Source organism: Streptomyces sp. NPDC050528 (assembly GCF_044457795.1).
Taxonomy (GTDB): Bacteria; Actinomycetota; Actinomycetes; order Streptomycetales; family Streptomycetaceae; genus Streptomyces.
In genome coordinates this window covers 57,672-172,610 of record NZ_JBITHH010000015.1, presented here as the reverse complement: position 1 = coordinate 172,610, position 114,939 = coordinate 57,672, and the positions used below count along the sequence as shown (strand labels likewise).

The following is a 114,939-nucleotide window of genomic DNA, read 5'->3' as shown; positions in this document are numbered from 1 at the left end:
CGAACGTCACCCTCCAGGTGCTGCCGTTCCACGTGGGCGGCCACGCGGCCGCCGGCGGTCCGATCACCGTGCTGCGCTTCCCGGTGCCGGACCTGCCGGACATCGTCTATCTCGAACAGCTCACCAGCGCCCTCTACTTGGACAAGCCCGAAGAGGTCGACCGCTACCTCGCGGTCATGGACCGGCTGAGCATGGTCGCTTCACCGGCCCCCGAGTCGGTCGCCTTCCTGGAGAAGCTCCTCAACGAGATGTGAGGGCAGGCGGTTTCGAGCCGCCGCTCAGACCCGAGACCGGTACAGCCCGAACTCCGCGATCCTTACGACGTCTCGGGCTGCCGTCACCCGAACTCGCCACCGCCGAGCGCTTACAGGCACGTCCAGCAGCAGGATGCGGCTCGCGCCGATCGTCCCGGCGCGGGTGACCTCCGTCCAGGCCCCGTCGACGTACGCCTCGACCACGAAGGCCTCGACCTGCTGGCCGTAGCGCGCTACATCCTCCGCCAACCGGACGCGGTCCACGGCCTGTTCGGCACCGAGGTCGACAGTGACCCGGCCGGGCGAGGTGACCCTCCGGGCCCCGCGCGCCAGGTCCTCGGGCAGTTCCCGGTCCACGCGCTCCCGGAACTCCCGCAGGCGCGCCACGTCCGGGGCCGCCAGCACGCCGTCCGTGTCCGGGGGCACGTTGAGCAGCAGCACCGAGTTGCGGCCGACCGAGCCGAAGTAGATGTCGATCAACTCGTCCACGCTCTTGGGGAGTTGGTCCGGGTGGTAGAACCAGCCGTCGTGGATCGACACATCGCACTCGGCGGGCCACCACTGGAGGTAGTCGGTGTTCGGCTGCGCCGAGACGAGTGCGCTACGGCTGCCCTCGTCGGGGGTGTCGTACGCCAACGCCCAGTCCGTGCGCCCGTATTGCTCCTCCTTGACCGGGAGGACGCTCCACTCGTCCTCCCGCGCGGTGCCGCCCTCGTTGCCGACCCACCGCACGTCCGGGCCGGTCACGGCGATCGCCGCGTCCGGGGCCAGCGATCTGACCAGGGTGTACCAGCTGTCCCAGTCGTAGTCCTCGACGTGGCCCGGTGGGATGCGGCCCTGGGCGCCGTCGAACCAGACCTCGTCGATCGGGCCGTACTGGGTCAGTACTTCGTAGAGGGTGTTGAGCATGTGGGCGCCGTAGTCGGTGGCGTCCAGCGTGGAGAAGGCGTCCGGTGAGCGGTCGTCGCCGTCGACGAGGGTCGGGATCGTGCGGGTGGCGCGGGGACTGCCGTTGGCGTAGACGCCGTGGAGGTACTGGTTCTCGTCGGCGGGTGAGAGGTAGACGCCGGCCTTGAGGCCGTACCGTCGCATGGAGTCGGCGAAGGAGCGCAGTACGTCGCCCTGGCCCGCACGCCAACTGCTGTACGCGACCGTGTGGTTGGTGTAGCGGGAGGGGTAGAGGACGAAGCCGTCGTGGTGCTTGACCGTGAGGATGGCGAGCTTGAAGCCGCCGTCGCGCAGGGCGCGGGCCCACTGGTCGGTGTCGAGGCCGGTCGGCTGGAACACGTTCGGGTCCTCGTCACCGGTCCCCCACTCCAGGCCGGTGAAGGTGTTGACGCCGAAGTGCAGGAACGCCGTCTGTTCCAATTTCTGCCAGGCCACCTGCCGTGCGGTGGGCCGGACTTGGGAGGCCTTGCGGACCAGGTCGGCCTCGGTGTCGTCGGGGCTGACGGGGATGCGGGAGCGGGAGTCGGACGGGGGCGGGGTCGCCGCGAGGGCGGAGGCAGTGGCGGTGCCGGTCGCGGCGAGGGCGGTGGCCGAGAGGACGAAGAGACGTCTGGAGAGGGCCATGGGGTGGGACTCCTCTGGTTGCTCAGTGGGCGGTCAAGTGCCAGGTGGCGGGCCGGTGTTGATCCGGCAGGTACTGCACGAGCCGGCCGTCGTCCGCGACGCTCAGCGCCATCTGCGTGATGGCGTTCACGAGTCGGTAGCCACCGGCTGCGGGCGTCAACTCCCAGCGCTGCATGGTGTTCGTGGCATCGCAGGGCTGCGGGGTCGCCGAAACCCCGGGCTGGAGCGGCACGTTGAGGGTGAGCTTGCCGCCCTGCACCTCAAGGCAGCCGTCGGCGGTCCGCAGCGTCGCGTAACCGTCCGGCGTGCGCTGCACTGCGGCGTCGAAGGAGGTGCCGCCCACCGTCCGGAAGGTGTACGTCCCGTCCGCCACCGGCACCCGGGTCAGGTCGCGCCACCCGGGCGCATGACCAACTGCCATGCCCCGTGCGGTGAATTGGGCGTACGTGGCGTCGGGGTGCGGGTCACCCCAGGTGGCCTGCGCGAGGTGCCGTAGCGCGGGCTCGGTGTCGGCGGTGACCTCGTTCTCGGTCTCGCCGCGGCCGTTGTCGGGCCAGAGGCTGATCTTCGCGCCGGTGATGCCGTCGCTGGAGGTGAGCTGCTCGCCCTCGAAGCTGCGCGGGTCCCAGCTCTGGTCGTAGAGCGCCTCGGTGTCGCTGTGGAAGCCGCCGCGGACGAGGTAGAGGGAGTAGGCCGCGTTCATCAACGGGTAGCCCTGGGCGATGAGTTGGCTCGGTTTCTCGGTGACGTTCAGCCAGTGCTCGACCGTGGTGCCGGGCGCCACCGGCACGGTGTTGGCGCCGGTGAGGCCGTCGTTCCAGATACGCAGCTTCTTGCCCTTGCTCGCGGCGTAGGCCTGGACCCGGTTGATGAAGTCGATGTAGGCGTCCTGCGGGGTGGCGTTCGCGCCGTACTTCTCCTGGGCGTAACGCAGCATCTGCGGGTACTTGGAGTAGTCGGAGCCGAGCATGTACTCGTCGGCGCCCATGTGCCAGGACGACGCGGTGAAGACCTGCGCGTACTCGTCCATCAGGCTCGTGTAGTAGTCGAAGGCGGCCTGTTGGGTGACGTCGAGGCGGGTGGGCTGCTTGGTGCCGTCGCTGTCGGTGAGCTGGAGGTCGGGGCGGTTCTCTATCCAAGGGTCCATGTGGCCCGGGGAGTTGATCTCCGGGATGATCTCGACGTGGTACTTGTCTCCGAGCGCGACGAGCCGGCGCATCTCGTCCTTGGTGTAGTAGCCCCAGGTGTTGGCCTCGGGGTGCGCGTCGCTCTTCACCTTGAGTTCGAGGAGCAGTTGGTTGAGCTTGTGGTACGCCATCTCGCGCACCAGGTTCTCCAGCCAGGGCAGCGAGATGTGGATGTAGCAGGCGCAGACGCCGACTCCGCGTTCCTTGTAGCGGGGGACGTCTACCGTGCGGCCGGCCGGGATCCGGTCGCCCTGGGCGAGGAGTTGGAGGAGGGTCCGGGTGCCGTAGAAGGCGCCGGTCTTGGTGGCCCCGGTGATCGACAGCCGTTCGCCCGACCGGAGTTCGTAGCCCTCCGTGCCCAACGAACGCTGTGTCGGCCGGACTTGGATCACGATGTCGCCGGGTCGGGCGGCACCGCCCCGCACGATGGGCACTGTTCCGTGACCGGCCGCCTTGAGGTCGTCGGCGAGGGTGTCGGCGACTTCGCGTTCACTCTTGCCGTCGGCCACGAGTCGGGTGCCGGCTTCGAAGTCGTAATTCCCGGATTCCGGTGTCCAGTTGGAGAGTGCGGGCACGGTGACCGGCACCGCCTGCTCCTGCTGTGCCGCGACCGCCGCCGGTGCGGGTGCCGCGAGCAGTGCGAACACCGCCGCGAAGCCGATGAACCGGAACCGTCTCTTCCTGCGCTCAGCCATGCCACTCCACCGGTCGCGATTGATCGGACGACTGATGATTGGACTGCTCTCAGGGGCTGTCAATGGGCGGCGGGAGCAGTCAAGTTGAGCCATTGATCGGATGACCAGCAGGTCAGTCGGCGTCCGCCCGGTACCGGCTCGCGAAAAGTCCAAGAAGACGGTCCCGAATGTCCAAGACCGGCGACCCTTGGTCGTCCAAGACCGGCAGCCCTTGGTCATCCACGACCAGCGGTCCTTGGTTTCCGCGACCGTTCACCTCTCGACGCACCGCCCCGACGGGGGCACAGTTCTCCCTACATACTCGCGAGTAGTGAGAAGGAGCGCGCCCGTGACCAGCTGGATCGGCCGTACCGCCGTCGAGATCGCCGCCGCCGTACGGGAGAAGCGGGTCACGCCGCGTGAGGTGGTGGCCGAGCATCTCGCGCGGATCGAGCGGCTCGACGCGCGGGTCGGCGCGTTCCGGGTGGTGCGGGCGGAGGCGGCGCTCGCGGAGGCCGACGCGGTGGGCGCGCGGGACGATCTGGCCCAACTGCCCCTGGCGGGCGTGCCGGTGGCCATCAAGGACAACCTCCCGGTGACCGGCGAGTCCAACCGCGTCGGTTCCGCCGCGACCCCGGACACCCCCGCCGACCACGACCACATCACCGTGGCCCGGCTGCGGGCGGCGGGTGCGGTCGTCGTAGGGCTCACCAACGTGCCCGAGTTGTGCATCTTCGGTACGACCGAGGGCGTCCACGGCACCAGCCGCAACCCGTGGGACACGACCCGTACGGCGGGCGGCTCCTCGGGCGGCAGCGCGGCCGCCGTGGCCGCGGGCATGGTGCCGATCGCGCTCGGCAACGACGGCATGGGCTCGCTGCGCATACCCGCGGCCAACTGCGGGCTGGTCACCATCAAGCCGGGGTTCGGGGTGGTCCCGGCCGGCATCGGCGACGGCGACTGGTTCGGAATGTCCGAGAACGGACCCCTCGCGACGACCGTCGAGGACGCCCGGCTGATGTTTTCGGTCATCGCGGACATCGAGGTCGTACGCCCCGAGAAGCCCACCACCCGGACGATCGCCGCGTCTGTGCGCAGCCCGCTCACCGGGGTGGCCATCAGCAAGCCGTATACAACCGCCGTCCGGGAGGCGGCCGGGCTGCTGAACAGGGCCGGGCACACCGTGCAGCGTGCCGATCCGCCGTATCCGCTCTCGCTGAGCACCACGTCGCTCGCGCACTGGACGGCGGGTACGTCGGTGGATGCGGCGGGGCTGGACCCCCGGAAGCTGACGCGGCGGTCCCGGGTGCATGCGGCGATCGGGCGGCGGTTCGTGAAGAGCGTCCGTACCGGCAGGGCTCGGGAGCAGCTCCGGGAGCGCCTCGCGCCGTTCTTCGCCGAGCACGACATCCTGCTGACGGCGGCGCTGGCCCGCCGCTCCCCCAAGGCCGGGCCGTGGCACGAGCGCGGCTGGCTGCGCAATGTGCTGGCCAACACCAACTACTCGCCGATGACGCCCCCGTGGAACCTCACCGGCTGGCCGGCGATGTCGGTCCCGTTCGGCACGCTCCCCTCCGGCGCGCCCTGCGCCGTACAGCTGGTGGGGCGGCCGGGGTCGGAGGCGGCGCTGCTGGAGGTGGCGGAGGAGCTGGAGAAGCTCAGGCCCTGGCAGCGGACGGCGCCGCTCGACTAGCCGGCGCCTCCGGAAGGTGCCGCTAGAGGGCGCGGTACATGACGTGCAGGCCGACGCGGCCGTCGCGGGGATGGTCGTAGGCGTCCGGGACCGTGCCCAGGATCGTGAAGCCGAGGGAGAGCCAGAGCTTGACGGCCGGGTTGGTCTCGACGACGGCGTTGAAGACCATGCCGCGGAAGCCCTGGTCGCGGGCGGTGGTGAGGATGTGTTCGGCGAGGGCGCGGCCGATGCCGCGGCCGCCGTGGTCGGGGTCGACCATGAAGCCGGCGTTGGCGATGCGGTCGGCGGGGCCGCCGTAGTTCGGGGTGACGAAGGCCGAGCCGACGACGGTTCCGGTCTCGTCCTCGGCGACGTAGACGCGCTTCGGCGGACTCGTCCACAAGGCCCGGGCCGCCTCCTCGGAGGTGTCCCGGGCCCAGGTGTAGGTGTCGCCTGCGGCGACGATCCGGTGCCAGAAAGGCCAGATCCGCGGCCAGTCGTCGGCCGCGGCTTCTCTGATCAGCATGGGCATGATTTTCGCACGCCCATGCTGTCGGCGATCGCGATGGGTCCCGTGTGGGGGTCAGTCCACGCTGGGCAGGATGTGGGGCTCGGCGAGGTCGTCCTCGTAGCCCGCGAGACGGATGGGGGCGGACCGTGCCCACACGGCCAGGCTGCCGAGCTCGTCGGACCGGTGGCCCGCACGCTCCGTGGGTTCCTTGGGGCGTTGCTCGCGATTCGTCTTCTCCGGTGTCACCGCGCACTCCTTATGTGTCGGGTCACCCTCGGGGGCATACCGGCCATGCTCCGGTCCGGTACCTGAGCCCCGCTCGGGTGTGGGTTGAAGGCAGTTCGGACGCGGTGGCGCCGGTCACTCGTGTGAGAGCAGGCCGTTGTGACCGGCTTGTCCCGGGACGGACCATGGGTGTGGGTGGGACCCCTTGTCGCTGTCCGTCTGCCTCAGGTTAACCAAATGAGCGACCCGCCGCTCGATGGGGCTGAAAACATGGGGTAAAGATTAGAGACCTGCAGCCGATATCCGGCCTGGCCGGACTCGGTGGTCTCAGGCCCGTCGTCGCTTTCGGTAGCCGTCCAGGACGTCCTGGCGGAGCAGGAAGCCGAAACCGGCGGACTCCAGCCGTAGCCCCAACTGATCGTCACTGAGACCGAGTTCGGCTGCGGTGTCCGCCAAGTGCCAGTCGTTGGCGGCGAGTCTGCTGAGGAGATGGCCGCGGCGGACCTGGCTCTCCGACAGACGGAAGGTCTTGAGGTAGGCGATCCGGCCCCGGTCGTCGGTGATGGCCTCGCCGATGTGGTTGCCCTGCTTGGGGCGGAACTGGGGGAGGAAGCGGGAGAGGGTGAAGCGCCCCATCCGGTGGACCGACTGCCAGGTGTGCTCCTGCTCCAGCAGTTCGGCCGCCATGGTGGTGTCGTGGAACTGCGCCCAGGTGCGCTCCTGTTCGGCGACCGCGGTGCGCAGCTGGGCCAGGGAGCGGATCCCCGCGTCGGGGACGCGGGCCCTGAAGTCCGGTACCGGCGGCATCAACAGGGCGTAGTGGTGGATCAGTTCGCCGTACAGGTCCTGGAGGAGCGACGCGTGGAGCGCCCGGTAGTCCTCGGGATGCGGGACCACGAACGCGGCCGCCAACGCGTCCGACACGTAGACCATGACACCGCACTGGCCGGGGTGGATCTCGAAGACGCGCAACGCGTCGGCGAGGCCGCGCACTTCGGCGCCCGCGTACGCCTCCTCGACGCGCGGGGAGAGGCCTTGGCGGATCGCGCGCTGCGACCATTCCTCCCAGGCGATCGAGGGGCCGCCGAAGTGCAGTGCCAGGTAGCCCTCCAGCGCGAGGTGCAGGGGGAGGAAGCGCAGCCGGTGCTTGGCCTCGCGGCGGGCCATTCTGCGGTGGATGCGCAGGCTCATCGTGGCGGTCGGCAACGCGTCGGCGTCGGCGGCGAGTTGGGTGCCGTAGGCGGCGGCCGGTGTGCCGTCGCCGGTCCAGGTGGCGACGAAGCCGTGCGGGACGTAGGAGATGTAGGCATGGCGCGGGCCGACCTCGACGAGGCCGATCGCGTCGTCGTAGAGCCGTGCGTTGAGACGGAGGTCGACGACGGGCTCCTCGCGCACGAGTGGCACGAGGCGGACGCCGCCCCAGACTTGGGACGGGCGAGTGATCAGACCGGTCAGGTCGAGGGTGGTCATCGCGCCCGCTCCTGGTGGGTGGCGTCGAGCATGCGGGTCGCCCGGGTGTCCATGTAGGTGACGAGTTCGGCCAGGCCGGTGCGGCCTTCCGCGAACTGGGCGAGTTCCACCAGCGCGGGAAGGTCCTCGGCGTCACGGACACCGGCGGTGGGCACGGTCGGGGACAGTCGGCGTACGTCGAAGTCGGCAGCGTCGTAGACCGGGTTGAGGTGCACGACGCTGGTGCGGCGCTCGGGGTCGAGCCGGGTGCGGAAGACGCGCAGCACCTCACCGGCCAGGCCGGGCGGCGCGTTGTCCCAGCCGTCGGAGACGATCACCAGTCGGGACGGGGCGGTGTCCAGCGCGTCCAGGATCCGGCGGCCCAACGGCGTCGGCCCGTACGGACGGGCCAGCAGCGCGTCGGTCCGGCCGGACGTCCACAGCCCGGTGTAGTCGTCGGCGAGGGCCGCGAGGAGATGGTGACAGGCCAGGGCGACGGCCAGTGGCCGACGTCGCTTCTGGACCGACCCGAAGGTGGAAAAGCTGTCGTCCAGTACGGCGGTGACCTTGCCCCAGCTCCCCCGGTGCGGTCCGGCGACGCGGCCGGCGGCCGATGCCAGGGCGTGGGTCAACTCGGCGCGTCGGCGCAGACGTTCATCGACCGGCAGCGAGAGCACATAGGTCGCCAACCGGGTCAGCGGCATCCTGGCCAGGTCCGCCGGTGTCCCGGTGGCGCCGATCCGGTGCGCGGAGTCCCGCAGCCGCAGGGTCTCCAGGCGGGTCATCCGCGGGGCGATGCGCTCCAGGAACACCTTCCGGGGGATGCCGTGCTTGGCGGCGAAGCCCTCGGCGGCGGTGTAGGGCAGGTCGTACAGCGCGGCCTGTTCGTAGTGCGCGCGGCGCCAGGTCTCCAGGAGCGGGGTCTCGTACTGCTTGCGGGTCAGCGGCGCGAACACGAACGCCCCCAACTCCTCGGTGACGGGCGCGAGATGGGCGTGGCGCAGGGCTCGCTTGAGGCCGGCGCGGTACTTCACGGCGTCGAACGCCGCGTCCGGGCGGGCGGCCAGCCAGTCGCGCATGATCGCGCGGCAGCGACGGTTGTTCACCCGGGCCCGGCGCAGGGCGTCGAACAGCCCGTACACGCGCTGCGGCGGCAGTGTCGCCAGCCGGGCCGCGATCAACCGGCCCTCGCTGCGCCGCTGTTCGGCGGTTGCCTCACCACTGGTCTCCAGCAGGCGCCGGATGACGAGGACCGCGTTGTGGTCGTTGATGTCGAGCGCGAGCACCCCGGCGTACAGGTCGCGGTAGTTGCCCAGCATGTACGCGTGGAGGAAGTCCAACGACAGTCGCTGCTCGCCCGCGTCGCTGTGGAATTCGCGCTGGCCGGTGGAGGTGATCGCCGCGTTGACGAAGAGCAGGACGTCGTCGGCCGCGATGAGGTCCCCGTACGCATCCATCCGACTCTTCCCCCGTCGTCCCCCCGTAGATGTGGACGCCGGCCGGGGAATGGGGGCACGAGCTGCGAATCATTGCTTCATAGGCAGGTTCCGGAAGTCGCACCGGAGTCCCGCGGCCGGCTCCAGGACCGTAACAGAGCAGGCCACACGCCCTCTACCGACTTTCGGCCTCGGGCAGCAGGGTGGTGGCGGCGTCGATGAACTCCTGGACCAGGCCGGTGGTTCGCCCGGTGGGCCAGGCCGCCGCGACATGGTTGGGGCCGAGGTCCTCGACCGGGATCGCCTCGACGTCGGGTCTGGTGTAGAAGTTCGCGGTGGACTCCGGGATCACGGCGATCCCCTGTCCGCCGGCGACGAGTTCGAGTTTCTCCTCGACGCTGTGGATCACCGGCACCGGGCGGCGCTCGCCGGTGCGCAGTTCCACCGCGATGTCGCGCCACTCGGGGACGGCGTCGGGGTCCTGAAGGAGGTGATCGGTCGCCAGGTCGGCGACCCGCACGGATTCCTTTCCGGCGAGCGGATGGGACGAGGCCACCATGACGAGGCGCGGCTCGGTGTGGAGCGGCCTGATCTCCAGTCCCGCCGGGTCGATCGGCAACCGGACGATGCCGACATCCGCGCGGGCGTCGTGGAGCACCTCCACCTGGTCGTGCCAGCCGGTGCGCAACATCCGCACGTCCAGCCCGGGGTGATGCTCGCGCAGCAGGCGGATGACGGGCGTCAACGTGATGCCCGGCATGAACCCGATCGTGAAGCGGGTGACGCTCTCGCCCGCGGCGCGTACCCGCCGCAGCAGTGCGTCCGCGTTCGCCAGCAGGGGCCCGGCGTCGTGGACGAGTTGTTCGCCTGCCGGTGTGAGCACGGTGCTGCGGCGGTCCCGCATGAACACGTCCACGCCCAGTTCACTTTCGAGCACCCGGATCTGGCGGGAGAGCACGGGTTGGGTGATGTGCAGGCGCTCCGCGGCGCGTCCGAAGTGCAGTTCCTCGGCCACGGCGAGGAAGTAGCGAAGCTTGCGCAGGTCGACGTCCATGCGGTTCCTCCGGGTGATCAGCCGCGCTCGAAGGTGGCGAGCGGGTCACCGTGCGTCGGTGTCCAGCCCAGCTCGCGGTGGGCCTTGGCCGAGGTGAGGCGCTGGTCCAGCACGAACGCGTCCGCGACGGGCCCCATCTCGACGCGGGCCTGGTCCAGCGTGATCGAGACCGTCTTTCCGTCGAGTCCGGCACCGCGCGCCGCCGCTTCGGCGACCTGCCTCATCGTCGGGTGGCCCTCGCCGACCCCTATATAGACCGATCCCGCCTGCGCCGAGAGCGCGGCGGCGTAGAGCGTGGCCATGTCGTCGATGTGCACGAGACCCCACCGGTTGGCGCCGGTACCGATGTACGGGACAGCACCGCTGATTTTACCCGGGGCGATGAAGAAATGTTCGATCAGTCGGTTGTCGCCGCCGTAGAGCAGCCCGGGCTGCACGATGACGGGGCGACCGCCTTCGGCGGCGCGGGCCGAGACCGCGTCCTCGACCGACCTGCGCCAGGCCACCACAGTGGGCGGATTCCACGGAGCGCTCTCGTCCTGTACGCCGTCGGTGTCGCCGTAGACCCAGGTGCCACCGGTGTGCACGTAGGGTCCGGCCCCGACGCCGTCCTGCATGGCCGTGGCCGCGGCGAGGTCCATGCCCGCGGAACTGGCCTGCGCGAGGTGGATCACCGCGTCGGCGCGGGCGGCCGCGTGGTTGAGCACGTCCAGGTCGGCGAGTCCGCCGCGCACCTCGACCGCCCCGGCGCCCGTCACGGTTAGCGCCGCCTGCTCGCTGCGCGCCAGCGCCTCCACGGAGTGACCTCGTCGCACCAGTTCGGCGATCGTGGCCCGGCCGATGTAGCCGGATCCGCCCGTCAGGAAAATTCTCATACCGTCCCTCGCTGTTGATCAGGCCCTCTGTTGATCAGGTTCGACTCCACCGTGCGGTCTGATCGCCGGTCGTGTCCAAGACCTGTTTCGTGCTCTGTGATGCCCGCGGGGCATGACACGTCGCCGGCCGCGTCGATGCCCCGCGGGCATCGCAGGGGACGTAAAGGGTCTTGGACAGGGCGCACCCGGCGGATCGACAGTGGACGTGCCGCGACAGCGGGCCGGGATCCCGGTTCCTGCCCGTCGCCGGCGTTCCGACCGACAACCCGAGACACATCTCGAACGCCCTCAGGGAGGTGCGACGATGACTCACGTCCTGATCACCGGATCCGCCGACGGCCTCGGCCTGATGGCCGCTCGCCTGCTGATCGGCCAAGGCCACACGGTGACACTGCACGCTCGCGACACCGCGCGAGCCGCGCATGCGCGTGCGGTCCTGCCCGCTGCCGAGAATGTCCTGGTGGGCGATCTCGGATCCCTCGACGGGATCCGGTCGGTGGCCACCCAGGCCAACGCGGCGGGCCGCTTCGACGCCGTCATCCACAACGCGGGCATCGGCTACCGCGAGCCGCGCCGCGTCGAGACCGTCGACGGCCTGTCCCAGCTGTTCACGGTCAACGTGCTCGCGCCCTACCTGCTGACCGCGCTGATGACACGGCCCGATCGGCTGGTCTACCTCAGCTCGGGCATGGCTCGCGGCGGAGACGCGGACCTGTCCGATCCGCAGTGGACCGACCGGCGCTGGAGCGGGTCGCAGGCGTACAGCGACAGCAAGCTGTACGACATCCTGCTCGCGCTCGGTGTCGCGAGGCACTGGCCCGATGTGCTGTCGAACTCCGTGGAACCCGGGTGGGTCGCGACCAGGATGGGCGGCCCCGGCGCGCCGGACGACCTGGACCAAGGCCCGGTGACCCAGGCATGGCTCGCCGTCAGCGACGACAAGGCGGCGCGAGTCACCGGCCGGCACTTCTACCACCAGAAGCAACACCCCGTACCCGCCGAGGCACACGAGACGACGGTCCAGGACACCCTGCTCGACTACTGCGCCGAACTCACCGGCACCCCGATCCCCGCGTCGCGATGACCCTGCCCGGTCCGGACACGTCCGGCCCTGTAACCCCCAAGTCAAGTCAACTAAAACGGAGTTCGACGATGTCCGAAGAAATCCTGATCACCGGTGGCCACGTCGTGACGCTCGACGACACGCTCGGCGATGTGCCCGGTGGTGACGTGCGCGTCCGGGACGGTGTCATCACGCAGATCGGTGTCGGCCTGCGCCCCGGGCCGGATACCGAGATCGTCGACGCGCGAGGCCGCCTGGTGATCCCGGGCCTGATCGACACGCACCGCCACGTCTGGCAGGGCGCGATCGCCGGCTTCACCCCGCAGATCACCGGATACGGCTACGGACCGGCCGTACTGACCGGGATCTCCCTCAAGCACACTCCGGCCGACATCTACGCCGGCACGCTGTGGGGAGCGCTACAGGCGCTGGACGCGGGAATCACCACGATCGGCGACTGGGCCCACGCACTCCAGTCCGCCGACCACGCCGACGCCAACCTGCGCGGCCTGCACGAATCGGGAATCCGCGGCCTCTTCTTCTACGGCGGCCCCGGTCCGGCCGACGACGACCCGAACCCGCCGCACCCGCTGGATGCCCGGCGCATGCGGGACGAGCATTTCCCCGGCGACGGCGGCATCAGCGGGACCGGCGACAACGGACGGCTGCGGATGGGCATGGCGCTGCGCGGGCCGTGTTTCACCTCCCCGGAGCGCAACCGCCAGGACTTCGCCTTCGCCCGCGAACTCGGCCTGCCGATCTCCATCCATGTGGGGATGGCCGGCACCGCGGACGCGGTCACCGCGCTCCAACGCGACGGGCTGCTCGGCCCGGACGTCAACTACATCCACGCCAACCAACTGACCGACGAGGAGATGGACTTGATCGCCGCCTCGGGCGGGACCGTGACCATCACCCCGAGCACGGACATGCTGATGCAGTTCGGCACCTACCCTGCCACCGGGCGGGCTCTGGAACGTGACATCGTCTCCGGGCTCGGGGTCGACACCATCTGCAGCGCCGGGACCGACCTGTTCTCCGAGATGCGCCTCGCGCTGGCCGCGGAACGCTCACGCGCCAACGCCGAGTCCCTCGCCCGCAACGAGCTCGTGCACGAAGTCGCGCTGCACCAGCGGGACATGCTGCGACTGGCCACGCTCGGCGGCGCCCAGGTACTCGGCCTCGCCGACCGGACCGGTTCACTCACCCCCGGCAAACAGGCCGACATCGCCGTCGTCGACCTGCGTTCACCCCACCTGGACGGCTTCGGCGACCCGGTCGCGATGCTCGTCCTCGGCGCCGGCCCGGCCGACGTCGAGACAGTCCTGGTCGGCGGGGAATTCACCAAGCGCGACGGCACCCTGGTCGGAACCCACGCGGCCAAGGCACAGGACCTGATGCACGAGACCCAGGACCGGCTCCGCGCCGCGCTCCGCTGAACCACACACGGCACAACGGCAGCCCCGGCGAACCTTGGTGCCCCCCTGTCCGTCCACCACCTCGCCACACATCCGTCGGCACCGGCAAAGGGAATGGCCGGGACCGGCATGGTGCGACGTCATATGCCCGTCCACACTCTGTGTGAAGGGATGGCCTCAATGACCACGGCCATCCACGAAGGCAGCCGACTGCGTCACGGCTGTCCGCAATAAACGGGGATCAACTTTGGACATACGCACGCGCATTTCTGCGGGCCTGCTCTCAGCCGCTCTGCTCAGCGGCATCGTGGCCCTCGCACCCGCCGCCCAGGCAGGCGGGAGTTGCACCCTCGGGTGCTCGGAGACCCACAACGATTCGTCCTTGGGGATGGTGGCGGGCCGCGACTGGTGCAGCACGGGCACCCTCTGTTCGGGGAGTCAGACGAAATGGCTCTCTCCCCACCAGACAACCCCTCCCAAGCAGGACTGGGATGCGTTCCGGGTTGACGGCGGATGGTGCTACACCGTGCTCTGGTACGACTACGGCGTATACATAAATCAAAAGTTCTACGACCGGCGGAACAAAGGCAACCTGTGGGTTCAGGTCCACAACTACGAGACCGCACAGGTCATCGAGCAAAGCGGTTCAGCCTGCGTGACTCGCTGAGCCGAGAGATCGTCTCGACTGGCTTGATCGCTGGGTCGAGGGTGCGACTACGACTGCCTGCAATGCCGGCTCCGCGGCCGCAACCTCGTCCCGCGCACCGCACGCAGGCGGGCCAAGTCCTCCCAGCGGCTGGGCGGCCACCGCCACCTCCCGGCCGGAAACGATCCTCAGGTATTGGCGCCTCGTGCCGTTACCGGCCAGCGGTCGACCACCTCGCGGTCTTGGACGACCAGCAGCTCATCGGCGAGATTCACCGGCGTGCAGATGTGGTTGGGGACGACGGCGACCACGGACCCGAGTCCCGGTCCCCGCACCCCGTCCGGAAGCCGGACCACCGCGTGGTGTTCCCACAGCCCGGTGATGGTCCCCTGCGGGAACCGGGGCAGGTAGCCGTGGCCCGTCACCCAGGAGGACCGGTCGGAACCGAGGACCTTGCTGCCGACGTCCAGCACGAAGCGGTCAGGGGCGGGAACGCTGATCACCGTCGCCGCGGCGACCAGAGCCAGATCCTCCACACCACAGGTGCCGATGGCCAACTGGGTGGCGTCGTTGAAGACATAGACACCGGGCCGCAGTTCGTTCACCGCGCCCGGCTGCCACTGCCCCACCGTGGGAGTCGACCCGCCGCTGACCACACGGACGTCGAGCCCCAGGTCCCGCAGCTGCTGTGCGGCCTCGCCCAGGGTGCGCTCCTCATCCCGTGCGGCGCGTTCGCGTGCCCGGGGGTCCTGGCCGTAGCCGTGCCCCGGAAACGTGAACACGCCCACGACATCGAGGCCCGTGTCGGCGGCAACCTTCCCGACCTCGCCGGCGGCGTGCGGCGGTACTCCCGTCCGGTGGCTCCCGCTGTCGACCTCGACGAGCACCTCGACCCGCCGGACGCTGCCGCGAAAGGCCTCGCCCAGCCGTCGCGCTCCTTCGACCGACTCGACGCCGACCCGGAGGGCAACATCGTCCGCCAGCCGGCGCAGCCGCCGTGTCTTGTCGGCATCGAGCCACACGGGGTACGCGATGAACAGGTCGTCCACGCCGGCCCGGGCGAACGCCTCGGCCTCGCCGATCGTGGCCACCGACAACCCGCTCGCACCGGCCCGGAGCTGTCGGTCCGCGATCTGCGCGCACTTGTGGCTCTTGGCGTGTGGGCGCAGGGCGAATCCTTGAGAGCGCGACGCCTCGGCCATCCGCGAGATGTTGCCGTCCAGAACCTCCGGATCGACCACGAGTGCCGGCGTAACCAGCCCGTCAGGCAGCGATACCGTCATCTCTTGCCTCCAGCCCCTCCCGCCACGGAACACGTCGAGACGATCATGACAGGTCGGCGGAGCGCGACCACAGGGCCATCACTCCGCCCTCGGCCGAAGCACATGGTCGGACGAAGACCTCCTCACCCTCCGACGAATGAACAGTCCCCCACACGACCGACCTGGCGATAGCGTGATCGACGTGACGGCCGAGGGCGGGACAACAGAGGGCGAAGCCCTGGCCGGCGGCATGGCGAACGCGGGCGCGGTCTTCCGTCACGGCGCCGTGGTGGATCGCCCGGCGCCGCGTACCGCACACGCTCTCCATGCCCATCTCCTCGCCCTCGCGGAACACGGGTTCGACGCGGCTCCGAGACCGGTCCGACTCACCGGGGACGGACGGGAACAGCTGACCTTCATCCCCGGCGATGTCGCACTGCCGCCGTTTCCGCGCTGGGTGATGACCGAGACCGCGTTGCGGTCGGTGGGAAACCTGCTGCGGCGCCTGCACGACGCCGCCGCGCACATCGCGGTCGACGACCGCGTCGAGTGGCCCCGGTCCATGGCCGACCCGGCGGGAGGAGCGATGCTGTGCCACAACGACGTGTGCCCGGAGAACGTCGTCTTCCGCGAGGGCCGTGCCGCGGCACTGATCGATTTCGACTTGGCGGCCCCGGGCCGAGCGGTGTGGGACGTCGCCATGACCGCCCGCTACTGGATTCCCATGCTCGATCCCGCGTCCGCGGCGGCTCACTATCCGGCGGGACTGGACGCCCCGACGCGACTGCGGATCCTCGCCGACAGCTACGGTCTCTCCCCGCAGGAGCGCGCTGAACTGCCCGGCGTCATCGAACAGGCCACCGCAACCTGCCGGGCCTTCGTCGCCCACCGCGTGGCCGACGGTGACCCCGTCTTTACCAACGCACAGTCCGAGCGCGGTGGTTGGCAGCGCTGGGACCGCATACAGGAGTGGCTCGTGGCTCACCACGCCGTCTTCATAGCCACCCTGATGAACTGATGCCGCTGCTTGAAGTCGCGGCGCGCGAGCCGGAACCCGCAAAGCGTCCCCCAAGTCGCCCACGACCAGACGGACTTGGTCGCCGGAAAAGCGTTCGTCGATCATCGTCGAGCGGCGCTAATCTCGCAGGTCATGGGAGCACGAGCACAGTACGTGGTGGTCGAGGACGGCACCTGGCAGCGGTACTACTCGCACTGGGCCGCCAACCGCGTGGCGGACGATCTGCTGCCCGGCCCCGCCGCGGCGACCCGCTGTTTCCGTGCCGACCGGGAGATCGACGAATGGCTCGACGACGTGTGGTGCGAGGGCGCGGCACTCGTCGACCACGACCGCCGGGTCCTGCTCTGGTTCGCCGACGCGGGCAGCTGGGCCGACCACCTCGCCGCCCGCGCCGTACTGGCCCGGACCTGGCCGGGCTGGGACGTCCGCTTCGCGCACGACGGCATGGGTGACCTGACCCACCACCTGGGCCTGGGACGGGAGTTGACCCGCTCGCCGGGCTGGTTCGAGACCTTCGAGCCTGCCGGGTTCGCGGACACCGAGTACTCCGAGCCCTGCTCCGTCGTCTCCCTGCGCCTGCCCGACGGAACCGTGCGCGCGTGGGGCAGCGACTGGGAGCCCATCGAGCACCTCGCGGGCGGCCCCGGCCTGATCGACTGGCTCGTCGCCTCGCCGACCACTCCCGCGCTCACCGACATGCCCGACGGCGGCGTCCATGTCGACCCGCAGACCCGAACCGTCTCCCTCTGGGCGGTGCGGACCGTCGCCGGCATCCACGACTGGCCCTTGCCGCGCTGGGAGGACTGGGCCCTGGACTTCCGCGGCGACGACCACACCCGGCAGGCCGGACTGCTCCCCGCCGACTTCCCCTTCCCCGATCCCCCGCTCGCGCCCGCCCTGCGCAGGCTCGGCGAAGGCCTCGGCCCAACCCCGCCGCCCGACAACGGCCCGTTGCTCGCCCGCGCCGCGGCCGTGCCCGGTCCGGACGGCACCATCCCCCTTGTGACCCCCGCCGCACTGGCCCCGCACGAACCGGTCGATCCCACCCCGGCCGAACTGACCATGCTGCGTACGGCACTTGACGCGCTGGTCGCGGAGGCGGAAGCGAACCACCCACGCCGGCCGTCCGCCCCGCCTACGTAGGCGCACGCACGACCGCCAACATGACCTGAGTCACTCAAGGCGTCGCGCAGTTCAGGTCCCGTTGGCTGTGTCGAAAGCTCGCCATGATCCCCTGGGGTTCCGCACAGGCTGTCTCGCGGGAGGACTGACGCATGGAGTTGCGCAGCGTCGAGGAGCTGATGGATCTGCTGTACGCCTGTCGGGGCGCCTGGGACACCCCCGACAGAAGCGGCGACCCGGTCGACCTGCACGACCACGCGCTGCAGACGGCCGCGCTGCTGCGCCGAAGTCGCCCCGCCGACAAGGAACTTCAGATCGCCGGCCTGGTCCACGACATCGGACATCTGCTCCAGCCCGGCGACGACGCCGGACACGCGGACCACGCGGCGGACGCCGTCCGCGCCCTGCTGGGTGAGCGGGTCGCCCACCTCGTCCGTCTCCATGTGCCCGCGAAGCGCTACCTGGCCACCTCCGTCCCCGACCGCGATCTGTCCGCCCAGAGCGCCCTGACCCTGCGGACCCAGGGCGGCCCCATGTCCCCCGCCGAGGCCGCCGTCTTCGAGCGCGACCCGCTCGCCGACGACGCGATCACCCTCCGCCAGGCCGACGACGCGGCCAAGGTCGTCGGCCTCGACGCCGGGGTTCTGGAGGACTGGCGCACCGTGCTGGGCATCGTCGCCGCCAGGAACTCGCGGCTCCCCAACTCCCGTCTGGGGGCTGTCGATTGACGGCCCGTCATGAGATCGTACGGCGATGACGTCGTCGTACGGTCTACAGAGTCGGGCCGTCCTGGTCACCGGCGGCACGCGCGGGATCGGGCGTGCCGTGGCCGAGGCGTTCGCCGGAGCCGGAGCGCTGGTGTGCGTGAGTGCACGGGACGACGGTGAAGTGGCGCGCGCCGCCGAGGAGTTGGGCGGCGTCGGTCTGGCCGGGGATGTAGCCGATCCCCAACACCCAAGAGAATTGGCGGAGTTCGCGCTGCGCGCCTTCGGGCGGATCGACGTGGTCGTCAACAACGCGGCGACGAACCAGCCGTACGGCCCGCTCATGGACGCCGATCCGGACGCGTGGCGGACGGCGTTCACCGTGAACGTCGAGGCGCCGCTCCGGTTGGTGCAGTGCGTGTGGCGGGCGTGGATGCGGGAGCACGGGGGCACTGTCGTCAACGTGTGCACGGAGGGCGCCGGGCACGTCGGGCCGAACGTGGGGGCGTACTCCACCAGCAAGGCGGCCCTGCTTCACCTCACGCAGCAGCTCGCGGGCGAACTCGCGCCGAAGGTACGCGTCAACTCCGTCTCCCCCGGGCTCGTCCGCACCGAGATGGCCCGCGTCGTGTGGGAACCCGGCGAGGCGGAGCTCGCCGCCGGGCTGCCGCTCGGCCGGATCGGGGAACCCGCCGACATCGCACGCGCCGTGCTGTGGCTGGCCTCCGACCAGGCCGAGTGGATCACCGGGGCGGATCTGCTGGTGGACGGCGGGACCCGGGTGCGGGCGGCGTACACGACGGGCGGATACGCCGTCCACGACCGGCTGAGGTCAGCCGCACCGCCCCGGCCCGCACCCGCACCCGCACCCGCAGCAGGTCACCACTTGCCCGGCGCGTAGTCCTTCAGGAAGACGCCGTACAGGTCCTCGCCCTGCTCGCCGAGCACGATCGGGTCGTAGACACGGGCCGCTCCGTCGACCAGGTCGAGCGGGGCGTGGAAGCCCTCCTCGGCGAGGCGGAGCTTGTCGTAGTGGGGGCGTTCGTCGGTGATCCAGCCGGTGTCGACGGAGGTCATGAGGATGCCGTCGGTCTGGAACATCTCCTGGCCGCTGGTGCGGGTCACCATGTTCATCGCGGCCTTGGCGGCGTTGGTGTTCGGGTGCCCGGCGCCCTTGTAGCCGCGGCCGAAGACGCCCTCCATCGCGGAGACGTTGACGATGTACGCGCGTCCGCTGGTCGCGGCCTTCGCGGCGGCGGCCATGGCCGGGCGGAGCTTGCTGATGAGGATGAACGGGGCGGTGTAGTTGCAGAGTTGGGTCTCCAGCAGCTCCACCGGCGAGATCTGCTCGATGGTCTGCACCCAGGTGTTGGTGTCGACGACGTCGGGGACCAGGCCGCCCGCGTCGATGGCCGTGCCGTCGAGGTGCCGGGCCACGCTCGCGTTGCCCGCGACCAGGGCGAGGTCGGCGACCTGCTGGGCGTCGAGGCCGCTGATGCCGACGGGCAGCGCGGCCAGGCCGTCGACGGCGCCGGAGCCGAAGGCGCCGATGACGTGGTGGGCGGGGAGTTCACCGGCGGGCAGCGGGGCGCTCTCGCCGTCGACGAGGGCGGCGTAGGCGGAGGGCAGGCGGCGTACGGTCTGGGTCGCGTTGTTGATGAGGATGTCGAGCGGGCCCGCCTCGGCGACCTGGTCGGCGAGGGCCACGGCCTGGGCCGGGTCGCGGAGGTCGATGCCGACGACGTCGAGGCGGTGGATCCAGTCCGCCGAGTCGTCCATGGCCTTGAAGCGGCGGATGGCGTCCTTCGGGAACCGCGTGGTGATCGTCGTGTGGGCGCCGTCGCGCAGCAGCCGCAGCGCGATGTACATGCCGATCTTGGCGCGGCCGCCGGTGAGCAGCGCGCGCTTGCCGGTGAGGTCGGCGTGGACGTCGCGCTTCTCGCGGTTCAGGCGGGCGCAGTCGGGACAGAGCTGGTGGTAGAAGTAGTCGACTTCCACGTACCGGGTCTTGCAGGTGTAGCAGGAGCGCGGCCGCTGGAGTATCCCGGCGATCCGGCCCTCCTCCGTCACCGACGACGGGAGGAGGCCCTCGGTCTCGTCGTCGATGCGCTGGGCGGAGCCGGTCGCGGTGGACTCGGTGACGGCCTTGTCGTGCGCGGTCTTCGCGGCCCGGCGCTCCTGGCGGCGGCGCTGCTTGACGCTGCGGTAGATGCCCGCGGTGGCGCGGCGGACGGTGATCGCGTCGGGGTGGTCGACGTCGATCTTCTCCAGTTCGTCGAGCACGCTGAGACAGACGGCCAGCCGCTCGGGGTCGATGCCGGGCCCGTACACGACCTCGTCCGGGGTCATGGAGCCGTCCTCTGTCACCGTCATCGCGCTGCCGTTTCCTTGGGTCATCCGCGGCGGCGCTCGATCGCGCACACCGTCGAACGTGGAATTTTACGGAGCGCCGGGCCGCAGCACCAAACCCGCTCCAGGTCACGACCCGCAGGCGGTGATGAGCGTCTCCACCTCCTCGGTCAGCGCGCGGGCGAACACGTCAAGATCGGGTACGGCTTCCGCGTCCGCGACGAGGCCGTAGTGGACCTGTCCGCGGTACGTCGAGACGGCGACCGCGAGGGACTGGCCGCGGGCCAGCGGGGCGAACGGGAAGACGGCGGTGACCGGGTTGCCGCCGAGCTTCAGGCCGATGCCGGGCAGCGGGACGCTGGTGACGAGGATGTCGAACCAGAGCCGGGCGGCCTGGGCCGCGAGGGGTCCGCCGAGCCGGTGACCGAGGGCGGGGACGTGGTCGGCGAGCAGGGCGACGGCGCCCGCGCCCCGGTTGGGTCCCGCGTCCTTGTTGCGGTCCATGGCGGCGCGCACCGAGTCGAGCCGGGCGAGGGGGTCCGGGTCGTCGACGGGCAGCCGTATCAGATAACCGGAGAGCCGGTTGCCCTGTGGCTGCGCGGAGCGCGGGCGGCGTTTGGAGACGGGGATCAGGGCGCGGGGCGCGACGCCCTCGCTGCCGTCGCCGCGCTCGTCGAGCCAGCGGCGCAGCGCACCCGCGACGACCGCGATCAGTACGTCGTTGACGGTGCCCCCGACCACCTTGCGGATGCGGTGCACGTCGTCGAGGTCGACGACGACTCCGGCGGTACGGCGGGTGCCCGACGGCTCGGAGGTCAGCGCCGACGACGAGCGGACGTCCAGCGTGGAGCGGGCGACGGACGCCCCGATGTCGAGGGCCCGGCCGACGTCGGACAGGGCGCCGCGGACAAGACCGGGCAGCTTGCGCACGTCGGGGATGAGTCCGCGCGCGGGTTCAGCGGGGCGCGGACGGCGCTCGGGCATGTCCATCGGGTCGAGGATGGCGGCGGCGAGCGCCAGTGCCCGCAGTCCGTCGGCCAAGGCGTGGTGGAACTTGAACAGCACGGCGAAGGAGGCACCGTCCTCGCCGGGCAGCACATGCGCTTCCCACGGGGGCCGGCCGCGCTCCAGCGGGCGTTCCATGAGCCGGCCCGCGTCCGCCTGGAAGTCGGCGGTCGGGGCGTGCAGGCGCACGTGGTGCAGCGGGTCGAAGTCGGGGTCGGCCTCGCGGGTGGCGCTCCCGAAGGACAGGGACAGCGGCTGCCACACGTCCCGGATGCGCATCCGCAGCCCGGGAACGGCGGCGGCACGGGCGGCGAGGAGGTCGGCGGCGTGGGCTCCCGCGGTGGGCGAGTGCGCCGAGAAGACGCCGAGTGCGCCCAGGTGCATCGGGTTCCGGTCGGACTCGATGTTCCAGAACGCAAGGTCGAGAGGAGCGAGCAGGTCAGAAGTCAATGGCTTGCCTCGCGTCGACTAGGGGTGAGCAAGCAGTGAAGCGCCGACAAGCGATTACGGTCAAGTACGATCAAGCTACGCACAGTTAACAGCAGATTACATCCGGCCCCGATCCCGCCCCTCTGGGAGGGGCGGGACTCTAGAGGCACACGGGATCACTTCAGCGCAGGTGGCGCCGCCTGGGGTGATGTACCCCACTCCGACGGGTGCGGGCCGACCGTGAAGGCGAGCGACCGTACGGAGCGGAGATCGCCGGTGGTCAGGTACGCCCGGTCGTACGACGTCCCGTCCGTCCGGGCGCCCTGGATGTAGCGGTCGGCCGCCGAGGTGCCCGGCGCCTTGATGGTCAGGGCGCCGTGCGGGTAGTAGCGCCGGTCCAGGGTCAGGTCGACCCGGTCGAACACGGGCGTGGACAGGCCCCAGGTGTCGTAGCCGGGCTGGACCGGGAAGATCCCGATCGACGACAGCACGTTCCACGCGGACATCGTGCCGAGGTCGTCGTTGCCGGTCATGCCGGTCGGGCCGTCCGTGAACAGGGTCAGCGCGGCATGGACGACGTCGGTCGTCTTCCACGGCTGGCCGGTGGACAGGTAGGCGTACGGCGCGATCAGGTCGGGCTCGTTCTGCGGGTTGTACTTGTCCGCGTTGTAGTAGTCGTACGGCCCGTTGACCCACACCTCGCGCGCGGTCTTCGCCGGGTCGGCCAGCAGCTGGTCGTAGGCGAAGAAGGAGTCGAGCCGGTCGTTGGCCGCCTGCCGGCCGCCGATGAGGTCGACCATGCCGGGCAGGTCCTGCGGCACCAGCCACTGGTACTGCCACGACGTGCCCTCGTGGAAACCCTCGCTCTGTGCCGGGTCGGCAGGACCGACGAAGGCGCCGGAGGCGTCGCGGGCGCGGAAGAAGCCGGTCGAGGGGTCGAAGATGTTCCGGTAGTTCTGGGCGCGGGCCGCATAGCGCGCGGCGTCGGCGCCGTGCCCGAGGTCGCGGGCCATCTGCGCGAGCATCGCGTCCGACAGCGCGTACTCCAGGGTGGCCGAGGCCCCGTGGTCGTAGTCGGAGTCACCGGGCTTCGCGTGCGGGCGGTCCTTGATGTACGGCGCGAACCCGTTCGCGAGGTACTCCTTGTTGGCCTCCCTGCCCACCGCCGCCGAGTCGGTGGGCGGGACTCCGTCGGCGTTCTGCTTCAACGCCCGGTAGGCACGCTCCTCGTACCCCTTGAGCAAGCCCTGTTGATAGGCGTTGGTGAGGAACGGGGTGACCGGGTCGCCGGTCATGATGTTCGTCTCGACCGTGCCGTAGCCCCACTTGGGCAGCCAGCCGCTCTCCTCGTCGATCTTGATGACGGAGATCGCCATGTCGCGGGCCTCGCGGGGTGCGAGCAGGGCGAGGAGCTGGGACTGGGTGCGGTAGGTGTCCCACAGGGACCAGTTCTGGTAGTACGTGAAGTCCCGTGCCCGGTGGACCTGCTGGTCCCAGCCGGTGTACCGGCCGTCGGCGTCGCTGCCGATGTTGGGCGCCAGGAAGGACCGGTACAGGGACGAGTAGAAGGTCCGGCGCAGACTGTCGGAACCGCCCTGCGCACGCACGTCGTCCAGCCGGTCCTCCCAGGCCCGTTGGGCGCGATGGCGTACCGCGTCGAAGGAACTCCCGCCCTCCGCACGGAGGTTGACGGCCGCGCCGTGCGCGTCGACGTACGACAGGGCCGTGGTCGCCTCGACCGTACGGTCCTTCGACGTGTCGAAGCGGACGTACGCGCCGCCGCTCCCGGTCCGCGAACCGGCCGTCACCGTCGAGCCGTTCCAGGTCCCGTACGCGGTGAAGGGCCGGTCGAAGTGCGTGACCGTGTAGACCGTGTACGGCTTGGTGTCCTGGCAGAAGCCGCGCCCTGTGATGGAGGTACGCACGGTGTGGTTGTCGAGAACCTCCACCTTCGAGGTGACCCCGCTGTGCAGCGACTGGGCCGCGTTCAGCAGGACGTTGGCCTTGTCGGTGGCCGGGAAGGTGTAGCGCTGGACGCCGGTGCGGGCTGTCGCGGTGAGTTCGGCCTCGATGCCTGTCTTCAGGCCGACTTGGTAGTAGCCGGGGCTCGCGTGCTCGTCGTCGTGACTGAACTCGGCCGCGTACTGGGCGTAGTCCGTCTGCGTCACGTCCCCGGTCGTGGGCAGTACGGGCAGGTCCCCGCCCAGCCCGCAGCCGACGCCGGAGAGGTGCACGAGGGAGAAGCCGCGGATGTGGTTCTGGGAGTAGTCGTACCCGGTGTTGTGGCCGGTGTCCGGCGAGAACTGCACCATGCCGAAGGGCACGGCGGCGCCGGGATAGGTGTTGCCGTCGTTCTCGGTACCGATGAACGGGTTGACCAGGTCGGTGAGTTGACCATGAGCAGATGCTTCGGCTGCGGCGGGGACGGCGAACAGCGCGGACGCTGCCACCGCCCCCGCCATGCCCAGGCGCAGGCGCCGGGTCCATCTCATGCGGGTGGGCCTCCAGTTGGCGAAAGGGGTCAGGCGGTGGGGCAGTTGGCGGGCGTCGCCTGCGAGGCGTCACGGATCAGGGCCTGCTGAGCGGCCTTCACGCGCTGTACGTCCGGCTTGAGCACCCGCCGGTCGTACGTCATGAGCCCGTTCAACTCGCCCTCGACATCGGATATTTGGGTGTAGACCGCGCCGTTGCCGCCCTGGCAGGTCAGGGCGTGCACCTCGGCGAGCTTGGCGAGGTAGTCGTCGGTGTAGGCGGCCGGATCGACGTCCACGTACGACTGCTGGACCGACCACGCGTGTCCCGGCACCGCGAGCCCGAGACCGCCGTACTCCCCGCTCACCAGGGCGCGTTGACCGTCCGGATGGGGTGGCAGGGCGGGGCTGGGATAGCCGTGTTCGTCGATGATGTCGCCGGTGCCGCCGTCCACGCCGAGGTTGATGCCGGACATGCTGTTGACGAGCCGGGTCGGGTCCCAGGCCTTGGCCTGATCGGCGATGCGGGCCTCGTCGTACTGGCCCCAACCCTCGTTGAACGTCACCCACATGACGACCGACGGGCTGCTGATGTGCTCGTCGATCATCTGCTTCATCTCGCGCTCGTACTCGGCGCGGGCTGCGGCGGACGGGTTCACCCCGGCGGTCATCGCGGGCATGTCCTGCCACACCATGAGACCGAGCTTGTCGGCCCAGTAGAACCAGCGGTCGGGCTCGACCTTGATGTGCTTGCGCACGGCGTTGAAGCCCAACTCCTTGTGCACCTTGAGGTCATGGGCCAGCGCCTCGTCGGTCGGGGCGGTGTAGAGACCGTCGGGCCAGAAGCCCTGGTCCAGGGTGGCCATCATGAAGATGGGCTTCCCGTTGAGGACCGTGCGCGGAACGCCGTTGACCTTCTCGACGGCGATCGAGCGCATACCGAAGTAGCTCCCGACGCGGTCCTGGCCGACGGTGACTTTCAGGTCGTAGAGGAACGGGTCGTCGGGTGACCAGAGACGGGGGTTCTTGACGGTCAGGGTGAGCGGGCTGCCGGTGCGGCCGTGTGCTGTGGCGACCTCGCGCTTTCCGTCGTACGCCGTCGCCGTGATCGGTACGCCGGCCCGAACTCCCTGTGCCTCGACGGTGAGTTGGCTCTTGCTCACGTCGGGGGTGAGTTTGAGGGAGTCGACGTGGTCGCGGGCGACCGGTTCCATCCAGACCGTCTGCCAGATGCCCGAGGTCGGGGTGTACCAGATGCCGCTCGGGTCCAGGCGCTGCTTGCCGATCGGGGGGTTCTCGCCGTTCGCCGCGTCGGTGGGATCGTAGACGCCGACGATCAGTTCCTGGGTACGGCCGGGCTTCAGCGCGTCGGTGACGTCGGCGCTGAACTTGTCGTAGCCGCCCTGGTGTTCGGTGACCTTCGTGCCGTTGACGTAGACCTCGGCGCGCCAGTCGACGGCGCCGAAGTTGAGCATCAGCCGCTTGCCCGAGCCGATCTTCCAGTCGGCGGGGACGGTGAAGGTGCGCCGGTACCACATGCGGTCCTCGTGGCGTTCCAGGCCGGAGAGTTGGGACTCGACCGGGTACGGAACGAGGATGCGCTCGGCGAGGTTCTTGCCGACCGGGGGCTGCTCGCCCGCCGTGGCCGCGGCGAACTGCCAACTCCCGTTCAGGTTGCGCCAGTCGGTGCGGGTGAGCTGTGGGCGCGGGTACTCGGGGAGGGCGTTGTGCGGGCCCACCTGGTCGGCCCACTGGGTGCGCAGTTCGTAGGTGGAGTGGTTCGGGCCGCTGCTCCAGAACGCGTTGATAACGTTGCCATCGGCCGCGGTGAGGCCGGCGTTTCCGTCGTAGCGGATGTCCGCGGTGCCGGGTGCGGTGCCGGTCTTGTTGCCTACGACGGGCTGCGTGAGCGGGATGAGCAGGGTCCGTGGGTCCGCCGGGTCCAACTCGGCCGTTCCCAGGGGCCACTTGGCGCTGCCGATCACCGCTTCGAGGTGGTCGGTCAGGTCCGCCGGGGGTGTGGCGAGAGGCTGGGCGAAGTCGAGTTTCAGGGTGCGGCCGGTGCTCGTGACGGTGGCGGCGATGGCGCCGTCGTAGTCGTAACCGTCGGGGAGGCGGAAGGCCGACTGCGGGATGGCCACCTTGATGCCTCCGGGTTCGGTCCAGCGGACATGGAGGTTGGAGCCGCCGTAGTGCTCGAAGTACTCGACCTTGACGTCGTAGGCCGTGCCGGCGGTCAACTCCACGGGGGCGGAGGTCTGTTCGGTGTCCCAGTCGTCGACCCAGTGGTCGATGACGAGCTGTCCGGCGATCCAGAGGCGGAAGCCGTTGTCGCCGATGATCGAGAAGGTGTGGGGGCCGGACTTCGCCGGGACGAGCTTGCCGGTCCAGCGGATGCTCACGTCGTCGGACTGGCCGGTGGCGAAGGCGAGTCGGGGTTCGAGGTTGTCGAAGTCGAGGTTCGGGTCGACGCCGGTGGCCTTGAGGTCGGCGAAGTCGAAGGCGCCGGGGGCGGACTGGGTGTAGTACTCGCCCTTCAGGCCGTGGATCTCGACGGGGTCGTCCGCGGCGGTGGCGCTCGCGGCGGGGACGGCGGCCAGCCCGGCGATGCCGAGGGCCAGGGCGAGCAGGAGCGCAAGTCGGTTTCTGAGTCGTCTGATGCGCACGGAACCTCCATAACAACGTTGTCATAGGCGGCAGTTGGCATGACAACACGGATTCCGGATTCCGTCCAGGGACATGACAAGCGCGGCCATGGAAAGCACCCCGACGTGGCGAAGCCCCGGTGCGGCTGAAAAGCACCGGGGCCCGGAATCGCCAAGACGTGGCGTTACGTGACCAGTTGGCCCTTCCCGAGTGCGATGACGCCGCCCTTGGAGACCGTGTACAGGTCGGCGTCCCGTTCCGGGTTGACGCCGATCGTCGCGCCCGGCGGTACCTCGACGTTCTTGTCCAGGACGGCGCCCCGGACCACGGCGCCCCGGCCGATGTGGACGTTGTCGTGCAGGATCGAGCCCTGGACGACGGCTCCGGGGTCGACCACCACGCCCGGGGAGAGGACGGACCGCGTGACCTGGCCGCGGATGAGGCACCCGGAGCTGATGATCGACTCGCTGGCCATGCCGCCGGCGTTGAAGCGGGCCGGGGAGAGCTGGCCGGAGTGGGTGTAGATGGGCCAGTTGCGGTTGTAGAGGTTGAAGGCGGGGCGCTCGGCGATGAGGTCCATGTGGGCGTCGTAGTACGCGTCGAGCGTGCCGACGTCCCGCCAGTAGCCCTGGTCGCGGGTGGTCTCGCCGGGGACGTGGTTGGCGCTGAAGTCGTAGAGGGCGGCCTCTCCCCGGTCGGTGAGCGCGGGGAGGATCGAACCGCCCATGTCGTGCACGGAGTCGAGCTCCTCCGCGTCGCGCTGGAGGGCCTCTATCAGCGCCTTGGTGGTGAAGATGTAGTTCCCCATCGAGGCGTACACGCACTCCGGGTCGTCCACCAGACCCGGCGGATCGGCGGGCTTCTCCAGGAAGCGCTCGACCGTCTGGCCGTCCGAACCCGGGGTGATCACGCCGAACTGCGAGGACTCGGCGCGCGGCACGCGGATACCGGCCACCGTAACGCCCGCGCCGCTCTCGATGTGCTGGGCGAGCATCTGGCGCGGGTCCATGCGGTACACGTGGTCGGCGCCGAACACCGCGACGTACTCGGGGCGTTCGTCGTAGATCAGGTTCAGCGACTGGAGGATCGCGTCCGCGCTGCCGAGGTACCAGCGCGGGCCGAGGCGCTGCTGGGCCGGGACGGGGGTGACGTAGTTGCCGAGCAGGCTGGACATGCGCCAGGTGGTGGTGATGTGGCGGTCCAGCGAATGCGATTTGTACTGCGTGAGCACGCAGATGCGGAGGATGTCCGCGTTGACGAGATTGGACAGCACGAAGTCCACGAGGCGGTACGTTCCGCCGAAGGTGACCGCGGGTTTGGCCCGGTCGGCGGTCAAGGGCATCAGCCGCTTGCCCTCACCGCCCGCCAGTACGATCCCGAGCACCGAAGGTCCGCCACGACGCATGGCCGCTCCCCTCACCCTGGTTGACCCCAGCCTGCCCCTGAGCAGCGCACACTAAGCCTGTTTGGCGATCTCCCCGTAGAGCCGCGCGGTGCGCAGCGCCACGGCGTCCCAGCCGAACTCGCCCACCGCGCGCTCCCGCCCGGCCTCGCCCATCCGTTTCGCAGTCTCCGGGTCGGCGAGCACGGAGTCGAGAGCCCGCGCCAGGTTCGCCTCGAAGTCGTCGTCGACGGACACCAGCAGCCCCGTCTCCCCGTGTGCCACCACTTCCGGGATGCCCCCGACGCGGGAGGCGACCACGGCCGTACCGCAGGCCATCGCCTCCAGGTTCACGATCCCGAGGGGCTCGTACACCGAGGGGCAGGCGAACACGGTGGCGTGGGTGAGGAGTTGGATGACTTCGGGGCGGGGCAGCATCTGCGGGATCCAGTGGACGCCCGCGCGGACGCTGCTCAACTCCTGGAAGAGGTCGCGGAATTCGCGGTCGATCTCGGGGGTGTCGGGCGCGCCCGCGCACAGCACGACCTGGGCGGCCGGGTCGATGTCCCGCACGGCGCGCAGCAGATGGGGCACGCCCTTCTGGCGGGTGATGCGGCCGACGAACAGGACGTAGGGGCGGTCGGGGTCGATGCCGAGCCGGGTGAGGACGTCCGTGCCGTGGTCGGGGCGGTAGAGCGTGGTGTCGATGCCGTTGTGGACGACCTGCACCTTGGCGGGGTCCAGCGTCGGGTAGCAGGTGAGGATGTCCTCGCGCATGGCTCCCGACACGGCGATCACGCCGTCCGCCGCTTCGATCGCGGTGCGCTCGGCCCAGCTGGAGAGGGCGTATCCGCCGCCGAGCTGCTCGGCCTTCCAGGGGCGCAGCGGCTCCAGCGAGTGGGCGGTCATCACGTGCGGGATGCCGTAGAGGAGCTTGGCGAAGTGGCCGGCGAGGTTGGCGTACCAGGTGTGGGAGTGGACGAGTTCACGGCCTTCGAGGGCGGCGGCCATGGAGAGGTCCACGGAGAAGGTGCGCAAGGCGTCGTTGGCGCCGTCGAGGGTGGGCCAGGAGCGGTGGCGTACGACGCCCTCGGTGCGGCCCTCGCCCCAGCAGTGCACGTCGAGGTCGACCAGAGGCCTCAACTCCCGGGCGAGGAACTCCACATGGACGCCCGCGCCGCCGTACACATCCGGCGGGTACTCCCGGGTCAGCAGTCCCACTCGCACCCGTAACCCCTTGTTCTCGGCGGCTGATTGCACTCATGGTCACCCAGAAGCCGCGTTCGGGGAAGAGCCCGGCGGTCGCGTGAAGCAGCAGTCGCCGCACACCCCGCCACCGGGGATCCGATAGTAGAGGCAGCAACTGCGGCGCCGGAAGGATCTGCCGGTGAACGTTCCGGTTCCGGCGAGGAGCGGGTCGGCGAAGAGTTCCGCGGCCAGGGCACGCGCGCGCGTGGCGACGTCCCTACGGCCACGCGCGCGCGCCCAGCGGTCCAGTTCCCGGGCGGCGCCCGCGAGCGCGGAGGCCGCGTTGCCCCACAGGAGGCCGGTGGCGATGTGGTGGCGGGCAACCAGGGCCGCGTTCAGGGGTTCCAGGTGGCCGTGGAGCACGGTATCGGCGAGGGCGTCGGCCGGCAGCGGGCGCACCTCGGCCAGCCACAGGTCGTCCGGGGCACTGCGGTCGGCGTCCCAGTGCAGCAGGCGCGGGTCGAGGTCGGGGATGCTGCCGTACAGGGCGGCGCAGCCGAGCGCGACCGACCACAGCCGGGCCGCGAGCGCCTGCTGGGCGATCGAGGCGGCGATGCGCAGCTCAGGGGCCCGGAGACGGTCCGCGACGACCTGGACACGAAAAGTCAGGGAATTTCCGTAAACCTCCGACGCCGGGTTTTCGTAGGTCGCCGCGAGTGTCGGCAGCGGGCCGTGCGGCGCTGCGCCCGTGCGTAGTACGAAGAAGCCGCCGAGGGGGCGGAGCGCGGCGAGTTCGGGGTCGAGGTCCACGAAGAGCAGTAGTACCAAGGCTCTTAGGGGTTTCACCCAGGGGGTGTCGTCCGGTGTCACCCACCTTGGGGAGGACAAGGGGCCTTTCGTACTCCATCGGCAGTACTACCCAATCGGTGCTCAGGTACGACGACGGGAAGAACATCACGCGGCATCGTGTTCTGTATGAAAGCCGACCGTTCGCCGCGTGGTGCCAGAGGCCCCCGCCTGACGCAGAGGAGCTGCCGATGAGCGCCCTCGCGTTGTCCATCGTGCTCTCGCTCGTCTCCGCCGTGGCCTACGCGGGCGGAGCGATCGTGCAGGAGCGCGTCGCGGTGTCCTCGCCGGACCAGGAGTACGCGCCGCTGCGCCGCCCGAGCTGGTGGGCGGCGGTCGCGTTGAACGGTACGGGCGGTCTGCTGCACGTGGTGGCGCTGGCCTACGGCCCGCTGAGCCTGGTGCAGCCGCTCGGCGCGCTGACGATCGTGTTCGCGCTGCCGATGGCGGCCCTGTTCGTCGGCCGCAAGGCCGGCTCCACCGCCTGGCGCGGCGCCATCATGGCGACGATCGGTCTCGCGGGTCTGCTGTCCCTCGTCGGTACGTCCGAAGGTCAGTCCCTGAGCACCGCCCAGCGGGTGGCCGTCGCCGTGTTCACCGGCGCGGTGGTCGTGACCCTGATGATCGCGGGCCGCGCGGCACACCGGCACCCGGCGGTGCGCAGCGTGCTGCTGGCGACCGCGTCCGGCATAGCGTTCGGCATGTCCTCGGTGTTCACGAAGACGGTGACGGTCGACTGGGACAACGGCGCGGTCTCCGCGACCGACATCCCGTTCCTCGGCGTGATCGCGGTGTTCGCGGTGGCCGGTCTGATGCTCTCGCAGGCCTCCTACCGGGGCGCCGGCCTGGCGGCCCCGCTGGCGGTCCTGACGGTCGTGAACCCGGTGGTCGCCGCCGCGGTCGGCATCACGATGTTCGGTGAGACCTTCCGCTACGGCACGACGGGCACCCTCCTCGCCCTGTCCGCCGGAGTGGTCGCCGCGGGCGGCCTGATCCTGCTGACCACGGAGCGCCTGGAGAAGACCGCACCGGCCGACACCGCGGCGATTCCCCCGGCCCCCTCGCCCGTCGAGGAGTTGCTGGACGCCCTCCCTGGACAGCCCGTCGGCGTGAGCGTGAACGCCGACGTGCCGGGCGCGGTCATCACGGCCGACGCACCGGGCGACGGGATCCTCGTCCCGGCACCGGCCGCGATCCCGGCCGGCGAGAGTTACGCGGCCCTGGAGCCGGCCGACTCCGCCGAGGCGCAACCGGTCGGCTACTTCGGCCCGTTCTACGCCGGGCTGTACGTGATGCTCCCGGTGCCCGACCGGCACCGGGAGCGCGTCAAATCCTGACCCCGCCGTCTCGCAGATAGGCGAGCGGGTCGATGTCGCTGCCGAAGCCGGGCCCCGTCCGCACCTCGAAGTGCAGATGGGGGCCCGTGGTGTTTCCGGTGGACCCCGACCGCCCGATGCGCTGTCCCTCGCCGACGGACTGGCCGTCGCGCACGGAGATCGCGGACAGGTGGGCGTACTGCGAGTACCGCCCGTCGGCGTGCCGGATCACCACCTGGTAGCCGTACGATCCCGCCCACCCGGCGCTGACGACCGTCCCGTTCTCGATGGCCTTCACCGAAGTGCCGGTGGGGACAAGGAAGTCGACGCCCGTGTGATAGCCCTTCGACCAGGCGGACCCCTCCGCGTGGTACGCGGTGCCGATGGGGGCGTTCACGGGGGCGACGAGGGAGTGACTCGTCGTCTTGTGGGTGACCTTCTCGGCGGTGTCCGAAGAGGCCTTCTTCTTCGGGGACTTGGTGGCCGACGACTTGGTGGCCGGTTTCGTCGTCGTGTGGGCCGCGGGGGCCGCCTTGCCGTGCAGGCTGAGCCGCTGGCCCGGCAGGATCAGGTCGGGGTCGCTGCCGACGGTCGTGCGGTTCGCGGCGTAGAGCCCGTGCCAGCCGCCGTCCACGCGCTCGTTGTCGGCGATCCCGGAGAGGGTGTCCCCGCGCACGACCGTGTACATCTCGGCGGTGCCCGCGCGGGACTGCGGGGTGGTCTGCGGCTGGACGTCCTTCACGGACCGCTTGACCACGGTCTGCTTCTTGGCGTCCTTGGCCTTGTGCGCTGCGGTGCTCTCGGTCTTGGTGCCGCCGACGTGGATGTCGGGGGTGCCGCCGTCGCGGGTGAGCCCGGCGCGCACCGAGCAGACCGGCCAGGCACCGGGTCCCTGCCCCTTGAGCACCTTCTCCGCGATGGCGATCTGCTGGTCCCGGGTGGCGAGGTCGGCGCGGTGCGCGTACGCCGTGCCGCCGTAAGCCTCCCAGGTGGACTGGGTGAACTGCAGCCCGCCGTAGTACCCGTTGCCGGTGTTGATGCTCCAGTCGCCGCTGGACTCACAGGCGGCGACCTTGTTCCAGGTGCTCACATCGGCCGCCTGGGCGGTGCCCGCGCCGACGGTCGCGAGCGGGATCGCGATGCCCGCGCCGCCCGCCGTGACCGTGAGCAGCGAGGCCCGGTTGATCCTGCTCGGCTGATACCGGCGGTGCCGGCCGCGTACGGCCATGGGGAATCCCCCTCCACATGCGTCAGGAGGGCCAAAAATAAGCGCCCCGAACAGGCCATGACAAGGCGGCAACCGGCCGCTCTGTTACTCAAGTGACCGGTAATCCACGCCAGTTGGAAACGGGTGGGGCTGGTGGGGTTGGGCGTGCGTTTCCGCGGAAGGAGCCCGGGTGGAACACCGACGCAAGGCGGACAACTCCGCACGGCCAGCACGTGCGGACGGGGTACCGGCGGGCCAGGATGGTCAGTGGGGCAATACTGGCGAGCACGACCGGTACCACCGATGTCAGGACCTTCCTGATCTTTAGGAGCCAACCGAATGAGCACTTCAGCGCAGATCGGCGTCACGGGTCTCGCGGTCATGGGCCGCAACCTCGCCCGCAACTTCGCGCGCAACGGCTATACGGTCGCCGTGCACAACCGGACCGCGTCCCGCACGCGTGACCTGGTGGCGGAGTTCGGCGGCGAGGGCGACTTCATCGCGGCGGAGACGGCCAAGGACTTCGTGGCGGCGCTGGAGCGGCCGCGCCGCCTGGTCGTCATGGTGAAGGCCGGTGACCCGACGGACGCGGTGATCGAGGAGTTCGCCCCTCTCCTGGAGCCCGGCGACATGATCATCGACGGTGGCAACGCGCACTTCGAGGACACCCGGCGCCGTGAGAAGGCGCTGCGCGAACAGGGCATCCACTTCGTCGGCATGGGCGTCTCCGGCGGCGAGGAGGGCGCGCTGCACGGGCCGAGCATCATGCCGGGTGGCCCGAAGGAGTCGTACGACTCGCTCGGTCCGATGCTGGAGAAGATCTCCGCGAAGGCGAAGGACGGGGCGCCCTGTGTGACCCATGTGGGTCCCGACGGCGCCGGGCACTTCGTGAAGATGGTGCACAACGGCATCGAGTACGCCGACATGCAGCTGATCGGCGAGGCCTACCAGCTGCTGCGCGATGTCGCCGGGTACTCCCCCGCGCAGATCGCGGACATCTTCCGCACCTGGAACACGGGCCGGCTGGACTCCTACCTGATCGAGATCACCGCCGAGGTGCTGTCCCACGTGGACGCGGCCACCGGCAAGCCGTTCGTGGACGTGGTCGTCGACCAGGCGGAACAGAAGGGCACCGGCCGCTGGACGGTCCAGATCGCCCTCGACCTCGGCGTCCCGGTGTCGGGCATCGCCGAGGCGGTCTTCGCCCGCTCCGTCTCCGGCCACGCGGCGCTGCGCGAGGCCTCGCGGGGTCTGGCCGGACCCACGGCCTCCCCGCTGGGCGAGGAGGAGGCGGCGGCGTTCGCGGACCGGGTCGAGCAGGCGCTGTACGCGTCGAAGATCGTGTCGTACACGCAGGGCTTCCACGAGATCGCGGCGGGCAGCGAGCAGTACGACTGGAACGTCGACCTCGGCGCCATCTCCTCGATCTGGCGCGGCGGTTGCATCATCCGCGCGGCCTTCCTCGACCGCATCCGCGCCGCGTACGACGCCCGCGCGGACCTGCCGAGCCTGCTGTCCGACGAGACGTTCGCGCAGGAGATCGCGGGGGCGCAGGACGACTGGCGCGAGGTCGTCGTCTCGGCCACCCGGCAGGGCGTCCCGACGCCCGGCTTCTCCGCGGCCCTGGCGTACTACGACGCGCTGCGCGCCGAGCGGCTGCCGGCGGCGCTCACGCAGGGGCAGCGGGACTTCTTCGGGGCGCACACGTACCGGCGGGTGGACCGGGACGGCGCGTTCCACACGCTGTGGGGCGGGGACCGGTCGGAGGTCTCGGCCTAAGGGCTTTCCCCTAGGTCGTCGGCCTAGGGGACTTCCCGGACGGGAGGGCGTCGGTCTCGGTCAGGCGGGCTGCCACAGTTCGACGCGATTGCCTTCGGGATCGGTGACCCAGCCGAAGCGGCCGACGCCCTCCATGTCCTGCGTCTCCTCCGCCACGTCCGCGTCCTTGGCGCGCAGCTGCGCGAGCATCGCGTCGAGGTCCCGGACCCGGAAGTTGAGCATGGTCTGCTGGGTCCGGGACCCGAAGTAGTCGGTCCCGGACTCGAACGCCGCGAACACCGTCGGCCCGGCCTCCTGCTGCCACAGCCCGTGCTCGTCGAGGTCCAGGCCCAGACAGTCCCGGTACCACGCGCTCAGGGCCTCCGGGTCGGTGGCCCGCAGAAAGTATCCGCCGATTCCCAGCACACGTTCCATGGGGTCATCGTGCCAGGGCGGCGGGGCCGGTGCCGGGTGACCCGGTTCCGGGGAGCTTTCAGGTGAGCGGGGGTCCCGGCTCCGGGCTCGGTACGGGTTCCGGGCCCGGCGGGATCGGCGACGGGGACGGCTCCGGGGTGGGGCCGGGGTTCGGCGGCGGCGCGGGGAGCGGTGTCGGGGGCTGCGGGTCCGGCACGGGTACGGGACCGGGTCCGGGTACCGGGTCCGGCGTGGGACCGGGGCCCGGCGTGGGTGCCGGGGGTACGGGGTCGGGGTACGGGTGGGTCATCGTGTCCTCCAGTCAGTGGTGAATGTCGGCTACGTCGGCCCTGGACTACTCCCCCGCGTACCCGTGACCGGCGCGGACACTCACCCGGGTGGACTCACCCGACGCGCGCCGCCCGCGCACCGGCCGTGAGCCCGAGGCGGGGACTCGACAGCACCGGGACCGCCGTGGTCGTGAGCCGCTGGGCCGGTGCCATGGACCCCTGCGCGAGGATGATCACGTCGGCGCCGGTGACCGCGTCGACGGCGTCCGCGACCAGCCGGGCGCAGCCCTCGGTGTCGCCGGCCTCGAAACGGGCCCAGGCGCCTTCGACGAGCAGCGTGCGGATGTCGAGGGGTGCGAGGGATTCGCGGGGTGCCATGGGTGCGCTGGGTTCGTGGGGTGCGATCGGTTCGTGGGAGCCGCGCCCGGTGCGCCGCCGCCCCTCCTCCTCGACCAGCGCCACGGTCGGCCCCAGGGTGCTCTCCAGCGTCGCCGCCACGACGACACGGGGACCGGCGGCCACCGCGGCCGCCGCCATCGGGCGGTCGGCGCGCAGCACCGGTACGCCGATCCGCGCACCGGCGTTCTCCGCGACCGCGCCGATGGTCGAGCAGGTGCACAGCACCGCCCGGGCCCCTGCGGCGACGGCCTCCTCCAGCGCGTCCCGCACCGCCCCGGCCACCGCTTCCGGTCCCTCGCGGCGGGCCCGCGCCAACAGCTCCTCGTCGACGAAGTGCCGTAGTTCCAGGCCCTGGTGGTCCTCGTCGCGCAGGGCGTCGAAGACCGGGATGTGCGCGGGCGAGGTGTGCAGGAGGGCGAGCACGCTGGCGGTGCCTTTCTTCGGGTTCTTCAGTGCCCTCGCAGGGCGGGAGCGTCGGTACTAGAAGCGGCCGGGATGCGCCCTGAGCCACTCCATCGCCGCCCGCTGCAACGCCGGGTCGGAGGCCGGTGCCTCGTCGGGATGCCGTTCCGCCCACTTGACGACGTAGGGGCAGAGCGGGGCGACGACGATGCCCTCGCGGGCCGCGATGCCGTAGAGCTCGCGGGCCAGGGAACCCGCGATGCCCTTTCCCTCGTGGGCCGGTTCCACGAGGGTGTGGACCGGGACGAGGGCGCGTGCGGGGGATTCGAGGACGAAGTACTCGATGTGGCCCACGACTTCGCCGCCAGCGATCGCCTCCAGGCGGCCCGCCGCCCGGTCGTCGCGGATCTCGATCTCGCTCATGGGCATCCTCCTGGTGGCATGGTCAGGCCGTGTCGGCCCGAGCGTAACCGATGGTGATCAGCGGGTCTCCGGCCTGCGCCGGGCAGGCGGCCGGACGTGCTTCTCGTATGGTCCAGGTAAAGACCGTGGTTCACAGTTTCGGTTGCGGTTGCCGGTTCCCGTGCGGGGGATGAATGTGGCCACACAGGCCGGATCAGCACCCTGGAGACGCCGTGACCACCACATCAGAGCCCCGGGTGTCCGGGCTGGAGATACGTTCCATCGACTATGTCCCCCTGAACGAGCGCCACGGCAAGCTGTGGCACCTGGGCCCGCTGTGGTTCATGTCGAACGCGCAGATCGCCACCCTCGCCGTGGGCCTGATCAGCATCACCGAGGGCGGCAACCTCATCTGGTCGCTCATCGCGATCGTCGCGGGCACCCTGCTCGGCACCTTCTTCATGGCGTTCCACTCGGCCCAGGGCCCGCAGCTGGGCCTGCCGCAGATGATCCAGTCGCGGCCCCAGTTCGGTTATGTGGGCGCCCTGTTGGTGTGGCTGTTCGCGTACGTCCAGTACGCGGGCTTCAACGTCTTCAACACGATCCTCGCCGGGGAGGCCCTGCACACCACGGTGCACGGCGGCACGAAGATGTGGGTGGCCGTGGTCACCGTGGTCGGCTTCGTGATCGCGCTCGTGGGCTACGACGTCATCCACAAGGCGGAGCAGTTCCTGACGTACACCTTCCTGGTCGTCTTCGGGATCTTCACCGTGGGTGTGCTGGCGACCCTGCACTACCCGGCCGGCTCCTTCGATCTCGGCGGTTTCTCCTGGACGCCGTTCCTCGCGCAGTTCGGTGTGGTCGCGGGGTACCAGATCAGCTGGGCGATCTACGTCTCGGACTACTCGCGCTACCTCCCGCCGAACGTGACCGTCCGCAAGACCTTCTACTGGACCTACTTCGGTTCGGCGCTCGGCGGGGTCTGGCTGATGACGCTCGGCGCGCTGCTCGCCGCCTGGGCGGGCAAGGACTTCGACACGATCCGCTCGATCAACGCGGCCGGCGACAAGGTGTTCAGCGGCTTCGGCGCGATCGTGCTCCTCTTCGCCACCCTGGGCCTGGTCTCGGTGACCGCGCTGAACATGTACGGCGGTTCACTGACCCTGATCAGCGCGATCGACTCGTTCAAGAAGGTCCATCCGACCGTGTCCGTAAGGGCGTTGACGATCGGGCTCACCGCCGTGCTCTCCCTGGTCGGGGCGATGGCGGCGACCGCCGACTTCCTCACGAACTTCAACAACTTCCTGCTGCTGGTGCTCTATCTGTTCATCCCGTGGACCGCGGTGAACCTGATGGACTACTACGTGGTGCGCCGCGGCCACTACGCGATCGCCGAGATCTTCAACCCTCATGGCATGTACGGCCGTTGGGGCTGGCACGGGATCATCTCCTACCTGGTGGGCTTCGGTGTGATGGTGCCGTTCTTCTCCGTCGGCACGCTCTACGTCGGCCCGATCGCGCACGCCATGGACGGCGCCGACCTCTCACTGTTCGTCGGGCTGCCGGTCGCCGGGTTGCTGTACTGGTGGCTGAGCCGCTCGATCGACGTGGAGGCGGAGATCCGGGTGGCCGAGGCCGAGGCCGAGGAGTTGGAGACCGCGGCGCACGAACACCGCGAGCCCTGACGTCCGTTGGGGCGGTACGCCGTCACACCGCCGCTTCCTGGACCGGTCCGATCTCCGCCTGCCTCTCGAACTGGGTGCGGTACAGCTCCGCGTACCGCCCACCGGAGGCGAGGAGTTGGTCGTGGGTGCCGCGTTCCACGATCTCGCCCGCCTCGACGACGAGGATCTGGTCGGCGGAGCGCACGGTCGACAGCCGGTGGGCGATCACCACGGCCGTCCGGCCCTGCAACGCCTCGGTGAGGGCCTCCTGGACGGCCGCCTCCGAGGTGTTGTCCAGGTGGGCGGTGGCCTCGTCGAGGATGACGACGCGCTGGCCGGCCAGCAACAGCCGGGCGATGGTGAGGCGTTGGCGCTCGCCGCCGGAGAGCCGGTAGCCGCGTTCGCCGACCACCGTGTCCAGGCCGTCGGGCAGCGACCGTACGAGATCGTCGAGGCGGGAGCGGCGCAGGGCGTCCCACAACTCGGCCTCGGTGGCGGCGGGTTGGGCCAGCAGGAGGTTGGCGCGCACGGAGTCGTGGAACAGGTGGCCGTCCTGGGTGACCATGCCGAGGGTCGCACGCAGAGAAGTGGCGGTGAGGTCGCGGACGTCGACGCCTCCGACGCGTACGGCGCCTTCGTCGACGTCGTAGAGCCGGGGCAGGAGTTGGGCGACCGTGGACTTGCCGGCGCCGGAGGAGCCGACGAGGGCGATGGTCTGGCCGGGTTCGGCGCGGAAGGAGATGCCGTGCAGGACCTCGGCGCCGCCTCGGGTGTCGAGGGAGGCGACCTCTTCGAGTGAGGCGAGGGAGACCTTGTCGGCGGAGGGGTAGGCGAAGCGGACCTCGTCGAACTCGACCGCGACCGGGCCCTCGGGGACCTCGCGGGCATCCGGCTTGTCCTCGATGAGGGGCTTGAGGTCGAGGACCTCGAAGACGCGCTCGAAGCTGACGAGGGCGCTCATCACCTCGACGCGGGCTCCGGCGAGCGCGGTGAGCGGGGCGTAGAGGCGGGTCAGGAGCAGCGCGAGCGAGACGACCGCGCCCGGCTCCAGGGTGCCGTGCAGGGCGAACCAGCCGCCGAGGCCGTAGACGAGGGCGAGGGCCAGGGCGGAGACCAGGGTCAGCGAGGTGATGAACACGGACTGGGCCGTGGCCGTGCGGACGCCGATGTCGCGGACGCGGCTCGCGCGGGCGGCGAACTCGATCGACTCCTCGTCGGGGCGGCCGAAGAGTTTGACGAGGGTGGCGCCGGGGGCGGAGAAACGCTCGGTCATGCGGGTGCCCATCGCGGCGTTGAGTTCGGCCGCCTCGCGCTGCATGCGGGCCATGCGGCTGCCCATCCGGCGGGCCGGGATCACGAACACCGGGAGCAGGACGAGCGCGAGCAGGGTGATCTGCCAGGACAGGGTGAGCATGACGGCGAGGGTGAGCAGCAGGGTGACGACGTTGCTGACCACGCCGGACAGGGTGTTGCTGAACGCGCGTTGGGCGCCGATGACGTCGTTGTTGAGCCGGGAGACGAGCGCTCCCGTGCGGGTGCGGGTGAAGAACGCGACCGGCATGCGCTGGACATGGTCGAACACGGCCGTCCGCAGATCGAGAATGAGCCCCTCCCCCAGCGCCGACGAGAGCCGTCGGCCCAGGATGCCGAGGGCCGCCTCGGCGACCGCGATCAGGGCGATGAGCAGGGCGAGGCGTACGACGGTGCCGTCGTCGCCGCCCGACACGATCGCGTCGACAACGTGCCCGGCGAGGACGGGGGTCGCGACGGCGAGCAGCGCGGTCACGACCCCGAGCAGCACGAACCGGGCGATCGGGCGGCGGTGCGGTCGGGCGAACTCCGCGATGCGGCGCAGGGTGGCGCGGGCGAAGGGGCGGCGCTCCTGTTCGGCGGTCATGACGCTGTGCAGTTGGGTCCAGGCCGTGCTCTCCATGCTCATGGGAGAGACCGTAGGACCTCAAGCGTTGTTGAGGTCAACGTATTTGCCGTATCGGCATGCGCAGACGAGGTCAGAGGCTCGTGTAGGGGCGCGCGTAAGGAACTGTCCCCGCTGTCGCAACCCGCAGTTGTCGTGGCCTGGGGACCCTCTCCGGATGTGATGGTCGTACGCATTCCCCAGGGCCTCAGGCGCCTTCCCGTCCGGCAGATCCTGATGTTGGTCCCGCTCGCGCTCGTGCTGTGGATCGCCGTGCGCCACTGGTCCGTGCTCGTCGCGGGCTTCGGTCACCTCGAAGAAGCCGACTGGCCGTGGCTGCTGGCGGCGGCCGCCGCGACCTGCGGCACGTGGGTCGCCGCGTCCGCCGGACGGCAGGGCGCGCTCATCGAGCGGCTGCCCGTACGCCGGTTGCTGGCCACGCAGTTCGCGGCGGGCGCGGCCAACCATCTGCTGCCGACGGGGCTCGGCGCGAGCGCGGTCAATCTGCGGTTCATGGCGGTGTGCGGGGTGCCGCTGGCGCGGTCCTCGGCCGCCGTCGCGCTCTATCTACTGGCCGAATCGGTCGCCCGGGTGGGCCTGTTGCTCGCGCTGCTGATCGCGTTCCCGGACGCGCTGGAGATCGGCTCGCTGCTCCCGCACGGGGCGGTCGGTCCGCTGCTGGCCGGCATCGGGGTGCTGGCCTGCGCCGCGGTGCTGGTGCTGCTGCTCGCCCGCAAGCTGCGCACCGCCGTCATCGCCTTCGTGCGCTCGGCGCTGGGCGAGGCCCGGTCGGTGCACACCCGGCCGTCTCGCGCGCTCGCGCTGTGGGGCGGGGTGCTCGCCTTCCCTTCGCTCCAGGCCGCCGGACTCGTCGCGGTGGGGCTGGCGTTGGGGCTGCCCGTGCCGCCCGCGTCCATGGTCGTCGCCTACCTCGCGGCGACCGTCGCCGTCGCGCTGATACCGACGCCCGGCGGCATCGGCTCCGTCGAGGCCGCGCTCATCCTCGCGCTGGTGGCGGCGGGCGGGCCGGTCACGGTGGCCACGGCGGTGGTCCTCGCCTACCGGATCATCACCGTCTGGATCCCCATCGTCCCGGGCGCGTTGACGCTCGGCGCCCTGGTTCGGCTGAGAGTCATCTGATTCTCGGGTTCGCTCGAACATTCCTGTAAAGCGGTATCAGCCCTGGTCGAGACATTGGCCGGGGTTTCTTCGCGTGCGCCCCAACTACGTTGTTTTACTTTTTACTTGACTCTACATGACAGCGCGAGTTGACTGAAGAGCGTTGATTTGTCAGCCGAGGAGGCAGGACTGTCATGGGGGACGAGACGTTAGGAATCATCCTGGCGGGAGGCAGGGGCGAACGCGCCAAGCCGCTCACCCTCGCCTCGTCCGACTACATCCGCAGCAAGGCCCTCATCCCGTTCGTCGGCCGCTCGGTCGTCGAGTGGCTCGTCGAGTCCTGCCGCGACCAGGGCATCCGCCGCTTCTACGTGATCGCCCAAGGTGCCGAGAACCACAGCCAGATCAAGCTCGTGCTCGGCCACGGCGAACGGTTCGGCGTGGAGATCCACTACTCCCGTGCCCGGTTGGACCGGTACAACGTCGGTTCGGGCGCCGCCACCCTGCACAACCTCGAACAGTGGGACCTGACGGGCCGTGCGCTGGTGCTGCCGGTGGACTCCGTCTTCGAGTTCGCTCTCAACAGGCTCAAGGACGCGCACGACGCCGCCGACGCCGTCGTGACCGTCGCCTCGGTCGGCCGCACCCCCGAGGAGATCGCCGGCAAGTACGGCGTGATGCAGACCTCCCCGGACGGACTGGTCTCGGGGTTCGTGGAGAAACCCACCCTGGACCGCGTCCACCGGATCTTCCCCGAGACATCGTTGCCTTCCTCGGTCCGCACCCTGCCCACCAACGCCGGGATGTACCTGGTCGACTGCGGCCGGCTGCGCCTCGCCGTCCGCAACCCGGAGATGATCCGGCTCGCCCAGCAGCGCCTCGACTGGGGCGGCGACCTGCTGCCCTGGCTGGTCGGGCGCGGACTGCCGGTCGCCGCCGCGCCCATCGACCGGCTCGGTGACCTCGGCAGCATCCCCGACTACCTCGCCACTCTCGGCGACGTGCTCGACGGCCGCTACCCGTGGATGACCCGGGCCATGGGCGAACCGACGAACGCCCACCCGCCGTACTGGATCCACGAGTCCAGTCTGCGCACCAAGGACAGCGTCACCGGGACCACGCTCGCCCAGAAGATCTCCGAGGGCAGTGTGGTCATCGGGCCCGCCGTGCGCATCGGGCGCAACGTCGAGATCGGGCCCGGGGTGAAGCTGCGGTTCAGCGACATCGGGGACGGCGTCGACGTGGACGAGGGCGCCCGGCTCAGCCGGACGGCCATCGGCGACAGCGCCGTCGTCGGGCCGTACGCCCGCATCACCGACTCGTACGTCGGGCCGATGGCGCGGGTGCACTCCGAGCGCGACAACCCGGTCCGGCTCGTCCACTCCGCGATCGGCGAGGCCGCCGATCTGCGGCCCGGCACCCGGCTGTCCGGGGTGAGCGTCTATCCGCGGCTGCGGGTGCCCGCCGTCACCGGGCTGCCCACCGGCACCCATCTGACCAGCTCCGACGACATCCTGCACTGGATCTGAGCGCGCCCCGCCAACTCCCCCGCCCTTTCCGGCTCTTCCGCAGCCCCCGTGGAGATCTCGATGGACAGCCCGATCGCCGTCATAGGAGGCACCGGCCGCACAGGCCGCCTCGTCGCCCGTCAACTGCTCGCCCGGAGCGAGAGCGTCCGCGTCATCGGCCGCAGCACCCAGCGCGCCCGCCGCCACACGCCGCCGCAGGCCCAGTTCTTCGCGGCCGACGTACGCTCCCCCGACTCCGTCCGCACCCCGCTGCACGGCTGCTCCGCGGTCGTCTACATCGTGGAGCCGGGCACCGACGACGCCGGACCCGACAGCCCGGAGACCACCCTGCACACCGGGGTCCGCCATGTCCTCGACGCCCTCGACTCCACTGCCGCCGCACCGCACTTCGTGCTCATCAGCCAGCGCCATGTGACCCGCCGCGACCACCCCATGAACGCCTACGGCCGGATGCTGGACTGGCGGCTGGCCGGTGAGAACGCGGTCCGCTCCTCCGGGCTGCCGTACACCGTGATCCGCCCGGGCTGGCTGACCGACGACCTCGGCCACGGTCATCTGCACCTGGAACAGGGCGACTTGGGCGACGGCCAGGTGGCCCGCCCGCTCGTCGCCGACGCCTGTGTGCAGGCGCTGTACTCCCCCGAGGCGCGCGGCGTGACCTTCGAGATGCGCAGCGAGACGGGGCCGGGCACCAGTCCCCTGCCCTGGCAGGAACTCTTCGCCGGCCTCCGCGCCGACGCCCCAACCGCGGCCCGGGCCGCACTCACCTGAGGTGGCCACCGATGTGTACGACACCCCGACGGACTCTGCGACCGATGCCATGACAGAACAGATGACCTTACGCCCCGACCAGGCCACCGGCTCCTCCCCCGGCGGCCGTCCCTCCGACGTCACCCCCGGCCGGCCACAGCCGCTGGGCCCCACCGTCGACGCCGACGGTGTCAACTTCTCGCTCTTCTCCGAACACGCCACGCGGGTCGACCTGTTGCTCTTCGAGCACTGCGACAGCCCGCAGCCGTACCGCACCATCACACTGCTCCCCGACCGCCACCGCAGCTTCCACTTCTGGCACTGCCACGTCAGCGGGATCGGCGCGGGCCAGGTCTACGCGTTCCGCATCGACGGACCGCGCGACAACGGCGAGTTGGGCACCCGGTTCGACCACCGCAAGGTGCTCATCGACCCGTACGCGCGCGCCAACATCAACGGCCGCTGGGAGCGCACCCACGCGATCGGCCCCGGCGACAACGTCGAGAGCTGCATGCGCAGTCTGGTGGTCGACCTCGACGACTACGACTGGGAGGGCGACACCCCGCTGCGCACCCCGATGGCGGAGACCGTCGTCTACGAGATGCACGTGCGCGGTCTGACCGCGTCGCCGACCTCGGACACCGAGCGCCCCGGCACCTTCTCCGCCGTCATCGACAAGATCCCGCATCTGCGTGAACTCGGCGTCACCGCCGTGGAGTTGCTGCCGGTCTTCGACTTCGACGAGACCCAGGTCCTGCGCTCGGGCCCCGACGGCACCCCGCGCCGCAACTACTGGGGCTACGACCCCTACGGCTTCTTCGCCCCGCACACCGGCTACTGCTCCAGCCCCCATCTCGCCACGCACATCACCGAGTTCCGCGACATGGTGAAGGCGTTCCACCAGGCGGGCATCGAGGTCATCCTCGACGTGGTCTTCAACCACACCAGCGAGGGCAACGAGTTCGGGCCGACGATCAGTTTCCGGGGCGCGGCCAACGAGGCGTACTACCACCTGTGGCCGCAGGACCGCTCGCACTACATGGACTTCACCGGGTGCGGCAACGCGGTCAACGCCAACCATCCGATGGTCACCAAGTTCATCGTGGAGAGCCTCGAATACTGGGTGACCGAGCACCACATCGACGGCTTCCGCTTCGACCTCGCCTCCGAACTCTCCCGCGGCCCCCTCGGCTACGAGATGGCGGTGCCGCCGGCCCTGTGGGCGATCGAGCTGTCACAGGTGCTGGCCGAGACGAAGATCATCGCGGAGCCGTGGGACGGCGGCGGCCTCTACCAGGTCGGCCGGTTCCCCGGGAAGCGCTGGGCGCAGTGGAACGGCCCGTTCCGCGACGACGTACGGCGGTTCGTGCGCGGTGACGCCGGAATGGTCGGCGAGGTCGCCTCACGGCTCGGCGGCTCGGCCGACCTGTTCGCCGCCCAGGGCGAACTGCCCACCAACAGCATCAACTTCATCACCTGCCACGACGGCTTCACCCTCAACGACCTGGTCAGCTACAACGCCAAGCACAACCACTCCAACGGCGAGGCCAACGCCGACGGCGCCGACGAGAACTACAGCTGGAACTGCGGCGTCGAGGGCCCCACCGACGACGCCGACGTCGAGTGCCTGCGGGTGCGGCAGATCAAGAACCTGCTGTCTCTGCTGATGCTCAGCCGAGGCGTCCCGATGCTGCTGGCGGGCGACGAGTTCCGCAACAGCCAGGGCGGCAACAACAACGGCTACTGCCAGGACAGTCCGGTCTCCTGGCTCGACTGGAACCAGGCCAGGAAGGAGAAGGAGACCACCGGCTTCACCCAGCGCGTCATCCGGCTCCGCAAGCGCTACCGCACCCTGCGCGAACCGCAGTTCTTCTCCGAACGCCTCAACTCCCGCTCCCAGCCCGACATCACGTGGCACGGCACCCGGCTCCACCAACCCGGCTGGGAGGACCCCAACGCCCGGGTGCTGGCCTGCACGTACGGCGGTTTCGACGGCGACCCGGATCTGCATCTGATCCTCAACATGTACCACCTGGGCCTCGACTTCGAGCTGCCCGAGATCCCCGGTCACCGCTGGCACCGCGTGCTCGACACGGCCCGCCCCGGCCCCGACGACATTCTGCCGCCCGGACAAGAGGAGCTGGTCGACGGTCCGACCCACCACGCCCAGGGCCGCAGCGTCGTCCTACTGGCGGCCCTGCCCGACGAGAAGGGCACCTGAGATGACTACCCCTGCCCAACGACGCATCCACTCCGACACCCTCGCGGGCTACGTCACGTACTACAGCCCGACCAGCCGCCGCTTCGGCCTGCGCACCTCCGACGAACGGGAGTTCACCGTCCACCTGGCGTCCAACGCCGTCTCCCGCATCGTCCGCAACCTCGGTGACGACTACCGCGACACCACCGCCGAGACCGTCGACATGCTGGCCGAGGGCCGGTTCGTCTTCGCGTACGGCATCCTCTACGAGTGGGAGGGCGGCTCCCGGTTCGACGCGAAGGAGATCACCTTCCCGGAGGAGACGCGCGGCCAGTACGTCTTCGAGCACCCGAACTGGTGGGTCCAACAGGCCACCGCCATCGCCGACTTCTATCTGCGCGGCCAGTTCCCCGACGGGGTGTACGACTGGCGCAACTTCCGCACCCACATCACGCTCAGCGGCACCCATCTGCCGGACTTCGCCGGCGGGGACGTGCGCCAGGAGACGGACACCATCTCCCGGCTCGTCTACGGCCTGTCCACGGCGTACCTGCTGACCGGCGAGGACCGCTTCCTGGAGGCGGCCGAGGCGGGCACCCTGTATCTGCGCGAGCACATGCGGGTGGACGACGTGGCCGACGGCATCACCTACTGGTACCACGGCATCGACATCACCTCGTCGGGTCATCGCCCGGTCTTCGCCTCGGAGTTCGGCGACGACTTCGACGCGATCCCGATGTACGAGCAGATCTACGCGCTCGCCGGACCCACCCAGACGTTCCGCATCACCGGCGACCCGCGGATCCTGGAGGACATCGACCGGACGTCCGCACTGTTCCAGAAGTACTTCCGCGACCCCGTGCGCGGCGGGTTCTTCTCGCACATCGACCCGATCACCCTGGACCCGAACGCCGACTCGCTCGGCCGCAACCGGGCCCGCAAGAACTGGAACTCGGTCGGCGACCACGCCCCGGCGTATCTGATCAACGCCTATCTGGCGACGGGCCGTTCGGACTTTGCGGCGCTCCTGGAGGAGACCGCGGACACCATCGTGGAGCGGTTCCCCGACGAGCCGAACAGCCCGTTCGTGCAGGAGCGGTTCCACGCGGACTGGAGTCCGGACCGGACCTGGGGCTGGCAGCAGGACCGGGCGGTCGTCGGCCACAACCTGAAGATCGCCTGGAACCTGACCCGCATCAAGTCCCTGTTCGACAAGCCCGAGTACGCCACGACCGCCGAGCGCATCGCCGAGATCATGCCGGCGGTGGGCAGCGACGGGCTGCGCGGCGGCTGGCTGGACGTGGTCGAGCGGCAGCCCGACCCGGACAGCGGCATCCACCGCATGGTGTGGCACGACCGCAAGGCCTGGTGGCAACAGGAGCAGGCGATCCTCGCCTATCTGATCCTGGCCGGCACCACCGGCGACCCGGAGCAGCTGCGGCTGGGCCGCGAGGCGGCGGCGTTCTACAACGCCTTCTTCCTCGACTACCAGGACGGCGGCGTCTACTTCAACGTCCTCGCCAGCGGCATCCCGTATCTGCTGGGCACCGAGCGGCTCAAGGGCAGCCACGCCATGGCCGGCTACCACGCGCTGGAGCTGTGCTACCTCTCGGCCACCTACACCGGGCTGCTGCTCAGCAACGACCCGGTCACCCTGCACTTCAAGCCGCGCCCGGAGGACCTCCCGGACCAGGTGCTGCGGGTCGCGCCGGATCTGCTGCCGACCGGCTCCGTGGAGCTGACCCGGGTGTGGGTCGACGACCAGCCGTACCAGAACTTCGACGGCAAGGCCCTCACCGTGCGGCTGCCGCGCGGCGACGAACCCGTCCGGGTCCGGGTCGAGCTGGAGCCGGCCACGATGCGGCTGCGGATGCGCACCTCGTTCGACGGCGGCACCGCGCACGTCGTCTGCCACGGGGTGATCGACGCGGCCGAACTGGGCAAGTTCCGCCGCATATTGGCCGAGGTCATGGCTGCGACCCCACGGCGCGTGGAGTTCCACCTCTGCGAGGTCGGGGGCATGTGCCGCCCCGCCATCAACGAGCTGCTGTTCCAGCGCACCAAGGCGGGCCTGGACGTCGACTTCGTCATCGTGGGCTGTGCGCTGCCGGACGTGGCGGACGCGTTGCTCGCGACGGACGCCTTCCTGCTGGCTGGGGGTGACGAGTGCAACCATGACTGACCTCGCGACCTTCACCCTCCCATTACCCCCGATGCGCGCCCCGGGGGCACCGCCGGGCACCTCCGCCGGGCTCCCCGCCTACTGCCGTGATCTGTTCGGCGACTTCACCCGCGCCGACCAGCGGCGCTGGGGCGAGGTGTACGTGCGCGGGCTGCTGGACGTACCCGGGCGCAAGACACCCGCCCGGATCTCCGAGCAGGTGCTCGGCAGGCGGGCCGTGCAGCAGATCCAGCAGTTCGTGAACCAGAGCCCGTGGGCCTCCGCTCCCGTACGGGGGCGGCTCGCCCGGCAGGTGGTGCGGGCCTCGCGGGCCGAGGCCTGGTCCATCGACGAGGTCGTCTTCGCCAAGAACGGCGACCGGTCGGTGGGCGTGGCCCGGCAGTACGCGGCCTCGCAGGAGCGGACCGTGAACTGCCAACTGGCCCTCGCCGCCTCGCTGGTGGGCCAGGCCGGCGGGGTCCCGGTGAACTGGCGGCTGATGCTGCCGGCCCGCTGGGACCGTGACGAACGGCTGCGCGGCCAGGCCCATGTACCGGTCCAGGAACGCTGCCGGCCCCGCTGGAGCTACGTCCTGGAGGCACTCGACGAGATGCTCGACGAGTGGTCCCTGGAACCGCTGCCGGTGCTCGCCGACTGGCGCTGCGAGAGCGACCCCGACCCGCTCCTGCGCGGCCTTGAGGCGCGCGGCCTGGGCTATCTCGTACAGGCGGCGCCGCACACCCCGGTCCTGCTGCCCCGGCGGCAGGCCACCGCCCCCGGGGTGCGCGGCACTCTCGCCGAACTCGCCGGGCACGCGGCCCGGCACGGTGAGCGCACCTCGGTGACCTGGCACGATCCGGTGACCGAACGCATGCGGCACTCGGAGTTCGTGACGGGTCCGGTCCTGCTCCGCGCGGACCCGGCCGCCGCCGCGGCACCCCGTCCGCGCCTGCTCCTCGCCGACTGGCCCTACGGCCGCCCCCGGCCGCGCGCCTACTGGCTGACGAACCTCCCGGCCCGCCGCCTCGCGGAGATCGTGCCGCTGGCGCAGCTGCGCAGGTTCGCCGAGGAGGCGCTGGGCCGGATGCACGAGGAGTTCGGGCTCGGCGACTTCGAGGGCCGGTCCTTCCGGGGCTGGCACCACCATGTGACGCTGGCCTCGGCCGCGTTCGGCTACGACATGGTGCGCCAGCAGGCCGACGAGAGAGCACTGAGCCGGCCGCGTGCCTGAACTCGCCCGCCGCGAGGGCCCCGTACGGATTCGTCCGTACGGGGCTTTCGCACGCTCACTTCTGCCAGCCGACCCGGCTGAAGTCGACGTCGCCAAGTCCCGGCACCCCGTAGTTCGCCAAGCCCTTGCGGACGGCGAGGATCTGGGGCCGCTGGTACAGCTCGATGTCGTGGCCGAGCTTCCAGATCTCGGCGTCGGCCCGGTCGTAGAGCTTCTCGGCGGCCCGTTCGTCGAGGGTGCCGACAGCCTGGGCGAGGAGCTTGTCCACCTCGGCCGAGCCGACCCCGCCGTAGTTCTGGAAGGCCTGTCCCTTCTCTGGACGGCGATAGATGGCATAGGCGGAGCTGGGGTAAGTCAGGCCGGTGAAGCGGAAGATGGCGAGGTCGAAGTTGCCCTTCTCCAGGTACTGCGGTGCGTACGCGGAGGCCGGCACCTGCTGGATGACGACCTGGACGCCGACCTGGGCGAGCATGTGCTGGACGAGCTGGGCGAGGTCCTCGCCGAGCCGGTTGGTGCCCTCGCTCAGCACGAAGCGGAGGGTGAGGCTACGGCCGTTCTTGACCCGGGTCTTCCCGCTCCCCGGGCTCTTCCAGCCTGCCGCGTCCAGGGCGCGTTCGGCGGCCTCGGGGTCGTAACTCCCGTACGGGCGCGAGTTGTCGGTGTATCCGGGCTGGTTGGTCATGAAGAAGTGGTTGCCGAGCAACGGCACCTTCACCGGAAGGCCTTCGGCGGCGACGTCGGCCAACGCCGTGCGGTCGACGGCCTGTTGGACCGCGTTGCGCACGGCCCGGTCGGCGAGCGGGCCGCCTCCGCCGTTGAGGGTGATGTGCACCTCGTCCCACGCGGACCCGATGCGGATGTCGCTGTCCTGAGCCTTCTTCAACTGGGCGTAGGCCTCGCTGGTGGCCGCGTTGACCGCGTCGACCTCGCCGTTCAGGAAGGCCTGGAGGGCGGCGTCGGCGTCGAGGACGCGGAAGACGATCCGGTCGAGCCGGGGCCGGGTGCCCCACCAGCGGGGGTCGGGCACGAAGGTGAGTGTCTGCGCCGTCTTGTCGACCTCGCTGAGCTTGAACGGCCCGGCGGTGATGGGCAGTTGTCCCTGCCAGCCGGAGTTGAAGCGCTGCGGGGTGTCGTAGCCGGCGGCCGGGAAGAGCGGGGTGAACAGCCTGCGCCAGTCGGCGTACGGCTGCTTGAAGGTGACGCGCACCTCGTGCGGGCCGACGCCCCGGCGGACGTCCGCGATGCGGTCGTAGCCGCTGGTGTCGGCGACCAGGTAGCGCGGGTCGGAGCCGCTGAGGGCGTGCCACTGGGCCGCGAAGTCCCGCCAGCCCAGGGCCGTTCCGTCGGACCAGCGGGCCTTCGGGTTGAGGCGGTAGGTGACGACCTGGGGCGAGGTTCCGGTGACGGACGCGGAGAGCAGGTACTCGGGGACCGCGTGCGGGACGCCCTTGACGTCACGGGCGAAGAGCCGTGGCTCGGTCATGCTGTCGACGGTCCACACGTCGTCCAACGCCCCGTCGACCTGGCCGAAGTTGAACTGCGTGATCATCTGCGCGATCGGCAGGGTCAGCGTCCCGCCCGCGCGAAGGGCTGCTGCGGGCTGGGAGTTGATGTCGTACGTGCCGTACGTCGGCAGGGCCGGGTGCCGTTCGGGGTCCGGGGAGCCGGAACAGCCGGCCACGAGGAGGGTGAGTGCGCAGGCCACCACCCACGCGGACCAGACCCGTAATCGCTCCACCTAACGGCCCTCCCAGTGCGGACGAACCGTCAACTGCCCGAACTGTCCCGCGAATTGCGGAGCCGGAGCTTAACATCACGATGTGTCACCCACATGAAGCGGAACGAGTTCCATGCTCTCCCTGATCCTCAGGCGCCTGGTCCACTGCACGATCCTCTTCCTCTCCTCCGTCGTCCTCACCTACGCCCTCGCCTCCACGGCGCTCGATCCGCGCGCCTACTTCGAGGGCCGGCAGCCGCCCCCGCCCAGCCGGGTCGTCGACGACGAGCTGGCCCGCCTCGGCATGGACGACCGCACCCCGCTGCCCGAACGCTTCGCGCACTGGGCGGACCGCGCGGTCCACGGCGACCTGGGCCGGACCATCGACGGCGAGTCCGTGAACGCCGAGTTCGGCCGCCGGGTCGGGGTGTCCGCACGGCTGCTGCTGGTGGGGACCGTGACCGGTACGGCCGTCGGGGTGCTGGCCGGGGTGTGGGCGGCGGTGCGGCGCGGCGGGCTGGGCGACCGGGCGCTGACGGTGTTCTCGTTCGCGGTGCTGTGCGTGCCGACGTTCGTGCTGGCGCTGCTCCTGAAGACCGGCGCGCTCGCGGTCAACCGGGCCGCGGGCAGCACCGTCATCCTCTACACGGGCGAGCACACCCCGGGTCTGGAGGGTGGCTGGGCGGCCCAACTCCGCGACACGGCGGCCCACTTGCTCCTCCCGGCGATCTGCGTGGCGATCCCCGCGATCGCCTCGTACAGCCGCTACCAGCGCGCCGCGACCCTCGACGTGCTCGGCGCCGACCATCTGCGCACCGCCCAGGCCAAGGGGCTCACCCCCGGGCGGGCCCTCCTGCGGCACGGGCTGCGGATCTCGCTCGTCCCGGTGTCGGTGTTCTTCTCCTTCGGGCTGCTGACCCTGTTCACCGGCGCGGTGTTCACCGAGGAGATCTTCGGCTGGCCCGGCATGGGCAGTTGGCTCGTCGACTCGGTGCAGAAGGGGGACGTCAACTCGGTGGTGGCCGTCGACCTGTTCGCCGCGGCCGTGGTCCTGCTCGCCGGGCTGCTGGCCGACGTCGTGCACGCGCTCCTCGATCCCCGGGTACGGCAGCCGTGACGGGCGTCGGCCGGGGCCGGACGGCGCTGCGGCGGATGGTGCGGCGGCCGGGGGCGTTGTGCGGACTCGCGGTCCTGATCGTGCTGTTCGCACTGGCTTTCGTGGGGCCGTTCCTCAGCCCGTGGACGCACACGGACGTCGACTACACGGCGCTGCGGCAACCGCCGGACGCGCGGCACTGGATGGGCACGAACCGGATCGGGCAGGACGTGTTCGCCCAGGTGGTGCGGGGGCTGCAGAAGTCGCTGCTGATCGGGCTGTTGGTCGCGCTGTTCTCCACTGTGCTGGCGGCGGCGGTGGGCGCGTGCGCCGGCTACTTCGGCGGCTGGACGGACCGGGTGCTGATGTTCGTCGTGGACCTGATGCTGGTCCTCCCCGGGCTCCTCGTGCTGGTCGTGGTCGCGCCGAAGCTGCGGGACCGGGGCTGGATCGCGCTCGTCGGGCTGCTGGCGCTGCTGGGCTGGATGGTCACGGCGCGGGCGGTGCGCGGCATGACGCTGTCCCTGAGGGAGCGTCAGTTCGTGGTGGTGGCAAGGCTGATGGGCGTCTCACCCGCGCGGATCATCTGGCGGCATGTGCTCCCGCACACGGCGTCGTTCCTGATCACGGACGCGACGATCGCCGTGGGCGGGGCGGTGATCAGCGAGACCGGGCTGTCGTACTTCGGCCTCGGCGTACAGTCGCCCGACGTCTCCCTCGGCACACTGATCGCCGACGCGACGGATGTGGCGCTGGTGTATCCGTGGATGTTCTTCTTCCCCACGGGCTTGTTGATCGCGTTCGTGCTGGCGGTCAACAAGCTGGGCGGTGCCCTGCGGGACGCGCTGGACCCGACGACGGTGGACACCTCCACGAGCCGCGCGTCCCGACCTCCCCTGTCAGGGATACCCAGTTGACCACCGTCCTGGAGGTGCGCGGTCTGACGGTCGCCGTCGGACAGGACCGACGGCCCCCGCTGCCCGTGGTGCGCGGCGTCGACCTCACCCTCCGGCGCGGTGAAGTCCTGGGCCTGGTCGGCGAGTCGGGCACCGGCAAGACGCTCACGGCGCTGGCCCTGATGGGACTCGCACCGCCGGGTGCTCAGGTCGGCGGTTCGGTACGCCTCCTGGGTGAGGAGCTACTGGGCCTACCGGTAAGGGAGTTGGCGCGTGTCCGCGGCCGCCGCATCGCGATGGTCTTCCAGGACCCACTGCACGCCTTCACGCCGGTGCAGCGGGTCGGCGACCAGATCGCGGAGGCGCTGCGCATCCACCAACACCCGCGCCCGCGCCGGGAGTCGGCGCAGCGCCGGGCGGTGGAGCTGCTGGACTTCGTAGGGGTGCCGCGTCCGACGTGGGCGGCGCGTGCCTACCCCCACCAGCTCTCCGGCGGGATGCGGCAACGGGCGATGATCGCGATGGCGATGGCCAACAGCCCCGACGTCCTGATCGCGGACGAGCCCACCAGCGCGCTCGATGTGACCGTGCAGGCACAGGTGTTGGAAGCGCTGGCCGCCGCCCGCCGCGAAACGGGCGCGGCCCTGCTCCTGGTGACTCACGACCTGGGGGTGGTCGCGGGCACGGCGGACCGGGTCGCCGTCCTGTACGCGGGCCGCATCGTGGAGACGGGCCCGGTGGAGGCGGTCCTGACCCGCCCCCGCATGCCCTACACCCTCGGCCTGGTCGGCTCGGTCCCCCGCCCCGACGCCCGAGTCCCCCTCACCCCGATCCCGGGCACGGCCCCGGCTCCGGGCACGGCGGCCCCGGGCTGCGCCTTCGCGCCCCGCTGCCCGCTCGCGGAGCCGGACTGCGTCACGTCGGACGTCCAACTCCTGGGCGTGGACAGCCCGTCCAGGGCCGGCCTCGCGGGCGTCGACGCCCACGAGGCGGCTTGCCGACGGGTACGGCTGGTGTCGCAGCGGACGGCGGTGCAGCTGTTCCCGCCGAGCGGGGGTGCGCGGAGCGAGGGTGAGTCGGACGGCCCGGTGTTGTTCGCTCCCGACAACGGAAGCCCAGGGTCCCGGAGTTGGGCCTTGCCGCCCGCACCGGGCGACAGGAACTCGGACACGCGGGGACGCACCGCACCCGAAGTCGTCCTCCGTGTCACCGGTCTGGCCAAGTCCTACGTCCCGTCCACCGGCCGCCGCCGTCGCGAGCGAACGGTCGTCGCCGTGGAAGAGGTCGACCTGGAGGTACGCCGGGGCGAGACGCTCGCGCTCGTGGGTGAGTCCGGGGCCGGTAAGTCGACGGCGCTGATGGAGGTCGTGTCGCTCGCCGCCCCGCAGGCGGGCACCGTGGAGATCCTCGGGCAGGATGTCGCGCGGCTGACCCGGCGGACGGCGCGGTTGTTGCGCGGGGCCGTGCAGATCGTGCCGCAGGATCCCCTGTCGAGTCTGGATCCGCGGATGCCGGTGGGGGACATCGTCGCCGAGCCGTTGTACGCGCGGCGGGTACCTCGGGACGTCGTAGCCGCGCGGGTGCCGCGGTTGCTCGGGCAGGTGGGGCTGGACGCCGGGGACGCGGGGCGGTATCCGCATCAGTTCTCCGGCGGGCAGCGGCAGCGGGTCGCCATCGCGCGGGCGCTGGCCGTCGAGCCGGCGTTGTTGCTGCTCGACGAGCCCGTGTCCGCGTTGGACGTGTCCGTGCAGGCGCAGATCCTGGATCTGTTGCTGCGGCTCAAGCGGGAGTTGGGGCCGGCCTATCTGCTGGTGTCGCACGATCTCGCGGTGGTGCGGCAGATCGCCGACCGGGTGTCGGTGATGTATGCGGGGCGGACCGTGGAGACGGGACCCGTGGCCGAGGTGTTCGACGCGCCCCGGCATCCCTACGCCCGGGCCCTCCTGTCGGCCGTCCCGCTGCCGGACCCGGTCGCCGAACGCGCCCGGCACCGGATCGTGCTGCCCGGCGACCCGCCGTCCGGTGTGCCGGTCGCGGCGGGGTGCCGGTTCCTGGCCCGGTGTCCGGTCGCCGCGCTGCTCGCGCCCGGTCGGCGTGCGCGGTGCGAGACCGAGATCCCCCGGCCGTCACAGGTCACCTCGGCCGGCACCCACACCGTGGCCTGCCATTTCCCGCACGGGGGAATGCCCTGGCAGCACATACGGACAGACCGGGGGACGTCCGGTCGGCCGTGGAGCGAGCCGCCGGACCGTCCACCGGTCCACTGAGCCTGAAGTGCCGTTCGTCCGTGCGGGCCTCGCCTCAGCAGCAGGCACCGCTCGCACCGCTGGACTGTGCGATGCCTTCGCGCAGGGGATGGGTGGTGGCACCCGAACCGTTCAACCAGAGTCCGCTCGTCACAAGTCCACCGACGAAGACGACGATTGCTATGAGCGTGAATACTTTGATGCTCATGAAAATCTCCCCTCCGAGCATTTACGGATGACCATTTACGGATGACGCGTTGACAAGATGAGTCAACAAGAACTTACTCAATCAGTCAAGTATTAATCTCGCAAAAGACGATCTCGAAAAGCGGAATCCCCTTACCCATATGAAATCTGAATTAGCGTCAATTCAGAAAACGCCTGAACAGGCCACTTCGCGTGCGCGAATCGATCATGCCGACTCCATTGGATCGTCGGCGACTTACTGGTAACGTTGATCTGTCATCCCGGTGGTCATAGCCACCTCCAAGGAGCCCACATGGACCCTCTCGAAAACACGACGACTGCAGGGCTGGGTGACCGCATCCGGCTGCTGCGGGGCAAACGTGGCCTCAAGCAGCAGGATCTGGCGTCCAGCGAGATATCGGCGAGCTACATCTCCTTGATCGAATCCGGCAAGCGCGCTCCCTCGGAGTCGGTGCTCGCCGCGCTCGCGGAGCGCCTCGGCTGCTCCGCCGAGTATCTGCGCAGCGGTCGGGACGACCACGAGCTGGAAGAGGCCCGGCTGCGGCTGGCCTTCGGTGAGATGGCCCTGCGCAACGGCAGCAACGGCGAGGCACTCCAGGCCCTCAGCGAACTGCTGGCCAAGCCCAGCCTGTTGGACGTCTCCATGACCCGGCGCGCCCGCATGGGCCAGGCCTCCGCGCTGGAGAAGCTGGACCGTACGGAGGCCGCCATCGCGGTCCTGGAGGAGCTCGACCGCGACCCCGACCTGGCTCCGGGTTCCGCCGAGTGGTGCCAGATCGCGGTCGCCCTGTGCCGCTGCTATCGCAACGCCGGCGACATCACGCTCAGCATCGAGATCGGCGAGCGGGCCATGGCCCGGCTGGACGCCCTCGGCCTGGACGTGACGGTCGACCACGTCCAGCTCGGCGCCACGCTCATGGCGTCGTACCACATGCGCGGCGACCTGACCCGGGCCCAGCTCATGGGCGGCAGGCTGCTGGACGCCGCCGAGAAGCAGGGCGCGCGGGCCGCTCGGGGTGCCGTGTACTGGAACGCCGGGCTGGTGGCACGCTCCCGGGGGCAGCTCAACGAGGCCATGGCGCTGGTCGAGCGGGCGCTCGCGCTGATGTCCGAGGACGACAACCTGCGCCATCTCGCCATGCTCAAGATGAACTACGGCTCGCTGCTGCTCCAGGTCGACGAGCCCGAACCGGCGCGCGGCAAGCAGCTGTTGGAGGAGGCGCAGCAGCTGCTGGCCGAGGTGGGCAACGCCCCGGAGCTCGCGCAGTGCGAGATCGGGCTCGCCGACGCCGACGCGATGCTGGGGCAGTGGGACGAGGCCGCGGCGCACGCCGAGCGCGCGCTCGGGCTGACCGGCACCGAGTCCCGTATCCAGGCCGTCGGCGCCCGGGGCACGCTCGCCGAGATCCAGCTGATGCGCGGCAACTTCGACCAGGCCGCGCAGTATCTCCAGGCCGCCACCCGGCAGTTGCGGCAGTTCCGGCCATCGCACCAGGTGGCCCTCAACTGGCGCTACCTGGGCGATCTGTGGAAACGACAGGGCAACACGACCGAGGCCCTCAAGGCGTACGACCGGGCGCTGTCGGCGGCCGGCATGGCACCGCACCGGGACCCCGGCCACATCTTCACCGAGCAGCACCGTTCCTGAGATCCGCGCCGCATTCCCGAATCCGGGTGAGTTCCCTACCGTCCAGGGGGAGTTCACCGCTCGGGCGGCTCCGGTCAAAGGCATGGACCATTGACCGTCGTGCCTGGTAAAGGCATGGACCATTCGACGTCGAACAGCCCGGCGGAACAGGCCGCCCGGTTCCGTTTCGAGCCGGATCCGAGCCTTCCGAACCCCCCGCCTGGAACAGTGTCCGGGCCGGGGGGTTCGTCGTGTCTCCGGTCGGGACGGCGGCAGGCACCCGGCGGCGCAATGCCCAACTCCCCCGAATTTCCGAGCCGTTCGCCGGCGATAGCCGCCCGGAGGGCGCTCCCCTTTCCGCCCCGCGTATTCCCGCCGCGTGCCGCAGACGGGAATTCCCTATTCTCTCCGAGTCGTCAATTCCCGCTCGGCGCAAGGGAATTCCCGGCGGCGGAGGCCGTCAGCGGGAGGCGTTCGCCAGGCGGTGCACGGCGGCGAGCGGGATCGGCAGCCGGTCGGGGCGGAGCCTCGACTCGTACACGGCCTCGTAGACGGCCTTGTCGGCCTCGAAGGCGCGCAGCACCACCGGGTGACAGTTCGGGTCCTCCCGGCCGGCCGACGCGTAGCCCTCGATGAAGGCGCGCCGGTTGCGCACCGCCCACGCGTAGGCCCGCCGGCGTCGGCGCAGCCGTCGCGCGGGCGAGCCGTCCGCCGGGTCGCCGGACTCCAGGGTGCCGAGGCCGGTACGGGCCGCGTAGTCGAAGGAGCGCAGCATGCCGGCGACGTCCCTCAACGCCGGTTGCGGCAGGGCGCGTTCGGCGGCGGTGCGGGCCGGTTCGCCCTCGAAGTCGACGATGCGCCAGCCGTCGGCGGTGCGCAGCGCCTGCCCGAGGTGCAGATCGCCGTGGGTGCGCTGGGCGAAGACGGAGCTGCCGCGCCCGGCGATCCGGGCGTAGTCGTCGAAGAGGGCGCCGAGCCGGGTGGTGTAGCGGGCGAGCGCGGGGACCTCCTCGGCGGCCTCCTTGAGCCGTATGTTCATCGCCGCCGCCTCCTCGGCCACGTCCTGGGCCGTGAGCCGGCTGCGCCCGAACGCCCTGTCCAGCGCGCCGTGCACGTCGGCGACGGCCCGGCCCAGGCTGCGCGCGTGCGGGGTGAAACCGCCGCCGGCCGGTACCCCCCGGCACGCGTCGTCCATGCAGTCGCTGGCGTGCCGTACCGCCTCCGCCCAGCCGTCCCGCGCGTCGGGCAGGAACTCCTCGACGAGGCCGAGCACCAGGCCCTCGGCGCCGGGGGCGTCGCTGTGCAGGGCGCCGTAGAGGCGGGGTGTGCGCTCGCAGTGCTGCTGGGTGAGGGCGTGCAGGGCCTCGACCTCGGTGTGCGGGCCGGGTTCGGGGCGGCGGAAGATCTTGAGGAGGATCTGGCCGCCGTACGACACGGCCGTGTTGCTCATCTCGACGTCGAGCGGGTGGGGCACGAGGCCGACGGGGAGCGGGTAGCGGCCGGTGCGTTCCAGGCGGGGGCCGGGGCTCGCGCCGCCGCCCGCCAGTTTGCGCAGCAGCAGTCCGAGGAGGGCGCCGTCGGCGAGGGCGTCGTAGACCCGCCAGCCCTGCCAGGGGCCGGCCGGGACGGTGGTGATCGCGGCGGGTTCGAGGCGGGCGGGGAGCTCGGGCCGCAGGCCGAGCAGGAGTTGGTAGTGCAGGGTCTGGCCGTCGGGGCGGCGGGCCGCGACCACGGCGTGCAGCAGCAGGGGTGGTTCGTCGCCGAGCGCGGAGGCCGCGCGGGTTTCGAGGCGGGCCCCGGTGAAGCGGGAGTCGAACCAGCGGCGGCCCTCCAGCCAGGGTGCCAGGGCCGGGAGCAGGGGTTCGAGGATGCCGTCGCTCATGATCCCTCCGCGGGTGTGAGCACGTGCGCGGCCTGGTGGGCCGGATCGAGGCGTACGTAGGTGGACTCGCCCCAGGCGTAGGTCTCGCCGGTGAGTTCGTCGCGCAGCTTGAGCGTGCCGTCGGCGGGCAGGCCGAGCGCGGCCGGGTCGCAGGTGACGGTGGCCTCGTGGGCGTGGTGCGGGTCGAGGTTGACGATCACGAGCACCAAGTCGGTCCCGCCGTCCGGGAGTTCGACACTCTTGGTGTAGGCGAGGATCTGGTCGGAGTCGGTGCTCTGGAGGCGCAGGTTGCGCAACTCCTGGAGGGCCGGGTGCAGTCGGCGGAGCCGGTTGAGCAGGGTGATCAGGGGTGTGATGGTGCGGCCCTCGGCTTCGGCAAGTGCCCAGTCCCTGGGCCGGAGTTGGTACTTCTCCGAGGCGAGGTAGTCCTCGGTGCCCTCCGCCAGCGGGGTGTTCTCGCACAGCTCGTAGCCGGCGTAGACGCCCCAGCTCGGCGCGGCGGTCGCGGCGAGCACGGCCCGGACCTCGAAGGCGGGTCTGCCGCCGTGCTGGAGGTAGGCGTGCAGGATGTCGGGGGTGTTCACGAAGAGGTTGGGCCGCAGGAACCCGGCACTGTCCAGGGCGAGTTCGGGCAGGTAGTCGGTCAGTTCCTCCTTGGTGTTCTTCCAGGTGAAGTAGGTGTACGACTGCTGGAAGCCGGCCTGCGCCAGCGCGTGCACCATGGCCCGGCGGGTGAACGCCTCGGCCAGGAACAGCACATCGGGGTCGGTGGCGTCGACCTCGGCGATCAGCCACTCCCAGAACTGCACGGGTTTGGTGTGCGGGTTGTCCACCCGGAAGATCCGCACGCCCAGGTCCATCCAGTGCCGTACGACGCGCAGCGCCTCGGCGTACAGGCCCTCGGGGTCGCCGTCGAAGTCGAGCTGGTGGATGTCCTCGTACGTCTTCGGCGGATTCTCGGCGTAGGCGATGGAGCCGTCGGCGCGGTGGTGGAACCACTCGGGGTGCTCGGTGAGCCAGGGGTGGTCCGGTGAGCACTGGAGGGCGAAGTCCAGGGCGACTTCGAGGCCCAACTCCCTTGCGGTGGCGACGAAGTGGCGGAAGTCGTCCTCGGTGCCGAGGTCGGGGTGGATGGCGTCGTGGCCGCCGTGCCGGGAGCCGATGGCCCAGGGTGAGCCGACGTCGTCGGGGCCGGCGTGGAGGGTGTTGTTGGCGCCCTTGCGGTGGGTCGTGCCGATGGGGTGGACCGGCGGGAGGTAGACGACGTCGAAGCCCATCGCGGCGACGGCGGGCAGCCGGTCGGCGGCACTCCGCAGTGTGCCGCCGACCGGGCGGCTGCCCGCCTGGACCACCGCTCCCTCCGAGCGCGGGAACAGCTCGTACCAGGAGCCGACGAGGGCGCGCCGGCGTTCGACGCGCAGGGGCAGGGGCCGGGAGGCGGTGACCAAGTCACGCAGCGCGTAGCGCCCCAGGGCGGCCGTCACCCGGGGGGTGGTGACGGCGGACAGCCGGGCCGGAGGGGGGCCCAGGGTGTCGCGGAGCGCGGCGACGGCCGCGGTGACCGCCTCCCGGCGGTCCGAGGAGGTGATGCCGAGTGCGGCCCGTTCGTGGAGCAACGCGCCCTCGGCCAGGGTGAGTTCGGTGTCGACGTCCGCCTCTATCTTGAGCGTGGCATCGTGCCGCCAGCTCTCCAGCGGGTCGGCCCAGGCCTCGACACGGAAGGTCCACAGGCCCTCCGTGTCGGGGACCACGGTGGCCTGCCAGCGGTCGGCGTCCTCGTCGACGAGGGTCATCGGGACCCGGTGGGCGGGGCGCCCCGCGGGATCGTGCAGGACGACGTCCGCGGCGACGGCGCCGTGGCCCTCGCGGAAGACGGTGGCCGTGATGTGGAGGTGTTCCCCGGTCACGGCCTTGGCGGGCAACTCCCCGTCCCGCACGCGTGGTTGGACGTCGAGGACGGGGATGCGCCCGGTCACCGGTGTCATGGTCGACTCCTCCCCGCTCGGATCCCGTCAGCGAAGCCCGGTCGGGGCCGGCGTCCGGGCTGCGAGCAGGTCGATGATGGTCCGTGCGAAGAGGTGGCAGTGGTTGCCGGTGCGGCCGGTGACCAGGTCGTCGTGGATGACGACGTCCTGGTCGACGTACTCGCCGCCCATGTTCCGCAGATCGCCCAGCAGGTTGTTGTGCACCACCGCGCGCCTGCCCTGCATCAGGCCCTGCACGGGCGCGGCGAGCCACATGCCGTGGCAGATGATGCCCTTGAGGATCGCCGGGTCGGCGAACGCGCGGCGCAGGAACTGCGAGGCGGGCGGCAGCAGTTGGGTGTCCTCGGTGAAGCGCAGCCGGTCGGCGACCATCCCGGAGGGGACGATCACCGCCGAGTACTCCTTCAGCGCGAACTCGTCGAGGTCCTCGAAGGACTCGGTGACCTCGAAGGGCATGCGGTGCTCATGACCCTGGAAGGTCATCTGCTCGTTGCCCCACAGCCGGGACAGGAAGTGGACCTCGGCTCCCTCCTCGGGGAAGCGGTACCGGTAGTAGAGGATCTCGGGCTCGTAGAAGTCGCTCTCCATCAGGACGGCGATCTTGTGACCGGACAGTCGCACGGCAACTACCCCTTCCCCTTCGCGGTGACCAGGTCGATGAGGAACGGCCCGCGGTGGGCGAGCGCCTGCGCGACCGCCTCCTCGGCCTGCCCGGGCTTCTCGACCCTTACGGCTGCCACACCGAGGGAACCGGCGAGGGAGACGAAGTCGACGGCCGGGCTGGACAGATCGAAGATCTCGGGCTGTTCGTGGGCGGGGATGTGCTGCTCCCGCCAGTACTCCTCGATGTTGTCCTCAAGGAGCTTGTAGCTGCCGTTGTTGCAGATGACGAACTTGGTGGGGAGGCCGTAGCGGGCCGCCGTCCACAGTGCCTGGAAGGTGTACATGCTGCCGCCGTCGCCGGTGAAACCGACCACCGTGCGGTCGGGGTGGGCGAGTTGGGCACCCAGCGCGCCGGGGATGCCGACGCCGAGGGAGCCGCCGCGGGTCTGCATCCACTGGCCCGGCACGGTTGCCGGGAGCCGGCGGAAGAGCGCCGGGGACGCCGTCAGCGCCTCGTCGAAGAGGATCGCGTCCGACGGCAGCCGGCGGGCGAACTCCTGCGCGAGGGCGATCGTCGGCAGCTCCGCCGCCTCGGCCGCGGCCTCGGCCCGCTCGTCCGCCTTGGCGAGGGCGGCCGAGCGCTGCGCGGCGTGCCGGCGCAGCCGCTCGGCCGCCGCCGTGCGCCGGCCCAGGCCCATCGCCCGGCCCAGCGCGTCGGCGAGCAGGCCCAGGGTGGCTTTCGGATCGGCGACGATGCCTAGGTCGACGGGGTGGTTCTTGGCGATCGCGCCGGAGTCGAGGTCGATGTGCACGACCGGGACACCCGCCCCGAAGACGCCGTCGAGCGCCGGGTACACCTCGGGCAGCGCGTAGGTGCCCACGACGAGGACACCGTCCGCCGCACCGGTGATCTTCCGGCTCTGCTCGCCGAACATGTGGCCCAACTGGCCCGCGTAGGCGGGGTGTTCGACGGAGAGGTTGACCTCGGCCCAGTCCGCGCCGTACACGTCGGCGCCCCACACCTCGGCCAGCCGCCCCAACTCGGCCTGGGCGCCCGCGAAGTGGACGCCGTCACCGGCGATGACGATCGGCTTGCGGGCGTCGGCGAGCAGCGCGGCGGCCTTCGCCACGGTGTCCGGGGTGGGCAGGCTGCGGGTCTCCGGGTAGGACACGGGCGCCACCGGTTCGGCGGTCTCGTGGTCCATCACGTCGGCGGGCAGCACGACCAGCACCGGACCGTAGGGCGGGGTCGCGGCGACCTTGAAGGCGCGTCGCAGGACGCGCAGCGTGGAGTCGGGATCGACCACGCGGGTGGCCCACTTGGTCACCGGTTTGGCCATGCCGACCAGGTCGGCGGCCATCTGCGCGTCCATGCTGTCGTAGCGCAGTCCGGACTCGCCGACCAGGGTGACGATCGGGGCGTGGCCGCGCATCGCCTGGTAGAGCATGCCGATGCCGTTGCCGAGCCCGACTCCGGAGTGGAGTTGCAGGACCGCCGGGGTGCGGGTGGCGCGTGCGTAGCCGTCCGCCATGCCGACGGCCGTGCACTCCTGGAGGGCCAGGACGTACTGGATCGAGGGGAAGGAGCGCAGTTCGTCGAGGAACCCCTGCTCGACCGTGCCGGGGTTGCCGAACATGAATCGGACCCCTTCGGCCTGCAGTTGTTCGAGCAGCGCGATCCGCGCGGGCCTGCTGTCCATCGTGTGCTCACCTCTCGTCGGAGCAAAGGGCGTCGGGCGGCCTCAGTCGGTCGCCGTGAACCCCCACTGCCGCAGGCCCTCTTCGAGGACCTCGACGGTCTTCTGACCGGTCAGGTAGGAGTCGGGCGTCGAACGGCCCGTGATGAACGGGTAGTCGACGATGACGGAGGTCGTCTTGCCGAAGTTGCCGTGGTAGGCGCCGCCGGGTGCGGTGGCGTCGCGCAGGATGTACTCCAGCGGGTACGGGGGCGGTCCCATCACGAAGTCGGTGCCGAGGAAGCCGGTGCCGTCCTTGTAGTCGTACTCGATGCAGTGGCCGGTGACGTGCTTGCCGCGGATGAGGGAGACCCGGGTCTCCTGGTCGCGGGCGAAGGCGAGGCAGGCGACGCCGTAGCACTCGGCGGCGATCGGCCGGTCCAGTGCGTGGAAGGCGAGGATCAGGTCGTGGACCCGCCAGTTGTTGGCGAGGTCGACGATCGGTCCGCTGCCGCCGACGATCAGGAGCGCGTCGTAGCGGTCGGCGATCTGTGCACGCACCTGCTCCAGGCGGGTGTTGTAGGCCTCCCAGTCGCGCAGGAAGTACGGCTTGGACCGGTAGGGCCGGTCGGGCAGCCAGGACGACAGGTCGAGGGGGTTGTCGAGCCGGTCCGAGGCCTCGACCTTGCGTACCTTGTCCGCCGTCTCCGGGGTGGTGACGGAGCGGCCGAGCGGCGGGTCGACGTACTCGGGGTCCATGCTCGGCGGCAGCGCGTGCGGGCGCTTGCCGGTCGCGGTGGCGAAGGTGAGGTGGTAGCCGGCCTGGTCGAAGGTCTCCAGGGGGCCGATCAACTCCTCACCCCAGTAACCGTATTCGGACAGGACGACCAGAATGCGCTTGCTCATGGGGTTCCTCCCGTTCGGCGGGACGGTGCCGACTGGCGAATTCCTGTGTACGTCGGCGGAGTTCGCGCCGGTCGTCGGCGGGGCCCGGGTCGCGGCACATCCTCAAGTGGCCGAACGCACTACGGCATGTCCTGGCCATCGATCTTCGACCGGTGAACCCGGGGGCGCCCGGCGGGAGTTGCCGCAGCTCCGGCGGCGACTTCGCACAGTGCGGCCGGTCCCCGTACGCGAGCGGCCGGGGCGGGCGCGGTTGTGGGGTCATCGGACGTGTGTCGCTTCCGGACCCCGGGAGCGGAACCCCCGATGAGCGGAGACTTTCATGCCGAGCGAACAGACCGGCTCCGACCGGGAGATCGCCGCGTTCGTGCAGCGCTGGTACGACCTGCTGAGCGGGCACGCGCCGGTCGAGGAGCTGCTGCCCCTCGTCGCCGACCAGGGCCTGGTGATGGCCTTCCCGGAGCGGACCCTGTACAGCCACGCGGACTTCCTCGACTGGTACACGGCCGTCGGCGAGGCCTACACCGACCAGTCCCACACCGTCGAGGAGGTCACCTCCCACGAGGACGGCACCCGTATCGACGTCGACGTCCGGGTGGTGTGGACCGCCAAGTCGACTGCCGACGGCAGCGTTTCGTCCTTCCGGATCAACCAGAAGTGGCAGTTGGAGCGCCCCGAGCCGGGTGCCCGTCCGCTGATCGTCGACTACCGGGTCGGCGAGCCGGTCGCGATCTGATTCCCCGTCACCTTTTGGAGGCTGACATGCCGTCGAAGTCGGTGCCCTCAGGGGCCGATTACATCGTGGTGGGTGCCGGCTCGGCCGGCTGCGCGGTCGCGGCCCGGCTGAGCGAGGACCCGTCCGTGAGCGTGGTCCTGCTGGAGGCGGGCGGCTGGGACGAGCGCCCCGAGATCCACCGGGCCGACGCCGCCTCGGTCCTCTCGCTGCTCACCGCCGAGTGGCGCAGCGAGATCGACTGGGGCTACGTCACCGAGTCCGAGGCGGGCATGGAGGGCCGCCGTGTCCCCGTGGCCCGTGGCAAGGTCGTCGGCGGCTGCAGTTCCGTCAACGCCCTGATGTGGGTACGCGGCAGCCGCCACGACTTCACCCGCTGGGTCGCCGAGGGCGCCACCGGTTGGTCCTACGACGACGTCCTGCCGTTCTTCCGGCAGGCCGAGGACTTCTCGGGCGGCGCCGACGCGTACCACGGCGTGGGCGGTCCGGTCCGGGTGCGGCAGCTCGATCAACCCGCCCCGATAGCAAGGGCGTTCGTGGCGGGCGCCGGTGAACTCGGCTACGCCACGGACACCGACGGGGACTACAACGGCGCCCGGCAGGAGGGCTTCGGCTTCCTGTACCAGACGTTCCGCGACGACGCGGGCCACCGGTGCAGCACGGCCGACGCCTATCTGCGCCCCTCCCTGGACCGCTCCAACCTGACCGTGCTCACCGACACCCTGGTCACCCGGCTGCTGCTGGACGGGACGCGGGTCACGGGCGTCGAGTACGTCCAGGACGGCGAACGGCGCGAGCTGCGCGCCGAGGGTGAAGTCGTCGTGTCCGCCGGGGCGTTCGAGACGCCGAAGCTGCTCATGCTGTCCGGGATCGGCCCGGCCGCGCACCTGCGGGAGCACGGCATCCGCTGCGTCCAGGATCTGCCGGGCGTCGGCGCGGGACTCCAGGACCACCTGTTCGTGCCGATCTGCTACCAGTCGCTCCAGGAGCATCCGGACGGGGCGCTGCTGTCCGAGGCGGGGCTGTTCACCCACACCCGCGAGGCGGGCCCGGAGGACGCCCCCGACCTCCAATTCACCTTCGGTCCCATCAAGTTCCTGCCGTCCGACGCCCCCGCCGACCAGTGGGAGGGTCCCGGTTTCACCTTCGCGCCGATCGCGCTGCGGCCGCAGAGCCGGGGCCGGATACGGCTGCGTGACACCGACCCCGTGTCCAACGCCGTCGTCAGCGCCGGCTACCTCACCTCCACGGCCGACGTCGACGTCCTGGTCCACGGGGTGCAGCTGGCCCGGGAGTTGGCCGCCACCCGGGCCTTCGACCCGTTCCGCGGCGACGAGTTGGGCCCCGGCAAGGACATCACCGGGCCCGAGGAGCTGCGCCGGTACGTCGCCGCGAACGCGACCACTCTGTGGCACCCGGCCGGCACCTGCCGGATGGGCACGGGCACGGACGCCGTCACGGACCCGGAGCTGCGCGTGCACGGCATCGCGGGGCTGCGGATCGCCGACGCGTCGGTGATGCCGTCGATCACCGCGGGCAACACGCACGCGCCCAGCGTCATGATCGGCGAGCGCGCGGCGGCGTTCGTCCGCGCGGCCGCCGCCCCCTCCCGGTCCGCCTCTTCGGAGTCCGTGCCGTCTCTCTCCCAACCGTCCCTGTCCGACGTCCACTTGAGCTAGGGGATGCAGCATGTCCGACCTTGACCAGACCCAGCAGGACAACCTGGCGCTGTACCGGCGCTTCCTCGACGCGTTCAACTCCGGCGACCTCGCGGAGATCCCCCGGGTCATCGCCGCCGGCTTCACCGACCACCACCCCGGGTTCGACATCACCGGCATCGACTCCTACCTGGAGGCGCTGCGCGGGGCGTACAACTCCCTTGATCTGAAAGGCGAGTTGGACGAACTGTCGGCGCTCGGCGAGGACCGGGTGCTGACCCGGGTCAAGCTGACCGGCACGCATCTCGCGCCGCTGCTCGGCTTCCCGGCCACGGGCCGCAAGGTGGAGTGGTCCACCACCGAGATCTGGCGGGTCGAGAACGGCCTGTTCGTGGAGCGGTGGGCACAGGACGACATGCTCGGCCTGCGCGAGCAGATCTCCTCGAACGCGTCGAACCTGGCCGTCGTCCAGCAGGTCAGCGACGCCGTGAACCACCGCCGGCTGGACGACCTCGACGACCTGTTCGGGCCGACGTTCCACGACAACAACCCGGCGTGGAGCTGCGAGAGCCTGGAGGAGCTGAAGGGCATCATCCAGGGCGCGTACGACGGACTCGACTTCTCCGTGCACCTCGACGCGCTCTACCCCGCCTCGCCCGACAAGGTGATCATGCACATCACCTTCCACGGCAAGCACATCGCGCCGTTCTTCGGCCAGGAGCCGACCGGCAAGGAGGTCTCCTGGACCAGCCTGGAGGTCTACCGGCTGGAGGACGGCAAGGTCGTCGAACGCTGGGTGCAGGCCGACACCGCCGGTCTGATGCGCCAGGTCGGCGTCCCGCTCCCCTGACCGATCCCGTACCCCGGAACAGCCACAGAAAGGACGGGCGCATGGACACCCGAGAAGTGGTCGACACGTACTACCGGCTGGCCAACTCCGGCGAGTGGGACGCCTGGTGCGACCTGTTCGCCGCCGACCAGACCATGGACGAACAGCTGGCCGGACATGTCGAGGGCCGCGAGACGCTCCGGGAGATGATGAAGGGCTTCCCGGAGATGTACGCCTCCTTCGCCAACGTCCCCCGGCACGTGGTCGTGGACGGCGAACAGGCCGCGGTGGTCTCCGACATCACCGGCCGCACCCACGACGGCATCACCGTCGAGGCCAAGGTGTGCAACTACTTCCGCGTCACCGGCGGCCTCATCACCTACTTCGCCAACTTCCACGACAGCGTGCCGTTCGCCGCGGTCACCGGGACGTGACGGCGATGACGACCGCTGCCCCGGCCGGCCTGCGCTGGTCGCACGTCGGCCTCAACTGCCGTGACCAGAAGGCCACGGAGGACTTCTACACCCGGCACTTCGGGTTCGCCCGGGCCCGGGTGGTGGAGGCCGACGGGGTCCGCGTGGTGTTCCTGCGCAACGGCCCCGTCTATCTGGAGCTGTTCGCGACCGACGCGGACGCCCTGTTCACCACGGCGAAGGACGGCCCGGACAACCCCGGCACGGCACGCCATCTCGCGTTCCAGGTCGACGACGTGGACGCGTTCCTCGCCGCCGCCGACGGCGAACTGGCGGCGCTGCTCGGCCCGTTGACCTTCGACGCGTTCATCCCCGGCTGGAAGACGGTGTGGGTGTCCGACCCGGACGGCATCGTGATCGAGGTCAGCCAGGGATACACCGATCAGTCCACCGACGAACTGGCCACGTACGCCTGACAGGAGAGTCCCCCACCATGAGGCCCGTCCCCGACCAGACCATCCTCCTCACCGGCGCCACCGACGGCATGGGCCGTGAGCTGGCCCGTGAACTCGCCGCGCAGGGGGCGTCGTTGATCCTGCACGGCCGCAGCGCGACCAAGGGCGCCGAGCTGCTGGCGGAACTGCGCGCGTCCACCGGCAACGACAGGCTCAGCTACGAGCTGGCCGACTTCTCCTCGCTGGAGGACATCCGCAAGCTCGCCGACCGCGTCCTCTCCACCCACGACCGGCTCGACGCGCTGGTGAACAACGCCGGCATCGGCGTCGAGCTGGCCCGCCAGGAGAGCCAGGACGGCCTGGAACTCACCTTCCAGGTCGACTACTTGGCGGCCTACATGCTCAGCTGCCGGCTCGCGCCGCTGCTGGTCCGCTCGGCCCCGGCCCGCATCGTCAACGTCAGCTCCGCGGGTCAGGCGCCGATCAACTTCCGTGACGTGATGCTGGAGCGGAACTGGGACGGGGTGCAGGCCTACTGCCAGGCCAAGCTCGCCCAGATCAGCCTGACGTTCGACCTGGCCGAGCGGCTGCACGGCACCGGGGTGACGGCCAACGCCCTGCACCCGGCGTCGTACATGCCGACGAAGATGGTGGTGAACCTGTTCACCCCGCAGTCCACGGTCGAGGAGGGCGTGCACAGCACCCTGCGCATGATCACCGACCCGTCCCTCGACAACGTCACGGGCGCCTACTTCAACCGCACCCAGCGGTCCCGTGCGGGCGCCCAGGCCTACGACGAGCGCGACCGCGCCCGGCTGCGCGCGCTGAGCGAGTCGCTGACCGGGGTGAGCTTCCCGTCCGACCTGAGCGGCTGAACGACTGAACGGCCGAGCGGCCTTCTTGGGCTGAGCGGCCGACCGCACCACCGAGCCCCCGCCTCGTGCACGCGAGGCGGGGGCTTCGTGGTGTGCGGATGCTAGCTCGCGGTGACGGACAGCTTGTGGTGGAACACGTTGCCCGGGTCCCAAGTCGCCTTCACCGTGCGCAACTTGGCGAGGTTCCCCTTGAAGTACAGGGTCTGCCAGGGCACGCCCGAGGTGTTCCAGGCCGGGTCGGTGAGGTCGGTGTCGGGGTAGTTGATGTACGACCCGTCGTTGGTGTCGTTCGGCACCGGCACCCCGCCGGTGTCCGCGTAGAGGTCGCGGTACAGCGCGCGCATCCAGGCCACGTGCCGGTCGTCCTGCGTCGGATCCGGCCAGTACGTAGTGAAGTTGGCCTTCAGGACGGAATCCCGCTGGGCCAGCGCGGTCGCCGTGGACGACACGGTGTTGACCTTGCCGCCGTAGGAGTAGAGCAGGATGCCGGCGTGCCCGTCGTAGGTCGCGTCGGAGAGGTAACCGTAGAGCGTCTTCGCCTGGGCGGCGGACCAACCCTGGCGCAGATAGGCGCCCTTGGACTTGGTGCGGTTGTAAAGGCCGGTGTCGTAAGGGTCCTTGAGGGTGGTCTTCAGCCAGGGCCAGGAGGAGCGGGCGTCGGTGTACGGCACGCCGATGCCGCCGGTGACAGCGGCGACGTAGGCGTCGAGGAGGGCCGAGGCGTCCGAACGGGTGCCGTCTATCTGGGTGTTGAGGACGAGGCTGCCCTGGACGCGGTTGTAGAGGATGAGGACGCTGTGGAGGCTGTCGTAGGAGGATCCGGCGACGCTGTTGCGGGCGTGCCAGGTGCCGTGGTTCGCGATCAGCGCGGTGAAGGCGGCCTCCGTGAGGTCGGTCCACTTGATGGCGACCGTCGACTTCAGCAGGGTCTTGGGCGGTCTGGGCAGGAGGGTCGATGGGTCGGTGCCGGTGGCGTCGGGGGCGCGGAACCAGTAGCGGGTGACGATGCCGAAGGTGCCTCCGCCGCCGCCCGTGTGGGCCCACCACAGGTCACGGTGCGGGTCGTCGGCCTCGCGGGTGGCGACGACGGCACGGGCGGTGCCGGAGGCGTCGACCACGACGACCTCCACGGCGTAGAGGTGGTCGACGACGGCGCCGTACTGGCGGCACATCGCGCCGTAGCCACCGCCGGTGACATGGCCGCCGACGCCCACGGTCGGACAGGTCCCGCCGGGCAGGGACACGCCCCACTCCAGGTACAGGGTGCGGTAGACGTGGCCGAGAGTCGCGCCGCCCTCCACCAGGAAGGCGCGGCGGGCGGGGTCGTGGCGGACCGCGTCCATCTCCGACATGTCGACGAGTATCCGTACGTCGGGGTCGTCGACCAGTGAGTCCAGGCAGTGGCCGCCGCCGCGTACGCCGATGCGTTTGCCGGCGTCGACCGCCTCCTGGACGACGGACACCACCTGCGCGGTGGTGTGGACGAGGCGTATCGAGTCGGGGGCGGCGACGAATCTCGCGTTGTAGCCGCGGGAGGTGAGGTCGAGATAGCGCTGGTCCGAGGCGCCGACGGTGACCGCGGCGGGGGTGGTGGTGTCCGTGGCCGTGCTGTCGGCGGCGAGGGCGCGGGTGGGAACCACGGCCGCGGCGATCCCCGCGGCGGTGGCGGTGCCGAGGAGTCCGCGTCGGGTGAGGCCGGCGGACGGGCGTCGGTCGGGTTGCTGTGGTGTCACTGCTGTCTCCTTCGTTCGTGAAAAAACTGCCGCCCAGGAGGCCAGGAGCCTTCTGGGCGGCAGGAGTTGGGGGTGAGCCCGGGGACCGGCGTCAGACGACGTCGTGTCCGCTGACCGTGGTCTCCGGGATCTCGTCGCGGACGTCCCAGTGCTCGGCGATCAGGTCGTTCTCGAGCCGGAAGATCTCCACGACGGCCGAGCCCCGGTCCGTCGACGTGGCGCGGAAGTGGGTGTGCACGAAGACCAGGTCCCCTGAGCCCGCCGCGCGCTTGATCTCGAACCGTGCCTCGGGGAGCTGCTTGCGGAAGCCCTCGATGAACTCGACCAGCGGCTTGCGGCCGTCGGGCAGGTTCGGGTTGTGCTGGATGAGGTCCGCGGCCAGGTACTTGTCGGCCAGGTCGGTCTGCCCCTGGTTCCAGACGGTCTCCAGGTATTCGCGCACGAAGTGCACCTGGTGGCTGCTCATGAGTTCTCCTTGGCTAACTGATGTGTACAGGTGTGGCGGACTGCTCGGCGACCTTGGCCGTCGACGCCTGCCGGACGGACAGCAGATGGGCCAGCCCGGCGAGGACCAGGACGCCCAGGGCCGCGGCCGGGATGGGGCCCGCGCCCACGCCCGGCAGCAGGGAGCTGCCGATGAAGCTGCCGAGGCTCATCCCGAGGTAGAGCGCGGCGGCGTTCAGAGCGAGGATCAACCCCGGTTGCAGGGGCACGAGTTCGACCAGCCGGGCCTGCTGCGGTGCCTGGTAGAGCTGGCTGAAGAAGGCCCAGAAGGCGAAGAACACGAGCCCGGCCGTGGAGTGCGGGGCAACCAGCAACAGGGCGAATCCCAGGGCGAGTCCGAGCACGGCGAGGCCCACCGTCCGTTCGCCGCCCAGCCGTTCGGCGATCTTCGGCGCCGACGCGTTGCCCGCGACGCCGATGACGCCGAAGGCGAGCAGGGTCACCGAGATCAGTCCGGACGACGCGTCGAAGCGGTCCTTCAGATAGGCGCCCGCGATGCCGTAGACGGTGAACTGGGCGGCCATGAACAGCAGGGTCGTCGAGACCGTGGCCACGGTGGCGGGCGTGTGCAGCGCGCTGCGGTAGGCCCGCACGGTGGGCGGTTCGCCGGCCGGGATCTCCGGGACGAACACGAACACCGTCACGAAGGCGATCGCGGAGAGCGCGGCCACGCCGAGCAGCGCCGGACGCCAGCCGAGGCTGCCGCCCAGGAACGACGCCAGCGGCACACCGAGTACGGCGGCCGCTGTCATCCCGCCGAAGACGGTGGCGAGGGCCCGCTGCCGGCGCTCCGGCGGCACGATGAGCGCGCCGGCCGCCGAGGCGCCGGGTCCGAAGACGGCCGCGCCCATCGCGCCGAGGACCCGAGTGACCGTCAGGAAGCCGTAGTTGGGGGCTACGGCCCCGAGGGCGGCGCCGACGGTGAGCAGTCCGATGCCGACGAGGAGGACCCGCTTGCGGTTCCACCGGCGCAACAGGATGGGGGCCGAGGGCGCGCAGACCGCGAAGGTCAGCGCGAAGACGGTGACGAGGATGCCCACCGAGGCGGGCTGGACGTGCAGGTCGTCCCCGATCGGACCGTTCAGGCCGACGACCGCCAGCGAGATCGTCCCCAGGCTGAAGTAGCCCAGTGACAGCGACAGCAAGGCCGGTAAGGCGCTGCGGGACGGCATCACGCCACCTCCTCTTCCGAACGGGAAAGGTGCATACGGTGACCGTAGGAGCGCCCCGCAGGCCCTCGCGCGCGCCGCGAGACGGACCCCGGCACTGCCCGAGGTCCGTCCCTGCACTACGTCAGGTCGTGCCGAAAGCGCGTGAGCGCAGCACCAGCGGCACACTGCGGCCGGAGCTGATCAGCCAGTGCTCCACGGCGTTGACCAGCAGGAGCAACAAGGCCGTGAACGCCAGCACGGCGAGGGCCGGCACGAGCGGTGCCACGGCGGCGGCGGCCAGCAGCACGAGGCCGCAGTAGAAACGGGTGGCGGACGCGGCGCCGAACATCCGGCGGCGCGTGTAGCAGAAGGTGAGCAGGATGAGGGCGGCGCCGACCGGCAGCAGCCCGGCGGCACCCGAGTGCGGGGTCCGCAGCGGGGCGTGCACGGTCCGCGCGGCGCCGACGGAGACCAGCAACAGCCCTGCCACCAGGACGAGATGGCCGTAACTGAGCACATCGCGGACGACGATCGCGGGGGTCGGGTGGGTGCGCAGGGCGTGGGCGACGGCGGAGGCGACGAGGTGGAAGTAGAGCCACCACAGGGCGCAGCCGATGAGGAAGGCGAGGGTGAGCGCGGTCAGACTGACCGGGTCGAGCGGTCCTTTGGCGACTCCGGCGCCGACGGAGAAGATGTTCTCGCCGAGCGCGATGATGATGAACAGGCCGAACCTTTCCGGGAGATGGTTGACGCCGAAGGCCAGCCGCCGCAGATGGCCGCTGAGCAGGACGGGCGCCGACAGCTCGGCGACCACGGCGACCGCCCAGCACACCTCGCGCCAGGGCGCGGGGAGGGTGGCGGCGCCGAACAGCACCAGGGCGAAGGCGAGTCCGGCGCGGTAGGGGTGGATGGTGTAGAGCGCGCACTCTCTGCGGATGGCCTCGCCGATGAGCAGGCGCAGGGCGAGGTAACTCCCCGCGTACAGCAGGGCCTGTTCCCGGTCGTTCAGAGCCTGTGGTGCGGCAACTGCCATGCCGTAGACGGCGAGTGCGGTCAGCATCAGGAACACCCGCTGCAGACTGGTCTCGTGCACGGCGTTCATCGCCATGACGACATCCACCCAGGCCCACCACAGCGGGACGAGCACCAGCAGACACTGCCCCAGCACGGGCCAGGTGGCGTGCCCGGCGAGCAGGTGCGCGACCTGGCCCACGCCGAACGCGAGGACCAGATCGAAGAAGAGCTCCGCCCAGGTGGCCCGGTCACGCACCTGAACGGCCGGGACGGTCGTTGTCGCGGTTGCGTCGGTCATCGTCGTATCGGGACACGGGCGGACGCGGCGCACACGGAATGCGCGAAGTGGACACCTATTGCGGCAAGTTGAGCACCCGGCTGTCCGAACTTCAGCGCCGGGTGAGCGCCACCCGCACCGACCCACCTTCCAGGTCGACGAGCCGCGTCCACCCCGCCGCCAGGGTCAGAGTCCGATTCGGTACGGCCACCCCCAACCGCTCCCGATGCAACACCCGCCCATCCTGGACGACTTGCAGCACCGGCCGCTTCAACAGGGCCGACGTCCGCAGGACATACGGGTGCCCGTCACCCGGGGCGACACGGTTCGGGGCGATCCAGCGCAGCGGCGGCTCGACGAGCAACGGCACGGTGTGGCGGGGCCATTCGGCACCGGCGAGGCTCGCCAGAACAGCGGCGGCGACCCGGACCCCCTCGCGGGTGGCGGTGGCCGCGCTCTCGACGGGGTGCAGGAGACTGCCGGCGGCGAAGACACCGGGCCGGGAGGTGTGCAGGGCACCGTCGACGGCGGGGCCACGGGTTCCGGGGTCCAGTTCCAGGCGCCCCCGCCGGGCGAGTTCGTGGTCGGGCACGAAGTCTCCGGTGAACACGACGGTGTCGCAGGCGAGTTGAGTGGTACGACCGTCCCGGTGCCGGACGCGGACGCCGGACAGCCTTCCGTGGCCGAGGAGTTCGGTGACGGTGGTGTCGGTGAGGAGGGGGATGCGGTGACGGAGGCGGGCGTTGTGGGTGCGGGTGACCGTCGTCTGGGAGGCGGGCAACTCGGTGACCATGGCGACGACTTGAGCTCCGACGGCACGCACGGTATCGGCGGCGGCATAGGAGACGTCCTCGGCACCGACCACGAGGGCCCGGGTGCCGATCCGCTGCCCGTACAGGTGCACCGCCTGCTGCAACTCGCCTGTGGTGTATACCCCGTTGGGGCGCGTCCCCGGCACCAGGCGGGCTGCGCGGGGGCGTTCGCGGGCACCGGTGGCGAGGACGACGGCTGCGGCACGGACGGTCTCCGGCCCCTGTGGACCAACGGTGTCGAGGGCGAGGGGTCCCGCCCAGTCGAGTGCCGTAATCCCCGTACGCACGACGGCACCGGCACGTACGGCGGCGTCCAGGACCAGGCGGGCGTACGCGGGCCCGGTGAGAGGATGCGTCCAGGTACCGAAGCCGCCGTGGTGACAGTGCCGGGGCACTCCCCCGGCGTGCTGTTCCCGGTCCAGCACTTCGACCCGGGCGACACCGGCGACGGCGAGGCGCGCGGCTGCGGCGAGTCCTGCGGGGCCGGCGCCGACGACGAGGACGTCGACTTCGCGGGCGGGGCGGGTCATGGCTGGGCGCCTTGGCGCGTCGGATGGATCATGCCCCGGCCCCTTCGAACAACTCCCGTACAGCCGCCCCGCAGTAGAAACCCTGACAGCGCCCCGCCCGTGCCCGCGTCCGTCGACGCAACCCGTCGAGATTGCGCGGCGGCACCGTACTCACGAGCGCGTCCCTGATCTCGCCGCGCGAGACCCGCTCGCAGTGGCAGACGAGGGTGCCGTACTCCGGGTCCGCGGCGACGAGTTGGGCGTTCTGGTGCGGCCGCGGGTGTGACTCGCCGAGGTTCGGCATGCGGACCGGGTCCAGGTCCCGCACCGGGCCGCCCAGGTCCAGGCCCGCGTCCGCGAGCAACCCGGTCACGTGCGCGGCGATGGCCATGGACGCCGTCAGGCCGGTGGAACGGATGCCGCCGACCGTGACGTACGCCTGCTCCGGGTGCGCGGTGATGCGGTAGTCGTCCTCTTCGGTGGCGGCGCGCAGACCGGCGTAGACGGCTGTGACCTCCTCGTCGAGCAGCGCGGGGAGGATGCGCGCGCCCTTCCCCCGCAGCAGGGCGAGCCCTTGGCTGGTCGAACCGGTCGCTCGCTTGTCGTCGAGGTCCTCGGCGGTGGGGCCGAGGAGCAGGTTGCCGTAGACGGTGGGGGCGACCAGAACCCCCTTGCCGAGTGCGGTGGGGACGGGCAGGAGGATGTGGTGGACCAGTTCGCGGGCGAGCTGGTCGAAGACGATCAGTTGGCCTCGGCGCGGGGTGACCGTGAAGTCGTGGTGGCCGAGATGACGGTCGAGGGTGTCGGCGTGCAGTCCGGCGGCGTTGACGAGGTAGCGGGTGTGGAGGGTGCCTCGGGGGGTGGTGAGGATGTGCACGCCTTCGCCCCAACTGACTTTGCTTACTGGCGAGTTGAGGTGCAGGTCGACTCCGTGCCCGACCGCTTGTGTCGCGTACGCCAGTGTCGTGGTCCAGGGGCAGATGATGCTTTCGCCGGGGACGTGCAGGGCGCCGAGCGCACCCGGGCCGAGGTGCGGTTCGCGTTCGTAGAGTTCGGGAGGGTCGATCAGGCGGGTGTCACCGTACTCATTCCGTACGGCCTTCTCCGCCAACTGCGGTAGCGCGGCGAGCTGTTCCTCGTCCCAGGCCACGAGCAGCGCGCCCACCGGTTCGACGGCGATGCCCGACTCGGCTGCGTACGCGGCGAGTTGGCGGGAGCCCTCGCGGACGAGGCGTGCTTCGAGGGAGCCCGGTACCGCGTCGAAGCCGGTGTGCAGGATCGCGGTGTTCGCCTTCGAGGTGCCTTGGCCTACGTCGTCCTGCGCCTCGACGAGGGCGACGCGCAGGCGCGGGTGGCGGGCGAGTTCGCGCGTGATGGCGCAGCCGACGACTCCGGCCCCGACCACCGCCACGTCGTAACTCCCCGACGGCAACGGCCCGTTGACCGTGACGGTCACGCAGGGGCCCGGTCGAGGAGCGCCGTCACTTCGGTACGGAAGGCGGCCCGGCGTTCGGCGGCCTGGTCGGGGGTGATGCGGGGCTCGTAGACGGCGGCGGGTTTCCATTCGGGCAGGGCGTCAGCGAGCAACGAACCCGGTTCCGCGCCGAGTTGGGCCAGTGCGCCCACGCCGAGGGCGGTCGCGTCGGGGAGTGCGGAGACCTCGACGGGGCGTTGCAGGAGGTCGGCCTGGGTCTGCATGAGGAGGGCGGAGCGGGTGAGGCCGCCGTCGACGCGCAGGACGTCGAGGGGTGTGCCGAGGTCGGTGGCGGCGGCTTCGGCGAGTTCGACGACCTGGGCGGCGAGGCCCTCGCACAGGGCGCGCACGAGGTGTCCGGAGGTGGTGTCGAGGCCGAGCCCGGTGAGCGAACCGCGCAGGTCGCCGCGCCACCAGGGTGCGGCGAGTCCGGCGAGGGCCGGTACGAAGGTGACGCCGCCGCTGTCGGGCACGGCACCGCCCACGCGGTCGAGATCGGCGGCGCCAGTGATGACGCCGAGGTCGGTGAGCCACCGTACCGCGGACGCGGCGGTGTAGACCTGACCGTCGAGGCAGTAACTGGTCCGGCCGCCGAGCCGCCACGCCACGCTGCTCACCAGTCCCGAGTCCCCGCGCCGGGGTGTGTCGCCGGTGTGCGCGAGGAGGAACGCCCCTGTGCCGTAGGTGCACTTGGCGCCGCCGGGTGCGGTGACGCGTTGGGCGAGGAGGGCCGCCTGCTGGTCGACAACCAGCCCCGTGAGGGGTATCTCCGCGCCGAACGCGGTGGTCGTGCCGATGAGTTGGGCGCAGTCGACGACGCTCGGGAGGCGTTCCCCGGACAGGCCGTACAGGTCGACGGCGCGGGGTGACCAGGTGACCCTGTCGAGGTCGAGGAGCTGGGTGCGGCCGGCGGTCGCCGCGTCGGTGACGTGGGCGCCGGTGAGACGGTGGACCAGCCAGGAGTCGGTGGTGGTGACCATGCCGTCCCGGGTGAGGTGGCGGCGGATCCAGGCCATCTTGGGTGCGGCGAAGTAGGGGTCGAGCGGCAGGCCGGTCAGGGCACGCAACTCGTCGGCGTGCTCGGCGAGTTCGGCACAGACGCTCTCGGCCCGCCGGTCCTGCCAGACGAGGGCGTCGGTGAGCGGCATTCCGGTGTCGGGGTCCCAGGCGAGCACGGTCTCACCCTGATTGGCGAGGCCCAGCGCCGTCACGGGTTCGTCGGCCTCGGCGAGCGCGCGGCGCCCGGCGACGATCACCGAGTCGTACAGCTCCTCGGGATCGGCCTCGACCAGGCCGCCCGACAGCCGACGGGTCCCCACCGAGACGAACCCGGTACCGATCACACCGCGTTCGGGACAGATCACCAGGGCCTTCGTGCCGGATGTCCCCTGATCGACGGCGAGTACCGGACCCGTCATACCACCCCTCTCGTAGATCACTGCGCGACAGACTGCCGCCGGTCCGCACCGGACGTCAAGCATTTCTGATCATCGGTCAACTCGTGGATATATCTGCGGAGTTGGGTACGACCACCACCCGGGAGCAGCGCCGGTTTCCACAAGCAACCAGGCCGCACCACATCGTCGTGTCCGGCTCACCCGGCTGGATCCAGAGCCCTACGCCGTCCCGTTCCGGTTCCATGAGGTGCCCACCGCGCGGGGTCCGCCGGGAACATGTGCGACGAACTCGCCGAGGGGATCGTCTGAAAGCCGTGCTCACAGCCCCGCACCAGGTACAAACTCCCCCTCCGCATACGGCAGGATGAGCGGTCGCGTCGCTGCGGAGAACCGTTCCGGCCGGCGTGACCGCAGTACCGGCAATGCCCGCAATATCGAGCAGGTGGACAACGTGACGACTCTTCGCATCCGGCCGTCGGCGGCGCTCTCCGCCGCCGTTTCCCTCCCCGGCGGTGACCGATGAACCGCGCGCCGACCCTGGACGACTTCATGCTCGCCGGAATAGCTCTGGCCTGCGGCCTGTTGGCGGCGTTCCTGTTGCGGATACTGCTGCGCTGGCTCGGCAAGCACGCCGACCGTACCCGCTGGAGCGGCGACGACGTGATGGTCGACGCGCTGCGCAGCGTGCTGCCGTGGTCGGCGGTCATCGGCAGCGCGGCGGTCGCCGGGGCCGTGCTGCCGTTGACGCACACGGTCCAGCACCAGGTCAACCAGACCCTCAAGGTGCTGACCATCCTCGCCGTGACGGTGGGGGCGGCCCGCGTGATAGCGGGACTGGTCCGGGCGGTCACCAACTCCCGTTCCGGGGTGGCGGGTTCGGCCACGATCTTCGTCAACATCACCCGGATACTGGTCCTGGCCATCGGCTTCCTGGTGATGCTGCAGACGCTGGGCATCTCGATAGCGCCCATGCTGACCGCCCTGGGCGTCGGCGGTCTCGCCGTGGCGCTCGCCCTTCAGGACACGCTCGCCAACCTCTTCGCGGGCATCCACATCCTCGCCTCGAAGACCGTCCAGCCCGGCGACTACATCAAGTTGAGCAGCGGGGAGGAGGGGTACGTCGAGGACATCAACTGGCGTCAGACGACCGTACGGGCGCTTTCCAACAACCTCGTCGTGATACCGAACGGCCAGCTCGCCAAGACGAACATGACCAACTTCATGCGTCCCGAGCAGCAGTTGACGATCCTGGTCCAGGTGGGCGTCGGCTACGACAGCGACCTGGAGCACGTCGAGGAGGTGACCATGGAGGTCATCGCCGAGGTCATGACCGACATCACGGGTGCCATTCCCGAGCACGAACCGGCCATCCGCTTCCACACCTTCGGCGACTCGCGGATCGGCTTCACGGTGATCCTGGGGGTCGGGGAGTTCAGCGATCAGTTCCGCATCAAGCACGAGTTCATCAAGCGCCTGCACAAGCGGTACCGGCAGGAGGGCATCCGGATTCCGGCGCCGACGCGGACGGTGGCGTTGCAGCAGGGGTCGCTCCCGCAGGGGGCGGTCGCCATACCGCAACAGCGGGTTCCCGAGGACGAGCCGGGCGAAGTTCCCTCCACCCGGCTCGACTGACCTGACCGGTCAAGTCCCCTAGAGGGTCGCGGAGTTGTCGCGGTAGCGCCCGCCGGTCCGGCCGTGCGGGACGGCGAGGGACGGGTTCACCGGCGTCACCGTCCAGTCCGGATGACCGGGCATGCGCGGCGTCGCCGTACCGTAGAGCCAGTCCCGCAGGAAGCCGGACAGGTCCTGGCCCGAGACCTTCGACGCGACGGCGATGTAGTCCTCCGTCGTCGCCGAGGAGTCGCGGTACCGGGCGAGGAAGGCTCGCTCGACGGCGTGGAAGGTGTCCTCGCCGATGAACTCCCGCAGGGCGTACAGGACGAGGACGCCGCCCAAGTAGCGTTGGTTGTCGAAGAGGTTGACCGCGTTGGGGGCGGCGACCGGGCCCGAGTCGTGGCGCCACTGGTCGCCGCGCGCGTAGGTGTCCTTCATGCGGGCTTCCATCGTGGTGAGGCCGAGGGAGTCGGGCCAGCCGCGCTCGTAGCGGTAGAGGAGTCCGTAGAAGTCGGCGTGGCCCTCGTTCAGCCAGAGGTCGGCCCAGGTGGCGGGGCTGACGCTGTTGCCGAACCAGGAGTGGACCAGCTCGTGCATCATGTGCGAGCCGATCTTGCTCTCCTCCTGGAGCAGGAAGTTCGGCTTGTAGAGGGTGAGGGTCTGGGTCTCAAGCCCCGTGAAATCAAAGGCGGTCGGGCTGTCGGAATTGCAGGGCAGCAGTCCGTACGTCTCGAACGGGAACGCTCCGAGCCGCTGCTCCAGCCAGTCCACCTGGCCCGGCGTGAGCGCGAGCGCCGGTTCCAGGGCGGCGGCGCGGGCGGTGGGCACGATGTCCCGCAGTGGCAGCCCGTGCGGGCCACGGCGCTCCTTGACGACGTAGTCGCCGACCGTGATCTGCACCAGCTCGGTCGCCATCGGCGAACGGGAGTGGTACGTGTACGCGGTCCGGCCGCCGCTCAGGTTCTCCTCGCAGACGAACTGCCCGTTGGCGACCCCGCGCAGCCCGTCCGGGACGGTGATCCGGAACGTGAAATCGGCCTTGTCGCTGGGGTGGTCGTTGCAGGGGAAGACGGTGTGCGCCAGGTTCGGCTGGCCGCACACCGCGAAACCGTCGGGGGTGAGGACCCAGCCGCCGGTGGGCGCGGCGGCGCGGCTCGGGTCGACGGAGTACTCCACGCGGACGGTGACCCGGGCCCTCGCCGGGAGGGTCCGGGCGGGCGTGATCCGCAGTTTCTCGTCGGCCTGCTCGAAGTCGGCGCTACGGCCGTGAACGCGCACTGTGCGGATGTCGAGGCCCAGGGCGTCCAGGGAGAAGCGGGTCAGGGCCTCGGTCGTGCGGAGTTCTATCGTGGCCGTGCCGTCGACGAGCTTGGTCGTCGGGTCGTAGGCGAGGTCGAGGTCGTAGGAGTGGACTCGGTAGCCGTCGTTGCCGAGGCTCGGGTAGACCGGGTCACCGAGGGTCTCGGCGCCCTCGTCGCCGTAGCCCTGTCCGGTCGTCCCGTCGTCGTTCCCCCGTCCGGCCGCGAAGGCCGGGGAACCCACGGTCAGCGCCGTGGCCGTACCGATCAATGCGGCCACCGGGGCCGTCACTCTGGTGCGATATCTCATGATCCGCTTTCGCTCGGGCGGCCGGGTGGTCAGCTCCGGCCGTCGGTCAGTGAAGGTGATCCACCCGTTACTGACTACCGAACCGGTCGGTCGGTTGCCCTCGGATCGCGCACGGGTGTTCGCGCGGTGCGGACGGACCGCTGTCGAGCGGGACCCGAGCACGAGATATCTTGATGTCGAGCAATGTTGCAGACGTGGAGCGGAGCACCGGTGACTGACTCGACCATCATCTATACGCACACTGACGAGGCCCCGGCCCTGGCGACGTATTCCTTCCTGCCGGTGGTCCAGGCGTACGCCTCGCAGGCGGGTGTCGCCGTGACCACGCGGGACATCTCGCTGGCGGGGCGCATCATCGCCGTGTTCCCGGAGTACCTCACCGAGGACCAGCGGATCCCGGACGCCCTGCACGAGCTGGGCGAACTGGCGAAGACGCCCGAGGCCAACATCATCAAGCTGCCGAACATCTCGGCGTCCATCCCGCAGCTCAAGGCCGCCGTGGCCGAGCTGCAGGAGCAGGGCTACGCGCTGCCGAACTACCCGGACGACCCGAAGACCGACGAGGAGCGGGACATCCAGTCGCGCTACGACAAGGTCAAGGGTTCCGCCGTGAACCCGGTCCTGCGTGAGGGCAACTCCGACCGGCGCGCCCCCGCCTCGGTCAAGAACTACGCCAAGACCCACCCGCACCGCATGGGCGCCTGGTCGGCGGACTCGAAGACCAACGTGGCGACGATGGGCGAGAACGACTTCCGCTCCACCGAGAAGTCCACGACGATCACCGAGGCCGGTTCGCTGCGCATCGAGCTGGTCGCCGAGGACGGCACCACCACCGTGCTGCGCGAGTCCGTACCCGTCCTCAAGGACGAGGTCGTCGACGCCTCCGTGCTGCACGTGGCCGAGCTGCGCTCCTTCCTCACCGCGCAGATCGCCCGCGCCAAGGCCGAGGACATCCTGTTCTCCGTGCACCTCAAGGCCACGATGATGAAGGTCTCCGACCCGATCATCTTCGGCCACGTGGTCCGCGCCTTCTTCCCGAAGACATTCGAGCAGTACGGCGCGACGCTCGCCGCGGCCGGTCTGTCCGCGAACGACGGTCTCGGCGGCATCCTCAAGGGCCTGGCCGCGCTGCCCGAGGGCGACGCGATCAAGGCGTCCTTCGACGCGGAGATCGCCGAGGGCCCCGCGCTCGCGATGGTCGACTCCGACAAGGGCATCACCAACCTGCACGTGCCGTCCGACGTCATCGTCGACGCCTCGATGCCGGCCATGATCCGCACCTCCGGCCACATGTGGGGCCCGGACGGCGCCGAGGCGGACACCCTCGCGGTGCTCCCGGACTCCTCCTACTCCGGCGTCTACCAGGCCGTCCTCGACGACTGCCGCGCGCACGGCGCCTACGACCCCTCCACCATGGGCTCGGTGCCGAACGTCGGCCTCATGGCGCAGAAGGCCGAGGAGTACGGCTCCCACGACAAGACCTTCGAGGTCAAGGCCGCCGGTACGGTCCGCCTCGTCGACCAGGCCGGCAACGTCGTCCTGGAGCAGGCGGTCGCCAAGGGTGACATCTTCCGCGCCTGCCAGACCAAGGACGCCCCGATCAAGGACTGGGTGAAGCTGGCCGTCACGCGGGCCCGCGCCACCGGGAACCCGGCGGTGTTCTGGCTGGACGAGACCCGCGCGCACGACGCGCAGCTGATCGCCAAGGTCAACGCGTACCTGCCGGAGCACGACACAGAGGGCCTGGACATCCGGATCCTCGCCCCGGTCGAGGCCACCAAGCTGTCGGTGGAGCGCATCCGCCGCGGCGAGGACACGATCTCGGTGACCGGCAACGTGCTGCGCGACTACCTGACCGACCTCTTCCCCATCCTGGAGCTGGGCACCAGCGCCAAGATGCTGTCGGTCGTCCCGCTGATGGCGGGCGGCGGCCTCTTCGAGACGGGCGCCGGCGGCTCCGCGCCGAAGCACGTGCAGCAGCTCGTCAAGGAGAACTACCTGCGCTGGGACTCGCTCGGTGAGTTCTTCGCGCTGGTCCCCTCCCTGGAGCAGTACGCGACGTTCACCGGCAACACCCGCGCCAAGGTCCTCGCCGACACCCTCGACCGCGCCACGGCGACCTTCCTCAACGAGGACAAGTCCCCGACCCGGCGCGTCGGCGGCATCGACAACCGCGGCAGCCACTTCTTCCTGTCCCTGTACTGGGCGCAGGAGTTGGCCGCGCAGACCGACGACGCGGACCTCGCGAAGGCGTTCGCGTCGCTCGCCGAGACCCTCGCGGGCGCCCAGGAGAAGATCGTCGAGGAACTCGGCGCGGTCCAGGGCAGCCCGGCCGACATCGGCGGCTACTACCAGCCCGACCCGGCCAAGGCCGCGAAGGTGATGCGCCCGTCGACGACGTGGAACGAGGCGCTGGCTTCCCTGAGCTGACGCGGCGAGCCCGAGGGCTCTTGTCGACCGCTGCCCCGGCCGGAGTCTCCGGCCGGGGCAGCGGTGTTCCGCGAGGCGGGCGCCCAAGTGCTCCGCCGACCGCCCGTCCCGGTCAGGACTACGACCCGCCGCACTCACCAACCCCCGGGCAACACCCACCACCCACACCCCTCACCAGTCCCGCACAGCGATCAGCTCCTCCACGTCCGCGTCCGCGAAGCCGTACGCGTTGGCCACGAACCAGAAGTCCTCGGCTATCTCCTCGCGGGCCACCGTCTCGATGTCGCTGTCGGCCGCCTCGAAGTCGTCCTGAAGTGCGTTGAACTCCTCGGTGGCGACCTCGGTGAGGGCGTACAGAGCGGGCAGGTCCGCGGGCCGTTCGGTCTCGATGCGCTCGCACAGGCGCAGCAGGATCGCCTTGCCGAGGTCGACGACGTGGTCGGGGTAGTACGCGTCCCGGTACAGCCCGCGCAGGAAGGCGTGCTCGGTGATCTGCTCGTTGCTGACGGACATGGTGGTGCTCCCCCGGTCCGTGATCGTCGTTGCGGATACCTTGATGCTGCACCACGCCACTGACAACGCCTCCGGGAGCCGCCCGTGTCCCCCTCCGCGCCGTCCACCACGCCGGCCGCCGGACCGTCCTTCGAGCTGCTGCCCGGCGCCGCCGAATCGCCCGTGATCCTCCATGTCCCGCACTCCGCACGGGAGATACCGGCCGACGTCCGCGCGGACATCGTCCTGGACGACCCGGCGCTGGAACGCGAACTCGACCACATCACCGACAGCCACACCGCCCGGATCGCCGCCGAGGCGGCACGCGCGTGTGCGGTCACGCCCTGGCGGTTCGTGAACCGCCTGTCGCGCCTGGTCGTCGATCCGGAACGCTTCCCGGACGAACGCGAGGAGATGCTCTCCGTCGGCATGGGCGCGGTCTACACCCGCACCACCCACCACGCCGACCTACGCCCCGCCGACCACGACCCCGAGCCGCTGATCGACCGCTACTTCCGCCCGTACGCCCGGGCGATGACGGACGCGGTCGCCGACCGGCTCGCCGCCACCGGCCGGGCCGTCGTCATCGATCTGCACTCCTACCCCACCGCCCCGCTCCCCTACGAACTCCACGGCACCGGCCCCCGCCCACCCGTCTGCCTCGGCACCGACACCCTCCATACCCCGCCCGCACTGCTGTCGGCGGCCCGCGAGGCGTTCGCGCGCTGCGGGGAGATCGGGCTCGACAGCCCGTTCATCGGTACCTACGTGCCTCTGGAGTTCTACGGCAAGGAGCCGGCGGTCGGTGCCCTGATGGTGGAGATCCGCCGGGACACGTACATGACGGAGCCCGGCGGGGCGGCTGACGCTCCCGGAGTCGCCCGGCTCGCCTCCGCACTGGCGACGCTCGTGGACGCCGTATCCGGATAACGCACAGCCCTCCGGCTGGAGCACTCCCGCAGGACAGGCGGGCGGGGGCGTACGAGGGTGGACGCATGACCGAGGAGACCACCACGCTGACCGGCCAGGCACCGCCCCCCGTCCGGGACTGGCCCCCGCTCGACCTGACCGGGACGGAGTTCGACCCGGTCCTCGCGGAGCTGATGCGCGAGGGCCCGCTGACCCGGATCCGGCTGCCGCACGGCGAGGGCTGGGCGTGGCTGGCCACCCGCTACGACGACGTGAAGATGATCACCAACGATGCGCGGTTCGGCCGCGCGGAGGTCACCACACGTCAAGTGACGCGCATGGCCCCGCACTTCAAGCCCCGCCCGGGGTCCCTGGCCTTCGCCGACCAGCCCGACCACAACCGGCTGCGCAAGGCGATCGCGGGCGCGTTCACGGTCGGCGCGATGAAGCGGCTGCGGCCCCGGGCGCAGTCACTGCTCGACTCGCTGGTCGACGGGGTCGTGGCCGACGGGCCCCCGGCCGACCTCATCGAGCGGGTCCTCGAACCGTTCCCGATCGCCGTCGTCAGCGAGGTCATGGGCGTGCCCGACGCGGACCGGGAGCAGGTGCACGCCTGGACGCGGCAGATCATCTCCACGTCCGGCGGCGCCGAGGCCGCCGACCGGGCCAAGCAGGGCATGTACGCGTGGATCACGGACACGATCCGCGCCCGCGCCGAGAGCGACGGCACCGACGTGTACTCGCTGCTGGGCGGCGCCGTGGCCCGGGGCGAGATCAGCGAGGACGAAGCGTCCGGTGTGGCGGGCCCGCTGCAGATCGGCGGGGAGGCGGTCACCCACAACTGCGGGCAGATGCTGTACCTGATGCTCACCCGCCCCGAGCTGCTGGAGCGGCTGCGCGGTCAACCGGACTGCAGGGAGGCCGCGTTGGACGAGCTCCTGCGGTACATCCCGCACCGCTCGTCGGTCGGGCTGGCCCGGATCGCCCTGGAGGACGTCGAGTTGCACGGCCTGCGCATCAGCGCGGGCGATCCGGTCTACGTCTCCTACCTCGCCGCCAACCGCGACCCGGCCGTCTTCCCGGACCCGGACCGCATCGACGTCGACCGCGATCCCAACCCGCACCTGGCGCTCGGCAACGGCTCGCACTACTGCACCGGCGCCGTCCTGGCCCGCCTCCAGACCGAACTCCTCGTCGACACCCTGCTGGACCGGCTCCCGGGGCTCCAACTGGCCGTCCCCGCCGAGGAGATCGTCTGGCGCCGGAAGACGATGATCCGGGGGCCGCAGACGCTGCCGGTCACCTGGTAGGCCGAAGTCTCTGAATCGCCGTGCGCGAGGCAGGTGTTCCGACACCCGCCTCGCGCACCGGTGTTCACGCCCGCAGCCACTCCGTGACGACGACCTCGCCGCCCGCCCGCAGCCGTAGCGCGAAGGGGCCGGTCGGGGGTACGTCGCTGGTGAAGCGGCCCATGGCGTCGGCCGTGAGGGTGGTGGGGCGCAGGGCCTGGGGGCCGTTCAGGACCTCGATGCCGGCCGGTTGGGGTGGCATCACCTGGCCCATCAGGCCCTCGCTCGTCACCTCCACGTCGATGCTGAGTTCGCCCGCGGTGAAGGTCAGCATGCGGGGCGCGGCCGTGACCCCTCTGACCGGAATCGCGTCGACCAGCGAGTCGAAGGTCAGCTCCGCGAGCCGGGCGTCCATGTCGTACAACGCGTAGGCGTCCATGGCGAGTTGGCGCAGCTCGGCGGGGACCGGGTCCAGGATGGCGACGGCCTGGCGCAGCTCCTCCTCCAGGAGTCCGTCCTCGAACTCCCCGGCGCCGTCGTCTTGTTCACCCTCCTGCTCGGCGAACTCCTCGTCGTCGAAAGGGTCCTGGCCGAAGGCGCCGAACGCGTCGAGACCGTCGTCGTGCATGCCGTTCACACCGCCCCCCGGGCGTCGAGTCGGGCCCGCAGCCGGCGCAGACAGCGCTGGCGCATCGGGCCGATGCTGCCGACGGCGATCCCCAGACCGGCGGACACCTCCAGGTAGCTGGGCGGCGGCGAGGCCATCAGCACGCGCAGCAACTGCCTGCAGCGCTCGCCCAGTTCCTCGAACTCCTGCCACAGCCGCCGGATGCGCTCGGCGTCGGAGGCCGCTTCCTCCGAGTCGATCAGCGACTGCTCGGGGGTGCGCTCCTCGCTGACGCGGTCGAGGAGTTGGGGATCGTCCGTCGGCATGAGCCGCCGTAGCGACTTGATCACCTTCAGGCACTCGTTGCGCGCGGTGCTCGCGAGCCAGGAGCCAGCCTTCTCGGGTTCGCGGATGCGCCGCAGATGCTGGGCGAAGCGGAACCACACGGTCTGGTACACCTCGTGGCCGTCGGCGTCGGAGAGCCGGTGGGCGCGCACCACGGACCAGACCAGTGGGCTGAGCCCCTCCACGAGCGCCTTCCAGGCCGCCGCGTCGCCGTCGACGGCGGACTGGACGAGCGCGCCGACTTCTGCACGTTCCACGGTGCCACCCCTCGTGTACGGCATGTCATCGTACGCCGTGGAGGGGATGGTTCCGGCCCTCATGCCGGAGGGGCGAGCGGTACGACGGGGACCGGGCGCCAGGTGGGCGGGCGCAGCGCCGGTACATGCGCCCCGCGCACTTCGGCGTACTCGGTGTTCCCCGTGAGGAGTTGGGTGCGGGCGGCGCGTGCGTCGGCCTCCTTGTTGGCCGTCATGAAGGCGGCGACCATGCCGGCGGCGACGGGGGCGGCGAACGAGGTGCCGCTCCAGCGCGCGAGCCCGTCGAACGTCACCTGGTCCGGGCTGCCCGGCTCGGCGTCCCCGGCCTGGCTCAACACGCCCTTGTGGGCGGGCGACTGGCAGGTGCAGGAGTAGGTGAAGCCGAACCGGCAGGCGTCGTAGGTGGTGTGCTGGTAGGCGTACGGCGTGGGCGCGTCGAAGCCGGTGAGGGGGCCGACGAGCCGCTCGCCGGGGGCGTACGCCTTCACCCAGGCGCCGTGGTTGCTGAAGCAGGCGCCGAACTCGCCGTCGCTGCGCAGCGCGCCGACCGAGAGGACGACGTCCTGGTAGTCGGGCAGGTCGGCGTAGGCGGCGGGCCAGAAGGGAGTGGCGCTGGCGTTGTTGCCGGCCGCTGCCACCAACAGCGTGCGCTGGCCGCGCAGTTGCCGCATGAATCCCTCGACGCCGAGGAGTCCGTCGGTACGGCCGTTCGAGGTACCGGCGGAGAGGCTGATGACGTCGGGCCAGCCGTTCTGGTCGACGGCGGCGAACAGCGCTTCGCCGAAGTCGGATTCGAGGATGGCGCCCGCGTCGTTGAGGGTGTTGCGGACGGTGACCTCGGTGTTGGGCGAGACGGCCGCGACGAGTCCGGCGATGAACGTGCCGTGTCCTACGTACTGTTGGAGCACTCCCGCGTCGTCGGTCTCCCGGATCTGCGCGTCGCCCTGGACGTGGGCGAGCAGCGGGTAGGAGCGGTAGTCGTGCATGAGTCCGGTGTCGATGACGAGGACGCCCACGGCGGTGTCGGGGTCGTAACCGGCTTCCGCGGGCGCCGGGTTGGCGCCTTCGGCGCTCGGGGCGGGCACGGGTTCGTCGCCGGGACAGGCGTTCACCGCGATCGACACGACGTGGTTGCGGCTGACGAGTCGGCGTCCGGCGCGGCCCTCCGGCTCGCGCAGGGCGCGCAGCGCGTTCGCGACGGCGTGGTCGCCGCGTCGGTCGCCCACGCCCGGGTCGCCGACCTGGATGCGGGTGATGCCGGAGCGGTTGGTCTCGGGGCCCGCTCGGCGCACGGAGTCGGCGCTGAGGCCGGTGACCGCGGTGAAGTGCGTACGGACGGTCTCTTCGACGACGCGGGCCTCCTCGCCGTCGCGGGCGAGCACGACGCCCTTCTCGTAGAAGAACTCGGCGGAGTCGTCCGGCCCCATCGCGAGGGGGACGTCCGGCATCGAGCGCTGGATCTGGTCGAACTGCTCGTGGAATCGCTGTGGCGCCATGGCGTGTTCCTCCCACTGCGGCGGCGGTCGTCAATCAGAGCCGCCGGACCGCTACTTGATACAGCACCAACCCTGTGTGGTCTGCACCTGGGACCACTAGGATGCGAGGAGTGACTGCGGGAAGCGACTCGGTTCTCGAACTGCTGCCGATGGTGTTCGCGGCGCCGAGCGAGGCGCTGGCCGGTGCGCGGGAGGTTCTCGACGGCGATCCGACGCCGTTCCGGGCCTCCGTGGCCCACCACGCGATCGGCATGTGGCAGCGGGACTTCGGCGATCTGCGGCTCGCCCTGCACCACCTGCGGCGCGCCCGCGACCTGGCGGCCCGCGCGGATTCCGCGGACCGTGAGGCGGACGTACTCGGCACCCTCGGCGTGGCGTTGGTGCACGCGGGCCGCACCCGGCAGGGTCTGGAGGCCTTCGAGCGGGGCATCGCGCGCGGCACGGGACAGACCCGGGCGCGGGTCCTGTTCCGGCGGGCCTATGTCTGGTGGGTGCTGGGCCGGCACCCGGAAGCCCTGGACGACGTACGGCGGGCAATTCCCGTGCTGCGGCAGGTGGATGACGTGATCTGGACGGCGCGGGCGCTCACCCTGCGCGCGACCGTGCACCTCGCGCTCGGCGCGGTGGAGCGGGCCGACGCCGACTTCACGGCGGCCGAACTGCTGTGGGAGACCACCGGCCAGGAGCACGACAAGGCGGACGCGGTGGAGAGCCGGGGTCTTGCCGCGTTCCGGTCGGGCGACATCCCGGTGGCGCTCCAACTCCTCGACGAGGCGGAGGAGATGTACGCCAAGCTCGCCACCCCGAGCTTCATGCTGACCGTCCGCCGCTGCGAGGTCCTGATGAGCGCGGGCCTGGCCGGGGAGGCGCTGGCGCACGCGGACGCGGCGGTCCGGCTGCTCGACGGCATCGGCGGACAGTCCACGCGCAAGGCGGAGTTGCTGCTGGTGGCCGCACGGGCCGCACGGCTGGCCGAGGATCCGCAGACGGCGATCGCGCGCGCGGCGGTGGCGGTACGGCTGTTCGCGGCGCAGCGCCGCACGTGGTGGGAGACGCATGCCCAACTGGTGCTGATCGAGGCCCGGTTGGCGGCCGGGCGCGCGTCGGGACGCCTGGTCGCGGACGCCGCGGCGGTGGCCGACAAGCTGGCCGCGTTCGGCTCACCGTCCGCACCGGAGGCCTCACTGCTCGCGGGCCGCATCGCACTCGCCCTGGGCTGGACGGCGGACGCGGAACGGCACTTGGCGGTCGCCGCCCGCAGCAGACGCGGCGGCCCGCCACTGGCCCGGATGACCGGCTGGGCGGCGCAAGCACTGCGCGCGCAGGCCGCGGGCTCGGGTCGCGGGGTGCTGGAGGCGTGCCGACGCGGCCTCGACGTCCTCGACGATCACCGTACGACCCTGGGCGCCTCGGAGTTGAGGGCGCGGGCGACGGCACAGGGTGCGGAACTGGCGGCGCTGGCCCAGCGCGCGAGCCTCGCCTCCGGTGGCCCACGACGCCTCCTGGTCTGGAGCGAGCGCTGGCGGGCGACCGCCCTCTCCACTCCACCCACCAGGCCCCCCGCCGACCCGACCCTGCTCAGCGACTTGACGGCGTTCCGCGAGATCGCCGCCCGCGCGGAGGAGGCCCGCATGGAGGGCCGCCCGGTACCGGCCCTGGAACGCGAACAGCGGCGCCTGGAACGGGAGATCCGCTCCCGCACCCTCCACATGCGCGGCGACGCCCCCGACGAGGGCGACCGCTTCGACCCAAGTCGCCTGCTGGCACGGCTCGGTGAGGGACGCCTGGTCGAACTCGCCGTCGTGGACGGCCGGGTGCACGCCCTGCTGTGCGGCGAGGGCCGGGTCCGCCGCTTCGAGGCAGGCCTCCTCGCGGAGGCGATGGCCGAGGCGGAACACGTACAGGCGGGTCTACGGCGCCTGGCGCACCCCGGAGCGGAGGCTCGGCTCCCGGTGGTGGAGGCGGCGGGCCGACGCCTGGAGGAACTCCTCCTCGGCGAGGCGGCTCATCACCTGGGCTCCGGCCCGGTGGTGGTGGTCCCGCCGGGCCGACTCCACCGCGTTCCCTGGGCGTTGCTGCCCTCGCTGCGCGACCGCGTGCTCAGCGTGTCGCCGTCGGCGGGCAGTTGGCTGCGCGCCCTGGACACCGAACGGCCGCCCGGCGACCGGCACGTCCTGGTGCGCGGCCCCGGCCTCGCGACCGGCGGCGCCGAGGTCCCGGACCTCGCCGACCGGTACGGCGACAGGCCCACGGTCCTGGAGCACGACGACGCCGAAGTCCCCCGCGTGCTGGCCGAGTTGGACGGCGCGACCCTGGCGCACATCGCGGCCCACGGCACGTTCCGCGCGGACAGTCCCTTGTTCTCGTCCCTCCGCATGGCCGACGGTCCGCTCATCGTCCACGACTTCGAACGCCTCGCCCGCAGCCCGTACCGCATCATCCTCTCCAGCTGCGACACGGCCCGCCTCGCGTCGGTCGGCGCGGACGAACTCCTGGGCCTGGTCACGGCGTTGCTCCCGCTGGGCACGGCCGGCGTGGTCGCGAGCAGCGCCCCGGTCAACGACGCGGCGGTGGTCCCCCTGATGCTCACCCTCCACAAGGGCCTCAGCACGGGCCTGTCCTTGGCAGAGGCCCTGCGCGACGCCCGGGCGGCCCTGCCGGGGGATGCGATGCACCGGGCGACGGGGTGGGCGTTCTCGGCGTTCGGGGCGGCCTGAGCGGGGCGCGGGGGGACAGCGGTGCGGCCGATGTCGCCGGTGGGCGCGGCCCGTTCGGCTACGGAGGCCGGTGCACTGGTCCGGGGCGCGGGCCGATCGGCGGGCCCGGAGCCGACGGGTCGCGGTGCGCGGGCGCGAGGCCGTGCAGCGGGCGGGTCGGGTCGCGAGGCGGTCAGCGCAGGGACTCGGCCCCTGTGCTGGGTCCGGCCACGACACGGGCGGTCCGGCACTGCTCACCCGATCCCGCTCGGCCCACGCGCATCTCACCCGCGCATCACACGCAGGCCGAAGTAACCCCGCCCGCCCGGCAGTTCGACCCGACCACCGCCCCGACGGGCCGAGCCCGACCCGCACAGGGCGGCGCTGCTCAAGCCCTCGGTCACATCCCCCGTCACGCAGACTGCGTCGCAGGCAGTTCCACCAGCCAGGGCAGTGCTCCCCGGTCGCTCGCGCCGAGGCGGGCGTAGGCGCTGTAGAGGTGGTTGCCGACTGTGCGGACGGAGAGGGTGAGGCGTTCGGCGATCTGACGGTTGCTGAGGCCTGCTGCGGCGAGGGTGACGATCTGGCGTTGGCGGGCGGTGAGTTCGCCCAGGACCAGGCCCGACAGGGCCGGGGTGCGGGCGCCTTGGCAGCGGCGGGCCAGGGCTACCGCTCGGGTGCGGGACATACGGGCGGCGCGCGGGTCGCGGTGGGCGCGGACCGCCTGGGCGTGTGCCTCGGCCGCGAAGAGCAGGAAGCCGCGTTGCTCCAGCTCCCCGGCCACCTTGTCGAGTGCGGGGCCGTCGCCGTCGACCAGCGCCTCCGCGTGCCTCGCGAGGACGGCCGGGCCGTCACCGGGCAGTTGGGCGAGGCGGCCGGCGACACGTTCGGGAGCGCCGAGGCGTACGGCGTCGTAGAGGACGTAGGCGGCGGGCCTGGCGTCCTCGGCGGTGAGGCCGCGGGGCTCCTCGCCCTCTCTCCATCTGCCGTCGGCGATCTCGCGGGCCGCTTCCACATCGCCCCGGGCCGCCGCCAGCCAGCTGCCCGCGTCGCCGGTCGCGGGGCGGTGGGCGAGAGCCTCGTCGGTGGCCGGTACGTCGCCGGACTGGGCGGCGGCCAGGGCGAGTTCGGCCCCGCAGGCCCGGCTGCCCGCGGTCTGCCGCAGTCCCTCGCGCGCCCAGGCCGCCGCCTCGCGCAGCTCGCCCCGCAGTCGCGCGAACCGTGCGCGGACGGCGGCGTACCCGGCAGGGACCGGCGCGCCCTCCGCGACCAGCCACTCCCCCACGGGCGTCGGCAGCGGGCGTACGTCGGTGCGGTCGATGCGGTCGGTCAGCGCGGCCCGTTCGGCCGCGAGGGCCGGGGCGCACTGGTCCGGGGTGCGGGCCAGCCGGCGGGCCCGGAGCCGGCCGGCCGCGGCGCGCAGCGCGGGGCCGTGCAGCGGGTGGGCGAGGTGGACGGCGCCCTGGTCGTCGATCCGGATCAGCGCCTCCGTCTCCAGGCGTTCGAGGACGTCGAGGTCGAAGTCGTCCAGCGATGACCCCAACGGCTCGGCGAACGCGAGGCGTTCGAGGCTCTCGCGCTCCTCGGGGCCGGTGCGGGCGAGGACTTGCGCGGTGCGTTCGCGGACCGCCGTCGTGACCGGCACCGGGCCGCGCCACGCCCACTCGTCGGAGTCCGTCGCCCGGGTGAGCAGCCCACGCTCGCGCACCGCGCCGAACAAGTCGCGCAGCAGGCGCAGATCACCTTGGCAGAGGCCGTAGAAGCGGTTCACGGTGAGGGGTTCCAACGGGCCGCCGGCACCCAGCGCCAGCAACTGGGCGGTCTCCTCGCGGGGCAGCGGCTCCAACGCGAGGCGTGGCAGCAATTCGCCCGTCCACAGGCGGGAGACCGCCTCCGGTACCGGCTCACCGTCGGCCACGACGACCACCAGGCGGGTGCGGGCGTGGACGGCGAGTTGGTGGACGAGCGCGGCCGAGGAGTCGTCGAGGAGATGGGCGTCGTCCACCAGCAACAGCCGGACGCCGGACAGGAGTTGGACCGCGCGGTGCAGGGAGACGCTCTCGGGCAGCAGGTGGGCGAACGCGGCGAAGGGGAGCCGGCGGGTCTCGGGCGTCCCGGTGACCCTGGCGCAGTCGCTGCCCCGGACGGCCTCGGTCACCAACCGGGTCTTGCCCCGGCCCGCCGGACCGGTCACCACGATGCCGGGCCGCCCGGCCGTCAACGAACCCCGGATCAGCTCGACTTCGTCCTCCCGGCCGGTGAACGGCCAGGGCAGTGCCAGGGTCTTCGCGTCCCGTTCGAAAGTCATCACGCAGATATGAGTCCGGCTACTCACGCCTGATACAGGGTGACTTGAGTAGCCCTCGACTCAGGCGCCCGGGAACGGTCACCGGCAATCTGGTCGCATGACCGCTCGCTACTGCTCCCTCGCGCAGCAGCCGGCCCCGGAGTTCGCACCGGGACTGGCCGCCGAGCGACGCGGTGCGCTCATCGGCGGAAGCCGCATGTGGGTCAACGGCACGGTCCTGCACTACTACTTCTTCGACGCCGACCACCCCGAGAACACCGCGGCCACCGACACATCCGTCATCCCGGTCCCCGGGACCGGCGAGATGCGACGGGTGCCGTGGGGCGGCAGCAAGGAGCAGCAGGACGTCGTACGCGAGTGCTTCAGTGAGTGGCAAGGCCTCGGTATCGGCGTCGACTTCACCGAGGTCGGCGACCGTTCGGAGGCGGAGCTGCGCATCGGGTTCCAGCCCGGTGACGGCTCCTGGTCGGCGATCGGCCGCGACGCGCTCACGGTCGGTCTGTCCGACCGCACCATGAACTTCGGCTGGGACCTGACCGCAACCGGACAGCGCGGTACGGCCCTGCACGAGATCGGGCACGCCCTGGGGCTGCTCCACGAGCACCAGAGCCCGTTCGCCGGTATCCACTGGGACGACGAGGCCGTCTACGCCGAGTTGGCGGGCCCGCCGAACTTCTGGAGCCGGGACAGGACACGCTTCAACATCCTGCGCAAGCTCGACCCGGACGAGGTCAACAGCTCCGTCTGGGACCCGCAGTCGGTCATGGAGTACCCGTTCGCTTCGGGGCTGATCCTGGAGCCGGAGGAGTACCGCACGGGTCTGCACCCGCACGGCGGTCTCTCCCCCTCCGACAAGGAGTTCGTCCTGCGCTGGTACCCGCCCGTCGGCCCTCCCCGGCCGCCCGAGCTGGTGCCGTTCCGGTCGGCGCCGCTGCGCCTGGGACCGGGCGAGCAGGCCGACTTCGCGATCGAGCCGACACAGACGCGCGAGTACGCCGTCGGCGCCTTCGGGGACAGCGACACGGTCGTCGTGGTCTTCGAGGAACGGGACGGCGAACCGCGCTTCCTCGCCGGGCAGGACGACGGGGGCACGCCGCACAACGCCACATTCAAGGTCCGGCTCGTCAAGGGCCGCCGCTACTTCGTCCGTGTGCGCCTGTACTCCACGTGGGGGTCGGGGGACACCGCGGTGATGTGCTGGTAACAGCATGGGTACAGCCGCACGCGGGCGGACGGACCACAAGTCCGGCGCCGGGGGAAGCGGCCGGAGTTCGTAGCCTTCGGGGGAGGGATACGAACTCCGGCCACGCCGCCATGTCCAACTCGTCCAGCACTCAGGGCCCTTGAAGCCAAGCCCTCCAACTCCCGCACCTGCGCGGGACCTTGTGCCCTAGGCCCCCAACTCCATGGGCCGCGCAGGGTCCTTGGACCACTCCTCCAGCGAACCGTCGTACACGGACACGTCCGTACGGCCGAGCAGCGTGAGCGCGAGCGCGGCGCCCGCCGCCGAGATGCCGCCGCCGCAGTACAGGACGACCGGTGAGTCGTCGGTGTCGAGGACCGCGCCGACCTTCGCCGCGAGCTCCTCGGCGGGCAGGACGCGACCGGACTCGTCGAGGAGACCCCGGCCCGGGAGGCTGCGGCTGGTCGGGATGTGGCCGCGGCGGCTGTAACGCGTCGGGGCCGAGCCGTCGTAGCCGCCGACAGGGAGGGCGCAGACCAACGTGCCGGGGCGCTCGCCGCGGCTGACGGCGGCCACGTCCTCGATGCCGGCCCAGAGATCCGGACGTACGACGGGTGTCACGGGGCGGACCGCCGGAACCGGCTCGGTGTCGTCACCGGAGGCGAATGGACGCCCGGCCGCTTCCCACGCTTCGAGACCGCCGTCCAGGACCGCCACCGGTACGCCGATCGCCCGCAGCATCCACCACAGCCGCGCGGCCCAGATCCCGCCGCCGCTGTCGTAGGACACGACCTCGCTGCCCTCCCCCACGCCCAGCCTGGCCAGGGCGGCGGCGAGGGCCTCGGGGGACGGCACGGCGAAGTGGTACGGCGCGTCGTGGTCGGAGAGGTCGCCGGTCAGGTCGGCGTGTCGCGACCCGGGCAGGTGCCGTTCCGCCCATGACTCGTGCCCGCTCGCGGAGCGGTAGTCGCCGTCCTCGCGGGGTGAGGGCAGGAGCGCGGTGGCGTCGAGGACGACCAGCCGGGGATCGTCGAGGTGGGCGGCGAGCCAGGTGTCGTCGACCAGCGGGCCGGGCAGCAGGGAGGTGGTCATGGCGGCCGATGGTACGCCCGCGACCTGGGCGTCTCACGCCTCGGGCATGGCCGTCTCGGATATCGGACCCTGCTTGCACAGAATCCGGGTGGTGCGGTTATCGTTCGGCCATCTACGCGGGAGCCCCTACCCGGTTGGGCTGAGAGGGCGTCTGGGACCGGCTCGTCGAGAGTCCGGCCCCCATGGGGACGCCGACCGCACCACTCGCGCCTCAGCGCCCGCGTAGGAGTTCACGTGTCTGCAGCAGTCGAGCCTCGGCATCCGGTGGTCAACACCCGTGCGCGCCGCTCCTGTTGTTGTCGCACGCACTGATCCACCGCCTCCGCGCACCCCCTCCCCTCTCCCTTCAGGCGCCGTCACGCCTGCGCACCTCCCGGAGCACCTCCATGCCGCACATACGGGTCATGCTGGACTATTTCCACCCTTGGCCGAATTCCGCCGGTCTGTACGTCGCCCGTGCCCGCCGCTGGTACGCCGAGGCCGGCCTGGATGTCGAGCTGGTGGTCCAGGATCCGGGACGCGGGGACACGCTGGAGTACCTGGCCCGGGGCGAGGTGGACTTCGGGATCTTCCCGCCGAACCGGCTGCTGGCCCGGCGCGCGGAGCACGGCCAGCCGCTGATCGCCGTGTCCGCGATCAACCACCGGGGCCTGGAGGCGATCCAGACCACCACGTCGACCGGGATCACCCGCCCCCGCGAGCTGGCCGGCCGCCGTATCGCCTACAACCCGACCCCGCGCGGCCGGGCCATGGTGCGCCACCTGGTCGCGGCGGACGGCGGCGACCCGGACGCCGTGATCAGCGTGGACGCGGGCAGCCGCGAGCTGACCGTGGACGACATCGCGGCGGGCGAGGCGGACGCGACCTTCGGCAACTACTGGTCCTGGGACGCCCTGCGCGGCGATCTCCCCGAAGAGCAGCGCCTGACCTGGCCGGTCGACGAGATCGGCGCCCCGCGCTACCACAGCTACCTGCTCGGCACGAACGAGACGCTCCTCGCCCAACACCCCTCCCTCGTACGGGACTTCCTCACCGTCACCGCACGCGGCTACGCGGCCGCGGCCCAAGAGCCGGACGCCACGCTGGAGTTGCTGGAGCAGGTGATCCCGTACTTCCCGCGCCCGCTGATCGCCCGCTCCCTGGCACTCATCGCGCCCACTTGGACGGACGCGGACGGCCGTTGGGGAGTCATCGACGAGGGCCGGATGGGTCCGTACGCGCACTGGCTCGCGGAGAACGGCGCGATCCCGGACGACCGGGACTGGGCGCGGTCCTTCACCAACGGCCTGCTGGACGTGGCCACATGAGAACCCTGGCCTGCCAGGCGAGGTCGCTGACCCGGCGCCTCGCCGTCGACTTCATGAGGGTGGGCAGCGCGCTGTGTCGGCCGTGACCGGACCGACCCGCCAGCCCTCCCACCCCTCGAAGGACCCGACATGCATCGCCGTACCGCCCTGTCCGCCATAGCCGCGACCGCCCTTCTCGCCGTCACCGGCTGCTCCGCCGACTCCACGGCCGCCGCGAAGGACGGCACCACGACCGTCACCCTCGCGCTGGACTGGACGCCCAACACCAACCACACCGGGATCTACGTCGCCCAGGCCAAGGGCTGGTTCAAGGCAGCCGGGATCAACCTCAAGATCGTGCCGTACGGTTCGACCGCGCCCGAGACGCTGATCGCCAACCACAAGGCGGACTTCGGCATTTCGTACCAGGAGGGCGTCACCACCGCGCGTGCGGCCGGGCAGGACATCACCTCCGTCTACGCGGTGACGCAGAAGACGGACGTGACGATCGCGGTGCGCGCCGACCGCGACGACATCACCTCGCCGAAAGACCTGGACGGCAAGACGTACGCGGGTTTCGGCGCCCCGTACGAGAAGCCACTGCTCCAGAAGGTGATCCAGAACGCGGGCGGCAAGGGCGACTTCAAGCAGGTCACCCTCAACACCTCGGCGTACGCGGCGCTTTACGCCGGCAAGGCCGATTTCGCGATGCCGATGCCGACCTGGGAGGGCCTGGAGGCGGAGCTGAACGGCAAGCCGCTGAAGAACTTCCAGCTCTCCGACTACGGCTTCCCGGCGATCTACTCGACCCTCGTCGCGTCCTCGGACCAGTTCCTGAAGAAGAACCCGGAGCTCGCGAAGAAGTTCCTGGCGGCGGTCGACAAGGGGTACCGCTACGCCGCCGAACACCCGTCCCAGGCAGCCGACTTGCTGATCTCGGCGAACAAGAGCGTCCTCACCAACACCAAGCTGGTGAAGGAGAGCGAGGCGCTGCTGGCCAAGGAGTACTACAAGGGCACGGACGGTTCGATCGGCACGCAGAGCGCCGCGCGCTGGCAGGCCTTCGCGGACTTCGAGTACAAGGCGGGCCTGCTGGTCGACGCCAACGGCAAGAAGCTGACGTCCACCCCGAAGGCGTCGACGTTCTTCACCAACGCATATCTCCCGGACGCCAAGTGAGGCCGCTCCTGCGGTCGTTGTGGCCGCCGCTCCTCGTCCTGACCGTGCTCCTCGGCGGCTGGCAGCTGTACGTCACCGCCGCCGGAGTCGATCCCACCACGCTCCCCTCCCCCGCCCGGGTCGTGGAACAGGGTTGGCTGAACCGCCAGGACCTGTGGGACCAGACGCTCCCCACCCTCCAGGAGACACTGCTCGGCTTCGCCCTGTCGTTCGCGGCGGCCTGGCTGGTCGCCGTCCTCCTCGACTTCTCCTCGGCGGCCCGCCGGGGCCTGTACCCGCTACTGGTCGCCTCGCAGACCATCCCGATCGTCGCCGTGGCACCGCTGTTGATCATCTGGTTCGGCTTCGGGCTGCTGCCGAAGATGCTGGTGGTGACCCTGACGACGTTCTTCCCGCTCGCCGCGAACCTCGCGGCGGGCTTCGCGGCGACCGACCGTGAGGCGATGCGGCTGCTGCGCTCCCTGGGTGCGGGCAGGTGGCGGACGTTCCGCCTCGTCCGGGTGCCGAGCGCGATGCCGTACTTCTTCGCCGGGCTGCGCGTGAGCATCACCTACGCCGTCGTCGGCGCCGTCTTCGCCGAGTACGCGGGTGCGGAGGCGGGCCTCGGGATCTATATGCAGGCCCAAAAGAGCGCGTTCCGCACGGACTTGGTCTTCGCGGCGGTCGCGGTGACGGCCGCGCTGAGCATCGCCCTGTTCGGGGCGACCTATCTGCTGCAACGGCTGGTCCTGCCGTGGGAGCGGGCGTTGAAGGAGGACAAGGCGTCATGAGCAGTCTGCGTATCGAGGGCGTCGGCAAGTCCTTCGGCCCACTGGAGGTCCTCCGGGACCTCGAACTCGCCGTGGAACCGGGTGAGTTCGCGGCCGTGATCGGCCCGAGCGGCAGCGGCAAGAGCACCCTCTTCAACCTGGTCTCCGGCCTGGACCGCCCGACGTCGGGCCGGGTCCTGGTCGAGGGCGAACCGGCCGGCGTGGAGTCCGGCAAGGTGGCCTACATGCCGCAGAAGGACCTCCTCTTCCCCTGGCGGACCGTCCTCGACAACACGGCACTGGGCCTTGAAGCACAGGGAGTTGGGAAGAAGGAGGCACGGCGCCGGGCCGACGCTCTGTTCCCGGACTTCGGCCTCGACGGCTTCCAGAAGGCGTACCCGTCCCAACTCAGCGGCGGTATGCGGCAACGAGCGGCCCTGCTGCGCACGGTGGTCCTGGAACGCCCGGTCCTCCTGCTCGACGAACCCTTCGGCGCGCTCGACTCCCTCACCCGCACCGAGATGCAGCTGTGGCTGGCCGGCATGTGGCAACGCCACCGCTGGACGGTCGTCCTGGTCACCCACGACATCCGCGAGGCGGTCCTGCTCGCGGACACCGTGCACGTCCTCTCCCCACGCCCGGCCACGATCGTGGACCGCGTCGAGGTCCCGCTGGCCCGCCCGCGCGGCGCCGACGACTTCACCAACCCGGACTTCGCGTCCACCGAACGCCGCGTCCTGGACGCCCTGCGCGGCACAACGGCGGTGCGCACAGCATGAGTTCACACCTCGCCCACGGCCTGGGCACCGACCCGGTCGAACCCGACTGGCCCCCGCTGACGGACACCGAGGCCACGGACATCGTCGGCCCGGCCCGGGTGATCTGGCGCAGCCCCCGCCCCCTGTCGGCGGCGGCCGTCGTGGAACGCTCCAACCGCCGCCTGTTCGTGAAGCGCCACCACGTCTCCGTCCGCACGACAGAGGGCCTGGCCGAGGAACACGCCTTCCTACGACACCTGCGGCTGCGCGGCGCCCCGGTCGTCGAGGTGCTGGACCAGGCGACGCGCGGCGAGTGGACGTACGAGGTGCACTCGGCCGGAGTCGGCATCGACCTCTACCGCGACGCCCTGTCCTGGTCCCCGTTCCGCTCCCCCGCCCACGCGAGGGCGGCAGGCGAGGCGTTGGCCCGTCTGCACCTGGCGGCGGAGGGTTTCGACGCCCCGCGCCGCCAAGTGCAGCCGCTGGTCGCGTCGTTCACGGTGTTCGCCTCGGCCGATCCGGAGGCGGAGCTGGAGCGCTATGTGGAGGAACGCCCCCAACTGGCAAAGGGGCTGGCGGAGTTCCCGTGGCGGGAGGACACGAGCCGCGCCCTGCTCCCGCTGTACGAGGAACTGGCCCCGCACCTCCCCGGCCTGACCTCGCTCTGGACCCATAACGACTGGCACGCCTCCAACCTCCTCTGGAACGAGGACGGTTCGGTCGCGACGGCTCTCGACTTCGGCATGAGCGACCGCACAACTGCCGTCCACGACCTGGCCACGGCCATCGAACGCAACACGGTCCAGTGGCTCCAGCCCGGCTTCCCGGTTCGCGAGGCAGACGCGCTCGCACTCCTCACCGGCTACCAGTCCGTACGCCCGCTCAGCCCCGCCGAGTCGAAGGCACTCCCCGCGCTACTCCCCTTGGTCCACGCCGAGTTCGCGCTCTCCGAGCTGGGCTACTTCCACGGCGTGACGCGATCGGCGGAGAACACCCGGCTGGCGTACGAGTACTACGTGGGACACGCGGAGTGGTTCGCCGGGGAGAACGGGCAGCGGTTGGTGGACCTGTGCGGTGCTAGCGGGGTGGCAGCTCGCGGGTGAAGACGACGCGGGGTCGGCCCGGGCCGTCGTAGTCCTCCACGGTGTGCGTGTCGAAGCCGAGGGTGCGGTGGAAGGCGATCGAACCCTCGTTGGTGACCGAGGTGATGGCCTTGAGGCGGACCGCGCCCTGTCGCCGGGCTGCCTCGATGAAGGCCGAGTACAGGTCGCGGCCGAGACCGGTGCCACGTGCGTCGTCCCGGGTGGCCACCAGGTGTACGTACCCGGTGTGGCTGGGCGTGACGAACCCGAAGAGGTAGCCCCGGATGCCGTCGTCGGCGCGGGCGACCAGACAGGTGGACCCGAACTCCTGGACCAGCGCGGTGAGATGGAGGGCGCGAAGGTCACGCTCTCCCCAGTAGCGTGCGTGGTCCTCCAGGACCTGGTGGAGGTCGGTGACATCGGCGGGTTCGATACGGACGTCCATGACATCGATCATGGCAGAGAGCCGTACGGAGTCGAGAAGGAGACGGGTCATGATCACGGGTTACGTTCTCGGTGAAAGCCTGCGCCCCGGTGCCGTGTTCGCGCCGCACGGACTGCGCATACGGAAGGTCGAGCGGGTCGACAACTCGGCGAGCGCGACGGCCGGGCAGCCCGACGCCTGGACGTTCGTCCACTGGGAGACCGACGACGATGGTGCCGCCGGTCGGATCGCGGAGGCGCTCGCCAATGCGTTGGAGCCGGACAACGGCTGGTACGCGGACTTCACGGCCGGGGACGAGCGGGTGGTCGTTTTCGCCGGGAAGGTGTTCCGGTATCGGCGCGGCGATCAAGCGGCCCGCGCCGAAGCCGTCGCGTACGGGCGGTCGGTGGGGACCCCGGAGCATCAGCTCGACTGGGAGGAGTGACCCCGCCGACGCCATTCCTGGGCGAGCAGTTCGTACGAGCGGACCCGGTCCGTGTGGTCGTGGGTGATGGTCGTGATGAGCAACTCGTCGGCGCCCGTGGCCTCTTGAAGCTGCTCCAGTTGGTCGGCGACCTGGCCGGGTGAGCCGACGAACTGGGTGTCGACGCGGTCCTGGACCAGCTCGCGGTCCTCGTCGGTCCAGACGTGGGCGCGTGCCTCGTCGGGGGTGGGGAACTGGATGGCGCCCTCCGCCGTACGGATGGAGCGCACCCACAGGCCGTAGCCGGTGGCGAGTTCGCGGGCCGTCGCGTCGTCCTCGGCCACGACGACGTCGGCGGACACGGTGACGTACGGCTTGTCGAGGAAGTCGGAGGGCTGGAACGCGGCGCGGTAACCGTCCGCCGCCTCAAGGACCGTGGCGGGGCTGACGTGGTAATTCGCCGCGAAGCGGAGGCCGTTGCGGCCCGCTACCTCGGCACTGGTGCCACCGCTGCTGCCCAGGATCCACACCTCGACATCGGCGCCCTCGCCCGGGACCACGTGCGCCTCGACGCCCTCCGGGGAGCGGTAGGTGCCGGCCAGCAGGGCGAGGACGTCGTCGATCTGGTCGCCGTAGTCCTGGGACTTGGCGTCGGGCAGCAGGAGCAGTTTGCGTTGGAGGGCGATTCGGGGTGAGCCGAGGAGGCGTTCGAAGGAGAAACGGGGCGGGATGCGCAGGCCGTTGGGGGCTCGGCCGTCGACGATCGGGGTCGCCGTCGGGAGTGGGGGTGTCGGTCGGCCGCCGGAGCGGCCCAGGCCCAGGTCGAAGCGGCCGGGGTGGAGCGCGTCGATCAGGCCGAACTCCTCGACCGTGGACAGCGCGGTGCGGTGGCCGAGTTGGACGGCGCCGGAGCCGAGCCTGATCGTGGAGGTCGCGGCGGCTGTCAGCGCCAGGACCACCGCGGGGGACGTGCCCGCGACGCCGGGGTTGAGGTGGTGCTCGGCGAACCAGTAGCGGGCGTACCCGAACTCCTCGGCCCTGCGCGCGAGTTCGATGGAGTTGCGCAGGGCCTCGGGCGCGGTGGAGCCGGAGGAGATGGGGACCAGGTCGAGGACGCCGAGAGGGATGGACATGTGCTCGCTCACTCCTCAGTGGCCGGCGGGGGCGGGCTCGGGCAGGACCGGTCCCCAGGCGAACGGCGGGTCCGGGATGTCCTTGCGCAGCACCGGAGTCACCGCCGACTGGAAGAGTTCGAGCGACGCCCGGTGCTGACTGTCCGTCAAGCCGCTTGCGTCCGCGTGGAGATGGAGCACCGTGTGCCCGAACTGCTCGTGGTAGCGGTGCACCTTGTCGATGACCTGCTGCGGGCTGCCGATCAGCGCGGAGCTGCGCTCGACGTAGTCCTCCAGGGTCTCGAAGACGATGGGCAGGCCCACCTGCTTCTGGAAGGCGAGGTTGCTCTCGAAGATCGGCCGATACGCGGTCAGCGCCTCCTGGGTCGTCGGAGCGACGTAGAGGCCGGCCGTGCCCGCGCCCACCGCGATGTCGGCCGGGTCGTGGCCGTAGTGCTCCCAGCGCTCGCGGTAGTAGCGAATCAACTCGGCATACGGCTCAATGGGGTTGGTGACGTTCGCGGAGAACAGCGGGTCGCCGTAGCGGGCGGCCAGGTCGACGCTCTCCTTGCTCGTCGCACTGCCGTGCCAGACGCGGACGGGTTGTTGGTACGGCCTCGGCCACACCTCCGCGTCCTTCAGTTCGGGGCGGAAGCGCGTCTTCGCCGTCACCTTGTCCTGGCGCCAGAGCTGCCGGAACACCTCGTAGCTCTCGGCGTTGCGCTCCCACTGGTCCTCGGGTGTGACGTGGAACAGGTCGCGCTGGGCGGTGCCGTTGCCCTTGCCGATGATCAAGTCGAGGCGCCCGCCGGAGAGATGATCGAGCGTGGCGTAGTCCTCGTAGGCCCGGACCGGGTCGAGGAGGCTCAGCGTGGTGACCGCCGTGAAGAGGCGGATGCGGCGGGTCAGCGCGGCGATGTGGCTGAGGACGACGGTCGGCGAGGAGGAAATGAAGGGGCGCTCGTGCCGCTCCCCCACGCCGAAGCCGTCGAAGCCCAACTCCTCGGCCAGCAGGGCGTTGTCGAGGACTTCGCGGAAGCGTTCGTGCGTCGGCTTCTGGATGCCCGTGATCGGGTCGGGGCGGTGGACGATGAGGGTGATCGCGAGGAACTTCACGATGCCGCCCGTTCCTCGCGCACGTCGTCGGGGTGGGCCAGGCCGAGGTGGTCGCGCAGGGTCGGGCCCTCGTACTCGGTGCGGAAGACGCCCTGTTCCTGGAGGAGCGGGACCACCTTGTCGGCGAACGGGTCGAGGCCGGTCGGAGTGATGTGCGGGACGAGGATGAAGCCGTCGCTGGCGTCGGCCTGCACGAAGTCGTTGATGGTCTTCGCGACCGTGGACGGGGAGCCGATGAAGGCCTGCCGGTTGCCGGTCTCGATGACCAGGTCGCGGATGGACCAGCCGTTCGCCTCCGCCCGCTCTCGCCACTCGCGGGCGGTCGCCAACGGGTCGCGGTACATGCGGACTTGGGCGCGTCCCTTGGAGATGTGGTTGTCGCTGACGTCCGGGTCGATCTCGGGCAACGGGCCGTCCGGGTCGTAGGACGACAGGTCCCGGTTCCAGACGAACTCCAGGTGCTTGAGGGCCGTGGCGCCGCTGACCTGCTGGCGGCGCACTTCCTTGGCCAGGTCCTCGGCCTCGGCGTCGGTGTCGCCGAGCACGAAGGTCGCGGCGGGGAGGATGAGCAACTGGTCGGACCTGCGGCCGTACTTGGCGAGGCGGGACTTGACGTCGGCGTAGAAGGCCTGGCCCTCGGTGAGGGTGCTGTACCGGCTGAAGATGGCGTCCGCGCTGGACGCGGCGAACTCGCGGCCCTCGTCGGAGTCGCCCGCCTGGAAGATCACCGGGCGGCCCTGTGGGGAGCGCGGGACGTTGAACTGGCCCTGGATGTCGAAGTGTTGGCCCTGGTGGACGAAGGCGCCCGCCTTGGCGTCGCTCACGAAGGTCCCGGTCGCCTGGTCGGCCACGATCTCGTCGCCATGCCAGGAGTCGAAGAGTTCCTGGGTGGTGGCGAGGAACTCCTTGGCCCGGGAGTAGCGCTCGTCCTGCGGCAGGAAGCCGCCGCGCCGGAAGTTCTCGCCGGTGAACGCGTCCCAGGAGGTGACGACGTTCCAGGCTGCGCGACCGGCGGAGAGGTGGTCGAGGCTGGCGAACTGGCGGGCCACTTCATAGGGCTCGTTGAAGGTGGAGTTGATGGTGCCGGTCAGACCGAGGTGTTCGGTGACGGCGGCGAGCGCGGCGAGGACCGTGAAGGTGTCGGGGCGGCCGACCACGTCCAAGTCGTAGATCTTGCCGCCCTGTTCGCGCAGCCGCAGCCCCTCGGCGAGGAAGAGGAAGTCGAACTTGGCGCGTTCGGCGGTGCGTGCGAAGTGCGCGAAGGAGCTGAACTCGATGTGGCTGCCGGCCGCCGGGTCGCTCCACACGGTGGTGTTGTTGACACCGGGGAAGTGGGCGGCCAGGTGGATCTGCTTCAGGGGCTTGCTCATGTCGTACGGTCCCTCCGGCTCAGGCGGTGGCTGCGGCAGCGGCGTAGCGGTTGGCGGGGCGGGCGAGCCCCAGCAGTCCGCGCAGGGTGTCGGCCTCGTAGGCGCGGCGGAAGGCGTTCCGGCGCTGGAGTTCGGGGACCAACTTCTGTGTGATCGCCGGGAGATCGTGCCCGGCGACGGCGGGCCGCAGCCGGAAGCCGGTCAGGCCTGTCTCCTGCAACTCCTGGAGCAGATCGGCAAGTTGAGCGGGCGTACCCGCGAAGATGCGGGCGTCGCTCGTGTACGGCTCCCCCGCGAGGGCGTCGAGGCGTTCGCGGCGGGCCACCGCCGTGGCCTCGTCGTCGTCGAGGAAGACCACCAAGTCGCCGAAGATGTGCAGGAGTTCGTCGGCGCGTCCGGCGGTCTGCTGCTCGGCACGGATCTCCGCGACGATCGCCCGCGCGTCGTCGGTGTCGTGCGGGGTGACGTAGCCGATGTCGGTAGCACGGGCCACCAGCCGGTACGGGATGGTCTGATGGGCCAGGGAGCTGACGATCGGCTGGCCCTGCGGCGGCCGGGGCGTGATGGAGGGGCCCTTGACGCTGAAGTGGCGGCCCTCGAAGTCGATGTAGTGCAGCCTGTCGCGGTCGACGAAGCGGCCGGTGGCGACGTCCCGGATCTCGGCGTCGTCCTCCCAGCTGTCCCAGAGGCGGCGCACGACCTCGATGTAGTCGGCGGCCTCGTCGAAGTGCTCGGCGAGGCGCTCCTGCCCGGCCTCGGTCCGCAGGCTCTCCAGGCTGATCGGCGGGAACGTGCGGCGGCCGAAGTGGTCGGCCTCGTGCGGGCGGGCGGAGAGCTGCACGCGCAGACCCGCGCGGCCGGTGCTGACGTAGTCGAGGGTGGCGATCGCCTTGGATATGTGGAACGGCTCCGTGTGCGTGGACACCACCGTCGGGACCAGGCCTATGTGGCTGGTCAGCGGTGCGATGCGGGCCGCGACGAGCACGGCGTCGAGGCGGCCGCGGACCTGGTCGGTGCGGCCGTCCAGCTCGCCGTAGTGCGAGGACTGGAGGCCGAGGCCGTCCTCGAAGGTCACGAAGTCGAGCAGCCCGCGCTCGGCCTCGGCGACCAGGTCGGCCCAGTAGGCGGCGGTGAACAGGTCGCGGGGCCGGGCCACCGGCTCGCGCCAGGAGGCCGGGTGCCAGCCGGTGCCGTCGAGGGCGACGGCGAGGTGGAGGGGGGTGGAGCTGGTTGGGGACACGGTGGTGCCTTCCTGGAGATCCGTACGAGATCGCCGATCCGGTCAGATGCCGGTACGACGGCTGGGGCAACGGGTCAGGAGCAACAGAGCGCGCCGGCCGTGCGCAGCAGGTCGATGTGGGGCCGCGTGGTGAGACGCACCAGGACGATGGACGCGCCACACATGTGCTCCACCTCCACGGAATCCGGCTTCGTAAGGGGCAACGGCACGGCTATGCCGTTTCTTCCGGATCGGCGGCGGATTCTCGCGGATCGGCGGCGGCAGTCCGGCCGGTACGCCGGACGAGCGAGAAGACCGTGCGGGCGCGCAGGGTGAAGCCGATCGACTCGTACAGCCGGATCGCGTTGGTGTTGCCGGCCGCCGCGTGCAGGAAGGGGTGCTCGCCGCGTTCCTTGATGCCGGCGGCGACCGCGCGGACCAGGCGGGTGGCGAGGCCCCGGCCGCGATGGGCGGGGTCGGTGCACACGGCGCTGATCTCGGTCCAGCCGGGCGGGTGGAGGCGTTCGCCGGCCAGGGCGACGAGGCGGCCCTCGTGCCGGATGCCGAGATAAGTGCCCAGTTCGACGGTGCGGGGCAGGTAGGGGCCGGGTTCGGTGCGGGCGACCAGGTCGAGGATCTCGGGGACGTCCTCGGCGCCGAGGAGTACGGCCTCGGGGTCGGGTTCGGCCCGCAGCCCGGTGTCCACGAGTTGGACACCCTGTCCGCTGCGGACGATCTCCCAGCCGTCCGGGGTCTCGCTCACCCCGCGCACCGCGGCGCTGCCGCCGGGACCGACGAGCGCGGCCAGGTCCGCCCAGGCGCGCGGGTCGTCGTTGTCGGTGATGGCGTGGAAGCCGGCGACGTCGACGGGGTAGCGGGCGGCTCGGCCGACGCGTTCGGCGAAGTGGGCGTGCGGGCCGGTGAGGGCGGCCCAGGCGGGGTTGTCCAGAACGTGGGACGTGGAGGTGGTGGTTTCGATACTGGCGGTGGCAGACATCGGGTGACGGCTCCGGTACTGGTCGCACGGGCGGGGACCCCGCCGTGACGCGGCGGGGTCCCCTTGCGGAGAGGGTGGGTCAGGAGTCGCTCAGCGGCAGTCCGGGCGGGTTGACCTCGGACTTGGCGACGGCCTCGTTGGAGAGGTTCCAGGCGGCCAGCCACTTGGCGTACTGCCCGTTCTTGATCAGGTAGTTGATGGCGTCAGCGAGGGGCTTGGCGAGGCCGCTGTTCTTCTTCGCGGTGGCGGCGATCAGGCCCTGGAGGGAGGAGCCGGCGCCGGAGTAGGTGCCCGCGTCGCGGACCGCCTTCGCGGTGCCCTTGGTGGAGGCGACCTGGTAGGCGATCGAGGGGTTCGGGGCGAGGTAGACGTCGATCTTCCCGGAGGCCAGCGCGAGGTAGGTGCTGTTGTTGTCCTGGAAGTACTTGACGCTGAGCGCCTTCTTGCCTTCGGCGGCCAGCTTCTTCTTCCACTCCAGGAGGATCCGCTCCTGGTTGGTGCCGGAGCCCACGGCGACGGTCTTGCCGGCGAGGTTCTCGTAGTTGCCGTCGAAGTTCCACTTGTCGCTCGCGGCCACTGCGAAGCCGAGGTTGTCCTCGCGATAGGAGGCGAACTCGTACTTCGCCTTGCGCTCCTCGGTGTCGGTGACGTTGGAGAAGGCGACGTCGACCTTGCCGCTGTCGAGGCCGATGAAGAGGTTCTCCCACGTCGAGTTCTTCAGCTCGGGCTTGAGACCGAGGACGGCGGCGACCAGGCGGCTGATGTCGGCCTCGGAGCCTGTGACCGTCTTCTGGTCGGAACCGACGTAGCCGAGTGGCGGGGAGCCGGCGGGCAGGAAGCCGAGGCCGATCTCCAACGTCCCGCTCTTGGCTACGGACTTGGGCAACTCGGCGCTGATCGACTTCACTTCGGAGACCTTGACGGTGGTCTGCTGGGCGGCGCCGTTCGAGAGGGCACCCACGGTGACCGTGCCGGCGGCGGTGTCGGTGGTGGTGGCCGCGTCGCTGTCGCCGCCGCAGGCCGCGAGCCCGCCGGCGAGGGAAGCGAGGACGGTTCCCGCGGTGAGTCCGCGAGTGAGTCGGCTGCGAAGGCTGAGCGGAGACATGGCTGTTCCTAGGTTCGGTGTTCGGGAAGGAGGAGGCGAAGGCGTGGAAGTGGGCGCGGTGGTACGGGAGTTCAGAGGACCTTGCTGAGGAAGTCGCGGGTCCGTTCGTGCTGCGGCTTGTCGAGGACCTCGTGCGGCGGGCCCTGCTCGACGATCTTTCCGCCGTCGATGAAGACGACCCGGTCGGCGACCTCGCGGGCGAAGCCGATCTCGTGGGTGACGATGACGAGGGTGGTGCCGCTGGTCGCCAAGTCCTTGATGACGGCGAGGACTTCACCGACGAGTTCGGGGTCGAGGGCGGAGGTCGGCTCGTCGAAGAGGATGACGCCGGGGCGCAGGGCGAGCGCGCGGGCGATGGCGACGCGCTGCTGCTGGCCGCCGGAGAGCTGCCGGGGGTAGGCGCCGGTCTTCTCACCGAGACCTACGCGGCCGAGCAACTCCCGTGCCAGTTCCCGGGCTTCGGGCTTGCTGAGCCGGCCGGTGGCGACGGGGGCGGCGGCCACGTTGTCGAGGACGGTCAGATGCGGGAAGAGGTTGAAGTTCTGGAAGACGAACCCGATCCGGCTGCGCTGCGCGAGGATGGCCCGTTCGCTCAACTCCTTGAGCCGACCGCCCTGTTGCTTCACGCCGATCAGTTCGCCGTTGACGCTGACGTAGCCGATCTCCGGCTTCTCCAAGTGGTTGACGACCCGCAGCAGGGTGGACTTGCCGGAGCCGGACGGGCCGAGGATCACGGTGACTTCGCCGGGTCGTACGGTCAAGTCGACGCCGTCCAGGACCCGGTGGGCGCCATACCACTTGTGCACGTCGTGCACCTCGACGGCGGCCGGGACGATCTCCGTCAGCGGTTCGGTGGTGTGCGTGGTCACAGCGCGGTCTCCCGACGGATGCGGGCCCGCAGATCGCTGAGGCCGGTGCGGAGCTTCTGGAACGGGGTGGGCGGCAGGGTGCGGGTGGCGCCGCGGGCGTAGTGCCGCTCGACGTAGAACTGGACGACGGAGACCACGCTGGTCAGGATCAGGTACCAGACGGTGACGACCAGGAGCAGCGGCACGATGTCGCCGGGGTAGGTGGAGCCCATCGTCTGCGCGGAGCCGAAGAGGTCGAGCAGTGAGACGTAGAAGACCAGTGAGGTGCTTTTGATCAGGCCGATCAGCTGGTTGACGTAGTTCGGGGTGATGGAGCGCAGGGCCTGCGGGAAGACGATCCTGCGGAACTGGTAGCCCTTGGGCAGGCCGAGGGCGGAGGCCGCCTCGTGCTGGCCCTGGTCGACGGAGAGGATGCCGCCGCGGACCACTTCGGCCGCGTACGCCGCTTCGTTGAGGCTGAGTCCTACGACGGCGACGGCCATGTCGGTGGCGAGTTTCGACTCGTCGAAGGAGAAGAAGGCGGGGCCGAAGGGGACGCCGATGCTGAGCGTCTTGTACAGGGCGCTGAAGTTGTAGAGGAAGATCAGCACCACGATGAGCGGGATCGAGCGCAGTGCCCAGACGTAGGTCCAGCTCACGGCGCGCAGGACCGGGCTCTTCGAGAGCCGGGCCAGGGCGAGCAGGATGCCGCCGGCCAGGCCCAACACGGCGCTGAGCGCGGCCACTTGGAGGGTGATGACGAGTCCGTCGAGGATCGTCGGGCGCAGGAACCAGTAGCCGAAGCGGTCCCACTGGTAGAAGGAGTTGGTGGCCAGGCCGTGCACGAACTGGGCGACCACGACCAGCACGACGAGGGTGACGATCCAGCGGCCGGGTCGGCGCAGGGGCTGAACCCGCTGCGCTGTGAGGGTTCTTGACGGGGCGTCGGCGGACGGTGCCTCGGCCAGGGACACGGTGGTGCCTGGGGGTTCACTCATGAGGGGGCTCCGGCGGGAGTGGGAGCAGCACCCTGGACCACGGCACCTGGGCGTGACGGAGGAGACGTTCACGGCGAGGAACGCACGGACCGGGGGCTGGAAGGACCAACGGGAAGAGCTGGGAGACTCTTGGGCGAAGTCGTCAGCCTCGACAGCGGGCACAGCCCGGTGCGGTACACAGTGCGCTGTTCACGCGCAGGAGATCGACGGCGCGGTCCTCGACCAGCGGGTTCGCGTACGGCAGTACGCAGCCGTGGGAGCGGCGCGTGGCCGTCCTCGAAGCTGCGTACATGTCCGTCACCGTTGCCGTTCCGGCCCTGAAGGGCCTCGCGCTCATTGAAGCGGTAGTAAGTCAGATACTTGTTCGACTGTCAACGACAGTCCATCAGGTGGACGGCCGGGAAGGCCCCTCAGCTGCGGCAAGCCCCGGATTCGTCCGCCGCGTGGGCCGCCCAGTCCAGGATCTGGACAGCGGCGCCGGCGGCCTCCAGGCCCCGGCAGTGCGCGTGATGGCGGCGGGCGATGCCGTCGAGGTCGAGGTGGGTGCCGAAGGCGGGGTGGGCGGCCAGGCGGCGGGCGTAGGCCCACAGGTGGGGGTGGTCGGCGATGCGCTGGACGGCGGCAGCGTCCAGGTGGTTGCGGTGCACGGTGTCCAGCTGCACCAGGGACACCCACAACTCGACGTCGGCGGCGGTGAGTTCGTCGCGGATCATGTGCTCGCGGCCGTCGAGCCAGCGGTCCAGTGAACCGAGCGTCTCCAGCAGTCGGCCGAGCGCCTCGTCCCGCTCTTCCTGTTCGACCCCGGCCGCGCCCGCGCGCTGCGCCGCGTCCTCGATGCCCTGTGCGCACAGCCGCTCGACGGCCTCGATCTCCGACTCGGCGCCGCACGGGTACAACTGCGGTCCGCTCTGGCCGAAGTGGCGGGCGAGGTCGCGTGTGATGTCGGGGGCGTGGGTGCTGACGATGCGGCCGGACCAGTCGTCGCTGAGGACCGGCGCGGCGGCGGGTCCTGAATAGCGGTGCGCGCTCGCCTCGTAGAGCGGGCGCAGTGCGGAGTGTCCACCACTCGGACAGTCGGGTACGGCGGACAGGAACACGGCCGGACAGCTCTCGTCGAGGCCGAGCAGGCTGTGGGTGACGGCGATGCGCAGTCCGTCGGCGCAGGCGGTGGACAGGTGGAGGCGGTAGCGGCGCGGCACGGCGTAGTGCCCGCTGCGCGCGTCGCTCCCGATCCGGCCCCGGAACGTGGGGGTGGAGCGGGGTGAGGGGATGGCGGCGAGAGGGGTGCTGGACATGGGACTCCCCGGGTACGGGCGCGTGGACGTACGCGCGGCGGAAGCGTCGTCGTGCGGAGGACGGGGGTTCAGCGCAGGGGGTTCAGCGCGCTGCAGACCCGCAGCAGGTCGATGTGACGGCGGGAGGTCAGAAGAGGCGAACGGCCCACGCGACGAGTGGTGACCGGCTCAAGCCCCATGTTTCCCTACCTGTTCACTAGGATTCCCTACTGGAGTGTCGATCCGCCGCGACCCGGGGTCAAGAGGGCGTCCACGGACCGGGCACCGACCGCCCGCCCCGTGGACACCCCGGCGCCGCTACTTCGCGTACATCAGCGTGCCGAAGCCGAGCTGGTCGTAGCCGCCGCTGTCGGAGCCGTAGTCACCTCCCCCGCCCTCGGGCGCGACGAGGTCGTAGTACATGGCCGAGATGTACTTGTCGTCGAGGCCGATACGCCGGTTGTAGTGGAAGTGGAGCATCGCCCACACCGGCCGGATCTGGCCGCGCGAGGCGGAGGAGATCACCGTCTGGGACGACTGGGCGCAGCTCTGCCCGGTGCCCCAGGTGTAGGTGGTGAAGGGCACGTCGCTCCCGCTGTTGTACTTCGCGACGTACTGGGCGGCCTTCATGAAGCGACGGCTGTCGTACGAGTACAGGTCGTCGCCCTGATTCCAGGCCATCTCGCAGATCGCGCCCATCTGCCCCATGCCCATGACGGTGTGGCCCTGGTCGCGGCCGGACTCCTGCCACTGGCCCAGCGCGTAGCCGTCCGCGTCGGTGTACAGATACGGCACCGCGTGCGCGATCGAGCCGTTGCCCGCACCGGACTTGAAGTACGTGACGGCCTGGTCGTACTTGGCGGAGTCCTCGTTGAGGATCCCGATGGCCAGCACGGACGCCATGTTGCACAGGTCCCAGTTGGCCCAGTAGTTGGTGATGCAGGCGTCGTTGTGGTTGGTCAGGAAGCTGTTGTTCATCGGGTAGAAGACGTTCGCCATCAGCTCCTGCGCGGCGGCGAGGTCGAACCCCGAGTAGTCCCGCATGAGTTCACACGCGTTGGCGAACTGCCAGCCGTAGAGACCGGCCGCGAGGAACCGGTCGGCGTCGCCGCCGATCGAAGTGAGCGTCGTGGACCAGGCGTTGAGGATGTTCGCGGCACACACCGCGTTGGCCTCGGTGCCGCCGACCTTCCAGCGCAGGGCGTTCTGGTAGGCGGCGGCGATGTCGTTGTAGAGGAGGCTGTAGTTCTGTCCCGTGCCGCCTCGGATGATCGTCGCCGTCGCCCGGTTCGTCCAGGTGGACTGGGAGTGGGAGTTGGCGGTCAGCCTGTTCCAGCCGGAGAGCCAGGGGTCGGTTCCCGCCGCGACCCTGACCTTGGCGCGGTTGATGTCACCGGCGTTGTGCAGCATGCCGGGGTGGGTGAAGGTCGCCGGTGCCGCGTGTGCGGTGGTGGCCACGGTGGCGCCGCCCAGAGCGAGGGCGGCGCCGAGGCCGCCGGCGGTCTTCAGCAGACCTCGGCGGCTCAACTCTGTTCTGCGGAGGTGCTCGTGGGGGGAAGTGCGGCTCATCGCTGTGCATCTCCAATCCATGAAGGATCAGGTGGGCGTGATGCTCACCTCGTCGAACTCGGCGGTGCAGCGGACCGGTTGGCTGCGCGAGCAGACCACCAGCCCGACGTGGTAGGGGGCGTCACCGAAGCCGGGGATCTCTCCGTCGGCGAGGGGGGTCCAGGTGACACCGTCATCGGTGGACAGCGCCGCGCTGAAGGCGGTCCCGACGCGCTTCAGCCGCAGCAGAGTCGGGAGGGTGACAGCGGCTCCGCCGGTGAAGGCGGAGGCACCGGCCACGGTCTTGCGGAGCATGAGCTGAGCGCTGGTCCCGCCGGTGACGATCGCTCCGGCGGCCTGGTCGAACGGCGACAGCGACTTCGCCATGAGCAGCCCGACCCGGTCCGTGCTCACCCCACTTCGGGAGACGATCCGCGCGACGACCTCACAGTCCCCGCTGACCGGCCGCCGCACGAACTGCCCTGTCATCCCTTGGCCGTTGGCGTTGAGATCGACGCCCGCGCCGCGCACGGTGAAGGTCCCGCTGTCGTACGACGTACTGCCCGGCGTGGTGATCGCCACCACGCCCAGCGTCCCGAAGTCACGGTCGTCGAGCACGGTGTCGCCGAGATCGCCGTACGTCCACGGCGAGGCCGGCGCGGTGCCGACCATGAGCGTGAGGGTGCCGGTCGTGGTTCCGGAGGCGTTGGCCGCCGTCGTCGCGACCGTGAACTCGCCTGTCTCCGTGGGGATTCCGGAGATGAGCCCGGTGCGCCGGTCGACACGCAGACCGCCGGGCAGCCCGTCCGCCGCGAACAGCACGGGCTCGTGTGAGGCTCGCAGCAGATACCGGAAGGCGGCACCCTGGTTCGTGAACACGGCGGTGGTGGATGTGAGTTGGGGCTGCGCCGGGGTCGGCATCACGGCCTGCACCGGTGTCGAACGCGGCCCGCGTCCACCGGCGTTGGTCTTCGCGACCGTGTAGTGGTACGTCGTTCCCGGCATCCCCGTCGCGTCGATGTACCGGACGCGGGTACCGAAGCCGACCGGGCCGACGCGGGTGGCGAGGGTCTTGTACGGTCCGCCGGTGCGCGGGGCGCGCAGCACCGCGTACTCGGCGGAGAGGTCCGGGTCGCTCCACGCCAACTCGACTGCGTCGGCGCCGGTTTCGGCCCGCAGGCCGGTGGCGGTGCGGGCGGGGCGGGGTACGCACCAGACCGTGCCGGACGAGGAGGTCA

The 114,939-nt window shown here is 70.7% G+C and carries 97 protein-coding genes (2 of these 97 running past the window's edge); 40 read left to right on the top strand and 57 right to left on the bottom strand.

Translation table 11 applies throughout. The annotated features are described in order from the left end of the window. Positions 1-254, top strand: the 3' portion of a protein-coding gene (locus tag ACIBK4_RS41215) for a helix-turn-helix domain-containing protein (RefSeq protein ID WP_399003663.1). It extends 652 nt beyond the left edge of the window; 254 of the gene's 906 nt are visible here — the last part of the coding sequence; the start codon falls outside the window, past its left edge; the stop codon is at positions 252-254. A gap of 24 nt (positions 255-278) precedes the next feature. On the opposite strand, the gene ACIBK4_RS41210 is transcribed toward ACIBK4_RS41215, so the two are convergent. Beyond that, the gene (locus ACIBK4_RS41210; RefSeq protein WP_399003661.1) at positions 279-1,826 is read right to left on the bottom strand and encodes an alpha-L-fucosidase; all 1,548 of its coding nucleotides are present in this window, start codon (positions 1,824-1,826) and stop codon (positions 279-281) included. A 22-nt stretch (positions 1,827-1,848) separates the two neighbouring features. Continuing rightward, positions 1,849-3,708 (bottom strand): family 20 glycosylhydrolase, encoded by a 1,860-nt coding sequence (locus ACIBK4_RS41205; protein ID WP_399003659.1) that lies wholly within the window; start codon positions 3,706-3,708, stop codon positions 1,849-1,851. Between the two features lie 328 nt (positions 3,709-4,036). Here ACIBK4_RS41205 and ACIBK4_RS41200 point away from each other — a divergent pair, with 328 nt between their 5' ends. Continuing rightward, positions 4,037-5,380, top strand: coding sequence for an amidase (locus tag ACIBK4_RS41200; RefSeq protein WP_399003657.1), 1,344 nt, complete (start codon positions 4,037-4,039; stop codon positions 5,378-5,380). A gap of 22 nt (positions 5,381-5,402) precedes the next feature. Here the strand turns inward: ACIBK4_RS41200 and ACIBK4_RS41195 are convergent, their stop codons facing one another. From ACIBK4_RS41195 to ACIBK4_RS41170, 6 genes are all read right to left on the bottom strand, one after another. Then, the gene (locus tag ACIBK4_RS41195) at positions 5,403-5,885 is read right to left on the bottom strand and encodes a GNAT family N-acetyltransferase (RefSeq protein WP_033279075.1); all 483 of its coding nucleotides are present in this window, start codon (positions 5,883-5,885) and stop codon (positions 5,403-5,405) included. A gap of 57 nt (positions 5,886-5,942) precedes the next feature. Continuing rightward, positions 5,943-6,116: a hypothetical protein gene (locus tag ACIBK4_RS41190; RefSeq protein WP_019068289.1), complete on the bottom strand. Its 174-nt coding sequence runs from the start codon at positions 6,114-6,116 to the stop codon at positions 5,943-5,945. A 306-nt stretch (positions 6,117-6,422) separates the two neighbouring features. After that, entirely contained in the window at positions 6,423-7,565 is a 1,143-nt protein-coding gene (locus tag ACIBK4_RS41185) for an ARPP-2 domain-containing protein (RefSeq protein WP_399003654.1), read from the bottom strand. Then, positions 7,562-9,001, bottom strand: coding sequence for a hypothetical protein (locus ACIBK4_RS41180; RefSeq protein WP_399003652.1), 1,440 nt, complete (start codon positions 8,999-9,001; stop codon positions 7,562-7,564). The genes ACIBK4_RS41185 and ACIBK4_RS41180 overlap by 4 nt, the downstream gene beginning before the upstream one ends. A gap of 154 nt (positions 9,002-9,155) precedes the next feature. Next, positions 9,156-10,034, bottom strand: a complete 879-nt coding sequence (locus ACIBK4_RS41175) for a LysR family transcriptional regulator (protein ID WP_399003650.1) — start codon at positions 10,032-10,034, stop codon at positions 9,156-9,158. 17 nt (positions 10,035-10,051) lie between these two features. Then, the gene (locus tag ACIBK4_RS41170; protein WP_399003648.1) at positions 10,052-10,909 is read right to left on the bottom strand and encodes an NAD-dependent epimerase/dehydratase family protein; all 858 of its coding nucleotides are present in this window, start codon (positions 10,907-10,909) and stop codon (positions 10,052-10,054) included. 304 nt (positions 10,910-11,213) lie between these two features. Here ACIBK4_RS41170 and ACIBK4_RS41165 point away from each other — a divergent pair, with 304 nt between their 5' ends. The 3 genes from ACIBK4_RS41165 (at position 11,214) to ACIBK4_RS41155 (ending at position 14,057) form a co-directional block, all read left to right on the top strand. Next, complete coding sequence (locus ACIBK4_RS41165; RefSeq protein ID WP_399003646.1) at positions 11,214-11,993, top strand: SDR family NAD(P)-dependent oxidoreductase; 780 nt, start codon at positions 11,214-11,216, stop codon at positions 11,991-11,993. 68 nt (positions 11,994-12,061) lie between these two features. Further along, positions 12,062-13,411, top strand: coding sequence for an amidohydrolase family protein (locus ACIBK4_RS41160; protein WP_399003644.1), 1,350 nt, complete (start codon positions 12,062-12,064; stop codon positions 13,409-13,411). A 226-nt stretch (positions 13,412-13,637) separates the two neighbouring features. After that, positions 13,638-14,057: a hypothetical protein gene (locus tag ACIBK4_RS41155; RefSeq protein ID WP_399003642.1), complete on the top strand. Its 420-nt coding sequence runs from the start codon at positions 13,638-13,640 to the stop codon at positions 14,055-14,057. A 167-nt stretch (positions 14,058-14,224) separates the two neighbouring features. Here the strand turns inward: ACIBK4_RS41155 and ACIBK4_RS41150 are convergent, their stop codons facing one another. Then, on the bottom strand, positions 14,225-15,319 hold the full coding sequence (locus tag ACIBK4_RS41150) for an alanine racemase (RefSeq protein WP_399003640.1): 1,095 nt from the start codon (positions 15,317-15,319) through the stop codon (positions 14,225-14,227). A 229-nt stretch (positions 15,320-15,548) separates the two neighbouring features. Here ACIBK4_RS41150 and ACIBK4_RS41145 point away from each other — a divergent pair, with 229 nt between their 5' ends. From ACIBK4_RS41145 to ACIBK4_RS41130, 4 genes are all read left to right on the top strand, one after another. Next, positions 15,549-16,316, top strand: coding sequence for a phosphotransferase (locus ACIBK4_RS41145; RefSeq protein WP_399003821.1), 768 nt, complete (start codon positions 15,549-15,551; stop codon positions 16,314-16,316). A 132-nt stretch (positions 16,317-16,448) separates the two neighbouring features. Further along, positions 16,449-17,459 carry a hypothetical protein gene (locus ACIBK4_RS41140; RefSeq protein ID WP_399003638.1) on the top strand — a complete coding sequence of 337 codons (1,011 nt, stop codon included), beginning with the start codon at positions 16,449-16,451 and terminating at the stop codon, positions 17,457-17,459. Between the two features lie 131 nt (positions 17,460-17,590). Further along, on the top strand, positions 17,591-18,166 hold the full coding sequence (locus ACIBK4_RS41135) for an HD domain-containing protein (RefSeq protein WP_399003636.1): 576 nt from the start codon (positions 17,591-17,593) through the stop codon (positions 18,164-18,166). A gap of 25 nt (positions 18,167-18,191) precedes the next feature. Then, positions 18,192-19,043: an SDR family oxidoreductase gene (locus tag ACIBK4_RS41130; RefSeq protein ID WP_399003634.1), complete on the top strand. Its 852-nt coding sequence runs from the start codon at positions 18,192-18,194 to the stop codon at positions 19,041-19,043. Here the strand turns inward: ACIBK4_RS41130 and ACIBK4_RS41125 are convergent. The 7 genes from ACIBK4_RS41125 to ACIBK4_RS41095 all read right to left on the bottom strand — a co-directional run bounded on the left by ACIBK4_RS41125 (position 19,022) and on the right by ACIBK4_RS41095 (position 30,439). Further along, positions 19,022-20,515: an SDR family NAD(P)-dependent oxidoreductase gene (locus ACIBK4_RS41125; RefSeq protein WP_399003632.1), complete on the bottom strand. Its 1,494-nt coding sequence runs from the start codon at positions 20,513-20,515 to the stop codon at positions 19,022-19,024. The genes ACIBK4_RS41130 and ACIBK4_RS41125 overlap by 22 nt on opposite strands. Positions 20,516-20,620: 105 nt before the next feature. Then, positions 20,621-21,946 carry a wax ester/triacylglycerol synthase family O-acyltransferase gene (locus tag ACIBK4_RS41120; RefSeq protein WP_399003630.1) on the bottom strand — a complete coding sequence of 442 codons (1,326 nt, stop codon included), beginning with the start codon at positions 21,944-21,946 and terminating at the stop codon, positions 20,621-20,623. A 155-nt stretch (positions 21,947-22,101) separates the two neighbouring features. Then, the gene (locus ACIBK4_RS41115; RefSeq protein ID WP_399003628.1) at positions 22,102-24,417 is read right to left on the bottom strand and encodes a GH92 family glycosyl hydrolase; all 2,316 of its coding nucleotides are present in this window, start codon (positions 24,415-24,417) and stop codon (positions 22,102-22,104) included. A 29-nt stretch (positions 24,418-24,446) separates the two neighbouring features. Then, entirely contained in the window at positions 24,447-27,062 is a 2,616-nt protein-coding gene (locus ACIBK4_RS41110; protein WP_399003626.1) for a PA14 domain-containing protein, read from the bottom strand. A gap of 164 nt (positions 27,063-27,226) precedes the next feature. Beyond that, positions 27,227-28,447 carry a glucose-1-phosphate adenylyltransferase gene (gene glgC / locus ACIBK4_RS41105; RefSeq protein WP_399003624.1) on the bottom strand — a complete coding sequence of 407 codons (1,221 nt, stop codon included), beginning with the start codon at positions 28,445-28,447 and terminating at the stop codon, positions 27,227-27,229. A gap of 51 nt (positions 28,448-28,498) precedes the next feature. Then, a complete protein-coding gene (glgA, locus tag ACIBK4_RS41100; protein WP_399003622.1) occupies positions 28,499-29,650 on the bottom strand; it encodes a glycogen synthase in 1,152 nt (383 codons plus the stop codon). 39 nt (positions 29,651-29,689) lie between these two features. Further along, positions 29,690-30,439, bottom strand: a complete 750-nt coding sequence (locus tag ACIBK4_RS41095; RefSeq protein WP_399003620.1) for a (2Fe-2S)-binding protein — start codon at positions 30,437-30,439, stop codon at positions 29,690-29,692. A gap of 209 nt (positions 30,440-30,648) precedes the next feature. Here ACIBK4_RS41095 and ACIBK4_RS41090 point away from each other — a divergent pair, with 209 nt between their 5' ends. Beyond that, the gene (locus ACIBK4_RS41090) at positions 30,649-31,794 is read left to right on the top strand and encodes a DMT family transporter (protein WP_399003618.1); all 1,146 of its coding nucleotides are present in this window, start codon (positions 30,649-30,651) and stop codon (positions 31,792-31,794) included. On the opposite strand, the gene ACIBK4_RS41085 is transcribed toward ACIBK4_RS41090, so the two are convergent. After that, positions 31,784-33,001, bottom strand: a complete 1,218-nt coding sequence (locus tag ACIBK4_RS41085) for a transglycosylase family protein (RefSeq protein ID WP_399003616.1) — start codon at positions 32,999-33,001, stop codon at positions 31,784-31,786. The genes ACIBK4_RS41090 and ACIBK4_RS41085 overlap by 11 nt on opposite strands. A 318-nt stretch (positions 33,002-33,319) precedes the next feature. On the opposite strand from ACIBK4_RS41085, the gene gndA reads away from it, so the two are divergent. Beyond that, positions 33,320-34,759: an NADP-dependent phosphogluconate dehydrogenase gene (gndA, locus tag ACIBK4_RS41080; RefSeq protein ID WP_399003614.1), complete on the top strand. Its 1,440-nt coding sequence runs from the start codon at positions 33,320-33,322 to the stop codon at positions 34,757-34,759. A gap of 60 nt (positions 34,760-34,819) precedes the next feature. On the opposite strand, the gene ACIBK4_RS41075 is transcribed toward gndA, so the two are convergent. The 3 genes from ACIBK4_RS41075 to ACIBK4_RS41065 all read right to left on the bottom strand — a co-directional run bounded on the left by ACIBK4_RS41075 (position 34,820) and on the right by ACIBK4_RS41065 (position 36,666). Further along, positions 34,820-35,173, bottom strand: coding sequence for a VOC family protein (locus ACIBK4_RS41075; RefSeq protein WP_399003612.1), 354 nt, complete (start codon positions 35,171-35,173; stop codon positions 34,820-34,822). Between the two features lie 383 nt (positions 35,174-35,556). Then, positions 35,557-36,264, bottom strand: a complete 708-nt coding sequence (locus tag ACIBK4_RS41070; RefSeq protein ID WP_399003610.1) for an arylsulfatase — start codon at positions 36,262-36,264, stop codon at positions 35,557-35,559. Positions 36,265-36,321: 57 nt separating this feature from the next. Beyond that, positions 36,322-36,666 (bottom strand): GNAT family N-acetyltransferase, encoded by a 345-nt coding sequence (locus ACIBK4_RS41065; RefSeq protein WP_366433429.1) that lies wholly within the window; start codon positions 36,664-36,666, stop codon positions 36,322-36,324. A 212-nt stretch (positions 36,667-36,878) separates the two neighbouring features. Between ACIBK4_RS41065 and ACIBK4_RS41060 the strand changes: the two genes are divergently transcribed. Further along, positions 36,879-38,330 (top strand): purine-cytosine permease family protein, encoded by a 1,452-nt coding sequence (locus ACIBK4_RS41060; RefSeq protein ID WP_399003607.1) that lies wholly within the window; start codon positions 36,879-36,881, stop codon positions 38,328-38,330. Between the two features lie 22 nt (positions 38,331-38,352). On the opposite strand, the gene ACIBK4_RS41055 is transcribed toward ACIBK4_RS41060, so the two are convergent. Continuing rightward, positions 38,353-40,242, bottom strand: coding sequence for an ABC transporter ATP-binding protein (locus ACIBK4_RS41055; protein ID WP_399003819.1), 1,890 nt, complete (start codon positions 40,240-40,242; stop codon positions 38,353-38,355). A 165-nt stretch (positions 40,243-40,407) separates the two neighbouring features. Here ACIBK4_RS41055 and ACIBK4_RS41050 point away from each other — a divergent pair, with 165 nt between their 5' ends. The 6 genes from ACIBK4_RS41050 to ACIBK4_RS41025 all read left to right on the top strand — a co-directional run bounded on the left by ACIBK4_RS41050 (position 40,408) and on the right by ACIBK4_RS41025 (position 49,214). After that, positions 40,408-41,364 carry a YbhN family protein gene (locus tag ACIBK4_RS41050; RefSeq protein WP_399003605.1) on the top strand — a complete coding sequence of 319 codons (957 nt, stop codon included), beginning with the start codon at positions 40,408-40,410 and terminating at the stop codon, positions 41,362-41,364. Positions 41,365-41,537: 173 nt separating this feature from the next. Next, the gene (locus ACIBK4_RS41045; protein WP_366433432.1) at positions 41,538-42,872 is read left to right on the top strand and encodes an NDP-sugar synthase; all 1,335 of its coding nucleotides are present in this window, start codon (positions 41,538-41,540) and stop codon (positions 42,870-42,872) included. A gap of 60 nt (positions 42,873-42,932) precedes the next feature. Continuing rightward, the gene (locus ACIBK4_RS41040; RefSeq protein WP_399003603.1) at positions 42,933-43,643 is read left to right on the top strand and encodes an NAD(P)H-binding protein; all 711 of its coding nucleotides are present in this window, start codon (positions 42,933-42,935) and stop codon (positions 43,641-43,643) included. Positions 43,644-43,704: 61 nt separating this feature from the next. Continuing rightward, positions 43,705-45,843, top strand: a complete 2,139-nt coding sequence (glgX, locus tag ACIBK4_RS41035) for a glycogen debranching protein GlgX (protein WP_399003601.1) — start codon at positions 43,705-43,707, stop codon at positions 45,841-45,843. Between the two features lies 1 nt (position 45,844). Continuing rightward, positions 45,845-48,004, top strand: coding sequence for an AGE family epimerase/isomerase (locus ACIBK4_RS41030; protein ID WP_399003599.1), 2,160 nt, complete (start codon positions 45,845-45,847; stop codon positions 48,002-48,004). Further along, complete coding sequence (locus tag ACIBK4_RS41025) at positions 47,997-49,214, top strand: IS701 family transposase (RefSeq protein ID WP_366433436.1); 1,218 nt, start codon at positions 47,997-47,999, stop codon at positions 49,212-49,214. Before ACIBK4_RS41030 ends, ACIBK4_RS41025 begins: the two co-directional genes overlap by 8 nt. 55 nt (positions 49,215-49,269) lie before the next feature. Here ACIBK4_RS41025 and ACIBK4_RS41020 read toward each other — a convergent pair whose 3' ends face one another. Then, complete coding sequence (locus ACIBK4_RS41020; RefSeq protein ID WP_399003596.1) at positions 49,270-50,952, bottom strand: ABC transporter family substrate-binding protein; 1,683 nt, start codon at positions 50,950-50,952, stop codon at positions 49,270-49,272. A gap of 112 nt (positions 50,953-51,064) precedes the next feature. Here ACIBK4_RS41020 and ACIBK4_RS41015 point away from each other — a divergent pair, with 112 nt between their 5' ends. The 3 genes from ACIBK4_RS41015 to ACIBK4_RS41005 are packed head-to-tail and all read left to right on the top strand — an operon-like array spanning position 51,065 to position 55,190. Next, a complete protein-coding gene (locus tag ACIBK4_RS41015; protein WP_390164875.1) occupies positions 51,065-52,048 on the top strand; it encodes an ABC transporter permease in 984 nt (327 codons plus the stop codon). Next, complete coding sequence (locus tag ACIBK4_RS41010; protein WP_399003594.1) at positions 52,045-52,944, top strand: ABC transporter permease; 900 nt, start codon at positions 52,045-52,047, stop codon at positions 52,942-52,944. The genes ACIBK4_RS41015 and ACIBK4_RS41010 overlap by 4 nt, the downstream gene beginning before the upstream one ends. Beyond that, positions 52,941-55,190, top strand: a complete 2,250-nt coding sequence (locus tag ACIBK4_RS41005; RefSeq protein ID WP_399003592.1) for a dipeptide ABC transporter ATP-binding protein — start codon at positions 52,941-52,943, stop codon at positions 55,188-55,190. The genes ACIBK4_RS41010 and ACIBK4_RS41005 overlap by 4 nt, the downstream gene beginning before the upstream one ends. A gap of 34 nt (positions 55,191-55,224) precedes the next feature. Here ACIBK4_RS41005 and ACIBK4_RS41000 read toward each other — a convergent pair whose 3' ends face one another. Further along, on the bottom strand, positions 55,225-55,377 hold the full coding sequence (locus tag ACIBK4_RS41000) for a hypothetical protein (RefSeq protein WP_158697264.1): 153 nt from the start codon (positions 55,375-55,377) through the stop codon (positions 55,225-55,227). Positions 55,378-55,668: 291 nt separating this feature from the next. Here ACIBK4_RS41000 and ACIBK4_RS40995 point away from each other — a divergent pair, with 291 nt between their 5' ends. Next, positions 55,669-57,024 (top strand): helix-turn-helix domain-containing protein, encoded by a 1,356-nt coding sequence (locus ACIBK4_RS40995; protein ID WP_399003590.1) that lies wholly within the window; start codon positions 55,669-55,671, stop codon positions 57,022-57,024. A 439-nt stretch (positions 57,025-57,463) separates the two neighbouring features. Here the strand turns inward: ACIBK4_RS40995 and ACIBK4_RS40990 are convergent, their stop codons facing one another. The 5 genes from ACIBK4_RS40990 to ACIBK4_RS40970 are packed head-to-tail and all read right to left on the bottom strand — an operon-like array spanning position 57,464 to position 64,055. Further along, positions 57,464-58,885 carry a hypothetical protein gene (locus ACIBK4_RS40990; protein ID WP_399003588.1) on the bottom strand — a complete coding sequence of 474 codons (1,422 nt, stop codon included), beginning with the start codon at positions 58,883-58,885 and terminating at the stop codon, positions 57,464-57,466. After that, positions 58,882-60,870, bottom strand: coding sequence for an alpha-1,4-glucan--maltose-1-phosphate maltosyltransferase (locus ACIBK4_RS40985; protein WP_399003586.1), 1,989 nt, complete (start codon positions 60,868-60,870; stop codon positions 58,882-58,884). Before ACIBK4_RS40985 ends, ACIBK4_RS40990 begins: the two co-directional genes overlap by 4 nt. Before the next feature lie 27 nt (positions 60,871-60,897). Further along, positions 60,898-61,491: a DJ-1/PfpI family protein gene (locus tag ACIBK4_RS40980; protein ID WP_033279114.1), complete on the bottom strand. Its 594-nt coding sequence runs from the start codon at positions 61,489-61,491 to the stop codon at positions 60,898-60,900. Between the two features lie 5 nt (positions 61,492-61,496). Next, positions 61,497-63,173, bottom strand: a complete 1,677-nt coding sequence (locus ACIBK4_RS40975; protein WP_399003583.1) for a thiamine pyrophosphate-binding protein — start codon at positions 63,171-63,173, stop codon at positions 61,497-61,499. 42 nt (positions 63,174-63,215) lie between these two features. Beyond that, positions 63,216-64,055: a type 1 glutamine amidotransferase domain-containing protein gene (locus ACIBK4_RS40970; protein WP_318020374.1), complete on the bottom strand. Its 840-nt coding sequence runs from the start codon at positions 64,053-64,055 to the stop codon at positions 63,216-63,218. Positions 64,056-64,374: 319 nt separating this feature from the next. Here ACIBK4_RS40970 and ACIBK4_RS40965 point away from each other — a divergent pair, with 319 nt between their 5' ends. The 6 genes from ACIBK4_RS40965 to ACIBK4_RS40940 are packed head-to-tail and all read left to right on the top strand — an operon-like array spanning position 64,375 to position 69,015. Continuing rightward, positions 64,375-64,788 (top strand): nuclear transport factor 2 family protein, encoded by a 414-nt coding sequence (locus ACIBK4_RS40965; RefSeq protein ID WP_399003581.1) that lies wholly within the window; start codon positions 64,375-64,377, stop codon positions 64,786-64,788. Positions 64,789-64,814: 26 nt separating this feature from the next. After that, positions 64,815-66,464: a GMC family oxidoreductase gene (locus ACIBK4_RS40960; RefSeq protein WP_399003579.1), complete on the top strand. Its 1,650-nt coding sequence runs from the start codon at positions 64,815-64,817 to the stop codon at positions 66,462-66,464. A gap of 10 nt (positions 66,465-66,474) precedes the next feature. Continuing rightward, on the top strand, positions 66,475-67,293 hold the full coding sequence (locus tag ACIBK4_RS40955; protein ID WP_399003577.1) for an ester cyclase: 819 nt from the start codon (positions 66,475-66,477) through the stop codon (positions 67,291-67,293). A gap of 41 nt (positions 67,294-67,334) precedes the next feature. Further along, positions 67,335-67,706, top strand: coding sequence for a nuclear transport factor 2 family protein (locus ACIBK4_RS40950; RefSeq protein WP_019060080.1), 372 nt, complete (start codon positions 67,335-67,337; stop codon positions 67,704-67,706). Positions 67,707-67,711: 5 nt separating this feature from the next. Further along, positions 67,712-68,161, top strand: a complete 450-nt coding sequence (locus tag ACIBK4_RS40945; RefSeq protein WP_399003575.1) for a VOC family protein — start codon at positions 67,712-67,714, stop codon at positions 68,159-68,161. 17 nt (positions 68,162-68,178) lie between these two features. After that, positions 68,179-69,015 (top strand): SDR family NAD(P)-dependent oxidoreductase, encoded by an 837-nt coding sequence (locus tag ACIBK4_RS40940; protein WP_399003573.1) that lies wholly within the window; start codon positions 68,179-68,181, stop codon positions 69,013-69,015. Positions 69,016-69,116: 101 nt separating this feature from the next. Here ACIBK4_RS40940 and ACIBK4_RS40935 read toward each other — a convergent pair whose 3' ends face one another. The 7 genes from ACIBK4_RS40935 to ACIBK4_RS40905 form a co-directional block, all read right to left on the bottom strand. After that, complete coding sequence (locus tag ACIBK4_RS40935; protein WP_399003571.1) at positions 69,117-70,748, bottom strand: FAD-binding oxidoreductase; 1,632 nt, start codon at positions 70,746-70,748, stop codon at positions 69,117-69,119. A 91-nt stretch (positions 70,749-70,839) separates the two neighbouring features. Next, positions 70,840-71,214 (bottom strand): ester cyclase, encoded by a 375-nt coding sequence (locus ACIBK4_RS40930; protein ID WP_366433453.1) that lies wholly within the window; start codon positions 71,212-71,214, stop codon positions 70,840-70,842. Between the two features lie 13 nt (positions 71,215-71,227). Next, positions 71,228-72,424 (bottom strand): MFS transporter, encoded by a 1,197-nt coding sequence (locus tag ACIBK4_RS40925; protein ID WP_399003569.1) that lies wholly within the window; start codon positions 72,422-72,424, stop codon positions 71,228-71,230. A 121-nt stretch (positions 72,425-72,545) separates the two neighbouring features. Next, positions 72,546-73,715, bottom strand: coding sequence for a low temperature requirement protein A (locus ACIBK4_RS40920; RefSeq protein ID WP_399003567.1), 1,170 nt, complete (start codon positions 73,713-73,715; stop codon positions 72,546-72,548). Positions 73,716-73,806: 91 nt separating this feature from the next. Further along, positions 73,807-75,036, bottom strand: a complete 1,230-nt coding sequence (locus tag ACIBK4_RS40915) for an NAD(P)/FAD-dependent oxidoreductase (protein WP_399003565.1) — start codon at positions 75,034-75,036, stop codon at positions 73,807-73,809. Between the two features lie 28 nt (positions 75,037-75,064). Further along, a complete protein-coding gene (locus tag ACIBK4_RS40910; RefSeq protein ID WP_399003563.1) occupies positions 75,065-76,471 on the bottom strand; it encodes an FAD-dependent oxidoreductase in 1,407 nt (468 codons plus the stop codon). Next, positions 76,468-77,907, bottom strand: coding sequence for an FGGY family carbohydrate kinase (locus ACIBK4_RS40905; RefSeq protein ID WP_399003561.1), 1,440 nt, complete (start codon positions 77,905-77,907; stop codon positions 76,468-76,470). Before ACIBK4_RS40905 ends, ACIBK4_RS40910 begins: the two co-directional genes overlap by 4 nt. A 498-nt stretch (positions 77,908-78,405) precedes the next feature. Here ACIBK4_RS40905 and ACIBK4_RS40900 point away from each other — a divergent pair, with 498 nt between their 5' ends. After that, positions 78,406-79,518 carry a mechanosensitive ion channel family protein gene (locus ACIBK4_RS40900; RefSeq protein WP_399003559.1) on the top strand — a complete coding sequence of 371 codons (1,113 nt, stop codon included), beginning with the start codon at positions 78,406-78,408 and terminating at the stop codon, positions 79,516-79,518. Between the two features lie 18 nt (positions 79,519-79,536). On the opposite strand, the gene ACIBK4_RS40895 is transcribed toward ACIBK4_RS40900, so the two are convergent. After that, entirely contained in the window at positions 79,537-81,108 is a 1,572-nt protein-coding gene (locus tag ACIBK4_RS40895) for a M1 family metallopeptidase (RefSeq protein ID WP_399003557.1), read from the bottom strand. Between the two features lie 210 nt (positions 81,109-81,318). On the opposite strand from ACIBK4_RS40895, the gene ACIBK4_RS40890 reads away from it, so the two are divergent. Further along, positions 81,319-83,538, top strand: coding sequence for an NADP-dependent isocitrate dehydrogenase (locus ACIBK4_RS40890; protein WP_399003555.1), 2,220 nt, complete (start codon positions 81,319-81,321; stop codon positions 83,536-83,538). Between the two features lie 171 nt (positions 83,539-83,709). On the opposite strand, the gene ACIBK4_RS40885 is transcribed toward ACIBK4_RS40890, so the two are convergent. Continuing rightward, positions 83,710-84,051 carry a DUF5713 family protein gene (locus ACIBK4_RS40885; protein ID WP_399003553.1) on the bottom strand — a complete coding sequence of 114 codons (342 nt, stop codon included), beginning with the start codon at positions 84,049-84,051 and terminating at the stop codon, positions 83,710-83,712. 84 nt (positions 84,052-84,135) lie between these two features. Between ACIBK4_RS40885 and ACIBK4_RS40880 the strand changes: the two genes are divergently transcribed. Both ACIBK4_RS40880 and ACIBK4_RS40875 read left to right on the top strand, forming a co-directional pair. Further along, entirely contained in the window at positions 84,136-84,960 is an 825-nt protein-coding gene (locus ACIBK4_RS40880) for an N-formylglutamate amidohydrolase (RefSeq protein ID WP_399003551.1), read from the top strand. 65 nt (positions 84,961-85,025) lie between these two features. Continuing rightward, positions 85,026-86,249, top strand: coding sequence for a cytochrome P450 (locus tag ACIBK4_RS40875; RefSeq protein ID WP_399003549.1), 1,224 nt, complete (start codon positions 85,026-85,028; stop codon positions 86,247-86,249). Between the two features lie 64 nt (positions 86,250-86,313). On the opposite strand, the gene ACIBK4_RS40870 is transcribed toward ACIBK4_RS40875, so the two are convergent. From ACIBK4_RS40870 to ACIBK4_RS40860, 3 genes are read right to left on the bottom strand one after another with little or no spacing between them, the layout of a single operon-like run. Beyond that, a complete protein-coding gene (locus ACIBK4_RS40870) occupies positions 86,314-86,856 on the bottom strand; it encodes a hypothetical protein (RefSeq protein ID WP_399003547.1) in 543 nt (180 codons plus the stop codon). 5 nt (positions 86,857-86,861) lie between these two features. Beyond that, complete coding sequence (locus ACIBK4_RS40865; protein ID WP_399003545.1) at positions 86,862-87,500, bottom strand: RNA polymerase sigma factor; 639 nt, start codon at positions 87,498-87,500, stop codon at positions 86,862-86,864. Next, complete coding sequence (locus tag ACIBK4_RS40860; RefSeq protein WP_399003543.1) at positions 87,497-88,933, bottom strand: S8/S53 family peptidase; 1,437 nt, start codon at positions 88,931-88,933, stop codon at positions 87,497-87,499. Before ACIBK4_RS40860 ends, ACIBK4_RS40865 begins: the two co-directional genes overlap by 4 nt. A gap of 110 nt (positions 88,934-89,043) precedes the next feature. Here ACIBK4_RS40860 and ACIBK4_RS40855 point away from each other — a divergent pair, with 110 nt between their 5' ends. Beyond that, a complete protein-coding gene (locus tag ACIBK4_RS40855) occupies positions 89,044-91,650 on the top strand; it encodes a CHAT domain-containing protein (RefSeq protein ID WP_399003541.1) in 2,607 nt (868 codons plus the stop codon). A 391-nt stretch (positions 91,651-92,041) separates the two neighbouring features. Here the strand turns inward: ACIBK4_RS40855 and ACIBK4_RS40850 are convergent, their stop codons facing one another. Then, a complete protein-coding gene (locus ACIBK4_RS40850; RefSeq protein ID WP_399003539.1) occupies positions 92,042-93,937 on the bottom strand; it encodes a LuxR C-terminal-related transcriptional regulator in 1,896 nt (631 codons plus the stop codon). A 97-nt stretch (positions 93,938-94,034) separates the two neighbouring features. Between ACIBK4_RS40850 and ACIBK4_RS40845 the strand changes: the two genes are divergently transcribed. After that, positions 94,035-95,141 (top strand): M12 family metallopeptidase, encoded by a 1,107-nt coding sequence (locus ACIBK4_RS40845; protein ID WP_399003537.1) that lies wholly within the window; start codon positions 94,035-94,037, stop codon positions 95,139-95,141. Positions 95,142-95,327: 186 nt separating this feature from the next. On the opposite strand, the gene ACIBK4_RS40840 is transcribed toward ACIBK4_RS40845, so the two are convergent. Continuing rightward, complete coding sequence (locus ACIBK4_RS40840; protein ID WP_399003535.1) at positions 95,328-96,212, bottom strand: sulfurtransferase; 885 nt, start codon at positions 96,210-96,212, stop codon at positions 95,328-95,330. A gap of 386 nt (positions 96,213-96,598) precedes the next feature. Here ACIBK4_RS40840 and ACIBK4_RS40835 point away from each other — a divergent pair, with 386 nt between their 5' ends. From ACIBK4_RS40835 to ACIBK4_RS40815, 5 genes are all read left to right on the top strand, one after another. Beyond that, positions 96,599-97,519, top strand: a complete 921-nt coding sequence (locus ACIBK4_RS40835; RefSeq protein WP_399003533.1) for an ABC transporter substrate-binding protein — start codon at positions 96,599-96,601, stop codon at positions 97,517-97,519. Positions 97,520-97,648: 129 nt separating this feature from the next. Next, the gene (locus ACIBK4_RS40830) at positions 97,649-98,677 is read left to right on the top strand and encodes an ABC transporter substrate-binding protein (protein WP_399003531.1); all 1,029 of its coding nucleotides are present in this window, start codon (positions 97,649-97,651) and stop codon (positions 98,675-98,677) included. Beyond that, on the top strand, positions 98,674-99,447 hold the full coding sequence (locus ACIBK4_RS40825) for an ABC transporter permease (protein WP_366433474.1): 774 nt from the start codon (positions 98,674-98,676) through the stop codon (positions 99,445-99,447). Before ACIBK4_RS40830 ends, ACIBK4_RS40825 begins: the two co-directional genes overlap by 4 nt. After that, positions 99,444-100,205, top strand: a complete 762-nt coding sequence (locus tag ACIBK4_RS40820; RefSeq protein WP_328827072.1) for an ABC transporter ATP-binding protein — start codon at positions 99,444-99,446, stop codon at positions 100,203-100,205. The genes ACIBK4_RS40825 and ACIBK4_RS40820 overlap by 4 nt, the downstream gene beginning before the upstream one ends. Next, positions 100,202-101,287: a phosphotransferase enzyme family protein gene (locus ACIBK4_RS40815; protein ID WP_399003528.1), complete on the top strand. Its 1,086-nt coding sequence runs from the start codon at positions 100,202-100,204 to the stop codon at positions 101,285-101,287. Before ACIBK4_RS40820 ends, ACIBK4_RS40815 begins: the two co-directional genes overlap by 4 nt. Here the strand turns inward: ACIBK4_RS40815 and ACIBK4_RS40810 are convergent. After that, complete coding sequence (locus ACIBK4_RS40810; RefSeq protein ID WP_399003817.1) at positions 101,262-101,711, bottom strand: GNAT family N-acetyltransferase; 450 nt, start codon at positions 101,709-101,711, stop codon at positions 101,262-101,264. The two genes, ACIBK4_RS40815 and ACIBK4_RS40810, sit on opposite strands and share 26 nt — an antisense overlap. A 49-nt stretch (positions 101,712-101,760) precedes the next feature. Here ACIBK4_RS40810 and ACIBK4_RS40805 point away from each other — a divergent pair, with 49 nt between their 5' ends. Then, on the top strand, positions 101,761-102,135 hold the full coding sequence (locus ACIBK4_RS40805) for a hypothetical protein (RefSeq protein WP_399003526.1): 375 nt from the start codon (positions 101,761-101,763) through the stop codon (positions 102,133-102,135). Here ACIBK4_RS40805 and ACIBK4_RS40800 read toward each other — a convergent pair. The 14 genes from ACIBK4_RS40800 to ACIBK4_RS40735 all read right to left on the bottom strand — a co-directional run. Beyond that, positions 102,114-103,247: an LLM class flavin-dependent oxidoreductase gene (locus ACIBK4_RS40800; RefSeq protein WP_399003525.1), complete on the bottom strand. Its 1,134-nt coding sequence runs from the start codon at positions 103,245-103,247 to the stop codon at positions 102,114-102,116. The two genes, ACIBK4_RS40805 and ACIBK4_RS40800, sit on opposite strands and share 22 nt — an antisense overlap. A 15-nt stretch (positions 103,248-103,262) precedes the next feature. Further along, complete coding sequence (locus ACIBK4_RS40795; protein ID WP_399003523.1) at positions 103,263-104,342, bottom strand: LLM class flavin-dependent oxidoreductase; 1,080 nt, start codon at positions 104,340-104,342, stop codon at positions 103,263-103,265. Then, positions 104,339-105,712 (bottom strand): NtaA/DmoA family FMN-dependent monooxygenase, encoded by a 1,374-nt coding sequence (locus tag ACIBK4_RS40790; RefSeq protein ID WP_399003521.1) that lies wholly within the window; start codon positions 105,710-105,712, stop codon positions 104,339-104,341. The genes ACIBK4_RS40795 and ACIBK4_RS40790 overlap by 4 nt, the downstream gene beginning before the upstream one ends. 19 nt (positions 105,713-105,731) lie before the next feature. After that, positions 105,732-106,952, bottom strand: coding sequence for an LLM class flavin-dependent oxidoreductase (locus tag ACIBK4_RS40785; RefSeq protein WP_399003520.1), 1,221 nt, complete (start codon positions 106,950-106,952; stop codon positions 105,732-105,734). Between the two features lie 74 nt (positions 106,953-107,026). Continuing rightward, positions 107,027-107,116: a putative leader peptide gene (locus tag ACIBK4_RS40780; protein ID WP_399003518.1), complete on the bottom strand. Its 90-nt coding sequence runs from the start codon at positions 107,114-107,116 to the stop codon at positions 107,027-107,029. A gap of 47 nt (positions 107,117-107,163) precedes the next feature. Next, the gene (locus tag ACIBK4_RS40775) at positions 107,164-107,928 is read right to left on the bottom strand and encodes a GNAT family N-acetyltransferase (RefSeq protein ID WP_399003516.1); all 765 of its coding nucleotides are present in this window, start codon (positions 107,926-107,928) and stop codon (positions 107,164-107,166) included. Positions 107,929-108,007: 79 nt separating this feature from the next. Then, positions 108,008-109,033 carry an ABC transporter substrate-binding protein gene (locus ACIBK4_RS40770; RefSeq protein WP_399003514.1) on the bottom strand — a complete coding sequence of 342 codons (1,026 nt, stop codon included), beginning with the start codon at positions 109,031-109,033 and terminating at the stop codon, positions 108,008-108,010. Positions 109,034-109,104: 71 nt separating this feature from the next. Then, the gene (locus tag ACIBK4_RS40765; protein WP_399003512.1) at positions 109,105-109,902 is read right to left on the bottom strand and encodes an amino acid ABC transporter ATP-binding protein; all 798 of its coding nucleotides are present in this window, start codon (positions 109,900-109,902) and stop codon (positions 109,105-109,107) included. Continuing rightward, on the bottom strand, positions 109,899-110,879 hold the full coding sequence (locus ACIBK4_RS40760) for an amino acid ABC transporter permease (protein ID WP_399003510.1): 981 nt from the start codon (positions 110,877-110,879) through the stop codon (positions 109,899-109,901). Before ACIBK4_RS40760 ends, ACIBK4_RS40765 begins: the two co-directional genes overlap by 4 nt. 142 nt (positions 110,880-111,021) lie before the next feature. Beyond that, a complete protein-coding gene (locus ACIBK4_RS40755) occupies positions 111,022-111,171 on the bottom strand; it encodes a hypothetical protein (protein WP_266777327.1) in 150 nt (49 codons plus the stop codon). 118 nt (positions 111,172-111,289) lie between these two features. Beyond that, complete coding sequence (locus tag ACIBK4_RS40750; protein ID WP_399003508.1) at positions 111,290-112,174, bottom strand: glutathione S-transferase C-terminal domain-containing protein; 885 nt, start codon at positions 112,172-112,174, stop codon at positions 111,290-111,292. A gap of 68 nt (positions 112,175-112,242) precedes the next feature. Continuing rightward, positions 112,243-112,353: a putative leader peptide gene (locus tag ACIBK4_RS40745; RefSeq protein WP_352181201.1), complete on the bottom strand. Its 111-nt coding sequence runs from the start codon at positions 112,351-112,353 to the stop codon at positions 112,243-112,245. A 118-nt stretch (positions 112,354-112,471) separates the two neighbouring features. Beyond that, complete coding sequence (locus ACIBK4_RS40740) at positions 112,472-113,722, bottom strand: alginate lyase family protein (protein WP_399003505.1); 1,251 nt, start codon at positions 113,720-113,722, stop codon at positions 112,472-112,474. Between the two features lie 27 nt (positions 113,723-113,749). Next, a protein-coding gene (locus ACIBK4_RS40735) for an alginate lyase family protein (protein WP_399003503.1) crosses the window boundary here: on the bottom strand, positions 113,750-114,939 show its final stretch. It continues 2,140 nt past the right edge of the window; the window shows 1,190 of its 3,330 coding nt (coding positions 2,141-3,330); the start codon falls outside the window, past its right edge — the gene reads right to left on this strand; it ends in the stop codon at positions 113,750-113,752.

Coding starts and splice junctions, on each gene's coding strand:
- ACIBK4_RS41130 (WP_399003634.1), top strand. CDS start 18,192: ATGACGTCGTCGTACGGTCTACAGAGTCGGGCCGTCCTGGTCACCGGC.
- ACIBK4_RS40995 (WP_399003590.1), top strand. CDS start 55,669: ATGGACCCTCTCGAAAACACGACGACTGCAGGGCTGGGTGACCGCATC.
- ACIBK4_RS41045 (WP_366433432.1), top strand. CDS start 41,538: ATGGGGGACGAGACGTTAGGAATCATCCTGGCGGGAGGCAGGGGCGAA.
- ACIBK4_RS40845 (WP_399003537.1), top strand. CDS start 94,035: ATGACCGCTCGCTACTGCTCCCTCGCGCAGCAGCCGGCCCCGGAGTTC.
- ACIBK4_RS40740 (WP_399003505.1), bottom strand. CDS start 113,722: ATGAGCCGCACTTCCCCCCACGAGCACCTCCGCAGAACAGAGTTGAGC.
- ACIBK4_RS40885 (WP_399003553.1), bottom strand. CDS start 84,051: ATGTCCGTCAGCAACGAGCAGATCACCGAGCACGCCTTCCTGCGCGGG.
- ACIBK4_RS41165 (WP_399003646.1), top strand. CDS start 11,214: ATGACTCACGTCCTGATCACCGGATCCGCCGACGGCCTCGGCCTGATG.
- ACIBK4_RS41185 (WP_399003654.1), bottom strand. CDS start 7,565: ATGACCACCCTCGACCTGACCGGTCTGATCACTCGCCCGTCCCAAGTC.
- ACIBK4_RS41160 (WP_399003644.1), top strand. CDS start 12,062: ATGTCCGAAGAAATCCTGATCACCGGTGGCCACGTCGTGACGCTCGAC.
- ACIBK4_RS41115 (WP_399003628.1), bottom strand. CDS start 24,417: ATGAGATGGACCCGGCGCCTGCGCCTGGGCATGGCGGGGGCGGTGGCA.
- ACIBK4_RS40870 (WP_399003547.1), bottom strand. CDS start 86,856: ATGCACGACGACGGTCTCGACGCGTTCGGCGCCTTCGGCCAGGACCCT.
- ACIBK4_RS40755 (WP_266777327.1), bottom strand. CDS start 111,171: ATGTACGCAGCTTCGAGGACGGCCACGCGCCGCTCCCACGGCTGCGTA.
- gndA (WP_399003614.1), top strand. CDS start 33,320: ATGAGCACTTCAGCGCAGATCGGCGTCACGGGTCTCGCGGTCATGGGC.
- ACIBK4_RS40925 (WP_399003569.1), bottom strand. CDS start 72,424: ATGCCGTCCCGCAGCGCCTTACCGGCCTTGCTGTCGCTGTCACTGGGC.
- ACIBK4_RS40745 (WP_352181201.1), bottom strand. CDS start 112,353: ATGGGGCTTGAGCCGGTCACCACTCGTCGCGTGGGCCGTTCGCCTCTT.
- ACIBK4_RS41030 (WP_399003599.1), top strand. CDS start 45,845: ATGACTACCCCTGCCCAACGACGCATCCACTCCGACACCCTCGCGGGC.
- ACIBK4_RS40965 (WP_399003581.1), top strand. CDS start 64,375: ATGCCGAGCGAACAGACCGGCTCCGACCGGGAGATCGCCGCGTTCGTG.
- ACIBK4_RS41205 (WP_399003659.1), bottom strand. CDS start 3,708: ATGGCTGAGCGCAGGAAGAGACGGTTCCGGTTCATCGGCTTCGCGGCG.
- ACIBK4_RS40895 (WP_399003557.1), bottom strand. CDS start 81,108: ATGAGATATCGCACCAGAGTGACGGCCCCGGTGGCCGCATTGATCGGT.
- ACIBK4_RS40750 (WP_399003508.1), bottom strand. CDS start 112,174: ATGTCCAGCACCCCTCTCGCCGCCATCCCCTCACCCCGCTCCACCCCC.
- ACIBK4_RS40955 (WP_399003577.1), top strand. CDS start 66,475: ATGTCCGACCTTGACCAGACCCAGCAGGACAACCTGGCGCTGTACCGG.
- ACIBK4_RS40790 (WP_399003521.1), bottom strand. CDS start 105,712: ATGAGCAAGCCCCTGAAGCAGATCCACCTGGCCGCCCACTTCCCCGGT.
- ACIBK4_RS40945 (WP_399003575.1), top strand. CDS start 67,712: ATGACGACCGCTGCCCCGGCCGGCCTGCGCTGGTCGCACGTCGGCCTC.
- ACIBK4_RS41055 (WP_399003819.1), bottom strand. CDS start 40,242: ATGGAGAGCACGGCCTGGACCCAACTGCACAGCGTCATGACCGCCGAA.
- ACIBK4_RS40775 (WP_399003516.1), bottom strand. CDS start 107,928: ATGTCTGCCACCGCCAGTATCGAAACCACCACCTCCACGTCCCACGTT.
- ACIBK4_RS40770 (WP_399003514.1), bottom strand. CDS start 109,033: ATGTCTCCGCTCAGCCTTCGCAGCCGACTCACTCGCGGACTCACCGCG.
- glgC (WP_399003624.1), bottom strand. CDS start 28,447: ATGCGTCGTGGCGGACCTTCGGTGCTCGGGATCGTACTGGCGGGCGGT.
- ACIBK4_RS40860 (WP_399003543.1), bottom strand. CDS start 88,933: ATGGCGCCACAGCGATTCCACGAGCAGTTCGACCAGATCCAGCGCTCG.
- ACIBK4_RS40930 (WP_366433453.1), bottom strand. CDS start 71,214: ATGAGCAGCCACCAGGTGCACTTCGTGCGCGAATACCTGGAGACCGTC.
- ACIBK4_RS41075 (WP_399003612.1), bottom strand. CDS start 35,173: ATGGAACGTGTGCTGGGAATCGGCGGATACTTTCTGCGGGCCACCGAC.
- ACIBK4_RS40805 (WP_399003526.1), top strand. CDS start 101,761: ATGATCACGGGTTACGTTCTCGGTGAAAGCCTGCGCCCCGGTGCCGTG.
- ACIBK4_RS40960 (WP_399003579.1), top strand. CDS start 64,815: ATGCCGTCGAAGTCGGTGCCCTCAGGGGCCGATTACATCGTGGTGGGT.
- ACIBK4_RS40850 (WP_399003539.1), bottom strand. CDS start 93,937: ATGACTTTCGAACGGGACGCGAAGACCCTGGCACTGCCCTGGCCGTTC.
- ACIBK4_RS40920 (WP_399003567.1), bottom strand. CDS start 73,715: ATGACCGACGCAACCGCGACAACGACCGTCCCGGCCGTTCAGGTGCGT.
- ACIBK4_RS41040 (WP_399003603.1), top strand. CDS start 42,933: ATGGACAGCCCGATCGCCGTCATAGGAGGCACCGGCCGCACAGGCCGC.
- ACIBK4_RS40820 (WP_328827072.1), top strand. CDS start 99,444: ATGAGCAGTCTGCGTATCGAGGGCGTCGGCAAGTCCTTCGGCCCACTG.
- ACIBK4_RS41210 (WP_399003661.1), bottom strand. CDS start 1,826: ATGGCCCTCTCCAGACGTCTCTTCGTCCTCTCGGCCACCGCCCTCGCC.
- ACIBK4_RS40950 (WP_019060080.1), top strand. CDS start 67,335: ATGGACACCCGAGAAGTGGTCGACACGTACTACCGGCTGGCCAACTCC.
- ACIBK4_RS41195 (WP_033279075.1), bottom strand. CDS start 5,885: ATGCTGATCAGAGAAGCCGCGGCCGACGACTGGCCGCGGATCTGGCCT.
- ACIBK4_RS40815 (WP_399003528.1), top strand. CDS start 100,202: ATGAGTTCACACCTCGCCCACGGCCTGGGCACCGACCCGGTCGAACCC.
- ACIBK4_RS40835 (WP_399003533.1), top strand. CDS start 96,599: ATGCCGCACATACGGGTCATGCTGGACTATTTCCACCCTTGGCCGAAT.
- ACIBK4_RS40975 (WP_399003583.1), bottom strand. CDS start 63,173: ATGGACAGCAGGCCCGCGCGGATCGCGCTGCTCGAACAACTGCAGGCC.
- ACIBK4_RS41145 (WP_399003821.1), top strand. CDS start 15,549: ATGGCGAACGCGGGCGCGGTCTTCCGTCACGGCGCCGTGGTGGATCGC.
- ACIBK4_RS40940 (WP_399003573.1), top strand. CDS start 68,179: ATGAGGCCCGTCCCCGACCAGACCATCCTCCTCACCGGCGCCACCGAC.
- ACIBK4_RS41000 (WP_158697264.1), bottom strand. CDS start 55,377: ATGAGCATCAAAGTATTCACGCTCATAGCAATCGTCGTCTTCGTCGGT.
- ACIBK4_RS41125 (WP_399003632.1), bottom strand. CDS start 20,515: ATGACGGTGACAGAGGACGGCTCCATGACCCCGGACGAGGTCGTGTAC.
- ACIBK4_RS40800 (WP_399003525.1), bottom strand. CDS start 103,247: ATGTCCATCCCTCTCGGCGTCCTCGACCTGGTCCCCATCTCCTCCGGC.
- ACIBK4_RS40840 (WP_399003535.1), bottom strand. CDS start 96,212: ATGACCACCTCCCTGCTGCCCGGCCCGCTGGTCGACGACACCTGGCTC.
- ACIBK4_RS40985 (WP_399003586.1), bottom strand. CDS start 60,870: ATGACACCGGTGACCGGGCGCATCCCCGTCCTCGACGTCCAACCACGC.
- ACIBK4_RS41175 (WP_399003650.1), bottom strand. CDS start 10,034: ATGGACGTCGACCTGCGCAAGCTTCGCTACTTCCTCGCCGTGGCCGAG.
- ACIBK4_RS40875 (WP_399003549.1), top strand. CDS start 85,026: ATGACCGAGGAGACCACCACGCTGACCGGCCAGGCACCGCCCCCCGTC.
- ACIBK4_RS41025 (WP_366433436.1), top strand. CDS start 47,997: ATGACTGACCTCGCGACCTTCACCCTCCCATTACCCCCGATGCGCGCC.
- ACIBK4_RS41015 (WP_390164875.1), top strand. CDS start 51,065: ATGCTCTCCCTGATCCTCAGGCGCCTGGTCCACTGCACGATCCTCTTC.
- ACIBK4_RS40970 (WP_318020374.1), bottom strand. CDS start 64,055: ATGAGCAAGCGCATTCTGGTCGTCCTGTCCGAATACGGTTACTGGGGT.
- ACIBK4_RS41135 (WP_399003636.1), top strand. CDS start 17,591: ATGGAGTTGCGCAGCGTCGAGGAGCTGATGGATCTGCTGTACGCCTGT.
- ACIBK4_RS40780 (WP_399003518.1), bottom strand. CDS start 107,116: ATGTGTGGCGCGTCCATCGTCCTGGTGCGTCTCACCACGCGGCCCCAC.
- ACIBK4_RS41085 (WP_399003616.1), bottom strand. CDS start 33,001: ATGGCCGTACGCGGCCGGCACCGCCGGTATCAGCCGAGCAGGATCAAC.
- ACIBK4_RS41150 (WP_399003640.1), bottom strand. CDS start 15,319: ATGACGGTATCGCTGCCTGACGGGCTGGTTACGCCGGCACTCGTGGTC.
- ACIBK4_RS41090 (WP_399003618.1), top strand. CDS start 30,649: ATGAGCGCCCTCGCGTTGTCCATCGTGCTCTCGCTCGTCTCCGCCGTG.
- ACIBK4_RS41170 (WP_399003648.1), bottom strand. CDS start 10,909: ATGAGAATTTTCCTGACGGGCGGATCCGGCTACATCGGCCGGGCCACG.
- ACIBK4_RS40830 (WP_399003531.1), top strand. CDS start 97,649: ATGCATCGCCGTACCGCCCTGTCCGCCATAGCCGCGACCGCCCTTCTC.
- glgX (WP_399003601.1), top strand. CDS start 43,705: ATGACCTTACGCCCCGACCAGGCCACCGGCTCCTCCCCCGGCGGCCGT.
- ACIBK4_RS40905 (WP_399003561.1), bottom strand. CDS start 77,907: ATGACGGGTCCGGTACTCGCCGTCGATCAGGGGACATCCGGCACGAAG.
- ACIBK4_RS40865 (WP_399003545.1), bottom strand. CDS start 87,500: ATGAGGGCCGGAACCATCCCCTCCACGGCGTACGATGACATGCCGTAC.
- ACIBK4_RS41180 (WP_399003652.1), bottom strand. CDS start 9,001: ATGGATGCGTACGGGGACCTCATCGCGGCCGACGACGTCCTGCTCTTC.
- ACIBK4_RS41050 (WP_399003605.1), top strand. CDS start 40,408: ATGGTCGTACGCATTCCCCAGGGCCTCAGGCGCCTTCCCGTCCGGCAG.
- ACIBK4_RS40760 (WP_399003510.1), bottom strand. CDS start 110,879: ATGAGTGAACCCCCAGGCACCACCGTGTCCCTGGCCGAGGCACCGTCC.
- ACIBK4_RS41065 (WP_366433429.1), bottom strand. CDS start 36,666: ATGAGCGAGATCGAGATCCGCGACGACCGGGCGGCGGGCCGCCTGGAG.
- ACIBK4_RS40900 (WP_399003559.1), top strand. CDS start 78,406: ATGAACCGCGCGCCGACCCTGGACGACTTCATGCTCGCCGGAATAGCT.
- ACIBK4_RS40915 (WP_399003565.1), bottom strand. CDS start 75,036: ATGACCCGCCCCGCCCGCGAAGTCGACGTCCTCGTCGTCGGCGCCGGC.
- ACIBK4_RS40990 (WP_399003588.1), bottom strand. CDS start 58,885: ATGAGCGACGGCATCCTCGAACCCCTGCTCCCGGCCCTGGCACCCTGG.
- ACIBK4_RS40810 (WP_399003817.1), bottom strand. CDS start 101,711: ATGGACGTCCGTATCGAACCCGCCGATGTCACCGACCTCCACCAGGTC.
- ACIBK4_RS41140 (WP_399003638.1), top strand. CDS start 16,449: ATGGGAGCACGAGCACAGTACGTGGTGGTCGAGGACGGCACCTGGCAG.